At 60.4% G+C, this 113,853-nt stretch carries 110 protein-coding genes (2 of these 110 cut by a window edge); 50 read left to right on the plus strand and 60 right to left on the minus strand.

Annotated elements, in window-relative coordinates; all coding sequences use genetic code 11:
* Both ycaC and HU742_RS09035 read left to right on the plus strand, forming a co-directional pair.
* On the plus strand, positions 1-395 hold the 3' portion of the coding sequence (gene ycaC / locus HU742_RS09030; protein WP_030141308.1) for an isochorismate family cysteine hydrolase YcaC. The gene continues 235 nt to the left of window position 1, outside the view; only the last 395 of its 630 coding nucleotides appear in the window; its start codon lies beyond the left edge, outside the window; it ends in the stop codon at positions 393-395.
* A 127-nt stretch (positions 396-522) separates the two neighbouring features.
* The gene (locus HU742_RS09035; protein ID WP_186642267.1) at positions 523-1,401 is read left to right on the plus strand and encodes a LysR family transcriptional regulator; all 879 of its coding nucleotides are present in this window, start codon (positions 523-525) and stop codon (positions 1,399-1,401) included.
* 53 nt (positions 1,402-1,454) lie between these two features.
* Here HU742_RS09035 and HU742_RS09040 read toward each other — a convergent pair whose 3' ends face one another.
* The 14 genes from HU742_RS09040 to HU742_RS09105 all read right to left on the minus strand — a co-directional run bounded on the left by HU742_RS09040 (position 1,455) and on the right by HU742_RS09105 (position 17,182).
* Positions 1,455-1,928, minus strand: coding sequence for a PA2171 family ribosome-binding persister protein (locus tag HU742_RS09040; RefSeq protein WP_186637692.1), 474 nt, complete (start codon positions 1,926-1,928; stop codon positions 1,455-1,457).
* 307 nt (positions 1,929-2,235) lie between these two features.
* Positions 2,236-3,699, minus strand: coding sequence for an NADH-quinone oxidoreductase subunit NuoN (gene nuoN, locus HU742_RS09045; protein WP_186637690.1), 1,464 nt, complete (start codon positions 3,697-3,699; stop codon positions 2,236-2,238).
* Between the two features lie 7 nt (positions 3,700-3,706).
* Complete coding sequence (gene nuoM, locus HU742_RS09050) at positions 3,707-5,239, minus strand: NADH-quinone oxidoreductase subunit M (RefSeq protein WP_186637688.1); 1,533 nt, start codon at positions 5,237-5,239, stop codon at positions 3,707-3,709.
* Positions 5,240-5,278: 39 nt separating this feature from the next.
* Entirely contained in the window at positions 5,279-7,132 is a 1,854-nt protein-coding gene (nuoL, locus tag HU742_RS09055; RefSeq protein WP_186642268.1) for an NADH-quinone oxidoreductase subunit L, read from the minus strand.
* A complete protein-coding gene (gene nuoK / locus HU742_RS09060) occupies positions 7,129-7,437 on the minus strand; it encodes an NADH-quinone oxidoreductase subunit NuoK (RefSeq protein ID WP_003180046.1) in 309 nt (102 codons plus the stop codon). The genes nuoL and nuoK overlap by 4 nt, the downstream gene beginning before the upstream one ends.
* A 4-nt stretch (positions 7,438-7,441) precedes the next feature.
* Positions 7,442-7,942: an NADH-quinone oxidoreductase subunit J gene (gene nuoJ / locus HU742_RS09065; RefSeq protein WP_186609331.1), complete on the minus strand. Its 501-nt coding sequence runs from the start codon at positions 7,940-7,942 to the stop codon at positions 7,442-7,444.
* A 9-nt stretch (positions 7,943-7,951) separates the two neighbouring features.
* Positions 7,952-8,500: an NADH-quinone oxidoreductase subunit NuoI gene (gene nuoI, locus HU742_RS09070; RefSeq protein WP_072392816.1), complete on the minus strand. Its 549-nt coding sequence runs from the start codon at positions 8,498-8,500 to the stop codon at positions 7,952-7,954.
* A gap of 11 nt (positions 8,501-8,511) precedes the next feature.
* Positions 8,512-9,519, minus strand: a complete 1,008-nt coding sequence (gene nuoH, locus HU742_RS09075) for an NADH-quinone oxidoreductase subunit NuoH (RefSeq protein ID WP_186609329.1) — start codon at positions 9,517-9,519, stop codon at positions 8,512-8,514.
* Positions 9,516-12,230, minus strand: a complete 2,715-nt coding sequence (gene nuoG, locus HU742_RS09080; RefSeq protein ID WP_186642269.1) for an NADH-quinone oxidoreductase subunit NuoG — start codon at positions 12,228-12,230, stop codon at positions 9,516-9,518. Before nuoG ends, nuoH begins: the two co-directional genes overlap by 4 nt.
* 141 nt (positions 12,231-12,371) lie before the next feature.
* A complete protein-coding gene (gene nuoF / locus HU742_RS09085) occupies positions 12,372-13,730 on the minus strand; it encodes an NADH-quinone oxidoreductase subunit NuoF (RefSeq protein WP_186642270.1) in 1,359 nt (452 codons plus the stop codon).
* Positions 13,727-14,224, minus strand: coding sequence for an NADH-quinone oxidoreductase subunit NuoE (gene nuoE, locus HU742_RS09090; RefSeq protein ID WP_186637683.1), 498 nt, complete (start codon positions 14,222-14,224; stop codon positions 13,727-13,729). The genes nuoF and nuoE overlap by 4 nt, the downstream gene beginning before the upstream one ends.
* A gap of 2 nt (positions 14,225-14,226) precedes the next feature.
* Entirely contained in the window at positions 14,227-16,011 is a 1,785-nt protein-coding gene (gene nuoC / locus HU742_RS09095) for an NADH-quinone oxidoreductase subunit C/D (protein ID WP_186642271.1), read from the minus strand.
* Positions 16,012-16,083: 72 nt separating this feature from the next.
* Complete coding sequence (locus tag HU742_RS09100) at positions 16,084-16,758, minus strand: NuoB/complex I 20 kDa subunit family protein (RefSeq protein ID WP_186609323.1); 675 nt, start codon at positions 16,756-16,758, stop codon at positions 16,084-16,086.
* Between the two features lie 10 nt (positions 16,759-16,768).
* Entirely contained in the window at positions 16,769-17,182 is a 414-nt protein-coding gene (locus HU742_RS09105; RefSeq protein ID WP_030141323.1) for an NADH-quinone oxidoreductase subunit A, read from the minus strand.
* Between the two features lie 1,133 nt (positions 17,183-18,315).
* Between HU742_RS09105 and HU742_RS09110 the strand changes: the two genes are divergently transcribed.
* The 10 genes from HU742_RS09110 to leuS all read left to right on the plus strand — a co-directional run bounded on the left by HU742_RS09110 (position 18,316) and on the right by leuS (position 29,491).
* Positions 18,316-19,554: an aminotransferase class I/II-fold pyridoxal phosphate-dependent enzyme gene (locus HU742_RS09110; protein WP_186642272.1), complete on the plus strand. Its 1,239-nt coding sequence runs from the start codon at positions 18,316-18,318 to the stop codon at positions 19,552-19,554.
* An 8-nt stretch (positions 19,555-19,562) separates the two neighbouring features.
* Complete coding sequence (locus HU742_RS09115; protein WP_186642273.1) at positions 19,563-20,390, plus strand: HpcH/HpaI aldolase/citrate lyase family protein; 828 nt, start codon at positions 19,563-19,565, stop codon at positions 20,388-20,390.
* Between the two features lie 10 nt (positions 20,391-20,400).
* Positions 20,401-20,925, plus strand: a complete 525-nt coding sequence (locus HU742_RS09120) for a MaoC family dehydratase (protein WP_186642274.1) — start codon at positions 20,401-20,403, stop codon at positions 20,923-20,925.
* A gap of 43 nt (positions 20,926-20,968) precedes the next feature.
* Positions 20,969-21,709 (plus strand): SDR family NAD(P)-dependent oxidoreductase, encoded by a 741-nt coding sequence (locus tag HU742_RS09125; protein WP_186642275.1) that lies wholly within the window; start codon positions 20,969-20,971, stop codon positions 21,707-21,709.
* Positions 21,710-21,761: 52 nt separating this feature from the next.
* Positions 21,762-22,751 (plus strand): ornithine cyclodeaminase family protein, encoded by a 990-nt coding sequence (locus tag HU742_RS09130; protein WP_186642276.1) that lies wholly within the window; start codon positions 21,762-21,764, stop codon positions 22,749-22,751.
* Positions 22,752-22,810: 59 nt separating this feature from the next.
* Positions 22,811-23,788 (plus strand): C-terminal binding protein, encoded by a 978-nt coding sequence (locus tag HU742_RS09135; RefSeq protein ID WP_186642277.1) that lies wholly within the window; start codon positions 22,811-22,813, stop codon positions 23,786-23,788.
* The gene (locus HU742_RS09140; protein ID WP_186642278.1) at positions 23,781-24,524 is read left to right on the plus strand and encodes a class II aldolase/adducin family protein; all 744 of its coding nucleotides are present in this window, start codon (positions 23,781-23,783) and stop codon (positions 24,522-24,524) included. The genes HU742_RS09135 and HU742_RS09140 overlap by 8 nt, the downstream gene beginning before the upstream one ends.
* Positions 24,521-25,624: a pyridoxal phosphate-dependent aminotransferase gene (locus HU742_RS09145; RefSeq protein WP_186642279.1), complete on the plus strand. Its 1,104-nt coding sequence runs from the start codon at positions 24,521-24,523 to the stop codon at positions 25,622-25,624. The genes HU742_RS09140 and HU742_RS09145 overlap by 4 nt, the downstream gene beginning before the upstream one ends.
* A 17-nt stretch (positions 25,625-25,641) precedes the next feature.
* Positions 25,642-26,841, plus strand: coding sequence for an MFS transporter (locus HU742_RS09150; protein ID WP_186642280.1), 1,200 nt, complete (start codon positions 25,642-25,644; stop codon positions 26,839-26,841).
* 70 nt (positions 26,842-26,911) lie between these two features.
* A complete protein-coding gene (gene leuS, locus HU742_RS09155; protein ID WP_186642281.1) occupies positions 26,912-29,491 on the plus strand; it encodes a leucine--tRNA ligase in 2,580 nt (859 codons plus the stop codon).
* 162 nt (positions 29,492-29,653) lie between these two features.
* On the opposite strand, the gene aceA is transcribed toward leuS, so the two are convergent.
* From aceA to HU742_RS09205, 10 genes are all read right to left on the minus strand, one after another.
* On the minus strand, positions 29,654-30,979 hold the full coding sequence (gene aceA, locus HU742_RS09160) for an isocitrate lyase (protein WP_186637679.1): 1,326 nt from the start codon (positions 30,977-30,979) through the stop codon (positions 29,654-29,656).
* Positions 30,980-31,436: 457 nt separating this feature from the next.
* Positions 31,437-32,198 carry a secretin N-terminal domain-containing protein gene (locus tag HU742_RS09165; RefSeq protein WP_186637677.1) on the minus strand — a complete coding sequence of 254 codons (762 nt, stop codon included), beginning with the start codon at positions 32,196-32,198 and terminating at the stop codon, positions 31,437-31,439.
* Positions 32,199-32,469: 271 nt separating this feature from the next.
* On the minus strand, positions 32,470-32,895 hold the full coding sequence (locus HU742_RS09170) for a GNAT family N-acetyltransferase (protein WP_186642282.1): 426 nt from the start codon (positions 32,893-32,895) through the stop codon (positions 32,470-32,472).
* Positions 32,888-34,054 carry a ribosomal protein uL16 3-hydroxylase gene (locus HU742_RS09175; RefSeq protein ID WP_186637673.1) on the minus strand — a complete coding sequence of 389 codons (1,167 nt, stop codon included), beginning with the start codon at positions 34,052-34,054 and terminating at the stop codon, positions 32,888-32,890. The genes HU742_RS09170 and HU742_RS09175 overlap by 8 nt, the downstream gene beginning before the upstream one ends.
* 84 nt (positions 34,055-34,138) lie before the next feature.
* Positions 34,139-35,509, minus strand: a complete 1,371-nt coding sequence (gene purB / locus HU742_RS09180) for an adenylosuccinate lyase (RefSeq protein ID WP_186642283.1) — start codon at positions 35,507-35,509, stop codon at positions 34,139-34,141.
* A 123-nt stretch (positions 35,510-35,632) separates the two neighbouring features.
* On the minus strand, positions 35,633-36,256 hold the full coding sequence (gene hflD, locus HU742_RS09185; RefSeq protein ID WP_186637671.1) for a high frequency lysogenization protein HflD: 624 nt from the start codon (positions 36,254-36,256) through the stop codon (positions 35,633-35,635).
* A complete protein-coding gene (gene mnmA / locus HU742_RS09190) occupies positions 36,253-37,377 on the minus strand; it encodes a tRNA 2-thiouridine(34) synthase MnmA (RefSeq protein ID WP_186637669.1) in 1,125 nt (374 codons plus the stop codon). Before mnmA ends, hflD begins: the two co-directional genes overlap by 4 nt.
* 59 nt (positions 37,378-37,436) lie before the next feature.
* Positions 37,437-37,883, minus strand: coding sequence for an NUDIX hydrolase (locus tag HU742_RS09195; RefSeq protein WP_186637667.1), 447 nt, complete (start codon positions 37,881-37,883; stop codon positions 37,437-37,439).
* A 204-nt stretch (positions 37,884-38,087) separates the two neighbouring features.
* On the minus strand, positions 38,088-38,975 hold the full coding sequence (locus tag HU742_RS09200) for a hypothetical protein (protein ID WP_186637660.1): 888 nt from the start codon (positions 38,973-38,975) through the stop codon (positions 38,088-38,090).
* 493 nt (positions 38,976-39,468) lie between these two features.
* Entirely contained in the window at positions 39,469-41,694 is a 2,226-nt protein-coding gene (locus HU742_RS09205) for an NADP-dependent isocitrate dehydrogenase (protein WP_186642284.1), read from the minus strand.
* A gap of 481 nt (positions 41,695-42,175) precedes the next feature.
* Here HU742_RS09205 and icd point away from each other — a divergent pair, with 481 nt between their 5' ends.
* On the plus strand, positions 42,176-43,432 hold the full coding sequence (gene icd, locus HU742_RS09210) for an NADP-dependent isocitrate dehydrogenase (protein ID WP_186609296.1): 1,257 nt from the start codon (positions 42,176-42,178) through the stop codon (positions 43,430-43,432).
* Between the two features lie 76 nt (positions 43,433-43,508).
* Here the strand turns inward: icd and cspD are convergent, their stop codons facing one another.
* Entirely contained in the window at positions 43,509-43,787 is a 279-nt protein-coding gene (cspD, locus tag HU742_RS09215; RefSeq protein WP_272976019.1) for a cold shock domain-containing protein CspD, read from the minus strand.
* Between the two features lie 225 nt (positions 43,788-44,012).
* On the opposite strand from cspD, the gene clpS reads away from it, so the two are divergent.
* The gene (clpS, locus tag HU742_RS09220; RefSeq protein WP_053157775.1) at positions 44,013-44,375 is read left to right on the plus strand and encodes an ATP-dependent Clp protease adapter ClpS; all 363 of its coding nucleotides are present in this window, start codon (positions 44,013-44,015) and stop codon (positions 44,373-44,375) included.
* Between the two features lie 29 nt (positions 44,376-44,404).
* A complete protein-coding gene (gene clpA / locus HU742_RS09225) occupies positions 44,405-46,675 on the plus strand; it encodes an ATP-dependent Clp protease ATP-binding subunit ClpA (protein WP_186637654.1) in 2,271 nt (756 codons plus the stop codon).
* A gap of 210 nt (positions 46,676-46,885) precedes the next feature.
* On the opposite strand, the gene infA is transcribed toward clpA, so the two are convergent.
* From infA to trxB, 4 genes are all read right to left on the minus strand, one after another.
* Positions 46,886-47,104 carry a translation initiation factor IF-1 gene (infA, locus tag HU742_RS09230; protein WP_002553999.1) on the minus strand — a complete coding sequence of 73 codons (219 nt, stop codon included), beginning with the start codon at positions 47,102-47,104 and terminating at the stop codon, positions 46,886-46,888.
* A 158-nt stretch (positions 47,105-47,262) separates the two neighbouring features.
* On the minus strand, positions 47,263-47,970 hold the full coding sequence (locus HU742_RS09235; RefSeq protein ID WP_186609286.1) for an arginyltransferase: 708 nt from the start codon (positions 47,968-47,970) through the stop codon (positions 47,263-47,265).
* A gap of 57 nt (positions 47,971-48,027) precedes the next feature.
* Positions 48,028-48,708, minus strand: a complete 681-nt coding sequence (gene aat / locus HU742_RS09240) for a leucyl/phenylalanyl-tRNA--protein transferase (RefSeq protein WP_186637651.1) — start codon at positions 48,706-48,708, stop codon at positions 48,028-48,030.
* Between the two features lie 73 nt (positions 48,709-48,781).
* Entirely contained in the window at positions 48,782-49,741 is a 960-nt protein-coding gene (gene trxB, locus HU742_RS09245) for a thioredoxin-disulfide reductase (protein WP_186642285.1), read from the minus strand.
* A 318-nt stretch (positions 49,742-50,059) separates the two neighbouring features.
* On the opposite strand from trxB, the gene HU742_RS09250 reads away from it, so the two are divergent.
* Genes HU742_RS09250 through cysG form a run of 6 tightly spaced genes read left to right on the plus strand, consistent with a single transcriptional unit; the run spans position 50,060 to position 57,563 of the window.
* Positions 50,060-52,465, plus strand: a complete 2,406-nt coding sequence (locus tag HU742_RS09250; protein WP_186642286.1) for a DNA translocase FtsK — start codon at positions 50,060-50,062, stop codon at positions 52,463-52,465.
* A gap of 57 nt (positions 52,466-52,522) precedes the next feature.
* On the plus strand, positions 52,523-53,146 hold the full coding sequence (gene lolA / locus HU742_RS09255) for an outer membrane lipoprotein periplasmic chaperone LolA (protein WP_186637636.1): 624 nt from the start codon (positions 52,523-52,525) through the stop codon (positions 53,144-53,146).
* 29 nt (positions 53,147-53,175) lie between these two features.
* Positions 53,176-54,501 carry a replication-associated recombination protein A gene (locus tag HU742_RS09260; protein WP_186642287.1) on the plus strand — a complete coding sequence of 442 codons (1,326 nt, stop codon included), beginning with the start codon at positions 53,176-53,178 and terminating at the stop codon, positions 54,499-54,501.
* Positions 54,498-54,872, plus strand: a complete 375-nt coding sequence (gene crcB, locus HU742_RS09265) for a fluoride efflux transporter CrcB (RefSeq protein ID WP_018608522.1) — start codon at positions 54,498-54,500, stop codon at positions 54,870-54,872. The genes HU742_RS09260 and crcB overlap by 4 nt, the downstream gene beginning before the upstream one ends.
* Before the next feature lie 15 nt (positions 54,873-54,887).
* Positions 54,888-56,168, plus strand: a complete 1,281-nt coding sequence (gene serS / locus HU742_RS09270; protein ID WP_186637630.1) for a serine--tRNA ligase — start codon at positions 54,888-54,890, stop codon at positions 56,166-56,168.
* Complete coding sequence (gene cysG / locus HU742_RS09275; protein ID WP_186642288.1) at positions 56,169-57,563, plus strand: siroheme synthase CysG; 1,395 nt, start codon at positions 56,169-56,171, stop codon at positions 57,561-57,563.
* Positions 57,564-57,642: 79 nt separating this feature from the next.
* Here the strand turns inward: cysG and HU742_RS09280 are convergent, their stop codons facing one another.
* The 8 genes from HU742_RS09280 to HU742_RS09315 form a co-directional block, all read right to left on the minus strand.
* Positions 57,643-58,629, minus strand: coding sequence for a glutathione S-transferase family protein (locus HU742_RS09280; RefSeq protein ID WP_186642289.1), 987 nt, complete (start codon positions 58,627-58,629; stop codon positions 57,643-57,645).
* Between the two features lie 88 nt (positions 58,630-58,717).
* Positions 58,718-59,719 (minus strand): glycosyl transferase family protein, encoded by a 1,002-nt coding sequence (locus tag HU742_RS09285; RefSeq protein ID WP_186642290.1) that lies wholly within the window; start codon positions 59,717-59,719, stop codon positions 58,718-58,720.
* Complete coding sequence (locus tag HU742_RS09290; RefSeq protein ID WP_186637621.1) at positions 59,716-60,051, minus strand: TusE/DsrC/DsvC family sulfur relay protein; 336 nt, start codon at positions 60,049-60,051, stop codon at positions 59,716-59,718. The genes HU742_RS09285 and HU742_RS09290 overlap by 4 nt, the downstream gene beginning before the upstream one ends.
* Positions 60,048-60,341, minus strand: coding sequence for a sulfurtransferase complex subunit TusB (gene tusB / locus HU742_RS09295; protein WP_186642291.1), 294 nt, complete (start codon positions 60,339-60,341; stop codon positions 60,048-60,050). The genes HU742_RS09290 and tusB overlap by 4 nt, the downstream gene beginning before the upstream one ends.
* On the minus strand, positions 60,341-60,703 hold the full coding sequence (tusC, locus tag HU742_RS09300) for a sulfurtransferase complex subunit TusC (protein WP_186637616.1): 363 nt from the start codon (positions 60,701-60,703) through the stop codon (positions 60,341-60,343). Before tusC ends, tusB begins: the two co-directional genes overlap by 1 nt.
* Positions 60,703-61,095 (minus strand): sulfurtransferase complex subunit TusD, encoded by a 393-nt coding sequence (tusD, locus tag HU742_RS09305; RefSeq protein ID WP_186642292.1) that lies wholly within the window; start codon positions 61,093-61,095, stop codon positions 60,703-60,705. Before tusD ends, tusC begins: the two co-directional genes overlap by 1 nt.
* Positions 61,096-61,196: 101 nt before the next feature.
* Complete coding sequence (locus HU742_RS09310; RefSeq protein WP_186642293.1) at positions 61,197-61,532, minus strand: DUF6388 family protein; 336 nt, start codon at positions 61,530-61,532, stop codon at positions 61,197-61,199.
* Positions 61,533-61,534: 2 nt separating this feature from the next.
* On the minus strand, positions 61,535-61,795 hold the full coding sequence (locus HU742_RS09315; protein ID WP_109755533.1) for a hypothetical protein: 261 nt from the start codon (positions 61,793-61,795) through the stop codon (positions 61,535-61,537).
* 142 nt (positions 61,796-61,937) lie between these two features.
* Between HU742_RS09315 and HU742_RS09320 the strand changes: the two genes are divergently transcribed.
* The gene (locus tag HU742_RS09320; protein WP_186637610.1) at positions 61,938-62,288 is read left to right on the plus strand and encodes a hypothetical protein; all 351 of its coding nucleotides are present in this window, start codon (positions 61,938-61,940) and stop codon (positions 62,286-62,288) included.
* Here HU742_RS09320 and HU742_RS09325 read toward each other — a convergent pair.
* Positions 62,285-62,713 (minus strand): GNAT family N-acetyltransferase, encoded by a 429-nt coding sequence (locus tag HU742_RS09325; RefSeq protein ID WP_186637608.1) that lies wholly within the window; start codon positions 62,711-62,713, stop codon positions 62,285-62,287. The two genes, HU742_RS09320 and HU742_RS09325, sit on opposite strands and share 4 nt — an antisense overlap.
* Before the next feature lie 161 nt (positions 62,714-62,874).
* Here HU742_RS09325 and ggt point away from each other — a divergent pair, with 161 nt between their 5' ends.
* The 4 genes from ggt (at position 62,875) to HU742_RS09345 (ending at position 67,220) form a co-directional block, all read left to right on the plus strand.
* On the plus strand, positions 62,875-64,602 hold the full coding sequence (gene ggt, locus HU742_RS09330) for a gamma-glutamyltransferase (RefSeq protein WP_186642294.1): 1,728 nt from the start codon (positions 62,875-62,877) through the stop codon (positions 64,600-64,602).
* An 18-nt stretch (positions 64,603-64,620) separates the two neighbouring features.
* Positions 64,621-65,154, plus strand: a complete 534-nt coding sequence (locus HU742_RS09335; RefSeq protein ID WP_186637603.1) for a cysteine hydrolase family protein — start codon at positions 64,621-64,623, stop codon at positions 65,152-65,154.
* A gap of 179 nt (positions 65,155-65,333) precedes the next feature.
* On the plus strand, positions 65,334-66,554 hold the full coding sequence (locus HU742_RS09340; protein ID WP_186642295.1) for a helix-turn-helix domain-containing protein: 1,221 nt from the start codon (positions 65,334-65,336) through the stop codon (positions 66,552-66,554).
* 33 nt (positions 66,555-66,587) lie between these two features.
* Positions 66,588-67,220, plus strand: coding sequence for a Vgb family protein (locus HU742_RS09345; RefSeq protein ID WP_186642296.1), 633 nt, complete (start codon positions 66,588-66,590; stop codon positions 67,218-67,220).
* Between the two features lie 83 nt (positions 67,221-67,303).
* Here the strand turns inward: HU742_RS09345 and HU742_RS09350 are convergent, their stop codons facing one another.
* On the minus strand, positions 67,304-68,266 hold the full coding sequence (locus HU742_RS09350; RefSeq protein ID WP_186637598.1) for an EamA family transporter: 963 nt from the start codon (positions 68,264-68,266) through the stop codon (positions 67,304-67,306).
* Between the two features lie 308 nt (positions 68,267-68,574).
* Between HU742_RS09350 and HU742_RS09355 the strand changes: the two genes are divergently transcribed.
* Positions 68,575-69,705 carry a sensor histidine kinase gene (locus HU742_RS09355; protein WP_186637596.1) on the plus strand — a complete coding sequence of 377 codons (1,131 nt, stop codon included), beginning with the start codon at positions 68,575-68,577 and terminating at the stop codon, positions 69,703-69,705.
* Positions 69,706-69,800: 95 nt separating this feature from the next.
* Positions 69,801-70,889 (plus strand): SMP-30/gluconolactonase/LRE family protein, encoded by a 1,089-nt coding sequence (locus HU742_RS09360; RefSeq protein ID WP_186642297.1) that lies wholly within the window; start codon positions 69,801-69,803, stop codon positions 70,887-70,889.
* A gap of 47 nt (positions 70,890-70,936) precedes the next feature.
* Here HU742_RS09360 and HU742_RS09365 read toward each other — a convergent pair whose 3' ends face one another.
* On the minus strand, positions 70,937-71,377 hold the full coding sequence (locus tag HU742_RS09365; protein WP_186637591.1) for a hotdog fold domain-containing protein: 441 nt from the start codon (positions 71,375-71,377) through the stop codon (positions 70,937-70,939).
* A gap of 161 nt (positions 71,378-71,538) precedes the next feature.
* Between HU742_RS09365 and HU742_RS09370 the strand changes: the two genes are divergently transcribed.
* Complete coding sequence (locus HU742_RS09370; protein ID WP_186642298.1) at positions 71,539-72,156, plus strand: TetR/AcrR family transcriptional regulator; 618 nt, start codon at positions 71,539-71,541, stop codon at positions 72,154-72,156.
* A gap of 3 nt (positions 72,157-72,159) precedes the next feature.
* Here the strand turns inward: HU742_RS09370 and HU742_RS09375 are convergent, their stop codons facing one another.
* The 4 genes from HU742_RS09375 to HU742_RS09390 all read right to left on the minus strand — a co-directional run bounded on the left by HU742_RS09375 (position 72,160) and on the right by HU742_RS09390 (position 76,699).
* Positions 72,160-72,543: a DUF1850 domain-containing protein gene (locus tag HU742_RS09375; RefSeq protein WP_186642299.1), complete on the minus strand. Its 384-nt coding sequence runs from the start codon at positions 72,541-72,543 to the stop codon at positions 72,160-72,162.
* Positions 72,540-74,567: a TRAP transporter permease gene (locus HU742_RS09380; RefSeq protein ID WP_186642300.1), complete on the minus strand. Its 2,028-nt coding sequence runs from the start codon at positions 74,565-74,567 to the stop codon at positions 72,540-72,542. The genes HU742_RS09375 and HU742_RS09380 overlap by 4 nt, the downstream gene beginning before the upstream one ends.
* A 79-nt stretch (positions 74,568-74,646) precedes the next feature.
* A complete protein-coding gene (locus HU742_RS09385) occupies positions 74,647-75,597 on the minus strand; it encodes a TAXI family TRAP transporter solute-binding subunit (protein WP_186642301.1) in 951 nt (316 codons plus the stop codon).
* Between the two features lie 91 nt (positions 75,598-75,688).
* Positions 75,689-76,699: a LacI family DNA-binding transcriptional regulator gene (locus tag HU742_RS09390; protein ID WP_186637581.1), complete on the minus strand. Its 1,011-nt coding sequence runs from the start codon at positions 76,697-76,699 to the stop codon at positions 75,689-75,691.
* A 175-nt stretch (positions 76,700-76,874) separates the two neighbouring features.
* On the opposite strand from HU742_RS09390, the gene HU742_RS09395 reads away from it, so the two are divergent.
* The 3 genes from HU742_RS09395 to HU742_RS09405 all read left to right on the plus strand — a co-directional run bounded on the left by HU742_RS09395 (position 76,875) and on the right by HU742_RS09405 (position 80,421).
* The gene (locus tag HU742_RS09395) at positions 76,875-78,050 is read left to right on the plus strand and encodes a Gfo/Idh/MocA family protein (protein WP_186642302.1); all 1,176 of its coding nucleotides are present in this window, start codon (positions 76,875-76,877) and stop codon (positions 78,048-78,050) included.
* Positions 78,047-79,126: a sugar phosphate isomerase/epimerase family protein gene (locus HU742_RS09400; protein WP_186642303.1), complete on the plus strand. Its 1,080-nt coding sequence runs from the start codon at positions 78,047-78,049 to the stop codon at positions 79,124-79,126. The genes HU742_RS09395 and HU742_RS09400 overlap by 4 nt, the downstream gene beginning before the upstream one ends.
* A gap of 62 nt (positions 79,127-79,188) precedes the next feature.
* Entirely contained in the window at positions 79,189-80,421 is a 1,233-nt protein-coding gene (locus tag HU742_RS09405; RefSeq protein ID WP_186642304.1) for a nucleoside permease, read from the plus strand.
* 18 nt (positions 80,422-80,439) lie between these two features.
* On the opposite strand, the gene HU742_RS09410 is transcribed toward HU742_RS09405, so the two are convergent.
* The gene (locus HU742_RS09410; protein ID WP_186642305.1) at positions 80,440-81,096 is read right to left on the minus strand and encodes a polysaccharide lyase family 7 protein; all 657 of its coding nucleotides are present in this window, start codon (positions 81,094-81,096) and stop codon (positions 80,440-80,442) included.
* A gap of 246 nt (positions 81,097-81,342) precedes the next feature.
* Here HU742_RS09410 and HU742_RS09415 point away from each other — a divergent pair, with 246 nt between their 5' ends.
* The gene (locus tag HU742_RS09415; RefSeq protein WP_186609217.1) at positions 81,343-81,678 is read left to right on the plus strand and encodes a hypothetical protein; all 336 of its coding nucleotides are present in this window, start codon (positions 81,343-81,345) and stop codon (positions 81,676-81,678) included.
* A 72-nt stretch (positions 81,679-81,750) separates the two neighbouring features.
* Here the strand turns inward: HU742_RS09415 and HU742_RS09420 are convergent, their stop codons facing one another.
* From HU742_RS09420 to HU742_RS09440, 5 genes are all read right to left on the minus strand, one after another.
* A complete protein-coding gene (locus HU742_RS09420) occupies positions 81,751-83,514 on the minus strand; it encodes an L-lactate permease (protein ID WP_186637567.1) in 1,764 nt (587 codons plus the stop codon).
* Positions 83,515-83,744: 230 nt separating this feature from the next.
* Positions 83,745-84,080 (minus strand): DUF6124 family protein, encoded by a 336-nt coding sequence (locus HU742_RS09425; RefSeq protein WP_186642306.1) that lies wholly within the window; start codon positions 84,078-84,080, stop codon positions 83,745-83,747.
* Positions 84,081-84,591: 511 nt separating this feature from the next.
* Positions 84,592-84,927, minus strand: a complete 336-nt coding sequence (locus HU742_RS09430; RefSeq protein ID WP_186642307.1) for a DUF6124 family protein — start codon at positions 84,925-84,927, stop codon at positions 84,592-84,594.
* Between the two features lie 370 nt (positions 84,928-85,297).
* Positions 85,298-85,678 (minus strand): RidA family protein, encoded by a 381-nt coding sequence (locus tag HU742_RS09435; RefSeq protein ID WP_186637557.1) that lies wholly within the window; start codon positions 85,676-85,678, stop codon positions 85,298-85,300.
* Between the two features lie 110 nt (positions 85,679-85,788).
* Complete coding sequence (locus HU742_RS09440; protein ID WP_186637554.1) at positions 85,789-86,472, minus strand: SOS response-associated peptidase family protein; 684 nt, start codon at positions 86,470-86,472, stop codon at positions 85,789-85,791.
* Positions 86,473-86,764: 292 nt separating this feature from the next.
* Here HU742_RS09440 and HU742_RS09445 point away from each other — a divergent pair, with 292 nt between their 5' ends.
* From HU742_RS09445 to HU742_RS09455, 3 genes are all read left to right on the plus strand, one after another.
* Positions 86,765-87,940: a hypothetical protein gene (locus HU742_RS09445; RefSeq protein WP_186642308.1), complete on the plus strand. Its 1,176-nt coding sequence runs from the start codon at positions 86,765-86,767 to the stop codon at positions 87,938-87,940.
* The gene (locus tag HU742_RS09450; protein ID WP_186642309.1) at positions 87,937-88,662 is read left to right on the plus strand and encodes a ferritin-like domain-containing protein; all 726 of its coding nucleotides are present in this window, start codon (positions 87,937-87,939) and stop codon (positions 88,660-88,662) included. Before HU742_RS09445 ends, HU742_RS09450 begins: the two co-directional genes overlap by 4 nt.
* 71 nt (positions 88,663-88,733) lie before the next feature.
* A complete protein-coding gene (locus HU742_RS09455) occupies positions 88,734-89,021 on the plus strand; it encodes a hypothetical protein (protein ID WP_186637547.1) in 288 nt (95 codons plus the stop codon).
* 11 nt (positions 89,022-89,032) lie between these two features.
* On the opposite strand, the gene galE is transcribed toward HU742_RS09455, so the two are convergent.
* Positions 89,033-90,079, minus strand: a complete 1,047-nt coding sequence (galE, locus tag HU742_RS09460; RefSeq protein ID WP_186642310.1) for a UDP-glucose 4-epimerase GalE — start codon at positions 90,077-90,079, stop codon at positions 89,033-89,035.
* A 343-nt stretch (positions 90,080-90,422) separates the two neighbouring features.
* On the opposite strand from galE, the gene HU742_RS09465 reads away from it, so the two are divergent.
* The 4 genes from HU742_RS09465 to HU742_RS09480 all read left to right on the plus strand — a co-directional run bounded on the left by HU742_RS09465 (position 90,423) and on the right by HU742_RS09480 (position 95,714).
* On the plus strand, positions 90,423-91,577 hold the full coding sequence (locus tag HU742_RS09465) for a glycosyltransferase family 1 protein (protein WP_186642311.1): 1,155 nt from the start codon (positions 90,423-90,425) through the stop codon (positions 91,575-91,577).
* Entirely contained in the window at positions 91,565-92,755 is a 1,191-nt protein-coding gene (gene glf / locus HU742_RS09470; RefSeq protein WP_186642312.1) for a UDP-galactopyranose mutase, read from the plus strand. Before HU742_RS09465 ends, glf begins: the two co-directional genes overlap by 13 nt.
* A 64-nt stretch (positions 92,756-92,819) precedes the next feature.
* The gene (locus tag HU742_RS09475) at positions 92,820-93,929 is read left to right on the plus strand and encodes a glycoside hydrolase family 1 protein (protein ID WP_186637933.1); all 1,110 of its coding nucleotides are present in this window, start codon (positions 92,820-92,822) and stop codon (positions 93,927-93,929) included.
* An 18-nt stretch (positions 93,930-93,947) separates the two neighbouring features.
* On the plus strand, positions 93,948-95,714 hold the full coding sequence (locus tag HU742_RS09480; RefSeq protein WP_186642313.1) for an ABC transporter ATP-binding protein: 1,767 nt from the start codon (positions 93,948-93,950) through the stop codon (positions 95,712-95,714).
* Between the two features lie 47 nt (positions 95,715-95,761).
* On the opposite strand, the gene HU742_RS09485 is transcribed toward HU742_RS09480, so the two are convergent.
* Positions 95,762-96,667 carry a LysR family transcriptional regulator gene (locus HU742_RS09485; RefSeq protein ID WP_186637535.1) on the minus strand — a complete coding sequence of 302 codons (906 nt, stop codon included), beginning with the start codon at positions 96,665-96,667 and terminating at the stop codon, positions 95,762-95,764.
* A 100-nt stretch (positions 96,668-96,767) separates the two neighbouring features.
* On the opposite strand from HU742_RS09485, the gene HU742_RS09490 reads away from it, so the two are divergent.
* Together HU742_RS09490 and HU742_RS09495 are read left to right on the plus strand one after the other, a co-directional pair.
* The gene (locus tag HU742_RS09490; protein WP_186637532.1) at positions 96,768-97,631 is read left to right on the plus strand and encodes an aldo/keto reductase family oxidoreductase; all 864 of its coding nucleotides are present in this window, start codon (positions 96,768-96,770) and stop codon (positions 97,629-97,631) included.
* Positions 97,632-97,741: 110 nt separating this feature from the next.
* Positions 97,742-98,983 (plus strand): cytochrome P450, encoded by a 1,242-nt coding sequence (locus HU742_RS09495; RefSeq protein ID WP_186642314.1) that lies wholly within the window; start codon positions 97,742-97,744, stop codon positions 98,981-98,983.
* Here HU742_RS09495 and kefC read toward each other — a convergent pair.
* From kefC to HU742_RS09515, 4 genes are all read right to left on the minus strand, one after another.
* A complete protein-coding gene (gene kefC, locus HU742_RS09500) occupies positions 98,980-100,806 on the minus strand; it encodes a glutathione-regulated potassium-efflux system protein KefC (protein WP_186642315.1) in 1,827 nt (608 codons plus the stop codon). The genes HU742_RS09495 and kefC overlap by 4 nt on opposite strands.
* A 1-nt stretch (position 100,807) precedes the next feature.
* The gene (kefF, locus tag HU742_RS09505) at positions 100,808-101,329 is read right to left on the minus strand and encodes a glutathione-regulated potassium-efflux system oxidoreductase KefF (RefSeq protein WP_186609183.1); all 522 of its coding nucleotides are present in this window, start codon (positions 101,327-101,329) and stop codon (positions 100,808-100,810) included.
* Between the two features lie 91 nt (positions 101,330-101,420).
* Complete coding sequence (locus HU742_RS09510) at positions 101,421-102,767, minus strand: sensor histidine kinase (RefSeq protein ID WP_186642316.1); 1,347 nt, start codon at positions 102,765-102,767, stop codon at positions 101,421-101,423.
* Positions 102,764-103,474 carry a response regulator gene (locus tag HU742_RS09515; protein ID WP_186637523.1) on the minus strand — a complete coding sequence of 237 codons (711 nt, stop codon included), beginning with the start codon at positions 103,472-103,474 and terminating at the stop codon, positions 102,764-102,766. Before HU742_RS09515 ends, HU742_RS09510 begins: the two co-directional genes overlap by 4 nt.
* A gap of 330 nt (positions 103,475-103,804) precedes the next feature.
* Between HU742_RS09515 and HU742_RS09520 the strand changes: the two genes are divergently transcribed.
* From HU742_RS09520 to HU742_RS09535, 4 genes are all read left to right on the plus strand, one after another.
* Complete coding sequence (locus HU742_RS09520) at positions 103,805-104,590, plus strand: MlaA family lipoprotein (RefSeq protein WP_186637521.1); 786 nt, start codon at positions 103,805-103,807, stop codon at positions 104,588-104,590.
* Positions 104,583-104,822, plus strand: coding sequence for a hypothetical protein (locus HU742_RS09525; protein WP_186642317.1), 240 nt, complete (start codon positions 104,583-104,585; stop codon positions 104,820-104,822). The genes HU742_RS09520 and HU742_RS09525 overlap by 8 nt, the downstream gene beginning before the upstream one ends.
* 142 nt (positions 104,823-104,964) lie before the next feature.
* Positions 104,965-106,266: an Nramp family divalent metal transporter gene (locus tag HU742_RS09530; protein ID WP_186637517.1), complete on the plus strand. Its 1,302-nt coding sequence runs from the start codon at positions 104,965-104,967 to the stop codon at positions 106,264-106,266.
* A 67-nt stretch (positions 106,267-106,333) separates the two neighbouring features.
* The gene (locus HU742_RS09535) at positions 106,334-106,813 is read left to right on the plus strand and encodes a VOC family protein (protein WP_186637515.1); all 480 of its coding nucleotides are present in this window, start codon (positions 106,334-106,336) and stop codon (positions 106,811-106,813) included.
* Between the two features lie 60 nt (positions 106,814-106,873).
* On the opposite strand, the gene HU742_RS09540 is transcribed toward HU742_RS09535, so the two are convergent.
* Entirely contained in the window at positions 106,874-107,275 is a 402-nt protein-coding gene (locus HU742_RS09540; protein ID WP_186637513.1) for a RidA family protein, read from the minus strand.
* Between the two features lie 140 nt (positions 107,276-107,415).
* Here HU742_RS09540 and HU742_RS09545 point away from each other — a divergent pair, with 140 nt between their 5' ends.
* Both HU742_RS09545 and HU742_RS09550 read left to right on the plus strand, forming a co-directional pair.
* Positions 107,416-108,342 (plus strand): LysR family transcriptional regulator, encoded by a 927-nt coding sequence (locus tag HU742_RS09545; RefSeq protein WP_186642318.1) that lies wholly within the window; start codon positions 107,416-107,418, stop codon positions 108,340-108,342.
* A gap of 30 nt (positions 108,343-108,372) precedes the next feature.
* The gene (locus HU742_RS09550) at positions 108,373-108,765 is read left to right on the plus strand and encodes a GFA family protein (protein WP_186642319.1); all 393 of its coding nucleotides are present in this window, start codon (positions 108,373-108,375) and stop codon (positions 108,763-108,765) included.
* Between the two features lie 5 nt (positions 108,766-108,770).
* Here HU742_RS09550 and HU742_RS09555 read toward each other — a convergent pair whose 3' ends face one another.
* From HU742_RS09555 to HU742_RS09565, 3 genes are all read right to left on the minus strand, one after another.
* Complete coding sequence (locus HU742_RS09555) at positions 108,771-110,219, minus strand: aldehyde dehydrogenase family protein (protein ID WP_186642320.1); 1,449 nt, start codon at positions 110,217-110,219, stop codon at positions 108,771-108,773.
* Positions 110,220-110,412: 193 nt separating this feature from the next.
* Positions 110,413-110,802, minus strand: a complete 390-nt coding sequence (locus HU742_RS09560) for a RidA family protein (RefSeq protein ID WP_186637505.1) — start codon at positions 110,800-110,802, stop codon at positions 110,413-110,415.
* Entirely contained in the window at positions 110,792-111,928 is a 1,137-nt protein-coding gene (locus HU742_RS09565; protein WP_186642321.1) for a DSD1 family PLP-dependent enzyme, read from the minus strand. Before HU742_RS09565 ends, HU742_RS09560 begins: the two co-directional genes overlap by 11 nt.
* Positions 111,929-112,023: 95 nt before the next feature.
* On the opposite strand from HU742_RS09565, the gene HU742_RS09570 reads away from it, so the two are divergent.
* Together HU742_RS09570 and HU742_RS09575 are read left to right on the plus strand one after the other, a co-directional pair.
* The gene (locus HU742_RS09570; RefSeq protein WP_186642322.1) at positions 112,024-112,908 is read left to right on the plus strand and encodes a LysR family transcriptional regulator; all 885 of its coding nucleotides are present in this window, start codon (positions 112,024-112,026) and stop codon (positions 112,906-112,908) included.
* Positions 112,909-113,257: 349 nt separating this feature from the next.
* Positions 113,258-113,853: the 5' portion of a transporter substrate-binding protein gene (locus HU742_RS09575; RefSeq protein ID WP_186642323.1), read on the plus strand. It continues 253 nt past the right edge of the window; only the first 596 of its 849 coding nucleotides appear in the window; it begins with the start codon at positions 113,258-113,260; its stop codon lies beyond the right edge, outside the window.

A 113,853-nucleotide genomic window follows, 5' to 3' on the forward strand; every position in this document is an offset into this window, starting at 1 on the left:
CGGACGCGCCGTACATTCCGCGCCCAGGCCAGATCAATGCCTGGGACAACGAAGACTTCGTCAAGGCGATCAAGGCCACCGGCCGCAAGCAACTGATCATCGCCGGCGTAGTGACCGATGTCTGCGTGGCGTTCCCGACCTTGTCGGCACTGGCTGAAGGTTTCGACGTATTTGTCGTCACCGATGCCTCGGGCACCTTCAACGAAACCGTGCAGCAAGCCGCCTGGGTGCGCATGACCGCTGCTGGCGCGCAGATGATGAACTGGTTCTCGGTGGCGTGTGAGCTGCATCGCGACTGGCGCAACGACATCGAAGGCCTGGGCAACCTGTTGTCCCAGCGCATTCCGAACTACCGCAACCTGATGAACAGCTACTCGGCGCTGACTGCCAAGTAAGTTGTCGACTGGCTGAACGATGCCCGCCGATGTGCGGGCATTTTTCTTTCTGGCCGACAACCGCAGGTTTTGTATTTGGTTTGAAATCTCCCTATAAAGGCGGTGACTGTCCACCCCTGGAATGACAATGAACCCCTTCGAAGAAATGCGCATCTTTGCCCAGGTCATGGAGTCCGGCAGTTTCACCGCCGCGGCGGACAAGCTCGGGCTGTCCAAGCAGTTCGTCAGCCGCAAGCTCATGGAACTGGAGCAGCGGCTCGGGGTGCGCCTGCTCAATCGTTCGACGCGCCGGCTAGACGTCACCCCCTTGGGCCAGCGTTACTACGAGGCGGCTCTGCGCCTGCTCAGTGAAGTCGAACAGGTGGAGCAGGGCATCAGCGGCCAGACCAGCGAGCCGCGCGGGACCATTCGGCTCAGCGCGCCGTTGTCCTTCGCCGTGGCGCACTTGGGTAGCCTGCTGCCGCTGTTTTTGCAGCGCTATCCGGGCGTCAGCGTCGAGGTGGACCTGAGCGACCGTTCGGTGGACCTGCTGGGGGAGGGCTATGACTTGGCGCTGCGGATCGGTGTGCTGGAGGATTCGACGTTGATTGCCCGGCGTATCGCCACCGTCGAGCGGGTGTACTGCGCGAGCCCGGCTTATCTGGCGCAGCGCGGGACGCCGACGCACCCTGAAGATCTGCGCAATCACGACTGCTTGCCCTACGGTCACAGCCGTCAGGTGCAATGGCGATTCGAGAGCGGTGCAAAACCGATGGCGTTGGAAGTAGCGGGGCGGATGCGGGCCAATAACGGCGACTTGCTCAGGGATGCGGCCATCGCCGGAATGGGCATTACCTACCTGCCGACGTTTATTCTCGCCGACGCGCTGAAGGATGGCCGCCTGGTCAAGGTGCTGGAGGGTTTCGAAACCGAGCCGTTGGCGCTGTCGGCGGTGTATCCGCAACATCGCCAGGGCTCCCGCCCAGTACAGGCGTTGGTTGAGTTCCTGCGCGAGCAGATGCAATAAAGGCGTAGACGCATTCAGCCGTCCTGGGACGGCTGAAGCTTAAAGGCGCTTGATCAAGCGGCCAGGTTGGCGCTGAACTCTTTCTTGTACTGGGCTTTCACGGCTTCCATCTGATTGCCCAGTTCATCGAGCTTGGCCTTGCCGAGGATTTTCTTGGCTTTAGGAAACATCTCGGTTTCTTCTTCCTCGATGTGATGCTCAAGCAGCTCCTTGACCACTTTCACGCGACCGGCAAATTCTGGCTGGGAAGGGTCGGTGTTCTTCAGGTCTGGCAGCACCAGCGAGTCCACGGTGCGGTGTTCTTCCTTGGCCTCGTAATACATCTCGGCCTCTTCCTTGTCACCCGCCGCTTTGAAGGCCGGATAGAGAATTTCTTCTTCCAGGCGTGTATGGATAGACACTTCCATTTCAAGCTTGGCCAACAGTTCGGTGCGTTTCTTGAGCGCGCGGTCGGTGGACTCGCTCAATTGGGACAGGATGCCCTTCACACGTTCATGGTCGGCTTTCAACAGGTCGATAGCGTTCATAAGTAGCTCCTGGCAATTCACGGATGCGGGCAGGCTTCAAGCGCCGACGCCGCGTACCAGGTAGATTGCATCGGCCGTGCCAGCCGAGACGCTTTAAAAAAGCTTTTATAAACAGTGAGTTAACTTCCCGCTGATTTTCGCCGTCGTGCAGGCTGCATGAGACGGGGTGAAACGGCGTTGCACTTTGCGCTGCGGTGATCGCCAAGGGCAAAAACCGTCGCAGGAGATCCTCACTGCCGATTCAAAAGACAAAAAAAATGCCCGTATCTCAGGATACGGGCATTTTTGTTCGGTGACGCTCAGGCAATCAGCCCGTCAACCCAGCCTGCTGAACCAAAGTCAGCAACGGCTGCGGGTACACGCCGAGGAAGAACGCCAGCACGGCGATGGCCAGCAGCATCACGCCGCCTGCCTTTTGTTCCCAGTGCAGCTCGGCGTCGTGGCGACGCAGGTTCGGTTCCATCAGGTACAGGGTGACCATCACGCGCAGGTAGTAGAACACGCCGATGGCACTGCCCAGCACCAGGGAGCCGACCAGCCACCATTGGTGGGCTTCGACGCCGGTGGCGATGATGTAGAACTTGCCGATGAAGCCGGCGGTCAGCGGGATGCCGGCCAGGGACAGCATCATCACGGTCAGCACGGCGGTCAGGTACGGACGGCGCCAGAACAGGCCGCGGTATTCGTACAGGGCGTCGGCGTCGCGGCCGTTGTACGGCGAGGACATCAGGGTGATCACGCCGAAGGCGCCGAGGCTGGTGATCACGTAGGTGACCAGATACACGCCGATGGCTTCCACGGCCAGGCCTTTGCTGGCGATCAGGGCGATCAGCAGGTAGCCGAAGTGGGCGATGGACGAGTAACCCAGCAAACGCTTGAGGTTGCTCTGGGTCAGCGCCAGCAGGTTACCGAACAGGATCGACGCGATGGCGATGATGGTCAGCACGTTGCTCAGCACACCGCTGCTGGCCACTGGCGAGATCTGGAACAGCCGCACCATCACTGCGAACACGGCCACTTTCGACGCGGTGGCCAGGAACGCCGCCACGGGAGCCGGGGCGCCTTCGTAGACGTCCGGGGTCCAGAGGTGGAAGGGCACCAGCGACAGCTTGAACGACAGGCCGATCAGCATCATGCCCAGGCCCAGTTGCGCGAGCGGGCTTGGCAGGCCGGTGGCCGCCAAGGCCTGGCCGATGCCGACGAAGCTCAGGGTGCCGGCTTCGGCGTAGAGCAGGGCCATGCCGAACAACAGGAACGCGGAACCGGCCGCCGACAGCACCATGTACTTGATGCCGGCTTCCAGGGAGCGCTTGTTGAAGAAGGCGTAGGCCACCAAGCCGTAGACCGGCACCGACAACAGCTCCAGGCCAATGAACAGGCTGGCCAGGTGCTGCGCGCTGACCAGGACCAGGCCACCGGCGGCGGCCATCAGGATCAGCAGGTACAGTTCTTCGCGGTTGCCTGGGTAACCCGAACCGCCATCACCCAGGTAGGCATGGGCGAGCGTAACGCAGGCGAGGGTGGCGACCAGGATCAGCGCCATATAGAGGCAGGCGAAACTGTCGATCTGGATCAGCGGCGTGACCGCCAATGGCGCGACTTTCAGGGCCGGCAGAATCGACAGCAGGGCCAGGTTCAGCCCCGCCACCGACAGCAGGAAGGTCTGCGAGTGATTGCGCCGCCAGGCGATCGCCAGCATCACCACGATGATCGTGGCGCTGGTGATCAACAGCGGCGCAAGCGCGATAAAGTGTTGAATCGTGAATTCCATAGCGCTCTTACCGGGCCGAAGCGAGTTGAGAGAAGGCGGTGCCGAGCCACTGCTGCACGCCATGCATCGTGGCGGCAGAGGTGTCGAGGAACGGTTGCGGGTAGACGCCGAGGTAAACCAGCAGCACCGCAAGGCCGAGCACCATGATCAGTTCGCGACCGTCCATGCCACGCAGCACTTCATCCGACTTGGCCGGGCCGAAGTAGGCGCGGTGGATCATGATCAGCGAGTAGACCGAACCGAACACCAGGCCGGACGTGGCGATAGCCGTGATCCATGGGGCGCTGACGAACGAGCCGATCAGGATCAGGAACTCGCCGACGAAGTTGCCGGTGCCCGGCAGGCCCAGGGAAGCGGCCGCGAAGAACAGGCTGATGGCCGGCAGGTAGGCGATGCGCGACCAGATGCCGCCCATTTCACGCATGTCGCGGGTATGCAGGCGTTCGTACAACTGACCGCTGAGGATAAACAGTGCTGCCGCCGACAGGCCGTGGGCCAACATCTGGATCACCGCGCCTTGCAGGGCGAGCTGGCTGCCGGAGTAGATGCCGATCAGCACGAAGCCCATGTGCGAGACGCTGGAGAAGGCGATCAGGCGCTTGATGTCGCTCTGGGCAAACGCCAGGAACGCACCGTAGAAAATCCCGATCAGGCCCAGGGTCATGGCAATCGGCGCGAACTCGGCCGAGGCATTCGGGAACAGCGGCAGGGCGAAGCGCAGCAGGCCGTAGGCCGCCGTCTTCAGCAGGATACCGGCCAGGTCCACGGAACCTGCGGTCGGTGCCTGGGCGTGGGCGTCGGGCAGCCAGGAGTGGAATGGAACCACTGGCAGCTTCACCGCAAACGCGATGAAGAAGCCCAGCATCAGCACGTACTCGGTGGTGCGCGACATCTGCACTTTCAACAGGTCGGCGTAGTTGAAGGTAATCACGCCGGTGTTGTTGAAGTTCACCAGCACCAGGCCAAGGATCGCCACCAACATGATCAGGCCGGAAGCCTGGGTGAAGATGAAGAACTTGGTCGCCGCGTAGATCCGGGTTTTCTTGCCGTCCGAAGAACTGTGACCCCAGAGCGCGATGAGGAAGTACATCGGCACCAGCATCATTTCCCAGAAGAAGAAGAACATGAACAGGTCCAGCGCCAGGAACACGCCGACGACACCGCCCAGGATCCACATGAGGTTCAGGTGGAAGAAGCCGACGTGACGCTGGATCTCTTTCCAGGAGCAGAGTACCGAGAGGATACCCAGCAGGCCGGTCAGCAGGATCATCAGCAGCGACAGGCCGTCGAGGGCCAGGTGCACGCTGATGCCAAAGCGCGCGATCCAGACATGCTTGAATTCAAGCGCCCAGGTCGGGTCGGCGCCAGGGGCCGGTGCAAATGAATAGTCGCCGGTCGCCCACAGCCAGAGGCCGAGCGCGAGTTCCAGGGACATGGTCAGCAGCGCAATCCAGCGCGGGAGGGTGGAGCTGGAACGCTCCGCCATCCAGCACAGCAGGCCGCCGATGAAGGGGATCAGGATTAGCCAGGGCAGAATCATGACGGGCTCGTTTCCTTTCGCAAGTTCGCAAGGTTCATATCAGACCGCTACCAGCACGATGGCGCCGATAACCAGCACGGCGCCAGCCGCCATGGAAGCCGCATACCAACGCAGTTGACCGGTCTCGGTACGGCTCAGGGCGGTGTGGCCGCCCTTGGCCATGCGCGGGATCAGGCCAATGGTCTGGTCGAGCGGGTCTTTGCGCAGAATGTGGCTGATCGCAAGGTATGGCTTGACGAACAGTTTGTCGTAGATCCAATCGAAGCCCCAGGCAGCGAACCACCAGGCCGACAGGAAACGCCCGATGCCGCTGTTGGCGATCGCGGTGACGAAGCGGCGCTTGCCGAGGAACAGCAGGGCGGCCAGCAGGATACCCGCCAGGGCGATGGCGCCCGAGGCGATTTCCAGGCTGTGCTTGGCTTCGCCGCCGGCATGGCCGACGCTTTGCGGCAGCACATCGGCCAGCGGTGGGGTGATCATGGCGCCGACGAAAGTCGACAGCACGATCAGTACCGACAGTGGCAGCCAGTGGGCGATGCCGTGGCCAGCGTGGGCTTCGGTCTTGGCTTCGCCGTGGAACGCGATGAAGATCAGGCGGAAGGTGTAGAGCGAGGTCATGAACGCACCCACCAGGCCGGCATAGAGCAGACCCTGGTTACCGCTGGCGAATGCTTCCCAGAGGATCTCGTCCTTGGAATAGAAACCTGCGGTGACCAGTGGCAGGGCCGCCAAGGCCGCGCCGCCGACGATAAAGCTGGCGTAGGCCAACGGCAGTTTCTTCCACAGGCCGCCCATCTTGAAGATGTTCTGCTCGTGGTGGCACGCAACAATCACCGCACCCGATGCCAGGAACAACAGCGCCTTGAAGAAGGCGTGGGTCATCAGGTGGAAGATCGCGCCTTCCCAGGCACCGACGCCCAGGGCCAGGAACATGTAGCCAATCTGGCTCATGGTCGAGTAGGCGAGGATGCGCTTGATGTCCGTCTGGACCAGGGCGGCAAAACCAGCCAGTACCAGGGTCACGCCGCCGACGACGCCGACCAGGTGCAGGATGTCCGGCGCCAGGGCGAACAGGCCGTGGGTACGGGCGATCAGGTAGACACCGGCGGTCACCATGGTCGCGGCGTGGATCAGTGCCGAAACCGGGGTAGGACCCGCCATCGCGTCAGCCAACCAGGTCTGCAGCGGCAGTTGCGCGGATTTACCAACGGCGCCGCCCAGCAGCATCAGGGTCGCCAGGACGATCCAGAAGTCGCCGGCCTTGAAGTGCTCCGGCGCACGTACCAGCAGTTCCTGGATGTTCAGCGTGCCCAGTTGCTGGAACAGGATGAACAGGCCGATGGCCATGAACACGTCGCCGATCCGGGTCACGATGAATGCCTTGAGCGCGGCGTTACCGTTGTTGCGGTTGCTGTAGTAGAAACCGATCAACAGGTACGAGCACAGGCCCACGCCTTCCCAGCCGAAGTACAGGAACAACAGGTTATCGCCGAGCACCAGGAACAGCATGCTGGCGATGAACAGGTTGGTGTAGGCGAAGAAGCGCGAGTAACCGGCTTCACCACGCATGTACCAGGAGGCGAACAGGTGGATCAGGAAACCCACGCCGACCACCACGCCAAGCATGGTCACCGACAGGCCGTCCAGGTAGAGGGCGAAGTTCGGCGTAAAGCCTTCCACCGCCATCCACTGCCACAGCACCTGCACGTACCGGCCACCTTCCGGTGGGGCGACGTTGAACTGCCAGATCACGTAGGCCGTGACGATGGCGGACAGGCCGATGGAGCCCACGCCAACCAGCGCCGACAGGTTTTCCGACCAGCGTCCACGGGAGAACGACAGCAGCAGGAAACCGATGAGGGGAAATACGAAAGTCAGGAAGAGAAGGTTCATCCGCGCATCTCGCTGGCAGCGTCAATATCGAGAGTGTGGAAGCGGCGGTACAGCTGCAACAGGATCGCCAGGCCGATACTGGCCTCGGCGGCCGCCAGGCTGATCACCAGGATGAACATGATCTGTCCATCCGGTTGCGCCCAGCGAGCGCCCGCGACAATGAACGCCAGGGCGGAGGCATTCATCATGACCTCCAGGCTCATCAGCACGAACAGAATGTTGCGGCGGACCATCAGGCCGACCAAACCGAGACAGAACAGGATGCCGGCAACCGCCAGACCATGCTCGAGAGGGATAGCAGGCATGTAATTACTCCTTCGCCTCGTTACGGCCCAAATGGAACGCCGTGACGACTGCGGCAAGCAGCAGCATCGAGGCGAGTTCGACCACCAGCAGGTACGGACCGAACAGGCTGATGCCCACGGCCTTGGCGTCTACGGTGGTGTGGCCGATGGCCTGGCCGCTCTGGTGGGCGAACAGCACATACAGCAGTTCACCCAGCAGCAGGGCGGCGAGAATCACCGGCCCTGCCCAGATGCCGGGCTTGAGCCAGGCGCGTTCCTGCTGGATTGCCGCAGGGCCGAGGTTGAGCATCATCACCACGAACACGAACAGCACCATGATGGCGCCGGCGTAGGCGATCACTTCCAGGGCACCGGCAAACGGTGCACCCAGGGCGAAGAAGGTCATGGCCACGGCGATCAGCGAAATGATCAGGTAGAGCAGGGCGTGCACGGGGTTGGTGTTGGTGACCACACGAAGTGTGGAGACCACCGCGATACCCGATGCGAAATAGAAAGCGAATTCCATCTTTCTTCCTTAAGGCAGCAAGCTCTTCACGTTGATCGGTTCGGCTTCGTTCTGCGCGGCGCCTTTCGGCTTACCGGCAATGGCCATACCTGCAACACGATAGAAGTTGTAATCAGGGTTTTTACCGGGACCGGAAATCAGCAAGTCTTCTTTCTCGTACACCAGGTCCTGACGCTTGAAGTCGGCCATTTCGAAATCCGGCGTGAGCTGGATCGCGGTGGTCGGGCACGCTTCCTCGCACAACCCGCAGAAAATGCAGCGCGAGAAGTTGATACGGAAGAAGTCCGGGTACCAGCGACCGTCTTCGGTCTCGGCTTTCTGCAGCGAGATGCAACCGACCGGGCACGCCACGGCGCACAGGTTGCAGGCCACGCAGCGCTCTTCGCCGTCGGGGTCGCGGGTCAGGACAATGCGCCCGCGATAACGCGGCGCCAGGTAGACCGCTTCTTCCGGGTACTGCAGGGTGTCGCGCTTGCGAAAGCCATGGCCGAAGATCATGACCAGGCTTCGCAGTTGGGTACCGGTACCCTTAACGATGTCGCCAATATATTTGAACATGGGTCAAATCCTCACTGAACCGCGGCCGCAGGCGCGTTCATCAAAACGATCGCAGCGGTCACCAGCATGTTGATCAGGGTCAGCGGCAGGCAGAACTTCCAGCTGAAATCCATCACCTGGTCGTAGCGCGGACGCGGGATCGAGGCGCGCAGCAGGACGAACAACATGATGAAGAACGCAGTTTTCAAGGCGAACCAGACGAAGGACAGTTGCGGCAGGATGCCGAACGGACCGTGCCAGCCACCGAAGAACAGCGTCACCAGCAGCGCCGAGATCAGGATGATGCCGATGTACTCACCGACGAAGAACATGCCCCATTTCATGCCGGCATATTCAATGTGGTAACCGTCGGCCAGTTCCTGTTCCGCTTCCGGCTGGTCGAAGGGGTGACGGTGAGTCACGGCCACGCCAGCGATGAAGAAGGTACAGAAACCGAAGAACTGCGGAATGATGAACCACAGGTTCTGGGCCTGGTACTCGACAATGTCGCGCATGTTGAACGAGCCGGCCTGGATCACGATGCCCATCAGCGACAGGCCCATGAACACTTCATAGGACACGGTCTGGGCCGAGGCCCGCAGGCTGCCGAGCAGGGCGAACTTGTTGTTGCTCGACCAACCGGCGAACAACACCGCATACACCGACAGGCCAGCCATGGCGAAGAAGAACAGCAGGCCGATGTTCAGGTCCGCCACGCCCCAGGTCGGGGTGATCGGGATGACCGCGAAAGCGATCAGCAAGGCGCTCATGGCCACGACCGGTGCCAGGGTGAAGATCACCTTGTCGGCAAACGGCGGGGTCCAGTCTTCCTTGAAGAACATCTTGATCATGTCGGCGGCGATCTGGAACATGCCGAACGGGCCGACGCGGTTAGGACCGTAGCGGTCCTGCCACCAGCCCAGCAGGCGACGTTCGACGAAGCTCAGCAACGCGCCGCAGACCACCACGGCCAGCAGGATCACGATGGCCTTGAGGACCGTCAGGATCACCGCGATCACTTCAGGGGTGAACCAGCTCATTGCGCTGCCTCCTGCAGACCGTCGACGGTTTTACCGAAAATCGCCGGTGGAATACCCGCCAGGCCGGCCGGCAGTGCCACCAGGCCGGCGCCCAGTTCTTCATTGATGCGCAGCGGCAAACGCAGGGTCTGGCCGGCCACGTTCAGGCTCAGCAGGGCGCCGTCATTGACGCCCAGGCGATCGGCTTCGGACTTGGCCAACGACACGTAGGCCGCCGGGATGCGTTCCTTGACCGGCTCGGCCTTGGAAGAGTTTTCTTCGCTGCCGAACAGATGATGGAACGGCACGACCTGCCAAGTACCAGGTGCCGGGTTGAAGGCGCGCGGCACGCTGGCGAACCAGCCGAGGCCATCGCCCTGGGTTTCGATCAGGCGGGTGCCCGGATCACCGGCGCGCAGGTGACCACCGACTTCGTCCTGGAACTTGTTCCAGGCTTGCGGCGAGTTCCAGCCCGGCGACCAGGCGAACGGCACTTGCGAGCGCGGTTCGGCGGAGCCCGAGTAACCTTCCATGGAGAAGGCGAACGCGGTGTCCTTGTCTTGGGAAGTACGCGGTTCGTGAACGCTGATATTGGCGCGCATCGCGGTGCGGCCCGAGTAGCGCAGCGGTTCACGGGCCAGTTTCAACCCCTTGATGCGGAACGCGGCGGACGGCGCGGCGTCGACGATGCGGTTCAGCTGCGGGCTGCTCGAGGCAACAGCGGCGGTGACGTGGTCCAGTTGCGTCCAGTCGATCGGCTGGTTCAGCAGGGTGGCGCGCAGGGCGTGCAGCCAGCGCCAGCCTTCGTGGATCAGGATGCTGGCGTCCAGGTAAGTCGGGTCGAACACCTGGAAGAAGCGCTGGGCGCGACCTTCCTGGCTGACCAGCGTACCGTCGCCTTCGGCGAAGCTCGCCGCCGGCAGCACGAGGTCGGCGCGGTCGGTGGTGGCAGTCTTCTGATGGTCAGCGACGATCACGACCTTGGCGGCGTTCAACGCGGCATCGACCTTGGCCGTGTCAGTGCGGGTGAACAGGTCGTTCTCCAGCACCACAATGGCGTCGGCGTTGCCGTCGATCACGGCTTGCAGCGCGGCGTCAACCGATTCGCCACCGAGCATCGCCAGGCCAAGGCTGTTGGCTTCCGGCACGATCAGGCTGATGGAGCCGTTCTTCTCACGCAGCTTCAGGGCCTTGGCGATGTTGGCCGCGGCTTCGATCAGCGCTTTGGAACCCAGGGAGGTGCCGGCGATGATCAGTGGGCGCTTGGCCGCCAGCAGGGCGTCGGCAATGCGTTGGGCGAGGGCGACTGCTTCGCTGTCCAGGCCTTCTACGGCCGGGGCGCTGGCGTCCAGGGCGTGGGCCACGGCGAAACCGATGCGCGCCAGGTCGTCCGGGGCGGCGTGGACGCATTCTTCGGCCACGTCGTCGAGCTTGGTTTCAGCGAGGCTGGCGATGAACAGCGGGTTCAGCGCATCCTGGCCGATGTTCTTCACGGCGGCGTCGAGCCATGGCTGGACGCGCATCGCGTCGGCCATGTCCTCGGCCTTGCCCTTGACCGACTGACGCAGGGCCAGGGCCATGCGGGCGGCGGTCTGGGTCAGGTCTTCGCCAAGGACGAACACCGCGTCGTGGTCTTCTATGTCGCGCATCGTCGGCACGGGCAGCGGGCTGTCCTTGAGCACTTGCAGCACCAGGCGAATACGTTCCAGCTCGCCGGCTTCGATGCCGCTGTAGAAGTGCTCGGCGCCAACCAGCTCACGCAGGGCGTAGTTGCTTTCCAGGCTGGCGCGAGGCGAACCGATGCCGACGATGTTGCGACCGCGCAGCAGTTCGGCGGCCTTGTCGAGGGCTTCGTCCAGGCTCAGCTTGGCGCCGCCCGCGAGCAGCGGCTGGCGTGGGCGATCCTTGCGATTGACATAGCCGTAGCCGAAACGGCCACGGTCGCACAGGAAATACTGGTTCACCGAGCCGTTGTAGCGGTTTTCGATGCGACGCAGTTCGCCGTAGCGTTCGCCGGGGCTGATGTTGCAACCGCTGGAGCAGCCATGGCAGATGCTCGGCGAGAACTGCATGTCCCACTTGCGGTTGTAGCGCTCGGAGTGCGTCTTGTCGGTGAACACACCGGTCGGGCAGACCTCGGTGAGGTTGCCGGAGAACTCGCTTTCCAGGGTGCCGTCTTCAACGCGACCGAAATACACGTTGTCGTGGGCGCCGAACACGCCCAGGTCGGTGCCGCCGGCGTAGTCCTTGTAGAAACGCACGCAACGGTAGCAGGCGATGCAGCGGTTCATTTCGTGGGAAATGAACGGGCCGAGGTCCTGGTTCTGGTGCGTGCGCTTGGTGAAGCGGTAACGGCGCTCGTTGTGGCCGGTCATCACGGTCATGTCTTGCAGGTGGCAATGACCGCCTTCTTCACAGACCGGGCAGTCGTGAGGGTGGTTGGTCATCAGCCATTCGACGACGCTGGCGCGAAACACTTTCGCTTCTTCGTCGTCGATGGAGATCCAGCTGCCGTCGGTGGCAGGGGTCATGCAGGACATGACGATCCGACCACGCTTGTCGTTTTCGTCGGTGTACTGCTTGACCGCGCACTGGCGACAAGCGCCAACGCTGCCAAGGGCGGGGTGCCAGCAGAAATAAGGAATGTCGAGGCCCAGCGACAGACACGCCTGTAACAGGTTGTCTGCGCCATCGACTTCGAGCTCTTTGCCGTCTACGTGGATAGTGGCCATGGTTCAAAGTTCTTCGTTGGCCCGGTGTCAGCGGGCGTGGCTAATGGAATCTTGTTATTCGTCCGAATCCAAACAGCCTGGGTAAAAGGCGTCATCGGACGAAAGGCGCAGGGCACGGACCCTGCGCCTTTTAAAGCGTCGTTACGCGCCGACCATGGTCGGCGTGACCACCTGGTTGAGATCGCCCGCGCGGGTGGGCGCGATGCCGGCCTCGAATTCAGGGCGGAAGTATTTGATTGCGCTGCCCAACGGCTCCACGGCACCCGGTGCGTGAGCACAGAAGGTCTTGCCTGGGCCGAGGAAACCCACCAGACCCAGCAGGGTCTCGATGTCGCCGGGCTGGCCTTCGCCGTTCTCGATGGCCATCAGCAGCTTGACGCTCCACGGCAGGCCGTCGCGGCAAGGGGTGCAGAAACCGCAGGATTCACGGGAGAAAAACTGCTCCATGTTGCGCAGCAGCGAGACCATGTTGACGCTGTCGTCCACCGCCATGGCCAGGCCAGTACCCATCCGGGTACCGACCTTGGCGATGCCGCCGGCGTACATTTGGGCGTCCAGGTGCTCCGGCAACAGGAAGCCGGTGCCGGCGCCGCCAGGCTGCCAGCACTTGAGCTTGTAGCCGTCGCGCATGCCGCCGGCGTAGTCCTCGAACAACTCGCGACCGGTGACGCCGAATGGCAATTCCCACAGGCCAGGGTTCTTGACCTTGCCGGAGAAGCCCATGAGCTTGGTGCCCATGTCTTCACTGCCGTCGCGGGCCAGGGATTTGTACCAGTCCACGCCGTCGGCAATGATTGCCGGCACGTTGCACAGGGTCTCGACGTTGTTCACGCAGGTTGGCTTGCCCCACACGCCGACGGCGGCGGGGAAGGGCGGCTTGGAGCGAGGATTGGCGCGGCGGCCTTCCAGGGAGTTGATCAACGCGGTTTCTTCACCGCAGATGTAGCGCCCGGCACCGGTGTGGACGAACAGCTCGAAGTCGAAGCCGCTGCCCAGGATGTTCTTGCCCAACAGGCCCGCGGCCTTGGCTTCTTCCACGGCACGGTTCAGGTGCTTGGCGGCGGTGGTGTATTCGCCGCGCAGGAAGATATAGCCACGGTAGGTCTTCAGCGCACGGGCGCTGATCAGCATGCCTTCGATCAGCAGATGGGGCAGTTGCTCCATCAGCATGCGGTCTTTCCAGGTGTTGGGTTCCATCTCGTCCGCGTTGCAAAGCAGGTAGCGGATGTTGATGGACTCGTCCTTGGGCATCAGGCCCCACTTCACCCCAGTGGGGAAGCCCGCACCGCCGCGGCCCTTGAGGCCGGCGTCTTTCACGGTCTGGACGATGTCGTCGGCGGCCATGTCGGCAAACGCTTTGCGCGCGGCGGCGTAGCCATTCTTCGCCTGGTATTCGTCCAGCCACACCGCTTCGCCGTCGTCACGTAGACGCCAGGTCAGGGGATGGGTTTCGGCCGAACGCTGGATGCGGTTGGCGGGCCCGAAGGAAGTCAGGGTCATACGTAGCCCTCCAGCAGTTTGGCGACGCCGTCAGGCTTAACGTCACCAAAGGTGTCGTCGTCGATCATCAGCGCGGGTGCCTTGTCACAGTTGCCCAGGCAGCACACCGGCAGCAGCGTGAAGCGGCCGTCGGCGGTGGTCTGGCCCAGGCCGATGCCCAGCTTGCTCTGGATCTCGTCGACTACCGACTCATGGCCGCCGATGTAGCAGACCATGCTGTCGCAGACGCGAATGATGTGGCGGCCTACTGGCTGGCGGAAAATCTGGCTATAGAAAGTAGCCACGCCTTCAACGTCGCTGGCCGGGATGCCGAGGATTTCGCCGATGGCGTAGAGCGCGCCATCAGGCACCCAGCCACGTTCCTTCTGGACGATCTTCAGGGCTTCAATCGACGCCGCGCGCGGGTCTTCGTAGTGATGCAGCTCGTGCTCGATGGCCGAGCGCTCGGTTTCGCTCAGGGCGAAACGGTCAGTCTGGATAAGCGTGCTGTTCATGCTTAGCGGTCCACGTCGGCCATAACGAAATCGATACTACCCAGGTACGCAATCAAGTCCGCGACCATGCTGCCTTTGATCACCGAAGGGATCTGCTGCAGGTGAGGGTAGCTTGGGGTGCGAATCCGGGTGCGGTAGCTCATGGTGCCGCCGTCGCTCGTCAGGTAATAACTGTTGATGCCCTTGGTCGCTTCGATCATCTGGAAGGATTCGTTGGCCGGCATGACCGGGCCCCACGAAACCTGCAGGAAGTGCGTGATCAAGGTCTCGATGTGTTGCAGCGTGCGCTCTTTTGGCGGCGGCGTGGTCAGCGGGTGGTCCGCCTTGTACGGGCCTTCCGGCATGTTGCGCATGCACTGGTCGATGATCTTGATGCTCTGGCGCATTTCCTCGACGCGAACCATGCAGCGGTCATAGGCATCGCCATTGGCCGCCAGCGGCACTTCGAACTCGAAGTTCTCGTAGCCGGAGTAGGGGCGCGCCTTGCGCAGGTCGAAATCCAGGCCGGTGGAGCGCAGGTTCGGGCCGGTGACGCCCCATTCCAGCGCTTCCTTGGTGTTGTAGGCGGCAACGCCGACGGTACGGCCCTTGAGGATGCTGTTCTGCAACGCAGCCTTGGTGTATTCGTCCAGGCGCTTGGGCATCCACTCGACGAAGTCCTTGACCAGCTTTTCCCAACCGCGCGGCAGGTCGTGGGCAACACCGCCGATGCGGTACCAGGCCGGGTGCAGGCGGAAACCGGTGATGGCTTCGATCACGGTGTAGGCTTTCTGGCGGTCGGTGAAGGTGAAGAACACCGGCGTCATGGCGCCCACGTCCTGGATATAGGTACCCAGGAATAGCAGGTGGCTGGTGATACGGAAGAACTCGGCCATCATGATGCGAATCACGTTGACCCGGTCCGGCACCGTGATACCCGCCAGTTTTTCCACCGACAGGACGTACGGCAGGTTGTTCATCACGCCGCCGAGGTAATCGATGCGGTCGGTGTACGGGATGTAGCTGTGCCAGGACTGGCGCTCGCCCATCTTCTCGGCGCCACGGTGGTGATAGCCGATGTCCGGGACGCAATCGACGATTTCTTCGCCGTCCAGTTGCAGGATGATGCGGAACGCACCGTGGGCCGAAGGGTGGTTCGGACCCAGGTTGAGGAACATGTAGTCCTCGTTGGCGCCGGAACGCTTCATGCCCCAGTCTTCAGGCTTGAAGCGCGCGGATTCTTCCTCGAGCTGTTGCTTGGCCAGGGTCAGGCTGTACGGGTCGAACTCGGTGGCGCGGGCCGGGAAGTCCTTGCGCAACGGGTGACCTTCCCAGGTCGGCGGCATCATGATGCGGGTCAGGTGCGGGTGGCCCGGGAAGTCGATGCCGAACATGTCCCAGACTTCACGCTCGTACCAGTTGGCGTTCGGCCAGATGCCGGTCACGGTCGGCACGCTGAGGTCGCTCTCGGACAAGGCGACCTTGATCATCACGTCACTATTACGCTCCACCGACAGCAGGTGGTAGAACACGGTGAAGTCGACGCCGTCGGGCAACCCTTGGCGCTTGGTGCGCAGGCGCTCGTCCACGCCGTGCAGGTCATAGAGCATGACGTACGGCTTGGGCAGGTTACGCAGGAATGTCAGGACTTCGATGAGTTTGGCGCGGGCAACCCAAAGCACCGGCATGCCGGTGCGGGTAGCCTGGGCGGTGAACGCCTCGGCGCCAAAACGGTTGTTCAGTTCGACGACCACATCCTGGTCGTCTGCCTTGTAAGGCGGGATGTACAGAGCACTGCCTGTAGTCATGGTTATTTATCGCTTTCGGTCAACGTAAAGAATGAAGCCAGGTTCTCGTTTCTTCTACAGAACAGAGCTGGATCAGACTTCGTCGGGGCTGCGCAGGTTTGTGACTGCGATTCGCTGTTCGCGGCGCTGTTCCTTTTGCGACGGCATGTCGGCGCGATAGACGCCTTGATCACCGACGACCCAGGACAGTGGGCGACGCTCCTGGCCGATGGATTCCTGCAGCAGCATCAAGCCTTGCAGGAACGCTTCGGGGCGGGGCGGGCAGCCGGGCACATAGACATCCACCGGGAGGAATTTATCGACTCCCTGGACCACGGAATAAATGTCGTACATGCCGCCGGAGTTGGCACAGGCGCCCATGGAAATGACCCACTTGGGTTCCAGCATCTGTTCGTACAGGCGCTGGATGATAGGGGCCATTTTCAAGAACGGCGTACCGGCGATAACCATGAAATCCGCCTGGCGCGGCGATGCCCGGATCACCTCGGCGCCAAAGCGCGCGATGTCGTGGGGCGCGGTGAAGGCAGTGGTCATTTCCACGTAGCAGCACGAAAGGCCGAAGTTGTACGGCCACAGGGAGTTCTTGCGACCCCAGTTGACCGTGCTGTTCAGCACGTCTTCGAGCTTGCCCATGAAGATGTTCTTGTGGACTTGATCTTCTAACGGATCGGAGACGGTTTCCCGCTTGCCGATCGGATATTGCTCGTTAGGAGCATCGGGGTCGATCCTGGTGAGATTGTATTGCATTGCCAAAGCCTCATTGTTTCAGCTTCGCCTGCCGCTTACGCCGAGCTTCCGGAGCCCAATCAAGCGCCCCCACCCGGTAAAGGTAGACAAGACCTGCCAACAGAATTGCTATGAAAACGAGAGCTTCGACGAATCCGGTCCAGCCGCTTTCGCGGACGGACACAGACCATGCAAAGAGAAAAAGGGCTTCGATATCGAAGATCACGAACAGCATCGCGACCAGATAGAATTTGGCTGAGAGCCGCAAGCGGGCGCCACCGGTAGGCAGCATGCCGGACTCGAACGGTTCATTCTTGCTGCGGCCCCAGGCTTTTGACCCGAGCAGGCTCGATACGCCGAGCATGAAGGCACACAGGCCGACAACGCCCAGAAGGAAAATGGCAAAGCCCCAGTTGTGGGCCATGAGTCCTGTCGCTTCGGGCATGCTGGAAATCCTTAACAGAGAGCAAAGGTCTCTGAGCTTGAAAAGAAATAACGCAGTGACGATATGTCGCAGCAATCAATCGCGGTGATTTTATGGCTAAACACCGGGCAAGTAAAATTCCAATGGCGAAATTATTTATTGGAATAAGGACATAGCGTGCCTCCGTGACCCCGCAGCCCCGGCGGGGCGGGGATTGGCTGTTAAATTCTCAATCGAATTTCTTATCGGATGTAACAATGATGATGATTCTCAAATGATAATTGTTATTGTTTGTGACGCTGTTTCCGTCGGATCTTGATGTTGTAACTGAGAACCTGCCTTGCCTCGTCGCAACTACTGCTGTTGGCGGCGGCCGTTTTACTCCTTTTCAGACTGCCCGATACTGCGTTCGATCAATTTTTTGTCGGAGCGCATCGACGAGATGTGGTGTGGCGCTCTGGCTGCCGGCTCCGTATGCAGGGCCGCTCCAGTGGGAGCCAAGCTCGCTCGCGATGTCACAGATGCGGTCCCGAGGCAGGCAGCGTTGTCGTTCGGCGCAGGTGAGTCAGGCTCCCACAGGTGCGGACTTGCTTCTATAGCGTAGGTCGCTTCAGCGAAACCGCATGGAGAAACGAGGTGGCTTTCTTTGGCTGGCTCTGCAGTGCCTTATTTGTGCTTGTCCCCCCGGTGACCCATGTCTCCGGCTGGCTATGGCAACCATAGCTCAGCCACAAAGCCGCAGGACCTTTGAATCGTAAAGACTCGGCGTATGGCATGGAGTCATCCCGTTTCTGGTGCTTCCCGTCATTCGGTTGAGATCAGTGCTTGGCGCCGGGCCATTCAAGGCAAGGTCGGTAGCACTTGCGGTGTCTTCAATATTGGCCCGAGTGCAGATTAGATAAATCAAAAAAAAGTGCGGTTTCGATGCTGCGATCAGGGCCTTTTAGAAACATCCAGTGCGGAATAATACAAGCTGGTGATAATTGTAAGTAATTTCCTACGGAATATTGAATTTTGTATGCCGGAGTGTTCCTAGGCTGTAATTTTGCGGGATATTAGAGTTGATTGTTGGATGAAGGCTGAGCGAGGCTAATGCTCGAAGGTATAAAGGTATTCTTGTTTGGCTTTCCATTCAAAATGCAAGGAAGTCTCGTATGTCGGAGAAAATAAATAATTACATAAATACAGCCCGCTCTGTTGAGATTGGCAACCCTTCTTGGGCTCTTGCACAGATATCTGGTTTGACTGATTTAAGTATTCGGCATGTCCAGCGGGGCCGGATGGAAGATCAGAATGGTCATTCCTTCATGAATATGTGTTCTTGCTCATATCTCGGCCTTGAGGTCGACGAGCGTCTGGCTCAGCGTGCGGCGGATTATGTGTTGAGCTGCGGTACGGTGAATTTACCCACCTCTCGCATCAGAATAAGATTGAAGGAGCTCGACGAGCTGGAAGACCGCTTGTCGGCGCATTTTGACTGCACAGCATTCACGGCGACGTCCTGCAGTGCGGGTATCGTTGCTTCTTTACCCCTGCTCGCAGCCGGTATGTTTACCGAGGGACAGCGGCCGTTTTTGATTTTCGATAAGCATGCCCATTTTGCCTTGAATCAGGTCAAAGCTATTTGTGGTGATGAAACTCAAGTTGTGACGTGCAACCATAATGACGTTGATTTTATCGAGGATATGTGCAAGCGATATCCACTGGTGGCTTACGTAGCTGACGGAGCCTATAGCATGGGAGGGAATGCGCCAGTTGAAAAGCTTTTGATGTTGCAGGATAAGTATGGTTTGTTTCTTTATTTTGATGACTCTCATTCCTTGAGTGCCTACGGCGAGAAAGGCGAAGGCTACGTTCGAACTTTTACGCCGGAACTGAATCCGCGAACGATATTAGTCTATTCCTTGGCAAAAGCTTTTGGAGCCAATGGTGGCGGTATTTTTATGTCCAATAAAGCTAACTACCATCAGGTCTTCAGGCGTTTTGGCGGGCCGATGTCTTACTCTCAATATGTTAATCCAGCCACAATGGGCGCGGCAATGGCCTCTCTGGATATCCATAAAACCGGTGAACTGGCCACGCTGCAAGATAGGCTCAACTCCAATATTCGGCTTTTTGACAGCGTGTTTGCTACTGATCATGCCGGGTCGCGTCTACCGATTCGGGTTATTCCACTCGAAAGCCCGGATATGGCTATAAGCGTTTCCGAGGGTGTATTCAAGCGGGGATATTATTCATCCGCCGTGTTTTTCCCTATCGTCGCAAGAAATAAATCAGGCTTGCGCGTAATGATGCGTGCCGATATGTCGTCGAGCGATATTTTGGGTTTTTGCTCCGCAGTCAAAGCCGAGATTGAAATAGCCAGTCTGCTTCCGAAATTTGCAAATATATAGAGGTCGCAATGTCTAATCTCGTCCCAAGAAGCTTGTTGTACTGCTCCGCCTTGCATCCTGAACAGTATGTAAAAAGTGCCTTGGCTGATGTCATGGTCATAGATTTAGAGGATGGCGTTCCGGCATTGCAAAAAGCCCAAGCCAGATCATGTGTGGCACAATTTTATAATTCCAGTGTTATACAGCGCACGGCCCTGCGCATTAATCCGCTGCGTGATAATCAGGGATTGCTAGATTTGCTTTTAGTGCAGTCACTTAATCATCGCCCGGAATTCATCATTATGGCTATGACCGAAGCGGCTGCTGAAATAGATGTTGTTCGGGCCAATTTGAACCGTAGCGAAGAAAGCCCCAAAATATTGGTTACGGTCGAGACGCCGGGATGTTTGCGTAATATTCATGACATTGCTTCCAGCGCTGACGGACTGATTTTTGGTTCGGCGGACTATGCGGCCAGCCTAGGTGTCACGATTGGAGGCTGGAATAATATGCTGCATGCGCGCGCGAGTATCGTGTCCGCTGGTAGCGCGGCGGGCATACCTGTATTTGACACAGCTTATTTCCAACTCGATAACGAGGCAGGCCTCCTGCAAGAATGTTGCGATGTTCGTAACATGGGTTTTAGTGGCAAGACAGCCATACATCCAAAGCAAATTCCTCTAATTAATGAAATGTTTACCCCGTCCAATGCTGAATATGAACACGCACTGGCAGTTGTGCAGGCAGCGGAGAACAGCGGCGAAAAGATTACTAAATTGAAAAATCTTATGGTTGGGCCACCGTTTGTAAAACAAGCAAAAAAAGTGATTCAGCGGGCTCACGAGTTGAGACGATAAGGAATAGTTTATGGAACCGATGGTTTTGGCTCACGACCGGATTGGTGAGAACCGATACCGCGAATCGCATGGGTTGTATTTCGAACAATTTGTGATAGGTGATGTTTTCGAGCATCGGCCCGGTCGTACCGTGACAGAGCTCGATAATATATGGCAGTCGTTAATCAATATGAATAACCATCCTGCTCATATTGATCTTGCTTATGCGCAACAAACTGAATTCCAGAAACTTCTAGTTAACAGTTCGGTTACGTTGTCAATTGTCAGCGGTATGACGGTGGCGACCATGAGCGCCCGAGCGATCGCGAATCTGGGTTGGGATGAAATTCGTTTGCCTTGTCCGGTTTATGTCGGCGACACCCTGTATGCGGAGAGTGAGATCGTTTCCAAGCGCGAGTCCCGGTCGCGACCCGGACAGGGGATTGTCACTATCAAGGTTATCGGTCGTAAGCAATGCGGAACACCAGTGATTACCTACTTACGCACATTTCTAGTTCCGAAAAAAGATGCTGCGCAAGATTATGCTATCGGGTAGGTGGTTTTTTTAAAATTTGATGAAAAACAAATAGGAATGTGTCATGACCAAGCTTGCTGTTATTACTGGTGGAAATTCAGGAATCGGTGAAGCCTGCGCATGGCGCTTTGCAAGAGAAGGATACGAGGTCATCGTTTGTGGGCGACGCCGGGAGCAGAACATAGCGTTATGTGAACGCATTCTAGACGCGGGAGGTCGAGCTTACGGCTATGAGGTTGATTTGCGCGATCCTCAGGCCCTCGGAGATTTTTTTCGAAGGGTGGCAGCTGATCACTCATCGGTGAATTGCCTTGTGAACAGTATTGGCATCGAGGGCTCTCCATTCACGCTGACTGAAGACTATTCCGACGCTGTTTTCGAGGATGTCATGGCAACCAATGTCAGGGCTCCATGGCTGTGCATGAAAGCTGTATTACCCCAAATGCGAGCCTTGGGTGCCGGCAGTATCGTCAATGTGGCTTCGCTAGCAGGTCTTCGGGCGAGTGTTACGGGTGGTTCGGTTTACTCCGCAAGCAAACATGCTTTGGTGGGGATGAGCAGGGCTGCGGCAAGGGAGTATGCGCCTTATGGCATTCGCATTAACGCAGTGTGCCCGGCGTTTGTCCGCACCCCCTTATCACAGGACATCCTGGGAGGACGTCTGGATGACGTTGGTAGCTCTCACCCATTGAATCGTATCTGCGAGGCGGAGGAGGTCGCCAGCGCGGTCTATTGGTTGAGTTCACAGGAAGCGTCGTTCATCACCGGCATCGCCATGCCTGTGGATGGAGGCACTCAGGCATGAAGGTCAGCTGCTACAGAAAGCCGGTTCAAACATTGCGGAACGAGGAATTAGCATGCTGCTGCTAAACCGCGAAGATATTGGACAGTGTGTCAATTTTCCAAGGCTTGTCCAAGCACTCGAAGACGCTCATAAGGCGTTCGCATTGGCCTCGCCAGTGGCTCCACAGCGTCTGATCATCGCTCATGAACGGCAAAACGCTTTTTCACTGTTTATGCCAGCGTTTCTTCCAGCGAGCCAGACGCTGGGAGTCAAGATTTCATCGTTTCATCCCGGTAATGCGGCGCGCGGTTTGTCGGCCGTCAACGGGGCGGTGCTATTGATGGATATTGAAACCGGGCAGCTACTTGCGTTGCTTGACAGCACGGCTCTCACTGCTACCCGTACCAGCGCCATGAGTGCATTGGCGACGGACAAACTGTGTCCGCGCGTGCAGCTCAACTTGGCGGTTATCGGCGCCGGGGCACAAGCTGCCGCTCATATAGAGGCAATAGCCACGATTCGTGAGTTAGGGGAGATCAAAATATTTTCGCGTCGGTTCTACCAGAGTGAATTGCTGGCTGAACGTCTTTCCACTGAGCTGTCGTTGTCGATTACTGCGGTCCGACATATAGATGAGGCGCTCAAGAACGCAGATATCGTATGCACGACGACGTCCCATGATGGTTTGCAGCCTTTGATTAGTGCGCACCAACTGAAGCCATCCGCCCACGTGAATGCTATTGGCGGCAGTTCCAAGCTGGCATGTGAAATCGATCCTGAATTGTTGGCTATTGCCCAAGTATATGTCGATCATCTGGGGGCTGCTCGATGTGAGTCGGGAGAAGTAGCGCAGGCTTTGGCGCGATCCCTTATTGGAGAGAAAGATATCCAGCAAATGAGTGAATTGGTTACGGATAATCCTCCATCTATATCGCTCAAGCGTGGGTTGAGTTATTTCCGCAGCGTAGGGCACGCCAGTCAGGATATGGTGGTCGCTGCTTTTATTTATAGGTATGCAATGGACAATCAGGTCGGCTTTAGCTGTGACTATATGTGTAACTAGCGCCTCGGGTAATGGATGCTCTAAAAAGGTTTGTAACCGACAGGGAAAGATAGGTGTATATGAATATTCTGATGATTGATTCAAGACGAGCGAATTATGTCGATGCTGGTGAATACCCCAGGGAGTCAGCACTAAGGCCATATTTGTTAGAGGTTACATCCAATCCATCCGATGACCAATTAGCTTGGGCGGATGGAGTTGTTGCCTTCCACTCGGTTGTCATCGATAAACCCTTAATCGCCAAAATGCATCGCTGTCGCGCGTTGGTGAAAGCAACCATCGGTGTAGATGACGTCGATATCGAGGCCTTGAGCGCAAAGGGTATCTTGCTTTCCAATATTGGTTCGGTGGGCGTCGAGGAAGTCGCTGAGCATGCGATGGCTCTTATCCTTTCAGCCCAGCGAAAGCTTTTCGATTACGCCGCAGATATTAGGCGAGGTGGTTGGGATTGGAGAGCGCATTCCGGTGAGGTCAAAGCTTGCAGTGATACGGTCTTGGGGCTAATCGGTTACGGGGCGACCGGACGGGCGTTGGCCCATAGGGCGGCTGCCATGGGCTATCAAGTTTGCTATTACGATCCTTGCGTTGAACGATGCGTTGAAGACATTGCGCAAGGTGAATCATTGGAGTCATTGCTTTCCAAGGCAGACGTCATATCGTTGCATCTGCCTCTTACCCCCGACACCCGGCACCTGCTCAACGATAGGTTCTTTTCACGTATCAAGCGTGGCGCAACACTGGTCAATACGGCGCGTGGTGCAATCGTAGATACTGACGCGTTGCTCAGGGCGTTGAAGTCTGGGCATGTTTCAACGGCCATGCTAGACGTCCTTGAGGAGGAACCAGCCCCTCCACAAATGCTTATCGATCATGAGCGCGTAGTGCTGACCCCTCATGCGGCGTTTTACAGCAAACAGTCCCTACTAGAGTTAAAGACCAATGCTTTATCAGCATTACTGGGGCTATTGCGGGGAGAAAGAGTCGACACCGTAATCAATCCAGGTTGCGCACAGGTGGAGGAGAAGGGGTATGCCTGAGTTAAAACTAGCAGATACTGAGTCCTTGAAGTCTGGTTTGCCAGCCTGGTTCGACTTGGCTATAGGGAACAGCATTCTTCAATACGGCCAACGCTTGGCTGCGCGGCAGTTATTGGTCAATACCCTTGGCAACATTGCGATACGTAGCCACTGCCCGTATTGGCGACGAGAGGTGGTTTACACCAAGTATCGAGGAGTGTCGCTGGAAGAGTGTGGTCTTGAGCATCTGGCGGTCTTGGACCTACAGTCCAACAAACTCTTGCATGGTCGTTTTCGCCCCAGTGTAGGACACCAGATGCACCGGGAGATCATGCGTTGCCGCTCCGACGTCAATGCCACTGTGCACCTTCATCCTAACGACGTCATTTCCTTTTTTGCTGTCATGCGATGGCAAGAAATGGAATACGTTTCGAATGACACCGCGCTTGTAATGGGTAAGCCGCCTTGCATCCTTGGTGAAGGTGTCAACATTGAGCTGGACGTGAGCGCCATCAGGCAGTGTGCTCATGACACCAACTGTATTGTAATGCCAGGACACGGCATCACCAGCTTTGGGCGCGACTTATCTGAGGCGTTTCATCGTGCAGTGGCGTTTACTGCGGAAATCACTCGGCTAATTACTAGCCAATGTTTGTCGGCGGCGACAGGTAAATCAGTGTTGTATACCAGCGAAGAACAGGTACGGCAAATGTATGAGCTAGGTGAACAGGTGATTTACGGGAGCCAGCTAAAATGAAGATTAATCAATATATAAGGCGGTCCGCGTCGTGGGAGGCGCCTGAACGCGATCTATCGTCAATTTTGCTGGATTTAAACGAAAATCAGTTTCTAGACGGTTTTCTAACAGAGTTTCTTGCTGCCGAACTAAAGGTGCAGGATCTGTTTACTTATCCAAACTATCAATCGCTGTTGGCCGAGCTGGCAGATTACTGCAAAACTTCGACTGACAATTTGCTTCTGACCAATGGAGCGGATCAGGCGATCGATTTGGTAGTACGCTTACTGTTCTCTCAGGGGGACCGGGTGGTCATCCCTTCTCCGGTGTTTTCCTTCTACTATCAAATGCTCTCCGTGGCTGGCGTCGAACCGGTGATTGTGGGGTTTGAGAGGCAGGCACAAAGTTTTACGCTTTCGACCAGAGTTGTTCTCGATGCTCTGCACAACTGCCAAGGACTGATCCTATGTAACCCCAATAATCCTTTAGGGGTGCGAATTGACACTGAGCAACTGAGGATTTTGATTGAGGCTTGTGTGGAGTTGGACAAACCACTGATTGTTGATGAGTGCTACTTTGAGTATTTACAACATACCTGTCTCGACCTATGCGGAGCCGTTAGGCAGTTGTTTATAATTCGTTCGTTTTCCAAGTATTTCGGTCTGGCGGGGCTGCGCCTGGGTTATGTCGTCACACATTCGGAGTCAATTAACGAGTTGTTGAAAGTGCGAGGGCCGTGGGATGTAAATCACGTTGCCGTGAAGGCAGCCCTTTTCTGTCTGAATAACCGTAAAGCATTGGAGCGAGCCCACTGCGAACTAGCCCGTGTGAAGCGCGAGATCATCGAATTTTCGCGGGCTTATGGAATTGTTGTTTTCGACAGCGAAACAAATTTTTTGCTGCTGGAAGATCAGCGTGACGGTCGTCTCGCGAAGGCTTTCGCCAAGGCAAATATTCGCATATGCGATTGCTCAAAATATCCTCACAGTTTCGGATTGCTTGAAAACATTTTGCGCGTGGTCGTTCCGGCGCCTTCTGATCTCCAGGCATTTAAAATGGCGATAATGCAGGGAGTCGGTGATCAGGAACGCAGGATTGATGGAAAGGAAACCCTTCGGTAGTGAGATCTTTGGTAATAATGACCAATTTGAACAGCAACATGCGCAATGTGGTGGTGCTTCGATTGCTGTTCGTCATGGCGAATGCTTTGGGCCCTTTTGCGGCGTTATTTTTACAGCGTCATTACCATTTCGATAGTTCCGAGGTCGCGGTGGTGATAACACTGATGTCGGTATTTTTTCTTGTCGGAAACTTGTTTGGAGGCGTATTGGTCAAGCATTATTCGTTCAGAATATTGTTGGCAAGTTCATCTTTTTGTTCGTTTGTATGCTTGCTGGGCGCGATGTTGCTTGGGGCGCCGGTTGCATCCGTTGCAACGGTTTTGCTGTTCATGTTCTTTGCAGGGCTGGTTACCCCCGTGTTCAGTCTGTTGACCTCTTTGGCGGCTAACGATAGCAATCGCATCGTTTTTTTTGGGTATCTGCATCTTGCCAGCAATCTGGGGGGAGCCCTGCTATTTGTCATTGGCGGATACTTGCTGGGGCTGGGCAGCGTTTACCTCATTGTTTTTGCTACGCTTGTGAGTCTGTTATGTCTTGCCTCAAGTGTCTCTCTTCGGCTTCCGACAAATCACCATAGCGCTGATGCAACAGTGGAATCCTCGAAGGGGTTGATAGTTAACCTGCCGAGGATTGTGGTACTGGCAGGGGCCATGTTTTTTGCGCTGGCGGTACTGGATGCGCAGCGTGAGTACCACTTGCCTTTATGGCTTACGGAGCTAACGGCAGGTGAGGCAGCGAGCCTGTTCGGTGCGGTAGGTATCGTCAACGCGTTGCTGGTGATATTGCTGACGCAGCCATTAATCGCATTAACATCGCGTTTAGGGCCACTCACAAATTTCGCGCTTGCTGCGATTTTTTACAGTATTGGCTTTGGCGCCTATGCCATCTTCGAACATACGGTCCTGATTCTTTTGTTTGTATTTTTTTGGACACTGGGCGAAATTCTGAGTGTGACCTATATCACTGCCCTCATTTCACAGAAGGTTTCTTTGACTTCCCAAGCTGCGCTTTTTTCGTTTGTGCCGGTTGTGCTGGCTGGCGCGCGAATAGTATCTGTCGGGCTTGGGGCCTCGCTGATTGCGGGTGTTGGTTTTAAATTGAGTTGGGCGTTTTATGGCGGACTGGGTATCGTATTAGGAGCAATCTTTTTTTGGATTGGCGCTCGATCAAAGAAATTATCGCGACGTAGCGGGGCAGAAGCTAAAGGTACAGTCTGAAATACGCTTCCAAATCCTTAGAAGAAAACGGGCCATTTCGAACGTTGAGATTGAAAATTGAGGACTATCTATGCGATCAGAATACGATGCGGCCTGGGTTGAACGCGCTGCGCAAGCCTATTGGCGTAATACCGATACATTTAAGACCGTCGAAGACGATCATCGACCGAAGTTCTATGCCTGCTCCATGTTGCCTTATCCATCGGGAAAGCTGCACATGGGGCATGTACGCAACTATACGATCAACGACATGTTGGCGCGTCATTTGCGGATGAAAGGTTTCAATGTGTTGATGCCGATGGGTTGGGATGCCTTTGGATTGCCGGCGGAAAACGCGGCGATGAAGTCCGGCGTTTCACCCGCGCAGTGGACACAACTGAACATTGCCGACATGAAGTCGCAAATGCAGCCGCTGGGATTTGCCTTCGATTGGTCGCGGGAGGTCTCCACTTGTGATCCGCAGTATTACAAGTGGAGCCAGTGGTTTTTCCTCCAGTTGCTGGAAAAAGGTGTTGTCTATAAACAAACCCAAACCGTGAATTGGGACCCGGTCGATCGAACGGTTCTGGCCAACGAACAGGTGATCGACGGTCGGGGATGGCGTTCGGGGGCAGTCGTTGAAAAGCGCGAGATCCCTGGGTATTACCTACGCATTACTCAATATGCCGAGGAGTTGCTCGGCGCGATCGACACATTGGATGGCTGGCCGGACAGGGTGCGCGCCATGCAGCGCAACTGGATCGGCAAGACGACGGGTGTGCGCCTGGCATTTTCCCACCAGATACGAGACGTTGCCGGGCGACTGATCGAAGGAGGTGAGTTGTGGGCGTTCACGACGCGAGTCGACACGCTGATGGGGGTGACGTTCTGCGCCATCTCCCCTGAGCATGTCCTAGCTAAGCGAGCCCTGGAGCTCAACCCCGATCTTGAACCATTGATGACGGCGTGTCGGAACAAGGATTTTGACGAGGCGCTTGGCAAATTGGGTGTCCCTTGCGGTTTCAAGGTTGAGCATCCGTTGAGCAGGGAGCCTATCGAGTTATGGATAACCAACTATGTACTCGATGAATATGGTGAGGGTGCGCTGATGGGGGTGCCCGCCCACGATGAGCGTGATTTCGAATTCGCTCGGCAATATGATTTGCCCGTTCGCCAAGTCATCGCCCATGAAGGCGATGTTTACGATCCGCGTAACTGGTCCGATAGCTACGCTCGTTGTGAGGGCCGCCTGGTGAATTCAGGCATATACGATGGGCTATCCGTCGCTCAGGCGGCCCAGGCCATAACCACTGCATTGGTGGAATGTGGGAAAGGTGATCGACGGACTACTTGGCGCCTGCGCGATTGGGGAATCTCTCGACAGCGGTATTGGGGGACCCCCATTCCGATCATCCACTGCAAGCTATGTGGTGACGTTCCGGTGCCTTATTCGGACTTGCCGGTCGTACTTCCTGATGATTGCATCCCGGACGGCAGTGGGAACCCGCTACTTACCCATGACGGGTTTCGCCACGTAGCCTGTCCGTCTTGCTTGGCTCCTGCACTGCGTGAAACCGACACCATGGATACCTTCGTCGATTCAAGTTGGTATTTCATGCGCTATTGCGATCCAGACAATCACGCGTCCATGGTCGGGCCTGGCAGTCGCTATTGGATGCCGATCGATCAGTACATCGGCGGCATCGAACATGCTGTGCTGCACCTGCTCTATGCCCGGTTCTGGACCCGGGCGATGCGTGACGAAGGCCTGGTCGACTTCAGTGAGCCGTTCAAGAGTCTCTTCACCCAAGGAATGCTGCTCCGCGAAAGTTACTCCCGGAAAAAGGCCGACGGCAGCCGCCAATGGTTCTACCCCGCGCAAGTCGCTGTCGAATATGACCACAAGGGCCGCCCGATCAAGGCGATATCGCTGGAGGATGGTTTGCCAGTCGATATAGGCGGTGCGGAAAAAATGTCCAAATCCAAGAACAATGTTGTCGAGCCAAAGGAGATTATCGCCAAGTTCGGGGCCGACACTGCTCGACTGTTCACGATTTTTGCCGGTCCGCCTGACCAGGACACGGTATGGAGTGACAGCGGCGTGGAGGGCGCCTATCGTTTTTTGAGCCGGCTCTGGCGCTTCGCCCACGATTGCGGAGCTCGGTTTGACGCGAGCGATCAGCTTGGGGAGTCTGCCGAGTCGAAACGTGTGCGGCATGAGGTTCATCGTCTGTTGCAGCAGATCAACAGGGACTTCGAGCGGCTGCAATACAACACCGTTGTCTCGGGCGCGATGAAAATCCTCAAGGTGCTTGAGGGTGCCAAGGCCGCGAATCCGACAATTGTTTGTGAGGGTATGGCTATCCTGTTGCAGGTTTTGTATCCGGTAACACCGCACATTTCTCACGTTTTGTGGGGAGAGTTGGGTTATGCGGGCGTTATCCATGACAGTTCATGGCCAATGCCGGACGGGGACGCGCTGACGCAGGACGAAGTAAAGATGGTCGTGCAAGTCAACGGAAAGGTGCGCGGCGAGATCATGATCGAAACCGATGCCGACCATGAGGCGATACGGCTCCGGGTATCGTCCGATGCGCTATTGCACAAGCGTCTGGAGGGGGCTGTCAGGATGGTTGTGGTGCCGAACCGCTTGGTGAATTTTATAGTCTGAGGTCTTGCAAGCTGTCAGTGCAGGAAAAGGCGGATATCGGAATTGCGGGTTCCGCAATTTCCCAAACAATAGAAAAAAAAGCCCCGAACCAGTCGGGGCTTCAAATCGTCGGCTTTGCGGTTAGCTTTTATTCGGTCCGCAAGGGCCGTTTACACGTTTTGATCAGTGGAACTGCTCTTCTTCGGTCGACCCGGTCAGTGCGGTCACCGACGAGGTGCCGCCCTGGATCACGGTGGTCATGTCGTCGAAGTAGCCGGTGCCGACTTCCTGCTGGTGGGCCACGAAGGTGTAGCCTTTGGAAGCGTCAGCGAACTCTTGTTCTTGCAGTTTCACGTAGGCAGTCATGTCGTTGCGGGCGTAGTCGTGCGCCAGGTTGAACATGCTGTGCCACATGTTGTGAATGCCGGCCAGGGTGATGAACTGGTGCTTGTAGCCCATGGCGGACAGCTCGCGCTGGAACTTGGCGATGGTCGCGTCGTCCAGGTTTTTCTTCCAGTTGAAGGAAGGCGAGCAGTTGTACGACAGCAGTTGGTCCGGGTATTCCTTCTTGATCGCTTCGGCGAAGCGACGGGCTTCGTCCAGGTCCGGCTTGGCGGTTTCGCACCAGATCAGGTCGGCGTACGGGGCGTAGGCCAGGCCGCGGGCGATGGCCTGGTCAAGACCGGCGCGCACCTTGTAGAAGCCTTCCTGGGTACGTTCGCCAGTCACGAATGGCTGGTCGTACGGGTCGCAATCGGACGTCAGCAGGTCGGCCGCGTTAGCGTCGGTGCGCGCCAGGATGATGGTCGGCGTACCGGCAACGTCGGCAGCCAGACGGGCAGCGGTCAGCTTCTGCACGGCTTCCTGGGTTGGCACCAATACTTTGCCGCCCATATGGCCGCATTTTTTCACCGAGGCCAGCTGGTCTTCGAAGTGAACGCCGGCGGCGCCTGCTTCGATCATGCTTTTCATCAGCTCGTAGGCGTTCAGTACGCCGCCGAAACCGGCTTCGGCGTCAGCCACGATCGGCGCGAAGTAATCGATGTAGCCTTCGTCGCCCGGGTTCTTGCCGGCTTTCCACTGGATCTGGTCGGCGCGACGGAACGAGTTGTTGATGCGCTTGACCACGGTTGGAACCGAATCCACCGGGTACAGCGACTGGTCGGGGTACATGGATTCGGCGGAGTTGTTGTCCGCCGCCACTTGCCAGCCCGACAGGTAGATCGCCTGGATACCGGCTTTGACTTGCTGCACAGCCTGGCCGCCAGTCAGGGCGCCCATGCAGTTGACGAAATCTTTTTCGGGGCGGAAGGCTGGCTTGGCGCCCTGGGTGACCAGGTTCCACAGCTTCTCGGCGCCCATTTTCGCAAAGGTGTGCTCAGGTTGAACCGAACCACGCAGACGGACGACGTCAGCAGCGGAGTAATTGCGCTTCACGCCTTTCCAGCGCGGGTTTTCAGCCCAGTCTTTTTCAAGGGCTGCAATTTGCTGTTCGCGTGTCAGTGCCATGGAGATAAACCTCGTCGCATAGGTCTGGGGTGGAAAATTCCTGCTCCTGCCGACCAGGGGGTTGGCGTACAAGTCGGTTCAGGCGGGGAGGCGACGGGATGAACGATGGGCTCGAGGGGAAAGTGAGCAGGTAGAGGCGAACTGCGGGCGCATTCGGGCGTCGTGGGCCTTGATACGAACTCAGAGTGATGCCGGGTTACCTAGTTACGCTTCCGTCCCTCGGGACAACTTCGTTCCAGTCGCAACCTCGTCAAACACACCTTGTGGGCGGTACAGACACGAATCGGCTCGCAGGGTAGTTGCAAGCGTCGACCCGAAGGCCCTTGCCAGGGCCCCTGATTAGCGGGAGCGAGGCCATCATGCCTTCGGTTTTTTGGCTCGTCAAACGTTTTGTAGTGCTTTTTTTCAAGCACTACATCTTTGGTCTAATACGACTCATCAGTCAGTTTTTGGTGCTTTAGTTCAGGGTGTCGACCTTGACCCGCAAAATCATGTCGTCCCGGCCTTGGGTCGAGTAGCTGCGGGTCAGGCCCTGTTTATCGGCTTGCGTCTGGCGATTTACGCCGGCCAGGGTGATCCATTCGCCCAGGCGACCGCTGACGGTTGTGTCGGTACTTTGTACGTTCACTACATCGGGACGTTCCTGGCTCATGCGGTCACGGTTGGTACTGATGTTCAGATGAACGGTCTCGCCAGTGACGCTGGCCGTCACATAAAAACCTTGGGTGACGTTGCGGTATTCGGTCTGGCTTTGCAGGCGGCCGTAACTGTCGGTCTGGTTGCTGGTGAACGGCACGCTCTGGCCGACCTGGATCAACGCCGGCTGGCCTTCGCTGGCCTGGATCTGTTGCACGCCACCGTCACGGCTGGCCGTGCCGCGGTTGATGATGCGGGTCTGGCTGGGGGCGGCGCCGTTGATGGAATAGCCCTGGTCGCCCTGCAGGTTGTTTTCGTTGGTATCGACCGTGATCAGCAAGCGCTTGGGGGCGGTGTCCAGTTGGGCCAGGAATTGCCGAAGCTCGGCGATCTTGCCGGGCTCGGCGTTGACGATCAACTGGTTGCCATAGGCGCTGACCTGACCGTCCTTGCCGATGAAATTCTGCGCCACCGGCAGCAGATCCGCGCTGGTTCGGTAGTTCAGCGGCACGATTTCGGTGGCGGCCATGACTGACAGGCTGCAACCGAGCAGCAAGGTGGTCAGCAGGGTACGTAGGGACATGTCCATTTCTCCGCGAGACAAAGGCTAGATATTGCCAGTTTGTCGGCCCCGGATGGGGCAAGTTGAATGGTAGACGGCAAAACGCCCCGGCATCGATGGATGGCGGGGCGTTTTTGGGCGTTGCATCATGTTGTTGCATGCTGCCTTTGTGGCGAGGGAGCTTGCTCCCGTTGGGCTGCGCAGCGGCCCTCGTTTTTTTGGGGTCGCTGCGCGACCCAGCGGGAGCAAGCTCCCTCGCCACAGAGTATTGTGTTGCTGCTTCCAGCGGTGTTCAGGCCGAATGACGGACCATGTCCACATGAGGAATTCCGGCCTCCAGAAACTCCTCGCTCACCACCGTAAACCCCAGTCGCTCATAGAACGGCGTGGCATGCACCTGCGCGCTGAGCATCTGTTGCTGGAGACCGCGTTTCTCGGCCTCGGCGATCACCGCGTGCATCAGCGCATCGCCCACCTTCAGGCCGCGCCAATCCTTGAGGACCGAAACGCGTCCGATGTGGCCGTCGACCAGGAGGCGTGCGGTGCCGATGGGAAAGTCGCCTTCGTAGGCCAGAAAATGTACCGCTTCCTGGTCATCCGAATCCCACTCCAGCTCCGGTGGCACGGATTGCTCGGCAATGAACACCGTTTCACGAATGCGCCGGATCTCGGCGTTATCCTTTTGCCAGTCTGCGACACGAACGTGAATTTTACTCATCGGCGAACCCCAGGCTGCCTTGTTTGACCAATTCGCAGATCAGCCCGCGACCGTCTTCATCGGCCAGCCATGGCCCGAGGTTCTCGATGTGCAGCGCGTCGGCGGCGCAAATCATCTTCAACAGGTCACGCAGCTTGCCCGGCAGGTAACGGCTCTGGCCGCTGGCGAACAACAGCAGGTCATCATCGACTTCCGACCAGGCGAGGCGGGCGCTCGGGTTGCGGATGATCACCGCGCCCTGTTCCAGGCCGGCCAGCAGGTCGTCCTCTTCCATCTCCGGACCGACCACCAGTTCCGGGTAGCGCGGCTCGGTCATGAACTGGCCAAACCAGGTCAGCAACAGGCGTTCGTCGCTCATGTGCTCGGCCAGCAGGCCCTTGAGTCGGTCGAGGGCGTCGTGCTGGATCTGATGCGGATCGGCGACAGGTCGCGCATCGGCGTCGGTGTAGCGCTCTTCGTCAGGCAGGAACTGGCTGAGGAAATCGGTGAAATGTGTCAGGACCTCGGCCGCGCTCGGCGCGCGGAAACCCACCGAGTAAGTCATGCAATCATCCACGGCGACGCCGCAATGGGCCAGGCGTGGCGGCAGGTAGAGCATGTCCCCCGGTTCCAGGACCCACTCGTCGGTGGCTTCGAAATCGGCGAGGATGCGCAAGTCCGCGTGCGGCAGCAGCGGGCTCTCGGAGTCGCACATCTGGCCGATTTTCCAGTTGCGCTTGCCATGGCCTTGCAGCAGGAACACGTCGTAGTTGTCGAAATGCGGGCCTACGCCGCCACCGGGGGCGGCGAAGCTGATCATCACATCATCGATGCGCCAGCTCGGCAGGAAGCGGAAATGTTCAAGCAGTTCGCTGACTTCCGGGACGAACTGATCGACAGCCTGTACCAGCAGGGTCCACTCGCGCTCCGGCAGCTTGCTGAATTCGTCCTCGGCGAACGGGCCGCGACGAAGCTCCCACGGACGCTCGCCGTGCTCGATCACCAGGCGCGACTCGACCTCTTCTTCAAGCGCCAGGCCAGCCAACTCGTCGGCGTCGATCGGGCTTTCGAAGTCAGGGATTGCCTGACGGATCAGCAGCGGTTTTTTCTGCCAGTAGTCGCGCAGGAACTCCCGTGCCGTGATGCCGCCCAGGAGTTGCAGTGGAATATCAGGATTCATGTGTAACCTATTGAAAAAATATACTTTTCAGACGCGAATAAAAACGCCCGGCGCGGCCGGGCGTCTCAAAGATGAAGCGGTGTATCAGATGCGCTTGGCTTGTGCCGCTGCGTTGCCGATGTAACTGGCCGGTGTCAGCTTCTTCAGCTCAGCCTTGGCCTCGGCAGGCATGTCCAGGCCATCGATGAAAGTCTGCAGCGCTTCAGGGCTGATGCCCTTGCCACGGGTCAGTTCTTTGAGCTTTTCATACGGGTTTTCGATGTTGTAGCGACGCATGACGGTCTGGATCGGCTCGGCCAGGACTTCCCAGCAGGCGTCCAGGTCAGCGGCGATTTTCTGCTCGTTCAGTTCCAGCTTGCTGATGCCCTTGAGGCTGGCCTCGTAGGCGATGACGCTGTGGGCAAAACCCACGCCCAGGTTGCGCAGCACGGTGGAGTCGGTCAGGTCGCGCTGCCAGCGGGAAATCGGCAGCTTGCTCGCCAGGTGTTGAAACAGCGCGTTGGCGATGCCCAGGTTGCCTTCGGAGTTTTCGAAGTCGATCGGGTTGACCTTATGCGGCATGGTCGAGGAACCGATTTCGCCGGCAATGGTGCGCTGCTTGAAGTAACCCAGGGAGATGTAGCCCCAGATATCACGGTCGAAGTCGATCAGGATGGTGTTGAAGCGGGCGATCGCATCGAACAGCTCGGCGATGTAGTCGTGCGGCTCGATCTGCGTGGTGTACGGGTTGAAGCTCAGACCCAGTTCGTCTTCGATGAAGGCGCGGGCGTTGGCTTCCCAGTCGATGTCCGGGTAGGCCGAGAGGTGGGCGTTGTAGTTGCCCACGGCACCGTTGATCTTGCCCAGCAATGGCACGGCAGCAACCTGGGCGATCTGGCGCTCCAGGCGGTACACCACGTTCGCCAGCTCCTTGCCCAAGGTGGTCGGCGAGGCCGGTTGACCATGGGTGCGCGAGAGCATCGGCACGTCGGCGAAGCGGATTGCCAGCTCGCGGATGGCCTGGGCGGTCTGGCGCATCAGCGGCAGCAGCACGTCGTCACGACCTTCGCGCAGCATCAGGGCGTGGGACAGGTTGTTGATGTCCTCGCTGGTGCAGGCAAAGTGAATGAACTCGCTGACGTTGGCCAGCTCCGGCAGCTTGGCGGCCTGCTCCTTGAGCAGGTATTCGATGGCCTTGACGTCGTGATTGGTGGTGCGCTCGATCTCTTTGACGCGCTCGGCGTGCTCCAGCGCGAAATTGTCGGCCAGGGTGTTCAATACCGCGTTGGCTTCGGCGGAAAAGGCCGGGACTTCGCCAACGCCAGGGTGGGCGGCCAGGCGCTGGAGCCAGCGCACTTCAACCAGGACGCGGGCACGAATCAGGCCGTACTCGCTGAAAATCGGGCGCAGGGCCTGGGTTTTGCCGGCGTAGCGGCCGTCTACAGGGGAAACCGCAGTGAGCGAAGAGAGCTGCATGGGGTGTTCTCGGACAGTCGGGCAACGAAATGGGGCGCGTATCATACATGAAAACCAGCGCCGGTCCGTCGCCAACTGACCGGCGTGTTACGCGTAATAAGCTAAAAAACAGGTTGAGGCGACTTATTCGTTGCGCATCAACGGGTAAAGCTCTTTCAACAATTTGCGTCGGCTGATCACCAGTTGCCAGCGATGACCACCGAGCTGTCGCCATAGCCGTGCCGAGCGAATCCCGGCCAACAGCAGGGCGCGAATCTTCGAGGCGTTGTTCGGTTGCTGCAGGTTGCGCATGTCGCCATGGACCTGGATGCGCTGGCGCAAGGTGCTCAGGGTGTCCTGGTACAGCGCACCGCAGGCGGCGATGACGTTTTCGTGGGACGGCCCGAAGTGCTCGACCTGGGACTGGATCTGCGGCAGGCGCTTGCCAATGGTTTCGAGCAGATCGTCGCGCTTGGCCAACTGGCGTTCCAGGCCCAGCATCGACAGGGCGTAGCGCAGCGGTTCGCGTTGCAGGGTGCTGGGGTCGCGCTCCAGGGCGCCGATCAAGGCGCGATAGCCTTCGCGCAGGTTCAGGTCGTCGCCGCCGTAGACTTCCAGCGTGTCCTTGGGATCGCGCACCAGCAAGCTGCCGAGCATGCAGCCCAGGCCGGCTTCGGTGGCCTGGCCGGTCTTGGCAATCCGGTCCACCAGCACGGCGGCGAGAAACACGCCGCCCAGTGCCGTCAATTGCTCCTGGGTCGGCGTCATGCCTTGTTGCTCCAAGGCTCGGCGACTTCGATCACGCCGCCGCCCAGGCAGATGTCGTCGTCATAGAACACCACGGACTGGCCGGGTGTGACCGCGCGCTGCGGATCATCGAACGTGGCGCGATAACCGCTGGCGGTTTTTTCCAGGGTGCAGGGCTGGTCGCTTTGGCGGTAGCGAACCTTGGCCGTCAGGCGGCGCGGCTCGCTGAGGTCGATCGGGTTGACCCAATAGATGTCGGAGGCGAGCAGGGCGCGGGAGAACAGCCACGGATGGTCGTTGCCCTGGCCGACGATCAGCTCGTTGTGCTCCAGGTCCTTGACCAGCACGTACCACGGCTCTTCGCCGGCATCTTTCAGCCCGCCGATGCCCAGGCCCTGGCGCTGGCCGATGGTGTGGTACATCAAGCCATGGTGACGACCGATGACTTCGCCTTCCGTCGTCTTGATCTCGCCCGGCTGGGCTGGCAGGTATTGCTTGAGGAAATCGCTGAAGCGACGCTCGCCGATGAAGCAGATCCCGGTCGAATCCTTTTTCTTGGCGGTGGCGAGCTGGTGTTTCTCGGCGATCGCGCGCACTTCGGGCTTTTCCAGTTCCCCCACCGGGAACAGGGTCTTGGCGATCTGCTCGCCGCCGACGGCATGCAGGAAGTAGCTCTGGTCCTTGTTCGGGTCCAGGCCCTTGAGCAGTTCGGTGCGGCCGTCGATATCGCGGCGGCGCACGTAGTGGCCGGTGGCGATCAGGTCGGCACCGAGCATCATGGCGTAATCAAGGAACGCCTTGAACTTGATTTCGCGGTTGCAGAGGATGTCCGGGTTCGGCGTGCGCCCAGCCTTGTATTCGGCCAGGAAATGCTCGAACACGTTGTCCCAGTATTCGGCGGCGAAGTTGGCGGTGTGCAGCTTGATGCCGATCTTGTCGCATACGGCCTGGGCGTCTGCGAGGTCGTCCATGGCGGTGCAGTATTCGGTTCCGTCGTCTTCTTCCCAGTTCTTCATGAACAGGCCTTCCACCTCGTAACCCTGCTCGATCAGCAGAAGGGCGGAAACGGAAGAGTCCACGCCGCCGGACATGCCGACTATGACGCGCTGTTTAGGGGTATTCGAAGAGGCTGGATCACGCATAGGAATTCAATGTGTGTCTTGAAAAAGGACGCGATTCTATCAGGCCCGGGCGCGCAAGGCTAAAGAGAAGGGCGGATCAGCGACAGGCTGTGGCGGTGGCCGGCCAGAAAATCGTCGATACAGCGGATAATCAGCTCGCTACGCCAGCGGTCGCGCTGTTCGAGCAGTTCGTCGCGGGTCAACCAATGGGCGCCGAGGATGCCGTCGTCCAGTTGATATTCCGGGTGGTGTTTCAAGGCTTTGGCGGCGAAGCAGACTCGCTGGTAGGTCACGCCGTTGCTCGGGGCTGTGTAGAGGTAGATGCCGGTGACGCTGGTGGGCTCGACGTCCCAGCCGGTTTCTTCGAGGGTTTCGCGTATGGCGGCTTCGATGAGGGTTTCGTTGGGGTCCAGGTGGCCGGCGGGTTGGTTGAGTACCGCGCGTCCGCCTTTGGATTCTTCCACCATCAGGAAGCGGCCGTTGTCTTCGACGAGGGTGGCGACGGTGACGTGGGGGTGCCAGTTCATAAGGTTCTTCTTTTCTCAGATTGGGTGCCGACCCGGTGGAAGTAAGCTTGTTCGTGATAGCGGTGGGTCGGTCAATATTAAATGAACGACGGATCGCAGTCCCGAACAAACTCCCACACGGGTGCTTACGTTCTCCTTGTTAACGACGCGGGTCTTAGATGTAAATACCAGTACCCCTTCGATGGCCTATGGTCTGGGCGCTCCTTAAAGAGCCATGCATATCGCATTCGGAAAGGATCTGTCGAGGTATTCAAAATCTCGGATGTCACAAAGTTTGCTCGTGAATGATTCGATGGTGATGGTTACCTGCTTCCTTGATGTGTCGTGGTCGAATTTGACGACGGCGGTTGCTTCCGAGAAGCCGTCCTTTATAGTCAGGGTTGTTACGCCAGGTGGATAACCCTTGTCCGGCGTGAGGTAGAAGTCGGTGCCCGGTCCTGGAAAACCCCTGCCGTGTCGGTCAACTTTATTCATTTGTCCTGGAGGCGATTCTTGATATACGTCACCCCCCGAAAAATAGAGGTTGACGTTGGATAAGAAAGAGAATTTATCCGTGGTTCCGATAACAACTTGGGAGGCTTTTTCTTTGGGAGCAGGATGTACGGGGTCGTTTGAAGGATGTTGAATGACCGGGTGGCCAATCAGATGCTCGAGCTGCCTGTTGGCCTTATCTGTCTTTTGGCTGGCTTCTGTACCTGGTTCTAGCATTTCCAACTGAATGAGCATTGAAAAGTCATCGAAGATGAAAGGGGGAGTGCTAATGCGGGCACCTGGAGAGCTGGTTGAGTAGATGACTTGATTTCCGAACTTATTTAAGTTGAATCTGTACACGGTGTGGGGGCTTTTAAATATTAGCTCTTGGGAGGAGGTGTTGTAGCTATAGGTTTGTCCATGGTCGTTTTGGCGAGTATCTATAGAGCAGTGTATGGAGAACGTATCGGTGAATTCCTCTGCTTTAAGGTATTCAAAAGGCTCATTAAGGCCCAACCTCCTACACAGGGCGGGAGATCCTACTACTAGACGTTGATTGCTCCAATTTATAATGGTGAAAGGTATTTGAGCGTTCCTGGGAACTTGCGCATTTTTTTTCATGGTGGGTTTCCTCTGGGTGTGCGAGTCAGGCGATGAGTTTTCAGCGCGTACTGTAAAAACTCAAACCTTGTACAAGGATTGATATCACTGCATAGGCGATCAACCGACTCATCCAAACCTTCAATAGGGCATGCTCACAAAGTTTTTTGATTGAAAACCATACGCTTCCAAAAAAGTAGAAATATTTGAAACCTGTTCGTTCGTGAGGGTTGGTTTTAGCGAAATCACAGTCGTGGGGAAGACAGCTACCGGACTGTATTATTGGTATGTGTCTATCTCCGTCACGGTGAGGGTAGCGAAGGATTCAGCCGTTGTGGCCTGTCAGAGTTGACAGTGAGCTATATTCTTTCGCGATCAAAATGCATGGCATAAGGGATAAATACAGAGGTTGGAGCCATGCCAGAATGGTGATTTGCGTTTTTGTAACTAAATCCATATTTAAAAAACACAAACCCCGGCACAAGGCCGGGGTTCGTGGTGCTTCCTTACAGCCTTACACCAGCGCAGCAATCGCCGCGTTGAAGGTGGTGCTTGGGCGCATGGCTTTGCTGGTCAGCTCAGGGTTGGCGAAGTAGTAACCGCCGATGTCCACTGGCTTGCCTTGGACGGCATTGAGTTCGGCAACGATTTTTTCTTCGTTGTCGGTCAAGGTCTTGGCCAGGGTCGTGAACTGAGCCTTGAGGGCTGCGTCGTCGTCCTGGGCGGCCAGTGCCTGGGCCCAGAACAGGGTCAGGTAGAAGTGGCTGCCGCGGTTGTCGATGCCGCCGACCTTGCGCGAAGGCGATTTGTTGCGGTCCAGGAACTCGCCAGTGGCCTGGTCGAGGGTCTTGGCCAGCACCAGCGCTTTAGGGTTGTCGTAGGTCACGCCCAGATGTTCCAGGGAGGCGGCCAAGGCCAGGAACTCGCCCAGGGAATCCCAGCGCAGGAAGTTTTCTTCCAGCAGTTGCTGGACGTGCTTGGGTGCCGAACCGCCGGCGCCGGTTTCGAACAGGCCGCCGCCGTTCATCAGCGGCACGATTGACAGCATCTTGGCGCTGGTGCCCAGTTCCATGATCGGGAACAGGTCGGTCAGGTAATCGCGCAGCACGTTACCGGTCACCGAAATGGTGTCCTTGCCTTCGCGGGTACGGCCCAGGGTGAACTTCATCGCGTCGACAGGCGACATGATGCGGATGTCCAGGCCGGAGGTGTCGTGGTCCTTCAGGTAAGCCTGGACCTTCTCGATCATCACGCCATCGTGGGCGCGCATCGGGTCCAGCCAGAAGATCGCCGGGGTGCTGCTGGCGCGGGCACGGTTGACGGCCAGCTTGACCCAATCCTGGATCGGCGCGTCCTTGGTCTGGCACATGCGGAAGATGTCGCCAGCCTCGACGTTCTGCTCCAGCACGGTGCGACCGTTGTTGTCCGAGACACGGACTACACCGTCAGCCTTGATCTGGAAAGTCTTGTCGTGGGAGCCGTACTCTTCGGCTTTCTTGGCCATCAGGCCGACGTTCGGCACGCTGCCCATGGTGGTTGGGTCGAAGGCGCCGTGTTGCTTGCAGTCTTCGATCACCGCCTGGTAGATGGTGGCGTAGCAGCGATCCGGGATCACGGCCTTGGTGTCGTGCAGCTGGCCGTCGGTGCCCCACATCTTGCCGGAGTCACGGATCATGGCCGGCATCGAGGCGTCGACGATAACGTCGCTCGGCACGTGCAGGTTGGTGATGCCTTTGTCGGAGTTGACCATCGCCAGCGCCGGACGAACGGCATAGACCGCCTGGATGTCGGCTTCGATCTGCGCCTGCTGCTCGGCCGGCAGGGCCTTGATGCGGGCGTACAGGTCGCCGATGCCGTTGTTCAGGTTGAAGCCGATTTGCTCCAGTACCTGGGCGTGCTTGGCCAGCGCGTCCTTGTAGTACTCGGCGACGATCTGGCCGAACATGATCGGGTCGGAGACCTTCATCATGGTGGCTTTGAGGTGGACCGACAGCAGGACGCCTTTTTGCTTGGCGTCTTCAATTTCAGCGGCGATGAAGTTGCGCAGGGCGTTTTTGCTCATGACTGCGCAATCGAGGATCTCACCGGCTTGTACGGTGGTCTTTTCCTTCAGGACGGTGGCAGTGCCGTCCTTGGCGATCAGCTCGATTTTCACGCTGCCCGCGGCGTCGATCAGGGCGGCTTTTTCGCTGCCGTAGAAATCACCGGTGCTCATGTGGGCCACGTGGGACTTGGAGTCGGCAGCCCAGGCGCCCATCTTGTGCGGATGCTTGCGTGCGTAGTTCTTGACCGACAGCGGCGCGCGGCGGTCGGAGTTGCCTTCGCGCAGGACCGGGTTCACGGCGCTGCCCTTGACCTTGTCGTAGCGGGCGCGGACTTCTTTCTCGGCGTCGGTGCTGACGGTTTCCGGGTAGTCCGGCAGCGCATAGCCCTGGGCCTGCAATTCCTTGACCGCGGCCTGCAGTTGCGGCACCGAGGCGCTGATGTTCGGCAGCTTGATGATGTTGGCTTCAGGCGTGACGGCCAGGTCGCCCAGTTCGGCGAGGTGGTCGGCTACGGCTTTGTCACCCAGTTGCTCGGGGAAGCTGGCCAGGATGCGCCCTGCGAGGGAGATATCGCGGGTTTCCACGGCGATATCGGCCGAAGCGGTAAAAGCTTCGACGATCGGCAGCAGCGAATAGGTGGCGAGGGCAGGCGCTTCGTCGGTGAAGGTATAGATGATCTTCGAGCGGGTGGGCATATTCGGATTAACTCTCTTCTTTGCTAAAGCATGCGCAGAAACTCGAGGGGCGCCGGGTAAGCGCGTTCGTTCAAAGTCATCCGTGAGCCGAATGTCGAGGTTTCTTCGCGGTGATGTTGGGTGCATCAGTCGAGCGTCAAGCGGTTGGGCCGCGGTAACGGACCGGCTTTCAAGCAGGCGGAAAGTCTCGTGATAGAGCCATCAGCCGTCGTGACCCTGTGGTCAGCGGCGGCATTATACATAGGTAGCTGGCGATCTGCCGACGGTTCATAGACTTCCGTACACGTCCATTGGTCTAAACGTCGCAGGTCGCAGGGCTGGGCTATGCTCAAGTTTGGCGCTTTTCCCTTGGTTTTCAGGCTTGTACGCGGCGAAGTTGATTAATTTGCCCGGCATGGGCCGAACGTAGGGTTTGCGTGCCGATACAACTGGGGTACGCTCGAACGCAGCCAGATGTTCAATCCAAGCAATGGAGTTCAGCATGGGGTATCAAAAGATTCAGGTTCCGGCCGTCGGTGACAAAATCACCGTCAATGCAGACCATTCTCTTAATGTTCCCGACAACCCGATCATCCCCTTCATCGAAGGCGATGGCATTGGCGTTGATATCAGTCCGGTCATGATCAAGGTCGTCGACGCAGCGGTTGAGAAGGCTTATGGCGGCAAGCGCAAGATTTCCTGGATGGAAGTCTACGCGGGTGAAAAAGCTACCCAGGTCTACGACCAGGACACCTGGCTTCCCCAGGAAACCCTGGACGCGGTCAAAGACTATGTGGTTTCCATCAAGGGTCCGCTGACCACCCCGGTCGGTGGTGGTATCCGCTCGCTGAACGTAGCGCTGCGCCAGCAACTCGACCTTTATGTCTGCCTGCGCCCGGTGCGCTGGTTCGAAGGCGTGCCCAGCCCGGTCAAGAAGCCTGGCGACGTGGACATGACGATCTTCCGCGAGAACTCCGAAGATATCTATGCCGGCATCGAATGGAAAGCCGGTTCGGCCGAGGCCACCAAGGTCATCAAATTCCTGAAAGAAGAAATGGGTGTCACCAAGATCCGCTTCGACGAAGATTGCGGTATCGGTGTCAAGCCGGTTTCCAAGCAGGGCACCAAGCGCCTGGCGCGCAAAGCCCTGCAATATGTTGTCGACAATGACCGCGATTCGCTGACCATCGTGCATAAAGGCAACATCATGAAGTTCACCGAAGGTGCCTTCAAGGAATGGGCCTACGAAGTAGCAGCCGAGGAATTCGGCGCCACCCTGCTCGACGGCGGGCCGTGGATGCAGTTCAAGAACCCGAGGACCGGCAAGAATGTCATCGTCAAGGACGCCATCGCCGATGCGATGTTGCAGCAGATCCTGCTGCGTCCGGCCGAATACGACGTGATCGCGACCCTGAACCTGAACGGTGACTACCTCTCCGACGCCCTGGCGGCGGAAGTGGGCGGTATCGGTATTGCGCCGGGCGCCAACCTGTCAGACACCGTGGCGATGTTCGAAGCCACCCACGGCACCGCGCCCAAGTATGCAGGCAAGGACCAGGTCAACCCGGGTTCGCTGATCCTGTCGGCGGAGATGATGCTGCGCCACATGGGTTGGACCGAAGCGGCCGACCTGATCATCAAGGGCACCAACGGCGCGATTTCGGCCAAGACCGTGACCTATGACTTCGAACGCTTGATGGACGGCGCCAAGCTGGTGTCTTCTTCTGGCTTCGGCGATGCGCTGATTTCGCACATGTAAGCGCGTCCAGGCCACAAAGAAAATGCCCGGTTCGAGTGATCGAACCGGGCATTTTTCATGACGTTGGGGCAGGGCTTCAGTGGTTTTCGGTGACGCGGGTCCGGACGACTACCGGGGCGGCATCGGTCTGCACGTCGACGGGGACAATGGCAATGGCGTGCACGCCCCTGGGTCCCTGGATTTTATCGAATGTCACGGCTTGCCCGGCCTTCAAGGTTTTATAACCGTCCATCTGGATCGCCGAAAAATGTGCAAACAGGTCTTCGGTTTGGTTTTCTTCGTTGATGAAGCCATAGCCCTTGGCATTGTTGAACCATTTTACCTTTCCCTTGAATCGCATCCCGGTGCCCGACATACCAATTTCCCTCTGCAACACACCCCGGCAACGGAGTATCATCCTGATCATCCGCCGTCGATCAATGGAAATCGGATTGACTTCGCGGACCTTTTTAACCCACGGTGGGCTCTATTGGTTGTAACACCGATTTCCCGATAGTCAAGGTGATCGGGCAGTAGCGGTTGAAATCGCCTGCAAGTGGCCCCATCACTGTATTCGCTAACTAAACGAACCTTTCTTTCCATGCATGCAATCAGCCAGATTCGACTAACATTCAATCAGGATCGCCCGGATCAACATGACGACGATTCCGCAGGCATTGCTGTTCAGGAAGCAAAGCCGGCGTTACAGGCACCACCGATGTACAAGGTGGTTTTGTTCAACGATGACTACACACCGATGGATTTCGTCGTCGAAGTGCTCGAGGTGTTTTTTAACCTGAATCGCGAGCTGGCGACCAAGGTCATGCTGGCCGTCCATACAGAGGGACGGGCAGTATGTGGAGTGTTTACCCGCGACATCGCCGAGACGAAGGCCATGCAGGTCAACCAGTACGCCCGGGAAAGCCAGCATCCGCTACTCTGTGAAATCGAGAAGGACGGTTAACGCCGACCACTTGGGTATGAGGTGAAGCTATGTTAAACCGCGAGCTCGAAGTCACCCTCAATCTTGCCTTCAAGGAGGCTCGTTCGAAGCGTCATGAGTTCATGACCGTCGAGCACCTGCTGCTGGCCCTATTGGATAACGAGGCTGCCGCCACCGTTTTGCGTGCCTGCGGCGCAAACCTCGATAAACTCAAGCATGATTTGCAGGAGTTCATCGACTCCACCACGCCATTGATCCCCGTCCACGATGAGGATCGCGAAACCCAGCCAACCCTGGGCTTCCAGCGTGTCCTGCAACGTGCTGTCTTTCATGTACAGAGCTCGGGCAAGCGTGAAGTGACCGGAGCCAACGTGCTGGTCGCGATCTTCAGTGAACAGGAAAGCCAGGCGGTTTTCCTGCTCAAGCAGCAGAGCGTTGCACGTATCGATGTCGTCAACTACATCGCCCATGGCATCTCCAAAGTGCCGGGGCATGGCGATCATTCCGAGGGTGAGCAGGATATGCAGGACGACGAGGGCGGTGAGTCTTCTTCTTCGGGCAATCCGCTGGATGCCTATGCCAGCAACCTGAACGAACTGGCGCGCCAGGGGCGTATCGACCCGCTGGTCGGGCGCGAGTCGGAAGTCGAGCGTGTCGCGCAGATCCTGGCTCGGCGTCGCAAGAACAACCCGCTGCTGGTGGGCGAGGCGGGCGTCGGCAAGACCGCGATCGCCGAAGGCCTGGCCAAGCGCATCGTCGACAATCAGGTGCCGGACCTGCTCGCCAATAGCGTGGTGTATTCCCTCGACCTCGGCGCCTTGCTGGCCGGTACCAAATACCGCGGTGACTTCGAGAAGCGCTTCAAGGCGTTGCTCGGCGAGCTGAAGAAGCGTCCCCAGGCGATCCTGTTCATTGACGAGATCCACACCATTATCGGTGCCGGGGCGGCGTCGGGTGGCGTGATGGATGCATCCAACCTGCTCAAGCCGTTGCTGTCGTCGGGCGATATCCGCTGCATTGGCTCGACCACGTTCCAGGAGTTCCGCGGGATCTTCGAGAAGGACCGTGCCTTGGCGAGGCGCTTCCAGAAGGTCGATGTGTCGGAGCCGTCGGTGGAAGACACCATCGGTATCCTGCGCGGGCTCAAGGGCCGCTTCGAGCTGCATCACGGCATCGAATACAGCGATGAAGCCCTGCGCGCCGCCGCCGAACTGGCCTCGCGCTACATCAATGACCGGCATATGCCGGACAAGGCCATCGATGTGATCGACGAGGCGGGCGCCTACCAGCGCCTGCAGCCGGTGGAGAAACGCGTCAAGCGCATCGAAGTACCGCAAGTCGAGGACATCGTTGCGAAGATTGCGCGGATTCCGCCAAAACATGTCACGAGTTCCGACAAGGAATTGCTGCGTAACCTGGAGCGCGACCTGAAGTTGACGGTGTTCGGCCAGGATGCGGCCATCGACTCGCTGTCGACCGCCATCAAGCTGTCCCGCGCCGGTCTCAAGTCGCCGGACAAACCGGTGGGTTCGTTCCTGTTCGCCGGTCCTACCGGTGTCGGCAAGACCGAGGCGGCGCGGCAATTGGCCAAGGCGATGGGCATCGAGCTGGTGCGCTTCGACATGTCCGAGTACATGGAGCGTCACACCGTTTCGCGTCTGATCGGTGCGCCTCCAGGTTATGTCGGTTTCGACCAGGGCGGCTTGCTGACCGAGGCGATTACCAAGCAACCGCACTGCGTGCTGTTGCTCGATGAGATCGAGAAGGCGCATCCGGAAGTCTTCAACTTGCTCCTGCAAGTCATGGATCACGGTACGCTGACCGATAACAACGGGCGCAAGGCGGATTTCCGCAACGTGATCATCATCATGACCACGAATGCCGGTGCCGAGACCGCGGCGCGCGCTTCGATCGGTTTCACCCATCAGGACCACTCGTCCGATGCGATGGAAGTGATCAAGAAGAGCTTCACGCCTGAATTCCGCAACCGCCTGGACACCATTATCCAGTTCGGTCGCCTCAGTCATGAAGTCATCAAGAGCGTGGTGGACAAGTTCCTTACCGAACTTCAGGCGCAGCTCGAAGACAAGCGCGTATTGCTGGAAGTCACCGATGCGGCTCGTAGTTGGCTGGCGGAAGGTGGTTACGACGTGACGATGGGCGCGCGGCCGATGGCTCGCCTGATCCAGGACAAGATCAAGCGTCCGCTGGCCGAGGAAATCCTCTTCGGCGAACTGGCCGAGCATGGCGGTGTGGTCCACATCGACATCAAGGACGGCGAGCTGACGTTCGACTTCGAAACCACGGCCGAAATGGCCTGACCGTTAGCGGTATCAAGCAAAAGGCGCCGAAAGGCGCCTTTTTGCTGTGTGTTGGGATCGGTCCCACGCTCCGCGTGGGAGCGCCTCAACGGACGCTCCGCGTTCGGCTTTTGGGACGCAGAGCGTCCCTGGCTGCATTCCCACGCGGAGCGTGGGAACGATCCACAAACAAAAACGCCCGACATGAGCCGGGCGTTTTGTATTGACTTGTTAGCGAGCGCGGTAAGTGATGCGCCCTTTGCTCAAGTCATAGGGCGTCAGCTCGACGCGCACTTTGTCACCGGTAAGAATACGAATGTAGTTCTTGCGCATCTTGCCGGAGATATGCGCGGTTACGACGTGCCCATTTTCCAACTCCACACGAAACATGGTGTTGGGCAGGGTGTCGACGACAGTGCCTTCCATTTCGAAGCTGTCTTCTTTCGACATGCAGTAAAGCCCTCGGTATCCAGTGAATGGCCCGGTGCAACTGCGCCAGGCAAAAGCGGCGTGCATTGTGCCCGAAAAAGGGGGGGCAAGCCAAGGGGTTCTTGGGAGGTTCATCAATGAGGCTGGCGCCGGGACCGAGCAAGAACCCGCGAGCTGCCTTAGTTCAAGACAACCCACCGCTGGTTGATCAGCAATTCAATGGGCCGATATTGGGTCTTGTAGTTCATTTTTTTGCAGTTCTTGATCCAGTAGCCCAGGTAGACCGCTTCCAGGCCCAGGCGCCGGCATTCGTTGATTTGCCAAAGGATTGCGTAGCGTCCGAGGCTGCGTTTTTCTTCGTCGGGCTCGTAAAAGGTATACACCGCGGACAGCCCGTTGGGCAGCAGGTCGGTGACGGCGATGGCCATCAACTTGCCTTCGAGGCGAAACTCATAGAACCGCGAAAACGGCAGGTCGCGTACCAGGAAGGTCGAGAATTGGTCACGGCTGGGTGGGTACATGTCGCCGTCGGCGTGGCGCTGTTCGATGTAACGCTGGTACAGGTCGAAGTATTCTTCGCTGAACTGTGGCTTGGCCGGCCGAACCTGCAGGTCGGCGTTGCGCTTGAAAATGCGCTTCTGCTGGCGATTGGGCGTGAATCGAGCCACGGGGATGCGCGCGGGGACGCATGCATTGCAATGCTGGCAATGGGGCCGGTAGAGATGATCGCCACTGCGACGAAAACCCATCTCCGACAAGTCTGCGTAGACATGCACGTCCATGGGCTGGCTAGGGTCGAGGAACAGCGTCGTGGCCTGCTCCTCAGGCAGATAACTGCAGGAGTGGGGTTGAGTGGCATAGAACTTCAAGCGCGCCAACTCAGTCATGATCGACCCTCGGAAATAAACTTCAATTGAAGTGTAAGCCAGGAGCGCGAATATCGCTCAGCAAACCCAGGAGGCACGGTTGGGCTGATCCAGGTGGGCCTTCAGGTAACCGGCGAACGCTGCGCGCGGAATCGATCGCGCACCCAGGCTGTGCAGGTGCTCGGTGGGCATCTGGCAGTCGATCAGCACGAAACCCGCTTCCTTGAGATGTTGGACCAGGGTTGCGAAGCCGAATTTCGACGCGTTGTCGGCCCGGCTGAACATCGACTCGCCAAAAAACAGTTGCCCCATCGCCAGGCCGTACAGGCCGCCCACCAATGCGCCCTGATCCCAGACTTCCACCGAGTGGGCGAAGCCGCGCTGGTGCAATTCCAGATAAGCGGTCTGCATGGCGTCGGTGATCCAAGTGCCGTCGGCATAATCGCGGGGTGCGGCGCACGCCTTGATGACAGCGGCGAAATCCCGGTCGAACGTCACTTCATAGCGTTGCTTGCGCAACAGCTTGTTCAGGCTGCGCGAGACGTGCAGTTCGTCGGGAAACAGCACCGTACGCGGGTCCGGCGACCACCAAAGGATTGGTTGGCCCTCCGAGAACCAGGGAAAGCAGCCGTGACGATAGGCCTGGATCAACCGATCGGCAGACAGGTCCCCGCCGGCAGCCAGCAGGCCGTTGGGGTCGCGCATGGCCTTTTCCAATGGCGGGAAATCGAATGTGTTGCGTTGTAACCAAGTGAGCATCGTTATCCGGGCGTGCAGAAGGGTAGGGTGGCCGGGCCCCGAAGGGATCGGTGCCCGGCCTAGAGGTTAACCGTCAAACGGTCGGAATGTCATCGAGATACTTCTCTGCATCCAGTGCGGCCATGCAACCGGCGCCGGCCGACGTAATGGCTTGTCGATAGACATGATCGGCCACGTCGCCAGCGGCGAAAACGCCTTCGATGTCGGTGGCGGTGGCATTGCCCTCGCTGCCGCCGCGTACGATCAGGTAACCGTCGCGCATCTGCAACTGGCCTTGGAACAAGTCGGTATTGGGTTTATGTCCGATGGCAATGAACACCCCGGCCAAGGACAGCGTGCTGGTTTCGCCCGTCTCGCTGTGCCGCAGGCGCGCGCCGGTCACGCCGCTGGCGTCACCCAGCACTTCGTCGAGGTTCTGGTTCCAGTGCAGCCGGATGTTGCCGCTGGCGGCTTTTTCGAAGAGTTTGTCCTGGAGTATTTTTTCCGAGCGTAGCTTGTCCCGTCGGTGAACCAAATGCACTTCCTTGGCGATGTTGGACAGGTACAAGGCTTCTTCCACTGCGGTATTGCCGCCGCCGATCACCGCCACTACCTGGTTCTTATAGAAGAAACCGTCGCAGGTCGCGCAGGCTGAAACGCCTTTGCCGGCGAAGGTTTCCTCCGAGGGCAGCCCGAGGTATTGAGCCGAGGCACCGGTGGCAATAATCAGCGCGTCGCAGGTGTAGGTGCCGCTGTCGCCGACCAGTTCGAACGGACGCTGCTGCAACTTGGCGGTGTGGATATGGTCGTAGACGATCTGCGTGTCGAAGCGCTCGGCGTGCCGTTGCATGCGCTCCATCAGCACCGGTCCGGTCAGGCCCTCGACGTCGCCGGGCCAGTTATCGACTTCCACCGTGGTCGTGAGCTGGCCACCGGCCTGCATGCCGGTAATGACGACGGGTTTGAGATTGGCACGGGCGGCGTAGACAGCTGCGCTGTACCCCGCGGGGCCGGAACCGAGAATAATCAGGCGTGAATGCTTCGCTTCGCTCATAAAAACACCTCATAAGCCTTTGTCACAAAAGAGAATGCATGCTCAAATTGGCGCCCATCAACCCCTGTTTCTGGCTATGCTGTCGCCGAGCGTACGAGCAATGCCTCGGGCGTGACAAACCCGTACAATGCTTGAGTTTTGAACGCAGGAGCGGCAAAAGATCAAATCTTCGGCAACACCTGCGGTTTTCCGGACGCATGCCACAGTGGTAAAAGTAGTACCGGTTGTGCACATTCACTTTTTTACCTGCTCGTCATGGGCAGTTTTTTATAGTCATTCAACAGATGGACGCGCCATTGGCGCAGGAAAAGAAGCGTTTTGAAGAAATCCACCGCAGCACCCAAGACAGTCGTTCCGCTCTGGCGCCAACAATTGCACTACCGACTCAAGGAAGGTGCGTTGATCGCCATCGGTGCCTTGTGCCTGTTCCTGATGATGGCCTTGCTGACCTACGGCAAGGACGATCCGGGCTGGAGCCATAACAGCAAGATCGAAGACGTGCAGAATTTTGGCGGTCCGGCCGGTTCCTACAGCGCCGACATCCTGTTCATGGTGCTGGGCTATTTCGCCTACATTTTCCCGTTGCTGCTGGCGATCAAGACCTACCAGATTTTTCGCCAGCGCCATGAGCCGTGGCAGTGGAGCGGCTGGCTGTTCTCCTGGCGCCTGATCGGCCTGGTGTTCCTCGTGCTGTCGGGTGCCGCGCTGGCCCATATCCATTTCCATGCACCCACCGGCTTGCCGGCCGGGGCGGGCGGCGCGCTGGGGGAAAGCCTCGGCGACCTGGCCAGGAATGCCCTGAATATCCAAGGCAGTACCTTGCTCTTTATCGCCCTGTTCCTGTTCGGCCTGACGGTGTTCACCGACCTGTCGTGGTTCAAGGTCATGGACGTCACCGGCAAGATCACCCTCGACCTGATCGAGTTGATCCAGGGCGCATTGAACCGCTGGTGGACGGCGCGCAACGAGCGCAAGCAACTGGTGGCGCAACTGCGTGAAGTCGACGACCGCGTCCACGACGTGGTGGCCCCGACGACGCCGGACAAACGCGAGCAGGCCAAGGTCAAGGAACGCCTGATCGAACGCGAGCAGGCCCTGAGCAAACACATGTCCGAGCGGGAAAAACAGGTGCCGCCGGTCATCACCATGGCCCCGACCAAGCCGCCCGAGCAAAGCAAGCGCGTGCAGAAGGAAAAACAGGCGCCGCTGTTCGTCGACAGCGCGGTGGAAGGCACCTTGCCGCCGATCTCGATCCTGGACCCTGCCGAGAAGAAACAACTCAATTATTCTCCCGAATCCCTGGCGGCCGTTGGGCACCTGCTGGAAATCAAGCTCAAGGAGTTCGGGGTCGAGGTCTCGGTGGATTCGATCCATCCAGGTCCGGTGATTACCCGTTACGAAATCCAGCCGGCCGCCGGCGTGAAAGTCAGCCGCATCTCCAACCTGGCCAAGGACCTGGCGCGTTCCCTGGCCGTGACCAGCGTCCGGGTCGTGGAAGTGATTCCCGGCAAGACCACCGTGGGCATCGAGATTCCCAACGAAGACCGCCAGATCGTGCGTTTCTCCGAAGTGCTGTCCACCCCTGAGTACGATAACCACAAGTCGCCGGTCACCCTGGCCCTGGGCCACGACATCGGCGGCAAGCCGGTCATCACCGACCTGGCGAAAATGCCTCACCTGCTGGTGGCCGGTACCACCGGTTCCGGTAAGTCGGTGGGGGTGAACGCGATGATCCTGTCGATCTTGTTCAAGTCCGGCCCGGAAGACGCCAAGCTGATCATGATCGACCCGAAGATGCTCGAATTGTCGATCTACGAGGGCATTCCGCATTTGCTGTGCCCAGTGGTCACCGACATGAAGGACGCGGCCAATGCCCTGCGCTGGAGCGTTGCCGAGATGGAGCGCCGCTACAAGCTGATGGCAAAGATGGGCGTGCGCAACCTGTCGGGCTTCAACGCCAAGGTCAAGGAGGCCGAGGAAGCCGGTACGCCGTTGACCGACCCGTTGTATCACCGCGAAAACATCCACGACGAAGCGCCATTGCTGCACAAGCTGCCGACCATCGTCGTTGTGGTAGACGAATTCGCCGACATGATGATGATCGTCGGCAAGAAGGTCGAAGAGCTGATCGCCCGTATCGCCCAGAAGGCCCGTGCGGCCGGTATCCACTTGATCCTCGCGACCCAGCGGCCATCGGTGGATGTGATCACCGGTCTGATCAAGGCCAACATTCCGACGCGCATGGCATTCCAGGTGTCGAGCAAGATCGACTCACGGACGATCATCGACCAGGGCGGCGCCGAACAACTCCTGGGCCACGGCGACATGCTCTATATGCCGCCCGGTACCAGCCTGCCAATCCGCGTGCACGGTGCGTTTGTTTCCGATGACGAAGTGCACCGCGTGGTAGAGGCCTGGAAGCTGCGCGGCGCGCCTGAATATAACGACGACATTCTTGCCGGTGTCGAAGAGGCCGGTAGCGGTTTTGAAGGCAGCAGCGGTGGCGGCGACGACGACGCCGAAACCGACGCGCTTTATGACGAGGCGGTGCAGTTCGTCCTGGAAAGCCGCCGGGCTTCGATTTCCGCCGTACAGCGCAAGCTGAAGATCGGTTACAACCGCGCCGCACGCATGATCGAAGCCATGGAAATGGCCGGTGTGGTGACGGCGATGAACACCAACGGCTCGCGCGAAGTACTGGCGCCGGGCCCGATGCGCGACTGATGACCCGGGCGGCGTGGTGACACGTCGCTCGCCCCCCACGAATTCATGAGGACTCCCATGCGCCTGATTCGCATGCTGCTGTTGCCCGTATTGGCCGTGACCACTTTGTCGGCCCATGCCGGCGAAAAGGACGTGGCCCGCCTGACCCAGTTGTTGGGCGGCTCCCAGACCCTGACCGCGCGCTTCTCGCAATTGACCCTCGATGGCAGTGGTACTCAATTGCAGGAAACGGCGGGTGACATGGCCCTGCAGCGTCCGGGCCTGTTCTACTGGCACACCGATGCGCCTGCCGAACAGCTGATGGTGTCGGATGGCAAGAAAGTCTCCCTGTGGGACCCGGACCTGGAACAGGTGACGATCAAGACCCTCGACCAGCGCCTGACCCAGACGCCAGCGCTGCTGCTCTCCGGTGACATCTCCGAGATCAGCCAGAGCTTCGACATCACCTCCAAGGAAGCGGGCGGCGTGATTGACTTCACCCTCAAGCCCAAGACCAAGGACAGCCTGTTCGACAGCCTGCGCCTGTCGTTCCGCAACGGCCTGGTCAACGACATGCAACTGATCGACAGCGTCGGCCAGCGCACCAACATCCTGTTTACCGGGGTCAAGGCCAATCAGCCGATCGCCCCGTCCAAGTTCAAGTTCGACATCCCCAAGGGTGCCGACGTGATCCAGGAATAACCCTACGCCTGGAGGTTGCATAAGCAGTGATGGACCTGTTTCGAAGCGCCCCGATTGCCCAGCCATTGGCCGCCCGCCTGCGGGCGACCAACCTGGATGAGTACGTCGGTCAGGAGCATGTGCTCGCCCGGGGCAAGCCCCTGCGTGAGGCCCTGGAACAGGGGGCCTTGCACTCGATGATTTTCTGGGGGCCTCCCGGCGTGGGCAAGACCACGTTGGCGCGGTTGCTCGCGGAAGTCTCGGACGCGCGTTTCGAAACCGTGTCGGCGGTGCTGGCCGGGGTCAAGGAGATCCGTCAGGCGGTGGAAATCGCCAAGCAGCAAGCCGGCCAATACGGCAAGCGCACCATCCTGTTTGTCGATGAAGTGCATCGCTTCAACAAGTCCCAGCAGGACGCCTTCCTGCCCTACGTCGAAGACGGCACGCTGATTTTCATCGGCGCGACCACCGAGAACCCCTCGTTCGAACTCAACAACGCCTTGTTGTCCCGGGCGCGGGTCTATGTCCTCAAGAGCCTCGATGAGGCAGCGATGCGCAAGCTGGTGCATCGCGCGTTGACCGAAGAGCGCGGCCTGGGTAAGCGTCAGCTCAGCCTCAGCGATGAAGGCTTCCAGATCCTGTTCAGCGCCGCCGACGGCGATGGCCGGCGCCTGCTCAATTTATTGGAAAACGCCTCGGACCTCGCCGAAGACAACAGCGAGATCGACGTCGAGCTGCTGCAAAGCCTGCTGGGCGATACCCGACGCCGTTTCGACAAGGGCGGCGAGGCGTTCTATGACCAGATTTCGGCGCTGCACAAATCCATACGCGGCTCCAACCCCGACGCCGCTCTTTATTGGTTCGCCCGGATGATCGACGGCGGCTGCGATCCGCTGTACCTGGCCCGACGCGTGGTGCGCATGGCCAGCGAAGACATCGGCAATGCCGATCCGCGGGCCTTGAGCCTGTGCCTGGCGGCCTGGGACGTACAGGAACGCCTTGGCAGTCCGGAAGGCGAGCTCGCCGTGGCCCAGGCCATCACTTATCTGGCCTGCGCGCCGAAAAGCAATGCCGTCTACATGGGCTTCAAGGCGGCGATGCGCAGCGCCACCGAACACGGTTCCCTCGAAGTCCCGTTGCACCTGCGCAACGCGCCGACCAAGCTCATGAAGCAACTGGGCTATGGCGAAGAATACCGTTACGCCCACGACGAGCCCGACGCCTACGCCGCTGGCGAAGACTATTTTCCCGAAGAACTCGAGCCCCAGTCATTCTATCAACCGGTGCCCCGTGGCCTGGAATTGAAGATCGGCGAGAAGCTCAATCATTTGGCACAGCTGGACCGACTGAGTCCACGGCAGCGGAGAAAACCTTGATCCCCTTGATTCTTGCGGTCTCTGCCGGTGGCGTCGCCGGCACGCTGTTGCGTTTCGCCACGGGTAACTGGATCAATGCAAATTGGCCACGGCACTTCTATACCGCGACGCTGGCCGTTAATATCGTGGGCTGTCTGCTGATCGGCGTTCTTTACGGCCTTTTTTTGATTCGTCCCGAGGTGCCCATCGAGGTGCGCGCGGGATTGATGGTCGGCTTTCTTGGCGGCCTGACGACTTTTTCATCCTTCTCACTGGATACGGTGCGCCTGCTGGAAAGCGGGCAGGTGCCGCTGGCCCTGGGCTACGCGGCCATCAGCGTGTTCGGCGGGCTGCTCGCCACCTGGGCCGGCCTGTCCTTGACCAAACTTTGATAACGAGAGACCGACATGCTCGATTCCAAACTGTTACGTAGCAACCTCCAGGACGTAGCGGACCGCCTGGCATCCCGCGGCTTTGCCCTGGACGTCGCGCGCATCGAAGCGCTGGAAGAACAGCGCAAGACCGTCCAGACCCGCACCGAAGCCCTGCAGGCTGAACGTAACGCGCGCTCCAAATCCATCGGCCAGGCCAAGCAGCGCGGTGAAGACATCGCGCCGCTGATGGCCGATGTCGAGCGCATGGCGGGCGAGTTGAGTGCCGGCAAGACCGAACTGGACGCGATCCAGAGCGAGCTGGATTCGATCCTGTTGGGCATCCCGAACCTGCCTCACGAATCGGTGCCGCTCGGCGAAGACGAAGACGGCAACGTCGAAGTGCGCCGCTGGGGCACGCCAACCACCTTCGATTTCCCGGTACAGGACCACGTGGCGCTGGGCGAGAAATTCGGCTGGCTGGACTTCGAGACCGCGGCCAAGTTGTCGGGCGCGCGTTTCGCCCTGCTGCGCGGGCCGATCGCCCGTCTGCATCGCGCACTGGCGCAGTTCATGATCAACCTGCACGTCACCGAGCACGGCTATGAAGAGGCCTACACGCCGTACCTGGTCCAGGCGCCTGCGTTGCAGGGCACCGGCCAGTTGCCGAAGTTCGAGGAAGACCTGTTCAAGATCAGCCGCGAGGGCGAGGCCGACCTGTACCTGATTCCGACCGCCGAAGTCTCGCTGACCAACATCGTGGCCGGCGAGATCGTCGACGCCAAGCAACTGCCGATCAAGTTTGTCGCTCACACGCCGTGCTTCCGCAGTGAAGCCGGCGCATCTGGCCGTGACACCCGCGGGATGATCCGCCAGCACCAGTTCGACAAGGTCGAGATGGTCCAGGTCGTCGAGCCGTCGAAATCCATGGAAGCCCTGGAAAGCCTGACCGCCAACGCCGAGAAGGTCCTGCAATTGCTGGAACTGCCGTATCGCACCCTGGCGCTGTGCACGGGCGACATGGGCTTCAGCGCGGTCAAGACCTACGACCTGGAGGTCTGGATCCCGAGCCAGGACAAATACCGCGAAATTTCGTCGTGCTCCAACTGCGGCGACTTCCAGGCCCGCCGCATGCAGGCGCGTTTCCGCAACCCGGAAACCGGCAAGCCGGAACTGGTCCATACCCTCAATGGCTCCGGCCTGGCGGTGGGTCGTACCCTGGTGGCAGTGCTGGAAAACTACCAGCAGGCCGACGGTTCGATCCGTGTGCCCGAGGTGTTGAAACCCTACATGGGCGGCATCGAGGTCATCGGCTAAATGGACTATTTGCCACTGTTCCACAACCTGCGCGGCAGCCGCGTGCTGGTGGTTGGCGGCGGGGAGATTGCCTTGCGCAAGTCCCGCTTGCTGGCCGATGCCGGCGCGTTGCTGCGGGTGGTCGCACCCGACATCGAGCCGCAGTTGCGGGAGTTGGTCAGTGGCAGCGGCGGTGAGTGCATCCTGCGCGGTTACGTGGAAGCGGACCTGGACGGCTGCGGCCTGGTCATCGCCGCCACCGATGACGAGCCGCTCAACGCCCAGGTCTCGGCCGATGCTCACAAGCGTTGCGTGCCGGTCAACGTCGTGGACGCGCCGGCGCTGTGCAGTGTGATCTTTCCGGCGATCGTCGACCGTTCGCCCTTGGTCATCGCGGTGTCCAGTGGTGGTGATGCTCCGGTGTTGGCGAGGCTGATCCGCGCCAAGCTGGAGACCTGGATTCCGTCGACCTACGGGCAACTGGCCGGGCTGGCGGCGCGTTTTCGCAATCAGGTCAAAGGCTTGTTTCCCGAGGTGCAGCAGCGTCGGGCTTTCTGGGAAGAAGTGTTCCAAGGTCCTATCGCCGACCGTCAATTGGCGGGGCAGGGTGCCGAAGCCGAGCGCCTGCTGCGGGAGAAGATTGACGGCCAGGCACCAAATGCGGCGGGCGAGGTGTATCTGGTGGGTGCCGGGCCGGGCGATCCGGACCTGCTGACCTTCCGCGCCTTGCGCCTGATGCAGCAGGCGGACGTCGTGCTTTACGACCGCCTGGTAGCCCCGGCGATCCTTGAGCTGTGCCGACGCGACGCCGAACGCATCTACGTCGGCAAGCGCCGTTCCGAACACGCCGTGCCCCAGGACCAGATCAACCAGCAATTGGTTGATTTGGCCCGGCAAGGCAAGCGTGTGGTTCGGTTGAAGGGTGGCGACCCTTTCATCTTCGGCCGCGGCGGCGAAGAAATCGAGGAACTGGCGGCCCATGGCATTCCGTTCCAGGTTGTCCCAGGCATCACCGCTGCCAGTGGATGCGCGGCCTATGCCGGGATCCCGCTGACCCATCGCGACTATGCGCAGTCGGTGCGTTTCATCACTGGCCATCTCAAGGACGGCACCAGCGACTTGCCATGGGCGGACCTGGTCTCCCCGGCGCAGACGCTGGTGTTCTACATGGGGTTGGTGGGGCTACCAGTCATTTGCGAGGAGCTGATCAAGCACGGCCGCGCGGCGAACACGCCGGCAGCGCTGATCCAGCAAGGCACGACGTCAAACCAGCGGGTCTTCACTGGCACCCTGGCGGACTTGCCACGGCTGGTGGCCGAGCACGAGGTCCATGCGCCGACGCTGGTGATCGTTGGGGAAGTGGTGCAACTGCGCGAGAAACTGGCGTGGTTCGAAGGGGCCCAGGGGCAGGTCTGAAGAACCGGTTGATCGTTCCCATTTGATCGTTCCCACGCTCCGCGTGGGAACGCCGCCTGGGACGCTCCGCGTTCCGTTCTCAATTCCCGATCCCGCGCCAAATACCTTTTCCACTCAACCGTTCCCGATCATGGGCAACCGTGAAATCCTGCTTCGGCCCCTTGGGCACGATTCCATTGGGATTGATGGTCTTGTGGCTGCCGTAGTAATGACCCTGGATATGCGTGAAATCCACGGTTTCAGCGATCCCAGGCCACTGGTACAACTCCCGTAGCCAGTTCGACAGGTTTGGGTAGTCGGCAATGCGTCGCAGGTTGCATTTGAAGTGGCCGAAGTACACCGCGTCAAAACGGATCATCGTCGTGAACAAACGGATATCCGCTTCAGTCAGGTATTCGCCGGCCAGGTAGCGGCGGGTTTCAAGCAGGGCTTCCAATCGATCCAGTTCGGCAAAGAGTTGGTCGAAGGCTTCTTCGTAAGCGGGCTGGGTGGTCGCGAACCCGGCGCGGTAGACGCCGTTGTTCACCGCCGGGTAGATCCGCTCGTTCAACCCATCGATTTCCCGGCGCAGGTGCTCGGGATAAAGGTCCAGGTCGTTGCCGGTGAGGTCATCGAAAGCGCTGTTGAACATGCGGATGATTTCCGCTGATTCGTTGTTGACGATCCGCTGTTGCTGTTTGTCCCACAGGGCCGGCACGGTGACGCGACCGGTGTAGTCCGGCGTGTCGGCGGTATAGCGCTGATGAAGAAATTGCAGATGGTCGAGTTTGTCGCCGGTGGAGCCGTGAGCCTGGTCGAAGGTCCAGCCGTTTTCCAGCATCAGGTAGCTGACTACCGAGACATCGATCAGGTCTTCAAGGCCTTTGAGCTTGCGAAAGATCAGCGTGCGATGCGCCCAAGGGCAGGCGAGGGACACATACAAGTGATAGCGCCCGGCGTCGGCGGCAAAACCGTTCTTGCCGTCAGCGGTGATCCAGTGACGGCGTTGCGCCTGCTCACGTTGGAAACTGCCGTCTTTGCTTTCGTACCACTGGTCTTGCCAGCGGCCCTCGACCAACAAACCCATCTCGATGTCCTCGCTCAATACTGTTTGGAGACGAGTCTATTCCGATAGGTTCGAACTAAAAGCGCAAAGGTTGGGCGTTGATGATCGGTTAAATCGATCTATCCCGCGCATCCCAATACTGCCGGGCGCGGTCGAAAGCCGCTTCGCGAGTCAGCCCCAGGCCGCGCAAGGCCAAGGCCATGGTGGCGATCAGCGCCAGTTGCGGGTAGCTGTCCTCGACGTCACCGCGCCAGATCGCTTTCAAATGCTCGGGGTCGAGGGTCTCCGGCTTGACGTGGCGCTGCTCGGCCAGTCGCGGCCATTCTTCATCCCAACTGGCGCCGCCGGTGGTGCCGTACAAATGACTGTCGGCGTCCGGGTTGATTTCGATCTCGCCGCCGTCGCCCTTGATCACGATGGCGGTATCGCCCAGTAATCCGCTGGCATTGCGATGCACAGCCTGGTAGCCGGGATGGAAAATGCTTTGCAGGCCGCAACGCGCACCCAGCGGGTTGAGGATTCGTGCCAGGGAGTGGATCGGCGAGCGCAGGCCCAAGGTATTACGCAGGTCGATCATTCGTTGCATTTGCGGGGCCCAGTCCACCAGCGGCATGAACGCCAGGCCACCGTTGTCCAGCGCCATGCCGACCTGCTGCCAATCGCGGCACAACGCAATATTCAAGAAACCGAGCAGCTGTTCGGTGTAGAGCCTGCCCGCCGTGTGAGCGCCACCGCCGTGCATGAAGATCCGCACGCCGTTCTGCCCGAGGCATTTGGCCGCCAGCAGATACCAGGGCAGGTGGCGCTTCTTGCCGGCATAGGTCGGCCAGTCGAGGTCAACCGCCAAGGCCGGAACCACCAGGCGTTGGCGCAGGGCTTCGGTGAAGCCGGCCATTTCCTCGGCGCTCTCTTCCTTGTGCCGCAACAGCATCAGGAACGCGCCGAGCTGGGTCTCTTCGACTTGCTCATCGAGCACCATGCCCATGGCTTCGCGGGCTTCTTCGCGGGTCAGGTTGCGCGCGCCGCGCTTGCCTTTGCCAAGGATGCGCACAAATTGGGCGAACGGGTGTTCGGCCGGGGTCTCGAGGGTCAGCGCTGGAAAGTCGGTCATAAGCAATTCGTCGGTTTGGGCAGGCCCGCCAGCTTGGCGGCGAGTTTGGCGGGAGTGCCTTTGAACAATCGATTCAGGTGCAGACTGTTGCCCTTGTCCACGCCGAGTTTCAGCGCGGTGTACTTGATCAGCGGCCGAGTCGCGGGGGAGAGCTGGAATTCATCATAGAAGGCCCGCAGCAATTCGAGGACTTCCCAGTGCTCGGGGCTCAGCTCGATGCCTTCGGCGGCGGCCAGGGCCGTGGCGACGTCGGCCGACCAATCGCATCGGTCGGCAAGGTAGCCGTCCTTGTCCAGCGCGAGGGTGCGCGCGCCCACGGTCAACGCATTCATAACCAATTGTTGACCTTGTCATGCTGGATCGACAGCTCAACAAAGGCCGGGTAGTCGATGGCTTCGGCCCAGTCTGGAACGGGCAGGGCACGGGCCTGGGCGTCTTCCGCGAGTACGAACACCCTGCGGCTGCCGGACTGCAACGTTTCAAACGGCACGGTGCCAGGTTGCAGCGCATACGTCGCGTCGCCGCACAGCAGCAACGCGTCCTCGCTTCCGAGCACCCGCAGGCAGCTGGCGAGGCGGTTATCGCCGAAGGGCGAATGAGACAATACATGCAAAGTCGACATCAGAGGGTGATCACCTGGTCGTATCGGTCAATGAGCGCGGCGACGTCCGGCGTGCTCAGTACTTTCACCTCGCCCAGCGCCAGGGCATCGGTGGCAACGCCGCGTTCGGCGGCGCTGTCGGCGCAGAGGAACAGGTCTTCGACACCGAACATCGGCAAGGCCTGCAGGTTGGCACTCAGGTCCTTTTGCTGGACGGCCTTGGCGTCCTGGCGGGCGACGAGCTGGAACACGCCGTCATCGAGAAACAGCAGGCCGATGGGCAGGTCGAACGCGCCGCCGGCCAGCACAACGTCCAGCGCTTCCCGGGCGCCAGGGCCGGACCATGGCGCTTGACGGCTGATCAGCAATAAAGACTTGGCCATCACGCGCCTCCAAAACAGATCAAGCGGTCGGCGTCCTGGATTGCATCGTGCAACTGGCCCAGCCCGGACAAGGCCCACGGTGCCTCGACGCTGGCCGCCGAACGCTGGTAGCGCTGGGCTTCCTCGTTATTGAGCACGCCACGTCGCAATGCCGCCGCGATGCACACGACGCCATCCAGTTGGTTGTCGCTGACGAAGGCTTGCCATTGCCGGGGCAGGTCTTGCTCATCCTGGGGGGTGACGATGCTGTTGGCGGCGTTATAGACGCCGTCCTGGTAGAAAAACAGCCGCACGATCTCATGCCCACCGGCCAGCGCGGCCTGTGCAAACAGCAAGGCGCGGCGCGAGGAGGGCGCATGGGCGGCGGAAAACAGCGCGATGGCGAACTTCATGACAGACCCGATCTGTAGTACTGCGGCCATGATAAAGCTTTATGGGCGGTGGGGCGATTATGAGGCTTCAATACAGGATCTGGATCAGACTCATTGTGGGGTCAGTGCTTGGCCTTTAAGCCATTGAGCTCGCAATACTCCGCCCATTCCATCCCCGCCATCTCCGCCACTTCCCGGTGCACTTCCAGGCGCTGGGCCTGGTATTCCTGGGGCGAGGCAGCGGTGAGCTGCAAGGTCAACTCCCAGGCAAACAGGCCCAGGCGCTCGGCCTCGGCTTCGAACGCTTCATGCAGTCGCTCGGCGCGGTATTGCGTCGCCGTCTCGCCCTTGACCTGAGCCAGCAGCGGGTTGAGATGGTCCAGCTCGACGCGCAGCTCGGGGCGCTGGTCGAGAAAGATTTCCAGGGCTCGTTCGTGTTGCTGTTCGGTTGCCGCCATGATCACTCCTTCGGGGATGAAGATTGCTTCTTGCTGGCCTTGGCCGCCGCCGCCAGGCATTCGAGGGCGAACTGTTCGGTGTAGGTCATCTGGATCGGCGTGGTTTCGCCCTTGACGGTGCGTTCGCCGTCGAGAATGTAGCGGATGCGCTTGTCGGTGACGCCGATTCGCTTGGCGATCCAAGAGGGTGTCTGGCCGATCTGGCTGATCAGTTTGTCGGCGTATTCGGCGGTGGGTTTGTAGAACTCAGCGTTGGGTGTCATGGAATGTTCCGCGATGGCTGGTGGCGATGGCGCGACAGGTTGCGCGAATCGTGGGGCGCTGTCGCGTGTAAATTTTAGTAAAGCAGCACGAAGGCGTGGGCCGCAGTGCTAAAGTCCGTTTTTTTTCTGATGAGTGAACGCAATGCGAATGCTGATGGTGGCCGTGGCCGCAACCCTGCTGGTCGGCTGCGCAGGTTCGGCGATGGAGCAGGCCCGGACCCAAGCCCCCTACAAGACGCTGACCTCGGACAAGCCTGAACTGAACGTCGCCCAGTGCGTGAAATTTGCCTGGGAAGACGAAGCGGTGTTCGGCGTCGATGCTGGTGCCTACCTGCAGCCGGGCAAGAAAGGCGGCTCGACGGTCTACACCCGCTCGGCCGAATCATTTGTCGATATACAAGCCAGTGCCACGGGCACGGCATTGAACTACTACGCCAAGCAGGACGATTTCGTCGCCAAGCGCCGATTAGCGGCGCTGGCGACGTGTCTCTAGTCGACGGTCAGGCGCTTCTGGAAGAAGAAGCGCTGATGCCCAGGCGGGTAGTCGTCAATCTGGCCGCACTCTGTAAAGCCGTGCTTGCGGTAAAAATCCGGGGCCTGGAAATCGAAGGTGTCGAGCCAGATACCCACGCAGTTCTTCTCCCTGGCCAGCGTCTCGGCCATCTGCATCAGCCCTGAGCCCGTGCCTTGGCCCCGGGCCTGTTCCGGCACCACCAGCAATTCGATATAGAGCCAACGAAAGAACACCCGGCCATACAGCCCGCCGACGATTTCGTCGTGCTCGTCCCGCACCAACCAGGCGACAAGTTCCGGGGCGCTTCCGCCGGTCTGGGCGGTGTTATAGGCCCGTAGCGGAGCGAGGATGGCCTGGCGTTCCGCGTCGGTGGGGGCGTCCGTGCGTTCGATTCGCAGCGTCATCGGCGATGTCCTTGTTCAATTAAAACCAGCGCACGAGCCTATCTCAAAGGGTACTTTGCCGTCTCCCGGTCGTCGGCGGACAAGCGCATTGGGTAAACCGAGCCATACTGCCTAATGCTTTTGAAGCGATCCCGACCCTTAGAACAAGAAGAGACCGACTCATGAAGTTCCAATCCCTGGCCCGAACCCTCATCGCCACTTCGCTCACCCTCAGTTGCTTCCATGTGCAAGCCGCGTCCCAGGCCCCGGTTGCCGCCGAGAACGGTATGGTGGTGACGGCCCAGCATCTGGCGACTCACGTCGGCGTCGACGTGCTCAAGAACGGTGGTAACGCCGTGGATGCGGCGGTGGCGGTGGGCTATGCGCTGGCGGTGGTCTATCCCGCGGCGGGTAACCTGGGCGGGGGCGGTTTCATGACCCTGCAAATGGCCGATGGCCGCAAGACCTTCCTCGATTTCCGCGAAAAAGCCCCGCTGGCCGCCACGGCTGACATGTACCTGGACAAGGACGGCAACGTCGTTCCCGAACTCAGCACCCGCGGCCATTTGGCGGTAGGGGTGCCTGGCACCGTGTCCGGCATGGAGCTGGCGTTGAAGAAATACGGCAGCAAACCCCGCGCCGAACTGATCGCCCCGGCGATCAAGTTTGCCGAGGAAGGTTTCGTCCTGGAACAGGGCGATGTCGACCTGTTGGAAACCGCCACCGAGGTGTTCAAGAAGGACATGCGTGATTCCGGCGCGATCTTCCTGCACAACGGCGAGCCGATGCAGGCCGGGCAGAAACTGGTGCAGAAAGACCTCGCCAAAACCCTGCGGGAAATTTCTACCAAGGGCGCCGACGGCTTTTACAAAGGTTGGGTGGCCGACGCTCTGGTGACCTCCAGCCAAGCCAACAAGGGCATCATCACCCAGGCTGACCTCGACAAGTACAAGACCCGTGAGCTGGCGCCGGTGGAGTGCGATTATCGCGGCTACCACATCATTTCCGCGCCACCGCCCAGTTCCGGCGGCGTGGTGCTGTGCCAGATCATGAACATCCTCGATGGCTACCCGATGAAAGACCTGGGGTTCCATTCGGCCCAAGGCATGCACTACCAGATCGAAGCCATGCGTCACGCCTACGTCGACCGCAACAGTTACCTCGGCGATCCGGACTTCGTGCAGAACCCCATCGATCATCTCCTGGACAAGAACTACGCGGCGAAACTGCGGGCCGCGATCGAGCCGCAAAAAGCCGGCGACTCCAACAAGATCAAACCCGGCGTGGCGCCCCACGAGGGCAGCAATACCACTCACTACTCGATCGTCGACCAGTGGGGCAACGCCGTTTCCGTCACGTACACCCTCAACGACTGGTTCGGCGCCGGCGTGATGGCGAGCAAGACCGGGGTGATGCTCAACGATGAAATGGACGACTTCACCGCCAAGGTCGGCGTGCCCAATATGTACGGCTTGATGCAGGGTGAGGCAAACGCCATCGCGCCGGGCAAGGCACCGCTGTCGTCCATGAGCCCGACCATCGTCACCAAGGACGGCAAGACCGTAATGGTCGTCGGTACGCCCGGCGGCAGCCGCATTATCACCGCCACCTTGCTGACCATTCTCAACGTGATCGACTACGGCATGAACCTGCAGGAAGCGGTGGATGCGCCGCGCTTCCATCAACAATGGATGCCGGAAGAAACCAACCTGGAAACGTTCGCCGCCAGCCCCGATACGCTCAAGCTGCTGGAAAGCTGGGGCCACAAGTTTGCCGGCCCGCAGGACCCCAACCACATTGCTGCGATCCTGGTGGGCGCGCCGTCGCTGGGTGGCAAGCCCGTGGGCAAGAATCGCTTCTACGGCGCCAACGACCCGCGCCGCAATACCGGCCTGTCGTTGGGCTACTAACCGTTCGCAGAGGGACACATGAATACCGCATTGCTGATCATCGACGTCCAGGAAGGGCTGTGTGCCGGCGAAGAAGAATGCTTTGACAGACCACGCCTGATCCAGACCATCAACGACCTCAGCGCCAGGGCTCGGGCCGTCGGCTTGCCGGTAATCCTGATCCAGCATGAAGAGCTGGAGGGATCGCTGACCTACGGTGCCGCCCCCTGGCAGTTGGCGGATGGCCTGGCTACCGGGGCGGACGACCTGCGGGTGCGCAAGACCACTGCGGACGCGTTCTACCAGACCGATCTGCTGGCCCTGTTACAGGCCCGGGGCATTGATCGCGTGGTGATTTGCGGGCTGCAAACCGATCACTGCATCAATGCCACCGTGCGTCAGGCTCATACGTTGGGGTACGAGGTTGTCTTGGCCGCCGACGCCCATTCCACGGTGGACAACGGCAGCCTGCCGGCCGAGCAGATCATTGCCGATCACAACGACCGGTTGGGGCGGCTGAGCAGTGCGGTCTCGCGGATCGATGTGATATTGGCGGCCGGGATCCGCCTGTAGCCGATATCCACTGTTGGGTCAGGGCCGGCAGGGCAGTTCAGGATGCGGGCAGGCTTGTGTGGCGAGGGAGCTTGCTCCCGCTCGAGCGCGAAGCGGTCGCAAAATTTTCGGGGCGCTGCGCACCCCAGCGGGAGCAAGCTCCCTCGCCACACCGACCATTGCCATAAAGACCATCGTTTATGGATTACGAAATCAACGCAGCAGCGCAAGCATTGGCGGCGGGGGACCCGGTCGCCGCGCTCAATCGCGTCGCGCTGCGCAATGATGCCCCGGCTCTCGCGCTGCGTGGCATTGCCATGGCGCAGTTGGGCGACCTGGCCAACGCCAGGGCCCTGATGTGTCGTGCGGCGGCTGCCTTTGGGCCCAAGGAAGCCGTGGCCCGGGCAAGGTGCGTGGTCGCCGAAGGCGAAATTGCCTTGGCGTCCCGTGACCTGACGTGGCCGACGACGCGCCTCGACGTCGCGCGGGCGGTGCTCCAAGCCCATGGCGACCGGGCGAACGTCGGGCACGCCCATGCCATCGAGATCCGCCGCCTGCTGTTGCTCGGTCGACTCGATGAGGCCGAGCGCAGGCTCGCTGATCTGGATCTGTCCTGCCTGCCTTGGGCATCACGGGCAGCCTGCGAGCTAGTGGCTGCGGGCATTGCCATGCGCCGGCTAAAAACGCAAACCGCCCGTGCCGCTCTCGAAAGGGCTGGGCAAGCGGCACGGCAAGCGGGCATCGGTGCGCTGAACGCGGAAATTGAAAGCGCCTGGCAAACCCTCCAAACGCCTGCGGCGCGCCTGATTGCTCGAGGCCAGGAACGCTTGCTCATCCTGGAGGAGGTTCAAGCGATGCTGGACAGTGCGGCGCTGGTGGTGGACGCGTGTCGGTACGGAGTCAATGGCGCGGGTATTGTGGTCTCCCTTTCACGGCGCCCGGTGTTGTTTGCCTTGGCGCGAGGGCTAGCCCAAGCCTGGCCCGGCGACGTGTCGAGGGAAGCACTCATGGCCCAGGCCTTTGGCTTGAAACTGACGGACGAGTCCCATCGCGCCCGGTTGCGGGTCGAGATGGGACGGTTGCGGGCGGCGCTTCGCCCGATGGCTGGGGTGCTCGCAACGAAGCGCGGCTTTACCTTGGCGCCGCATCATGCCGACGAGGTCGTGGTGCTGGCGCGGGTTGTCGAGGAACCCCACGGCGCAGTGCTGGCACTGCTGGCGGACGGTGAAGCGTGGTCGAGTTCGGCCTTGGCGTTGGTTCTGGACGTCAGCCAGCGCAGCGTCCAGCGGGCCTTGGAAACCCTCGCCGCTAGCGGCAAGGCGCAATCGATTGGCCGCGCCAGGGCTCGTCGCTGGACCGCGCCGCCGATGCCTGGATTCGCGACGGTATTGTTACTCACCGCGTTGCCAGCCGATCGTTAGGATGCAGTCACACCCACCGACGAGGCGAGCGAGATGAAACAGTCAAAAGCACAAATCCTGCGTGAATACGGCCCTTTTCCGGGCGTCGATTGCGTGCACGGCGTAAGCCATGATGGCGAGCGCGTCTGGTTTGCTTCAGGCGAGAAGCTGCACGCCCTCGATCCTGCCAGTGGCGAGACCGTGCAGTCGCTCGATGTCCCAGCCAATGCAGGCACGGCGTTCGACGGTGAGCATCTGTTCCAGATCGCTGGCGACAGCATCCGCAAGATCGACCCGCGCACCGGCCAGGTAATGGCGACGATTCCGGCCCCCAACAGCGGTGACGATTCGGGACTGGCGTGGGCCGAAGGGTCGCTCTGGGTCGGCCAGTACAAGGCGCGCAAGATCCTGCAGATCGACCCGGCCGACGGGAAGATCCTGCGCACCATAGAATCCAACCGCTTCGTCACGGGCGTGACTTGGGTCGATGGAGAACTGTGGCACGGCACTTGGGAAAACGACGAGAGCGACCTGCGGCGCATCGATCCGCAAACCGCGCAAGTGCTCGAAAGCGTGAGCATGCCGCCGGGGACCGGCGTGTCGGGGCTGGAATCCGACGGGGCAGACCGATTTTTCTGTGGCGGGGGTGGCAGTGGCAAGGTGAGGGCGGTGCGTCGGCCGATTTGAGAGTGGCAGACTCGCCGCCGATCCCGTGGCGAGGGAGCAAGCTGCCTCGCCACAATGTTTTTCAGGCCGCTCAACGGTGCGGGTCAATCGCGAGCAGCCACCGCCACCGTGGCCCGCTCAACCTTGCGCCAGGTCAGCAACACAATGCCCGCTACCACGATCGCGCCGCCAAGCACTTGGCCCGGATTGAGCATCTGGTCCAGCGCCAGCCAGCCGATCAGCAAGGTCGCCAGCGGTTCGATGTTCATCACCGGCGCGTTGCGTGGCATGTCCAGGCGCGGTACGCAAATGAACAACACGATGAACCCCGTGCCGTAAAGCACCACCAGGGTGGCCAGGGCGAACCAGCCGGTGCTGGTGGCTGGCAGGTCGAGGCCGCCAGGCAGTGCGCCGGTCAGCCCTGCGAGGTTGACGCTACTGAATACAATGAAAATCGTCAGCAGGCTGCGCACCGAACCGCGGACTTGGGACAACTTGTGGTCGGTGATCCACAACGCGCAAGCGAAGACGCACGCGGCGCAGAACGCCAGGCCAACGCCCAACAGCCACTGCGGGCCGACGTCGGCCTGGGACGACAACCGCGCCGGCACTTCCAGCACGAACACCAGGCCGACCAGGATCATGCCCATCAAGGCCGCCGTGCGGGCGGTGGGGCGTGGACCACCGAGCGCCCAGGTCAGCAGCGCCAACAGGATCGGGAACAGGTTGCCGACCAACAAGGCCAGCGCCACCGGCACCCGGGCGACGGCCGAGTACAGGCACAGACTCTGGGCCGCGATCAACAGCCCGAGGACTAATTGCCAGCGCCAGGCACCAGCGGGCAGGCGCAGGCTTTGACGTTGCCACAAGACCATCGCCGCCAGCACCAGCAACGTCCCACCCGAGCGCAGCAGGATCGCCAACAACACGCCGGCACCGTCATCGAAGGCCGCCCGCGCGGCGACATGGTTGCCGGCGAACGCACACCCCATGCAGAGCAGAATGAGCACGGCGATATGGCGCGGGAATGGAGCAGGGGCATCGGATGCAGCGATGGAGCGGGTCATGGCAGGAATCTCAAAGGCAGTCCGCCGAAGCAGCGAGGCCTCGGAAGGTTTTATTTTTAGTCATAGGTTGTCGTACAACACAAGGGTGTTTGTACCGGATCAAGCAGACAGAGACAAGCCTCAGTGCCAGAGCTTGCGGCAGTTGCGTGGCGAGGAGCTTGTTCCCGTTCGGCGGCGCAGCCGTCGCAAGCCTGTCAGGCCAGGCGATTCCGGACGTTGGCGTACATCCGGCGCCGATTTGCTGTAAAACAACTGACCGCTGCGTTGTTTCCGGCACCGGTCCTTTTGACCTTCTCGCGGAGCAACCCATGCGCCTGGCTGATTTCATTGTCGACAACATAGAACCGATCCTTCAGGCCTGGGAGGATTTCGCCAGGACTATCACGCCTGCGTCGATTGGCATGGATTCGGTGGCGCTGCGCGACCATGCCGAGCAGATGCTGCGAACCATCGCCGTTGACCTGCGCACCAAGCAGACTCCCGAAGAGCAGATCGCCAAGTCCCTGGGCGACGCTCCGGCGGCAGAGGCCGAAACCGCCGCTGAAACCCACGCCGTTATCCGCCAGTCGTCCGGGTTCACCGTCGAACAGATGGTCTCGGAATACCGCGCGTTGCGCACCAGTGTGCTCATGCTATGGATGCCGCACGCCCAACTGGACCAAGCACAGGCGATGTCCGATGTCATCCGTTTCAACGAGGCCGTCGACCAAGCCCTGGCAGAATCCGTCGTCAGCTATTCGGCGGCAGTCGACGCGGCGCGCAACCTGTTCCTCGGAATCCTCGGGCATGATCTGCGCAGCCCATTGGGCGCCATCCTGCTCGGTTCCGAAGTGCTCCTGCGCGCGGGTGACTTGCCGGCCAAAGCGACCAAGATTTCGTCGCGCATCTACACCAGCGTCAAGCGGGCCAACAAGATCGTCGGCGATCTGCTGGACTTCACGCGCACCCAGTTGGGTGCTGGAATACCGGTGCAGCGCTTCAAGGGTGACCTGGTGGCGGCATGCGAAGGCATGGTGGAGGAAGCGCGCGCTTATCATCCGGAAAGCACGATTAACTTCGAGACCCGCGGTGCGCTCGAAGGGTTGTTCGACCCGTCGCGGATGGAACAGGTGTTCTCCAACCTGATCGGCAACGCGGTCCAGCATGGCGCGGCGGGTGCACCGATCACTGTTTCGTTGAGCTGCGAAGGGGATGAAGCCGTTATCGCGATCAACAACCAGGGCAAGCCCATCGAGAAGGACGCCATCGACAGCATTTTCAATCCGTTGGTCCGGCAGCTGCGCAGCGGTGATATGCAATACGGCCCCACGGCGGGCTTGGGGCTGGGCCTTTACATCGCCTCGGCGATCGTGTCGGCGCACCAGGGTACGATCGAAGTCCATTCGAAGGTGCGCGGGGGCACTACGTTCACCGTTCGGATTCCCCTTCACTCGAAATGAAGAAGGTGGTTGATCGCGAGATATTTACTTGTACGACGTCCTATCACGAGCTAAAACTGACGTTCCCGTCCAATAATAATTAACGGAGACGTACGATGGATGCTTCGCAACCTGCAACCGCCGATCAAGGGCGCCGGATTTTCCTGAAAAAATCCCTGGTGGTCTCGGCCGCCGCCGCGGCCCTCGGACACTTGCCCGGGCTCGCCCAGGCCGAGCCGCTGAGCCAGCGTTACCCCGATCCCTTGGTCAACATTCTCGACCCCAGCTTCATGGACCTGCGCATCTTCAACGCCAGCGTGGAGAAGCTCGCCACTGGGCTGCGCTGGGCGGAAGGGCCGGTGTGGATCGGCGACGGTCGCTACTTGCTGGTCAGCGACATCCCCAACAACCGCATCATGCGTTGGGACGAGGTCACCGGTGGGCTGTCGGTGTACCGCGAGAACTCGAACTTCTCCAACGGCATGTGCCGTGATCGCCAGGGCAGGCTGCTGGTCTGTGAAGGCTCGACCACCTCAAGCGAAGGGCGGCGAGTCACTCGCACCGAACACAACGGGACCCTCACCGTGTTGGCCGACAGTTTCGACGGCAAGCCGCTGAACTCGCCCAATGACATCGTCTGCAAACGGGACGGCTCGGTCTGGTTCACCGACCCACCGTTCCAGACCGGCAATAACTATGAAGGGCACAAGGTCACCCCGGTGCAGCCTCACGCGGTGTACCGCATCGACGGCGAAACCGGCAAGCTCAGCCGGGTGATCGACGACCTGGCGGGGCCGAACGGCCTGTGCTTCTCGCCGGATGAAAAAACTCTCTATGTGGTCGAGGGCCGGGCCAAGCCCAATCGCCTGGTCTGGGCGATCACGGTCAAGGACGACGGCACCCTGGGCGAGCGCCGCAAGCATATCGAAGGGTTGGACTACGCGGCCATCGACGGGATCAAGTGCGACGAGGGCGGCAACCTCTGGTGCGGTTGGGGCGGTAATGGCGACCCCAAGGCCGACCTGGAAAAACTCGACGGCGTGCGGGTCTTCAACCCTGAAGGCAAGGCCATCGGGCACATCTCCTTGCCGGAGCGCTGCCCCAACGTCTGCTTTGGCGGACGGGAGGGCAACCGGCTGTTCATGGCCGGCAGCCACTCGTTGTATTCGTTGTTCGTGAACACCCGGGGCGCGACCTTCGCCTGATTTCCTCGGCACGACGATGAGGCGGGGCGTCCTGGACGCCCCCCACTTCACGCCAACTTCACGTTCATGGTGATCTGCGCCGTGAACACCTTCTTGCCGTCGACGTCATGGATGTCCACCGGCACGATCTTGTCGCCTTCCGTTGCCCAGTCCAGGGCGTCGCCATCCGCTACCGCCGTCACGTCGCTCTTGGCCTTGGCCAGGTACTGCACGGTCATGCCTTTAGGAATCCAGCGGGCGCCCGCCGGAATGGACACGTTGGTCATCATGCCGGCGGCCAGCTCGGCGGCGTTGCACATGGCGATGGCATGGACGGTGCCCAGGTGGTTGGTGATTTCCTTGCAAAACGGCACCTGCACCGTTGCCGCGCCCGGGCGAAGCGCCGTGACCAGCGGGTTGATCGTCGAAAAGTAGGGCGCCATCTGGCAGGTCATTTTGCTGAATGCATCGGGACCCGCGCTGTTGAACATACCGAGAACCTGGTTCATGTGAAGCCTCGCTGACAAGAGAATTTGCGGAATGATGTTCCGTTACAGAATAATATTCTGTGACGGAACGGTATTCTGTTGTCGGCGAATCTGTCAAGCTGCGCACCATTCGTCACAGGCGGAACGTGCCTGATCTTCCAACGAACCGGTTTATGCCAAGCATGCAAACAGCAGATCTACTCGAACGCGCCTTCCCCGGCAGAAGGGCCGAACTCAAGCGCGACATCTTCAGAAAGGCCTTGGCGCTGTTCAACGAGCAGGGCATCGAGGCAACCACCATTGAAATGATCCGCAACGAATGCCAGACCAGCGTCGGCGCGATCTATCACCATTTCGGCAACAAGGAAGGCTTGGTGGCGGCGCTGTTTTTCACCGCGATGGAAGACCAGATGCGTCTGCGCGAGCACTGCCTGGCCGAGGCGACGACCGCCGAGCAGGGCGTGAAAGCGCTGATCTACAGCTATGTCGATTGGGTTGATGGCCAACCCGAATGGGCGCGCTTCCAGTATCACGCCCGCTTTGCGGTGACCAAGGGACCGTTCAAGGATGAACTCGCCAACCGCAACACCACACGCAACCGCCAGCTCTGGCAGTGGCTGAGCACAGCGCAGCAGGGCGAGGCGCTCCAGCGTTACCCCGCCGAGCTGATGTTCTCGCTGATCATTGGCGCGTCGGAAAGTTACTGCCGGGCCTGGCTGTCCGGGCGTGTGCCCACCAGTCCCAAGGTCCACCGGGAATTGCTGGCGCAAGCGGCGTGGCGGTCGATCGTCGGCGCCTGAGGACTACAACGTGCAGCTCCAGAGTTCTACCGCCGGTTGTTCGGTGCTTGGCGCTCCCAACCAATGACTCATCGGCTGGCAATGGCCGGCGTGACAGAGTTGGTAATCCCCGGCCTGGGGCGTGCGCCCCAGCTTCAACGGTTGCAGCGGCGGCAGTTGGCGATGGAAGCGCCAACTGCCGTTTTCCAGCCGGGCGCCCTCGGGAATATCCATGCCGGCACCATTGCCCTTGACCCTGGCCTCGCCCAGCACCAGGCCTGCTTCGGTGACGCGATAATCCTCCTCCCAGCGAACCTTTTCGATGGTGTGATTCCACGCCAGCGTAAAGTCGCTCACTTGCACTTGCGCCCAGATCGCCCCGGACAGGCCTAGGCACAAGCCAATCACGCCAACGCCCGCCCGACGCGGCGCGCCCGCCAGAAGTGCTGGCCGATCAACAATGCACCCAGGACAAAGCCGATTTCATCGGTCAGCGGCAGCGCCACCACCAGCAGGGCACCGGCGGCGAAACACATCAGCCGTTCCCAAATGGGCATCTTCTGTTGCAGGTAACCGGTGGACGCCATGCCCCACAGGCCGACGGCGAGCAGCGTCTTGACCAACATGTAGGCGGTCATCCACAGGTTGTCGCCTTGCAGCATCAGCGCTGGGTTGTAGACCGTCATGAACGGAATGACGAAGCCGGCGAGGGCGATACGCACCGCCCAGAAGCTGATCTTCAGGCCGCTTTCCCTGGCGATGGGTGCGGCGGCGAAACAAGCCAGGGCCACCGGCGGCGTCAGGTCGGCGAGGATGCCGAAATAGAACACGAACATGTGCGACACGATCAGCGGCACGCCCAGCTCCAGCAGGGCGGGCGCGGCAATCGAACTGGTGATGATGTAGTTGGGAATGGTCGGGATGCCCATGCCCAATACCAGGCAGGTGAGCATGGTCAGAATCAGCGACAGCAGCAGGTTGTCCTTGCCAATGGCCAGGATGTAACCGGCGAAGGTGGACGCTACGCCAGTCAGGGAAACCACCGCGATGATGCTGCCAACCAGGGCACAGGCGATCCCCACTGGGACTGCGTGACGGGCGCCGTCGACCAAGGCATGCAAGCAGATGACCAGTGTTCCCCGGGTGCCTTTCATGAACCAGCAGGTCACGACCAACACCCCGACCACCGCAAATACGACACCGATGCCCAGCCGGAAAAAACCGACGCAAAGAATGCCCAGCGCGACCCAGAATGCACAGCGCAGGGCAAAACTCGATACTTTGAAAATAATCGCCGAGCCGAGAATCACAATAGCCGTCAACGCCAGGCCCACCATCCCGGAAAACAGCGGCGTGCGTCCGGAAAACAGCAAGTAGACCAGTACCGCCAGGGGGATCAGCAGGTACCAGCTTTCCTTCACCGCGCCCCAGGCGCTGGGGCATTGGTCCTTGGGCAGGCCCTTGAGATTGGAGCGCTTGGCTTCCAGGTGCACCATCCAGAACACCGAGCTGAAATACAGGCATGCGGGGATCAGCGCGGCCTTGGCGATTTCCACGAACGGCACATTGATGGTCTCGGCCATGATGAACGCCACCGCGCCCATCACCGGCGGCATGATCTGGCTGCCCATGCTGGATGTCGCTTCCACGCCGCCGGCAAATGCGGCCTTGTAGCCAAAGCGTTTCATCAACGGGATGGTGAACTGCCCGGTGGTCACGACGTTGGCGATGCCCGAGCCGGTGATGGTGCCCATCAATGCCGACGACACCACGGCGACCTTCGCCGGACCGCCGAGTTTGTGGCCGAACAGGCCCATGGCGAAATCGGTGAACAGCTTGATCATGCCGGCTTTTTCCAAGAAGGCGCCGAACAGGATGAACAGGAAAATATAAGTGGCCGATACGTACGTAGGCGTGCCGTACAGCCCTTCGGTGCCGAACGCCAATTGGTTGATGATCTGGTCAACCCCATACCCGCGATGGGCCAGCTCACCCGGCAGGTATTCGCCAAACAGGCCATAGGCCAGGAAGAGGCCGCAGATGATCGGCAGCGCGATGCCCATCACCCGCCGCGCCGCTTCGAACACCAACACGATCAGGATAATGCCGATCACCATGTCGGCCGTCGTCAGGTCGCCGGAGCGCTGGATCAGGTCGGCCTCGAACACCCATTGATAGAGCGCCGTCGCCACGCCCGCCAGGCTCAAAGCCCAGGCCAGCGGCTGCCAGGGCCGTTGCTTGCCATAGGCCGGGTAGCTCAGGAACACCACCCACAACAAAAAGCCTACATGCACCGCCCGCAGAACGATGCTCGACACTGGGGAAAATGCCGCGGTGATGATTTGAAACACGGAAAACAGCAACGCCACATAGAACAGCGTCTTGGGCCAATCCCGCGGGTCCGTGGCGATGCCGTGCTGGTCTTCACTCATAAGGTGCCTGCCTGTTGTCTGTAGCCGGTGCGAAACACGACACGGCAACGGCGGCCAGCGCCGTTACCGTCCCAGGGGACTACAGCGCGCCCACCTCCTTGTAGTAGCGTTCGGCGCCAGGGTGCAGGGCTATCGGCAGGTTCTTCGCGGCGTTTTTCAGGGAAATGTCCTTCGCCGCCGAATGGGACGTGCCCAGGCGATTGAGGTTGTCGAACAGCAGCTTGGTCATCTGATAGGCCACTTCGTCCGGGACATCCTCGCGGGTCACCAGGATATTGGTGATGGCCACGGTGGGCACGGCGTCTGTTTGTCCGTCGTAGGTGTTGGCCGGGATTTGTGCGCTCAAGTAGGCCGGGTTGCCGATTTTCGCCACGACATCGGTGGGGATCGACACGTAGTTCAACGCCATGGTCGACGCCAGGTCACGAATCGCGGCCATGCCCAGGCCGGACGATTGCAGCGTGGCATCCAACTGGCGGTTCTTGATCAGGTCCACCGACTCGGCGAATGGCAGGTATTGCACCTTCATATCGCTGTAGGTCAGGCCCGCCGCCTTGAATATCGCCCGGGCGTTGAGCTCGGTGCCGGATTTCGCTGCGCCGACCGAAACGGTCTTGCCCTTGAGGTCGGCCAGGGTCTTGATGCCCGATTCCTGGCTGGCAACGATTTGTATGTAGTTGGGGTAGGCGCCAGCGATGGCCCGCAGCTTGGTCAAGGGCGCCTTGAAGCCGGCGTCTTCCACCCCATTCTTGGCGTCCGCCACCGAGTCGCCCAAGGCAAACGCCAACTCCCCACGTCCGGCTTGCAGCAGGTTCAGGTTTTCCACCGAAGCCTTGGTGGCCTGGACCGACGCCTTGGAATCCTTGATGCCGCTGCTATAGATCTGGGAAAGCCCGACGCCAATCGGGTAATACACACCGCTGGTGCCTCCGGTCAGGATATTGATGTACACCGGGGCGGCATGAACGGTGGTAGTGATCATCAAGGCTGCGGTGGCGGCCAGGAGCGTGAAGCGCTTGTTGATTCGCATGGAGACTCTCCGTCTTGTTATGGCTTTTGCAGAGTCTTTCCACTGTAGTCGAAACGGGCCTGATGGCGAGTCGGCAAGTCCGATGTCTTGATCAAGCCATGCTGGAGCCTGGCGCTGCGCTGCTGCCGCGCACGGTCAGCTCGAACGGCAACAGCACGTGCCGCTGTGGGATAGGGGTTTTCTCGATCAGGGCGATCAGCATCTCTACGGCTTTGTGACCAAAGGTTTCAGCCGGTTGGGAAATGGTGGTCAAGGGTGGATCGCAATACGCGGCGAAGGGGATGTCATCGAAGCCCACCAGGGAAATGTCCTCGGGCACCCGCAAGCCCATCTGTTTGATGCGCTTGAGCGCGCCGATGGCCATCTCGTCGTTTTCGCAGAACAGCGCGCTGGGGCGCTCGGCCAATGCGAGCATGGTTGCGGCACCGTCGTATCCGGCCTTGAGGGTGAAGTCACCGTGGCAGATCAACTCAGGATCGATGGCGATGCCGGCGTTGCGCAGGGCATCCCGATAACCGGCCACGCGGTCGAGGGTCAACGGACTGCTGCGGGGGCCTTTGATAATGCCGATGCGGCGGTGGCCGAGCCCGATCAAGTGATCGGTCATGGCCTGGGCGGCGCTGCGGTTGTCGAGGCTGATGGTCGGGTAGGGTGCGTCCTTGACCACTTCGCAGGCATTGACCAACGGCAACGCGTCGGTGCCAGGAGGGAGTGATATGAAAGGGTCGCACGCGCGCAGTTGAATCACCCCGTCAGCCTGGTGGGCATAGACCAGCGCGGCAAATTCCTGCTCGATGGCTTCCCGGCCCTGGGTGTCGCACAGCAGCAGTCGATAGCCGGCCGCTTGCGCCGCCTGTTGGGCGCCGCTGATGACCCGGGCGAAAAAGGTGTTGGCGATTGCCGGGACCAGGATCACCAGGTTACCGGTGCGCCGGGAGCGAAATTGCACCGCCATCAGGTTCGGCCGATAACCGGCCTGCACCACCGCCGCGTTGACCTTGTCCCGGGTCTCGGGCAGCACGCGCTCGGGGGACTTCAGTGTTCTGGACACCGTGGCCACCGAAACACCGGCCAGCCGGGCCACCTCACGGATATTCGACAAGATCACCTCGATTCAGCGCCTGCGGAGGCAGGCATGGCCGCGAGCTTACCCTAGGTTCGACGCCTGACAAATGCTCTCGGTGTCGCTTGGGGTTTGACACGCGGCAAAACCGAGCCTAGATTTCCCGTCATGATGTAACCGGTTACATCTTCAGTCCGGACAGAAGAGAGTCGCGATGAATCCTGTAGCACCGAAAATAAGAATGGGCTTCGTCGGCGGCGGAGCGGGGGCGTTCATTGGCCAGGCCCATCGCCAGGCCGCGGGCCTGGACGGCGGTTTCGAACTGGTGTGCGGCGCGTTCAGCCGCGACCCCGACAATAACCGTGAGACCGGCGGCGTCCTCGGGCTGGCCGCGTCCCGTTGCTACCACGACTGGCAACAGATGCTCGACGCCGAAGCGCTGCTGCCGCTGGACCAGCGCATGGAGCTGCTGGTGATCGTCACGCCCAATCACCTCCACGCGCCCATCGCCAGCCAGGCGTTGAAGGCCGGTTTCCACGTGTTCAGCGAAAAGCCCGCGGCGCTGAATCTCAAGCAATTGCTGGTGCTCAAGGACGACCTGCAAGGCAGCCGCTGCCTCTACGGTCTAGCCCACACCTACTTGGGTTATCCGATGGTGTGGCAGGCGCGGGAGATGGTGCGCTCGGGCGTGATCGGCCAGGTGCGCAAAGTGTTCGTCGAGTATCCCCAGGGCTGGCTCAGCCAGGATCTCGCCGCCCGAGGCAACAAACAGGCGGAGTGGCGCGACGATCCCGCACAATCCGGGCTGGGCGGTTGCATCGGCGACATTGGTACCCATGCGTTTTCCCTGGCGGAGTTCGTCGTGGACCAACCTGTCCAACAACTCTGCGCCGCCCTGGGCACGCATGTACCGGGCCGGCAACTGGACGACGACGCCACGATGCTGCTGAAGATGGGCGGGGACGTCAGCGGCGTGTTGATCGCCAGCCAAGTCTGCACCGGTGAAGAAAACCCCTTGAAGCTCCGCGTCTATGGCGACAAAGGCGCGCTGGAGTGGCGCCAGGAAGAACCGGCGAGCCTGATCCATCGCGCCTTCGATCAGCCTTTGCGCATCCTGCGTAGCGGCATCGGCCAACCTTGGCTGTGCGAGGCGGCGACTCGTCGCATGCGACTGCCAGCGGGGCATCCGGAGGGTTACCTGGAAGCCATGGCCAACCTTTATGGCGATTTCGCCCGGGCCATTCGTGGTCGAATCGAAGGTCCTGACGTGCCTGGCGTACCCGGCATCGAAACCGGCTTGCGCGGCATGGCATTCATCGAAGCCGCCATTCTCAATCACCGTGGCGATGCCAAGTGGACCGCGGTGCAAACTGGAGAGTCGCTGCTGTGAATACTCCCGACGAAACACTGAGCGGCCTGCGCGGCCCGGCTATTTTCCTGGCGCAGTTCATGGCCGATGAAGCGCCGTTCGACACCTTGGCCAACATCGCCCAATGGGCCGCCTCCCAAGGCTACAAAGCCATTCAACTGCCGACCCTGGGCAGCCGCTATATCGACTTGGCCCGAGCTGCCGAGAGCCAGGATTATTGTGACGAACTCAAGGCCACCTGCGCCCAGGCCGGTGTGCAGATCAGTGAGCTCTCGACGCACCTGCAAGGGCAACTGGTGGCGGTGCACCCGGCGTTCGACGCGCTGTTCGACGACTTCGCACCGGCCCACCTGCGCGGCCAACCCCAGGCGCGCACCGAATGGGCCATCGAACAGTTGAAACTGGCCGCTCGCGCCAGCCAGCGCCTGGGCCTCACGGCGCACGCGACGTTTTCCGGAGCACTGTTGTGGCCCTATATGTACCCGTGGCCGCAGCGACCGGCGGGCCTGGTCGAGCAAGGTTTCGCCGAGCTGGCCCGGCGCTGGCTGCCGATCCTCGACTGCTTCGACGCGGCCGGCGTGGACCTGTGCTACGAAATCCACCCCGGCGAGGACCTGCACGACGGCGCCTCGTTCGAGCGTTTCCTCGAGGCCGTCGATCGCCATCCGCGCGCAGCGATCCTCTACGACCCCAGTCATTTGTTGCTGCAACAGATGGACTACCTGGGCTTCATTGATCGCTATCACGAACGCATCCGCATGTTCCACGTCAAGGACGCCGAATTCCGCCCCGATGCCCGTTCCGGAGTCTACGGCGGCTACCAGGGCTGGGTGGATCGTCCCGGCCGGTTCCGCTCGTTGGGCGATGGCCAGATCGATTTCAAATCGATCTTCAGCAAGCTGACCCAATACGATTTCAACGGCTGGGCGGTCCTGGAATGGGAGTGCTGCCTGAAGGATTCGCAACAGGGCGCCGCAGAAGGCGCGGCGTTCATCCAGCGGCACATGATCAGCAAGACCCGCAAGGCGTTCGATGATTTTGCCGGTGTCACGGCGGATGAAGATTCCAATCGGCGGTTGTTGGGCCTGTCGAGATAACCGGCCCACAGGAAGCTGCACAAGATTATTTTCACAAGAACAACAATAAAACGGTGACGGTCATGACCACGATGAATGCACGCCTGAGCGTGATGATGTTCCTGCAGTTCTTTATCTGGGGCGGCTGGTTCGTCACCCTGGGGACTTTCCTGTCCAACACCCTGGGCGCCAGCGGCGGACAGATCGGCATGGCTTTCGCCACCCAATCCTGGGGCGCGATCATTGCGCCGTTCGTGATCGGCCTGATCGCCGACCGCTACTTCAATGCCGAGCGCATCCTGGCGGTGCTGCACCTGATTGGCGCGGTATTGCTGTATCAGCTGTATTCGGCGGCGGATTTCAGCGCGTTCTACCCCTTTGTGCTGGCGTACATGGTGATCTACATGCCGACGCTGGCCCTGGTCAATTCCGTGGCGTTCCGGCAGATGCGCGACCCGGCGCTGGAGTTCTCGCGCATTCGGGTCTGGGGCACGCTCGGTTGGATCGTCGCCGGCGTGGTGATCAGTTTCGTGTTCGCCTGGGACTCGCGCGAAGCGATTGTCGCGGGTGGCCTGCGCAATACATTCCTGATGGCGGCCATCGCTTCGCTGGTCCTCGGGCTCTACAGCTTCACGCTGCCCGGCACGGCGCCGCTCAAGGAGCAAGCGAGCGCCGGCAGCGTCAAGCAATCGCTGGGGCTCGATGCATTGGGGTTGCTCAAGGACCGCAGCTACCTGGTGTTCTTCATCGCGTCGATCCTGATCTGCATCCCCTTGGCGTTCTACTACCAGAATGCCAACCCGTTCCTCGCCGAAACCGGCATGACCAACCCGACGGCGAAGATGGCCATCGGGCAGGTGTCAGAGGTGCTGTTCATGTTGCTGCTGCCGCTGTTCATCCAGCGCTTCGGCATCAAGTTGGCGCTGTTGGTGGGCATGTTGGCCTGGGCGCTGCGCTACGTGCTGTTTGCCTATGGCAACAATGGCGACCTGGCCTTCATGCTGTTCACCGGCATCGCGCTGCACGGCATCTGCTACGACTTCTTTTTTGTCACGGGACAGATCTACACCGACGCCAAGGCGCCAAAACACCTGCGCAGCTCGGCCCAGGGGTTGATCACCCTGGCGACCTATGGCGTGGGAATGTTGATCGGCTTCTGGGTGGCGGGGCAGGTGACCGATCACTTTGTGGTAGAGGGCGGCCACGATTGGAACAGCATCTGGCTGTTCCCGGCCGGTTTTGCGCTGGTGGTGCTCGTGTGTTTCCTGCTGACCTTCAGCGGCCGGCAAGTGGCCGTGGCGCCGTCCAAGGCTTGAGTACAGGAAGAACGTCAGTCACTTGTGACTGACGTTCAGCTTGGTGTAGGTCACCTTTCCGCCTTCATTGGAGTAACCCTTGTTATCCAGGGTGTACACGCCGGCCTTGAAGTAGAAGTCGTAGCCTTGCCAGGACTTGTCCAGCTTCACCTGTTTGCCACTCTTGCCGATCAGCATCGTGAGCTGGCCTTGCTTGTCCATTTGCAGGGTGTACGAGAACGATTTGTTCAACGGCACCTTGGGCACGGTCAAGATCACCGGACTTTTCTTGTCCTTGGGCTTGAAGCGGTATTCCACGTCGATATTGCCGGTGCCCTTTTCGTAGCGGTAAACCAGTTTCAACAACGGCGTCGGGGCGTTCTTGGCGTGAATCTGCGCCACCACCACACGGCCTTCCGAAGGCACTTGGTTTACCGTCAGTTCGCCCTTGAGGGTGTTGATGCCGCTGTTGTAGCGCCAATTGCGGTGTTTTCCGTCTTTGCTGGTTTCGCGAAGCTCGGAACGCGGGTAATTGCTGTTACCGGTATGGGAGCCGGTGACGGGCGCCCAGAAGACGATCCTCTGGCCGTTATTGTCGAAATACTTGTTTTTCAAACTCGGCATGGCTTTGGTCGCCACGACCTGCGCGGGTGTTTGCACCGGCAGGGTAACGCTCCAGACAGTCACGTCAATCATGATGAAATCCTCCAACGGGACCGGCCGTATCTGGCGGTCGTCAAGACAGTAAATTGCCTTCCGTGGCGCAGTTTTCATGCTATCGACGGGAGTCTGCTTCGCTGGAGGCCCAACTGACGGATGGCTCTGCAATGAGCCTTCAGGCCCCTAGATAGGAGGAATGACGTTGTGTCTTTTTGTTGCTGATCGGTTAGAGTACGCGCCGCCCGAGAGATGGATCCCGGGCGTTTTCCTATGGAGCGTCAAATGAACCACTTCAGCAAAGTTGTCGCCTGTGCCCTGTTCGGCCTGGCCCTGGCGGGCTGCACCGGCACCCCGATGAAAACCAAGCAGTACGACAGCAGCCAATACACCGTGGTCGGCCACAGTGAAGCCAAGGCCACTGGCCTGCTGCTGTTCGGTGTGATCCCGATCCGCCAGAACAACCGCTTCGTGCGCGCCCAGGATGCGGCGATCAAGGCCAAGGGCGGCGACGCCATGATCAACACTCAGGTCCAGGAAAACTGGTTTTGGGCCTGGGTCCTGACCGGCTACACCACCTCGGTGTCGGGTGACGTGGTCAAGCTGAAGAACGTTCAGTAAGCCTGACCTGGTAAGTACGCTTACCCGTGGCGAGGGAGCAAGCTCCCTCGCCATAAAAGCTTGTTCAAGCCGTTACTTTCCTCCCACCACCATATGACTGAACGGCTCGACATACGCCTGCAACGTCACCAACCCGCCCACCAGAATCGCCAGCACCACCGAGTGGAAAAACACGTAGCGCAGGATTTCCCCTTCGTGGCCGTACCAGCGCGTTGCGGTAGAGGCGACCACGATCGACTGGGCGTCGACCATCTTGCCCATGACCCCGCCTGAACTGTTCGCAGCGGCCATCAACACCGGGCTGATGCCCAACTGCTCCGCCGTCACCCTTTGCAAACCGCCGAACAGCACGTTGGACGCCGTGTCCGAACCGGTCAGCGCCACGCCGAGCCAGCCCAGCAGGGTGCCAAACATCGGGTAGAAAATCCCCGTCGCGGCGAAGGCCAGGCCCATGGTGGCGTCCAGGCCCGAATAGCGCGTGAGGAACCCCAGCGCCAGCATCGCCACGATGGTGATCAACGAATAACGCACCACCCACAGCGTTCGCAGGTACTGGCGCGCCAGTTGCGGGATGGAATAGCCCATCAGCAAACCGCCGAGAATTGCTGCCAGGAAGATGCCGCTGCCGGTGGCGGTGAACCAGTTGAATTTGTAGACCGCTTCCTCGGTTTTAGACTGGGGCACCACGGGCGGGACCTTTTCGATCTGCTGGTGAATGGTGCCGAACGTCACCAGCGGCGAGAAGATCGGATTCGCCTCGCGCATCGGCTTGCCCTGGGGATCGAGCCGGGCCGATTGGGTCTGAGGGTCGATGGCCGGGCGTGTATCGAACAGGTTCTTGAAGCCTTGGGTGCCCCAGGCAAATACGAACACCGTTAGGATGATCCATGGCATCCACGCGCGCAGCACGGCGGGACGGGCGTCGCTGCCGAAAGCGCCGGTGGCGACCGGTTGCTGTTGCTCGCTCGCCTCGATCTTCGAGTCATCATGCCGACCGGTCAACGCCGCCGAGGTGTGGATCGTGGCCGGTCTCCAGACCTTGAGGAAACCGGTCAGGCACGCCATGGAAATCAACGCGGCGATCACATCCACCAGCATCGGCCCGTGGTAGTTCGACACCAGGAACTGCGGGATGGCGAAGCTGACGCCCGCCACCAGGATTGCCGGCCAGACCTCCAGCATCTTGCGCCAGCCGGCAAACGCCCAGATCAGCCAGAACGGCACGATGACCGAGAAGAAGGGCAGTTGCCGGCCGACCATCATCGACAGCTCCATCTCATCCAGCCCGGTCACCTTGGCCAGCGTGATGATCGGTGTGCCCAGGGCGCCGAACGCCACCGGCGCGGTGTTGGCGATCAACGCCAGGCCCGACGCGGCGAGGGGCGAAAAACCCAGCCCGATCAGGATCGCCCCGGTCACCGCCACCGGCGTGCCGAAGCCCGCCGCGCCCTCGAAGAACGCGCCGAAACAAAAGGCGATCAGCAGCAACTGCAGACGCCGGTCGTCGGTGATGCGCGCCAGGGAATCCTGCAAGACCTTGAACGAGCCGTTTTCGGTGGTCAGCCGGTGCAGGAAGATGATGTTGAGCACGATCCAACCGATGGGTAGCAGCCCGTTGGCCGCGCCATACAACGCCGCCGAACCGGCCATGTCCGCGGGCATGCCGAAAGCGAAGATCGCAATGAGTAACGCCGAAGCCAGGGCATACAACGCCGCCAGGTGCGCCTTGATATGAAAGAACGCCAGGGACGCCAGCATCACCACCACCGGGACCGCCGCCAGGAGTGTCGACAGCACCGCATTACCGAAGGGATCGTAGACTTGTTGCCAGACCATGTTCCACCTCTGCTTTTTATTGTTGGAAGTGCAGGCCCCGGGGGGATTGGCAGAGAAGTATAGGCGGGGATTTGGTAAGCGATTGCCTGCCAACCCCCCGTGGCGAGGGAGCTTGCTCCCGCTGGGTGGCGAAGCCGCCCCAAAAATTTCTGCCTTGGCAAAAAGCTTGGGCCTGCTGCGCAGGCCAGCGGGAGCAAGCTCCCTCGCCACAGGGGGCTGTGCAAAGGGGGCTAGCGGGCTTCGACGTTATCCAGCGCGCGGTTGGCGAGCATTGTGCTCAGCTCGATCAGCTGCTGGATGCCCAGGGCAATGTGTCGTCGCGAGCCGTCCAGGTCGAACGCCAAGTCATTGATCATGGCATTGGCCGAGGCCAGGGTTTCGCTGAGGTTGGCGAGCAGGGCTTCGGTGTCGATGCCGTCGATGAGGGTGAAGAGTTGGCTTGGGTCCGCTTTCGGTTTGCCGGATTTTGGCTTGAGGTAGTAATCGAGGGCGCGGTCGGCGGCTTTGTCGAATGCTTTTGGATCGTCTGGATCGGTGTCCGGCGGGTTGGGTGTTGGTTTGAACATAAATGAAACTCCAGATAAAAAATTGGAGCCATCACTCTCGCTACCAAACGAAGGGTGGTGGCCATACGAAGGTTGGTAGACCGGTTACCTGGCAACCCGGCGCGTCCGAGAACGCCCTGCGCATGACCACCATAAAACAGAGGACGTAGAAGTCCTTCGCATCAGGAGGCACGTGCGCCAGGAAACCGGGCTACCAAACCCGATCGCTGATTTTCAGCGACTGAGGAACAGTAAAGCCCGGCCCCCTGGCGCACAAGCCGGCGGATTCTGGCGTAGTTGTAGGTAACGGCGCAAGACGACGTAGCCTGATGCAGAAGGATCTTACAACTGAATAAACACAGTCCCTGATGCGCTGGGAGTTTGGCATTGGCAATGCATCCGTGGCGAGGGAGCTTGCTCCCGCTGGGTGGCGAAGCCGCCCCAAAAGTTTCTGCCTTGGCAAAAAGCTTGGGCCTGCTGCGCAGGCCAGCGGGAGCAAGCCCCCTCGCCACAGGGGGCTGAGCAACGGCGGCTAGCGGGCTTCGACGTTATCCAGCGCGCGGTTGGCGAGCATTGTGCTCAGCTCGATCAGCTGCTGGATGCCCAGGGCAATGTGTCGTCGCGAGCCGTCCAGGTCGAACGCCAAGTCATTGATCATGGCATTGGCCGAGGCCAGGGTTTCGCTGAGGTTGGCGAGCAGGGCTTCGGTGTCGATGCCGTCGATGAGGGTGAAGAGTTGGCTTGGGTCCGCTTTCGGTTTGCCGGATTTTGGCTTGAGGGAGTAATCGAGGGCGCGGTCGGCGGCTTTGTCGAACTCTTTTGAGTCGGCTGGATCGGTGTCGGGTGGGTTCGGGGTTACTTTGAACATAGATGAAGTCTCATGTGGAATTTAGAGAAGCCATCACCCTCGCTACCAAACGAAGGGTGGCGGCCATACGAAGGTTGGTAGACCGGTCCACATGAACACCGGCGCGCCCGAAGACGCCCTACGCATGGCCACCATTCATGCAAATGCGCAAGGGCACTCGCAGAAAGTGAAGCTGTGCGTCATATGGAAAGCCGGGCTACCAAACCCGATCGCTGATTTTCAGCGACCGAGCAACAGTAAAGCCCGACCCCAAGGCGCACAAGCCGGCGGATTCTGGCGTAGTTGTAGGTAACGGCGCAAGACGACGTAGCCTGATGCAGAAGGATCCTACAACTGGATAAACACAGCCGCCCGTGGCAAGGGTCTCGCCTCAGCCCTTCGCCGCCATCGCCGTCACTTCCACCCGCATCCCCTCGACCGCCAACGCCGCCACGCCCACGGCGGCGCGCACAGGCCAGGGCTTGGCGAAGAAGCGTTTGTACACCTCGTTGAAAGCCGCGCGATCGGCCATGTCGGTGAGGTAGATAGTCAAGTGCAACACGCGGTCCATGGAACTGCCGGCGCGTTCCAAGGCGGTCTTGAGCGCTTGCAACGTGCACTCGCTCTGCAGGGTGATGTCACCCAGCTCCAGGCTGCCGTCGGCGCGGGTCGGGATCTGCGTGGAAACCAGCAAGCCGCCGAAACCGGCGACGTCGGAGGAGATGGAGTCTGCGTCCGGGTCGGGGGTGAACGTGATGTCTTGGTTCGCCATGGAAGTCTCGTGCTCGAAAAGAAAGGAGGCCAGTCGCTTCAAGGCGACTGGCCTGCCAGTTTAACGCCGATCTTCGGGCTGTCAGCCACTTCCTCCGGTTCGAGCCGCCGTCAGCGCCGGCCCTGGACCATCCGCTTGGCGGTCAGCACGTGTTCCAGTTGCGGTTCAGTGACCGCTACATGCGCGGCCATGTGCCGGGCCTGCTCCCAATCCAGGTCGGGGCGCAACCATTCGAGTGCATTCTCGCCCGTGAAGGCCAGCAGCCGCTGTTGTTGATTGGCAACATCGCCGTAGGTCACCAAGGCCAGTCCGTCACAGCCGTTCGGCCTTTCGCTGGCCTGGGCCAGGGCCGCGAGAAAAATTGGCGATGATTGTCTTGAGGTCGTATAGCTCAGGCGCTTGGCCTGGTGTTGCGCGGCCGTGTCCGAAGCTTCGTACCAGCCGTCCACCGCCACCAACACGCGACCGTCGCGCTTGATCCGGTCAAACACTTTGGAGCGCATCACCAGGTGCAGGGGCAGGTGGGTCAGCGGCGGCATCGTGCCCATCGACCAGACCGGCGACCACCCCCAGCGAACCTTGATGCACTCCAACCGCCCGCCACGGTTGCGGATGGCGCTGACCTGCATGTTCGGCTTGATCACGGTTTGTCGGTCATGAAGCGTGGGCTCCGCCGCGGCGTGAAGACAGTCAGCCGACAGGCTTGGGGGGTGGCTGGCGCCGAACGTATCCCGCTGGGCAAAAAACGCCAGGGAATCCTTGGAAGAAACTGGTTGAACGAAACATTCACACATCACGAAAACTCCAGGCAGACATAGGCAACACCCCGCCGTGACAGCCGCTGGTCCGAGCCATGATCGGTTGGCTGCGGCGGTGTTATGTACCTCCGAGCCGGGGCGTCAAAGCTTGGTTCGAAAATCCTGATCCTGACCGGATGAGCGGAAAATCAAACGGCATTTCATCCATTTATCCGACCGCTCATCGTCTCGGTGCAGAGCCGCGCATTTTCCCAGGGTCGTTCGTTTTGCTACCCGATGCCGCGTATCGACGGCGTATCGCGTGGCCTCTGATGAAGGAGATTGACCCATGACCCATATCGATATTCTGCTGGATAACAAAGGGACTCCCCTCGATAAGCAGACCTTTACCTGGCGCGACCTGGCCGGCAAACCCATCAGCAAGCTGGACGACGATGCGTTCACGCGGGTGCGGGTGATCCTGATGAACGGCGTTGAATCCGACGCGCTTCGGCTCAAGCATTTTGGCGCGCGTTTTCACAAGGAACTGCACTTGCCCCTGGCTCAGGTCAGGCGTGCCGAGCAGCACCAAATGACCGCCATCAATTGGTTGCTGTCGGCGGACCACTCACCTCTTGAAACCACCGTGGCGTATGAGCAGGTCGCGATCGAAGTGACTGCCGCCGTTGCCCAGAACGAACCTGATCCTTACCAGGCGCAAACCTATCGCTTTGGCCTGCTGGAAGATTTTGACCACCTCTACCGCTACGCCGCGATGCTTGATCGGCTGGAAGGCAAGGATGCCAACAACATCCTGCAAGGCTACACGGACATCGTGCCCGGCCGGCCGACCAGCGAGCATCACCGTGCCCCCGGCGATGACCTGCGCGACAACTACAAGAAAGAAAACGCCGCGCTGATCACCAAGATTCACGCCGCATTGATTACCGGCGCGGAGTACCAGACCCACGATTACTACATGAACATCGGTCCGTTGTTCGCCGATCCGGTGGCGCGCGCGTTGTACGCCGAAATTGCCTCGGTGGAGGAGCAGCACGTTACCCAATACGGCTCGCTGCAGGACCCCAGCGAAAGCTTCATGGAGAAGTGGCTGGTGCATGAAGCGATGGAGGTCTACACGTACGCCAGTTGCGCCGAGCAGGAAGAAAATCCCCGGATCAAGGCGATGTGGGAACGCTTCGTCGACTACGAACTGGGCCACTTGAACCTTGCCTGCGAGCTGTTCAAGAAGTACGAACGACGCGACCCTGCCGAAGTGCTCGGCGGTCAGTTGCCCCGCATGATCGAGTTCAAGAGCCAGCGTGATTTCGTGCGCGAGACCCTGTCGCGTGAAGTGGATTTGCGCGCCCACGGCATCGACTACGTGCCCAAGGAACGCGAAGGTCATGCCTCGCTCGACTACCGTGCCCAACTCAACAGCGAAGGCGTGCCCGCCAACATCGCCTCCGCCGGCTACACCTTCAAACCCGGCACTGAACTCAACCCAGTGGGAGAAGAACAATGAGCGAACGTCAAGTGACCATCGGCATGAATCGTACCGGCGTGCAGATGTCCCCCGAAGACACGGCTCGCCAACTGGAAGCCACCCGACTGTTCCCGGCGGACGTGCCCGGCGATATGAGCGATTACACCGCCGAACGCGAGCGCGCCATTCGCGAGGCCGACCTGATCGGCTCGGTGCCGGCCCCCGGCTCGGTCAAAGGCATCGTCAAGACCGCGTTGGACAAAACCATCGGCAAAGCCCCGGAAGTGCTGCTGGATAAACTGGGCGAGCGCCTGGCCTTCGAGCGCACCGGCGTGCGCTTGTACGAAGCGATGGTCGTCAAGGCGATGTCCGCGCCGGGAGCCGATCCGACGTTGGTGGAGACCTTGCGACAGATCCAGGCCGAGGAGCTCGAACACATGAACATCGTGCGCGAAGCCATCGAAACCCTCGGCGGCGACCCAACAGCCATGACACCCTGCGCGGACGTGGCGGGCGTCAAGGCCATGGGTGTCCTGCAGGTATTGACCGACCCACGCACGACAGTGTCGCAATCGATGAGCGCGATCCTGACCATCGAACTGGAAGACAACGCTGCCTGGGAATTGCTGATCGAGCTGGCGAAGAAGGGCGGTCATCCGCTGATTGCCAAGCGCTTCGGCCACGCCTTGGCACAAGAAGAAACGCACCTGGCGACGGTGCGCAACTTCATCAAGCAAGACCTGCTCGCGCAAGTGAGCTGATCCTGCTTTACGCCTGGTTCCACCCTGCCATTGCGGGGTGGGCCTTGCTCACTTTTAAAGGACAACCGCCCGTGAGTGAAACTGATCTTGAGATGGAATTGAAAGCCTGGCGATTGTTGCTTGAGGACGATGCGTATCGCCTGGACTTTCCTGAGGATTATTACGACACGTTGATTCGGCGTGCTGATGAATTGGTGCTTCACGAATTTATCAGCCTGGAGGATTGGCAGTTGCTCAAGGACGCCGCGGACCAGGCTTATCGGCTGACGGTTGAGATGCTTTCGCGCAACCAGCGCGATTGTTTGAATGTGGGGGGGATGCGGTTGCCTCGGATATGCACACCACCCACGCGTCCCTGAGCTAAACCACCTCACCCCTGCTCAATACTCCGCAAAACCACCTCCCGCGGCTCGATCCGAGGAAAATTCAAGCACTGCCAGCGCCACGCATCTTGCAGCATCCGCTCAAGCCCATGACGCGCCGTCCAACCCAATTGCCCGGCTGCTTTCCCCGGATCCGCCCAGCAGCGAGCAATATCACCAGGTCGCCGCGGTTCGAAAGCCAGCGGCACCGTCACCCCAGTGACCCGCTCGAAAGCACTGACCACCTCCAACACCGAATAACCGCGCCCGGTGCCCAGGTTCCAGATATGCACCCCAGTCTGCTCGCGCAAGAACTCCATGGCCCGCAAATGCCCCTCGGCCAAGTCCATCACATGGACATAGTCCCGGATCCCGGTGCCGTCTGGCGTCGGGTAGTCGGAGCCGAAAATCCGCAGCACATCGCGCTCGCGATTGGCTACCTGCAACAAGTAGGGCAAGAGGTTGTTGGGCGTCTGCGTTGGCGTCTCTCCCAACTGACCGGAAAAGTGCGCGCCGATGGGATTGAAGTAGCGCAGTAGCCCCACGGACCAGCGCCCATCGGACGCCGCCATGCTTCTCATGACGTGCTCGGCCATCAACTTCGACTGGCCGTACGGATTGGTTGGCTGACCCGTTGGGCACGTTTCGGCGATGGGCATCTGGGCGCAGTCGCCATAGACCGTCGCCGATGAGCTGAATACCAGCTTGAACACGCCCGCGTCGGCCATGGCCTGGCACAGCGTGACGCTGCCGCTGACGTTCGTTTCGAAATACCTCAACGGCTCGCGCACACTTTCACCCACGGCCTTGAGCCCGGCGCAATGGACGACGGCCTCGATGGGGTACTCCTTGAAGACGTTATCCAATGCCCGACGGTTGCGCACATCGGCGTGGATGAAGCCCGGCTCACGGCCCACTACCTTCGCAATGCGCTGCACTGTCGTTCGGGAGCTGTTGCAGAGGTTGTCGAGGATCAGCACCGCGTCGCCCCGGTTCATCAACTCGACCGCCACGTGAGCACCTATATAACCCGCACCACCTGTCACCAAAATCATCACTCGATCCCCCTCGGTTATCCCTGTCCTGGTGTCTGTTGGGCAAGACACTCGGCGTTGTCCGGCGGTCTCTCTCGGCAGTGGTGCGCGTTTGAGACATCAGCCTGTTCTGTTGAGGGTGGTGGCGAGTGCCAGTAGTTCAGAGCAGTTGACTGATCGGTGTGTGCACTTTGTCGGCTGGCTTCAACAAGATTTGGAACGGCATCGAAATCGCCTTTCTCCAACGTCCACAAGGCAGCGCGTGAGGGATGTGTTCAGGCCTTGTCTGGCAGGCAGGGCAGTGCCAGGTCCTCGCCAGGAATTGTGCTCGGTCCAGCATCGGTCTCTAGAAAAGGAAACTCATATGAATCAACAAGAACAGCTTCTTCCCCAACACGGCGCCGCTGCCGCCACGGGCTTGCGACCTACGCTTCTGTGCCTGTCGCACTTGCGCTGGGGCTTTGTCTACCAGCGTCCCCAACACGTGATGTCGCGATTGGCCAAGGATTACGACGTGCTGTTTTTCGAGGAGCCGATATTCGAGGGCCGGCAGTCCGCGCACCTGGAAACCTACGCGGTGGCTGAGGGTGTGACGGTGTTGGTGCCCAGGCTTCCCGAAGCGCTGGATGAAACCCAGGTGATAGACGCGCAGCGTGAGTTGCTCGATGCCTGGCTGGCCGAGCACTGGCCGAATGAATTGATGCTCTGGTACCTCACGCCGATGAGCCAGGCTTTCACCGATCATCTGGAACCCAATGTAGTGATCTTCGATTGCATGGACGAGCTCTCGGCCTTCAAGTTCGCGCCGCCCGCGTTGGTGGAAATGGAACGCCGGTTGATGGTCAAGGCCGATGTGGTGTTCACCGGCGGCTACAGCTTGTGGGAAGCCAAGCGGCAACATCACGACAACGTCCATGCCATGCCCAGCAGCGTCGACATCGCGCACTTCGGCGCAGCCCGGCAGCCGATTCCCGACCCGGCGGACCAGGCCGATATCAGCCATCCACGGCTGGGTTTCTTCGGCGTCATCGATGAGCGTTTCGATATCGAGCTGGTAGGCGAGCTGGCGGCGCTGCGGCCCGACTGGAACATTGTATTGATCGGGCCGGTGGTGAAGATCGATCCGCAGACGTTGCCGCGCCTGTCGAATATCCATTACCTGGGCGCCAGGCAATATGACGAACTACCGGCTTATCTGGCGGGATGGGACGTGGCGTTGATGCCGTTCGCCCTGAACGAATCCACACGCTTCATCAGCCCCACCAAGACGCCCGAATACCTGGCGGGTGGTTGCCCTGTGGTGTCTACGCCAATTCGCGATGTCGTCAATGGCTACGGCGAGAGTGGGGTGGTGGCCATTGCCGATTCGCCCCAGGGGTTCATCGACGCGATTCAGGCCGCGCTGGACTTGCGGACCCAGCCAGGGGTGATTGCGCAGTATGCCGACAAGGCGCTGGACGGCATGTCTTGGGACAAGACCTGCGCCCAGATGAAGGAGCAGATCGAATGCCAACGATAACCCTCGATACCCTCGGCACCCTCGGTACATTTCAGGACAGCGCGCCGTATGACTATCTGATCGTCGGTGCCGGTTTCGCTGGCAGCGTGTTGGCCGAGCGGCTGGCCGAAGGGTTGGGCAAGCGCGTCCTGCTGGTCGATCGTCGCGATCACATCGGTGGCAATGCATACGACCATCTAGATGAGGCGGGCGTGTTAGTCCACCGCTACGGGCCGCACATCTTCCACACCAATGCCCAGCGCATTGTCGATTACCTGTCGCGGTTCACCGAATGGAGACCGTACGAGCATCGGGTCCTGGCCCAGGTCGATGAGCATCGCGTGCCGATTCCCATCAACCTGACGACGCTCAACACGCTGTTCGGGCTGTCCATGGATGAAGCGCAAGCCGAAGCGTTCCTGGCGCAACGGGCAGAACCTGTGGACCCGATCCGCACCTCCGAAGACGTGGTCATCAACCAGATCGGGCGCGAACTCTACGAGACATTCTTTCGCGGCTACACCCGCAAGCAATGGGGCCTTGACCCTTCGCAACTGGACAAATCGGTGACCTCGCGAGTGCCGACACGCACCAACACGGACGATCGGTATTTCACCGACCAGTTCCAGATGATGCCCTTGCACGGCTACACCCGGATGTTCGAGCGCATGCTCGACCATCCGAACATCGATGTGCTGTTGTCCACCGATTTCAGGACCGTGCGCGAACGCATCCCTCATCGTGAGCTGGTGTATTGCGGGCCTATCGATGAGTACTTCGATCATTGCTTTGGCCGACTGCCCTATCGCTCGTTGCGTTTCCAGCATGAAACCATCGATCAGGAGCAGTTCCAGCCGGTGGCGGTGGTCAATTACCCGGACGAGGCGGTGCCCTACACGCGCATCACCGAATACAAGCACCTCACCGGCCAGCAACACCCGCGCACCAGCGTGACCTACGAGTTTCCCTGTGCCGAGGGCGACCCGTATTACCCAGTGCCACGCGCGGAGAACGCCGAGCTGTACAAACGCTACAAGGCGTTGGCTGACGAAACACCGGGGGTGACTTTCCTCGGTCGGCTGGGCACCTATAAGTACTACAACATGGACCAGGTGATAGGGCAGGCGCTCGCGCTGTATCAGCGCATCGCCGAGCAGGAAGGTGTCGAGTTGAAGGCCCACGAGGTCGAGCCAGGTTGATGCCTGGCTCTGCGATCGAGCACAGGGAGACAGCATCGTGCAGCAAAGGATCTTCAGCAGTTTCATGATGGCCGGCTATGAATGCTCGTCCCAACGGCGTGCCGATGGGCGTCGGTTGGACATGCTCGCCGCGACCCGCCACGACCGATGGGCAGAGCAGGATTATCGCCAGCTCGCCGACCTCGGCATTCGTTGCGCCAGGGACGGCCTGCGTTGGCATTTGATCGAGCAGCAACCAGGCCGGTATGACTGGAGCAGCTTTTTGCCGATGCTGCGCGCGGCCCGACGTTGTGATGTGCAAGTGGTCTGGGACTTGTGTCATTACGGCTATCCCGACGACCTGGATATCTGGCGTCCGGCCTTCGTCGAGCGGTTTGCCCGGTTCGCCGGCGCCGTGGCGCGGCTGATGCGCGAGGAAGGAATCGAAATCCCGTTCTACTCGCCGATCAATGAAATCTCGTTCTGGAGTTGGGCCGGCGGGGATGTCGCCTATTTCAATCCGGGTGCGCAAGGTCGGGGCACGGAACTCAAGCACCAACTGGTGCGGGCGAGCATCGCGGCGATCGAGGCGATTCGCGAGGTGATTCCCGGGGCGCGGTTTGTCCAGTGCGATCCGCTGATCAACGTGCTTTCCTCATCGCGCAGAACCGAAGACGTCGAGGCCGCCGAGGCGTATCGCCAATCCCAGTTCGAGGCCTGGGATTTGCTCACCGGTCGAAGTTGGCCAGGGCTGGGCGGACGAGAAGAGTACCTGGATATCCTCGGTGTGAACTTCTACCCCCATAACCAGTGGTTCCTTCACGGTGGTCGGATCGAGCAGGGAAGCGCGGATTATCGTCCGTTGGTGGGCATGCTCAGTGAAGTCCACCAACGTTATCGCAGGCCCTTGTTGCTCTCGGAAACCGGGGCCGAAGACACTGCCCGCGTGCCCTGGCTGCACTCCATCGGTGAGCAACTGGCGCTGGCCATCGGGCGCGGTATGCCGATAGAGGGCGTGTGCTGGTACCCGTTTCTCGACTACCCGGGCTGGGACGATGATCGCTACTGTCCCACCGGTGTGTTTGGCTATGCCGACAGCGAGGGCAGCCGCGCGTCTTTTCATCCGCTGCATAGGGCGATGAAAGAGTTGCAGGCGCGGTTTGCCTCAGCCAGGGCGACTGAGCAGCTGCAATGAACGGGGAGCGGCGATGAAATGAACAGTCAGCCCGCGCAAGGATTGCCGTTGCCCAATACAGCGATTGCCTTCCTGTGGCGGTACGTCACGTTGAGGCCGTGGCACTTCGCGACGCTATTGCTGTTGGTAGTCGGCGCCGCGAGTTGCGCTGTCGCCGTGCAGTTCGGCATGAAGTTGCTAGTGGACGCCATGGCCCAGGGCAGGGAGGCCGCCGGTCACGTGTGGCTGCCGTTCACGGTGTTCATTGCTCTGATCGTGGTGGAAAACCTGTTCTGGCGGTCGGGTGGCTACCTGGGTTGCCGCACCGTGGTCGCCAGTTGCGCGGACCTGCGGATCGACCTGTTCAATCATTTGACGGGCCACCCGATGCGCTATTTTTCCGAGCATTTTGCCGGGGCACTGGCGAACCGGATTTCCTCGGCGGGGGCGGCGGCCGGGTCGATCTACGGTGGCCTCGCCTGGAAAATCATTCCGCCTTGCGTTGATTTCATCGGCGCCGTGGTGGTGCTGTTTACCGTGCGATTTTCGATGGGCATCGCATTGATTGGCGCCGTGGTCGCCGTGGCCTCGCTGATCACCGTGATGGGCTTGCGTGGGCGCAGCCGGCATATCGATTTCGCTTCGCAGTCGGCGCGGGTTGGGGGTGAATTGGTCGATCAGGTGTCCAATGTCTGGACGATCAAGGCGTTCTCTGCCCGCCACCGCGAGCGGCGCCGACTGGAGCAGGCGATTGGCGTCGAGGCCAGGGCCCAGCGCCGTAGCTGGATCTACCTGGAAAAAGCCCGGGTCCTGCATGACATCTGCTTGTCGATCATGGCCGGCGGCATGCTCGGTTGGTCGATTCTGCTGTGGCAGGACGGGCAGATCACGCCGGGCGATGTGGTGATGGTCAGCGCGTTGTCGTTTCGCATCTTGCACGGCTCACGGGACTTGGCGCTGGCGCTGGTGGACACCTCGCAGCAGATGGGTGTCATCGCCGAAACCCTGCGCATCATCGTCCAGCCTCACGCCCTCAGCGACACCCCGGCGGAGTTGGCGCCTGGGCGCGGCAACATCCAGTTTATCGACGTCACCTACAGCTACGCCGACGGCCGTGGCGCAATCAAGCATTTGTCCCTCGACATTCCGGCCGGCCAGAAAATCGGGATCGTCGGGCCTTCGGGGGCGGGCAAGTCGACGCTGATCAACCTGGTCCAGCGCTTGGACGATGTGCGTAGCGGGGTGATCCTGATCGATGGGCGGGACGTGCGCTCGGTCAGCCAGGATAGCCTGCGCAGCCAGATCGCCGTAGTGCCGCAGGAGCCGGCGTTGTTCAATCGGACCATTTACGAAAACATCGCCTATGGCCAGCCCGATGCCAACGAGGCGCAAGTGATCGACGCGGCCCGCCATGCCTATTGCGAAGAATTCATCCGCAGCCTGCCGGAAGGGTTCAACACCTTGGTGGGCGAACGTGGCGTGATGCTCTCGGGCGGCCAGCGCCAACGCCTCGGGTTGGCGCGAGCGTTCCTCAAGGACGCGCCGATCCTGATCCTCGACGAAGCCACCTCGGCGCTGGACTCCGAATCTGAGGCCAAGGTCCAGATGGCGCTGGATGACTTGATGCGCGGCCGCACCGTGCTGGCGGTGGCGCACCGGTTGTCGACGGTCGCGCGGTTCGACCGGATCCTGGTCCTTCAGGCCGGAAGAATTGTCGAAGACGGTTCGCCCGATGAACTGCGCCAGCGCGAAGGGCCGTTCCAGACGTTGTGGCAGGCCCAGGGAATGGAACTGGGCAAGACCTAGTTGCTTTTGAAGGGATCCTGGAGAAACGTGCCTGCGCCCCGACCCGCTCAGCTACCGCGGTTCTCATTGATGAAATCCACAAACGCCCTCAGCGGCGAGGGCAGGTAGCGGCGGCCGGGGTAGTAGAGAAACGGTCCGGTAAAGCGCTGCCACCAGGGTTCGAGTACCGGCTCGAGGACGCCACTGTCGAAGTAGGGCCGCAGCCAGTCCTCGAACAGATAGACAATGCCCAGCCCATCCACTGCGGCTTGCACTGACAGGTCCACCGCGCCGCCGATCCGCACGATCAATGGGCCGCTCGGGTCGACGCTGATGGTTTCGCCATCTCGTTCATATTCCCAGAGCGGCATGGCGCCGCTGGGGAACTTGCCCCGCAGGCACGCATGTTCCAGCAGATCCCTTGGATGCTCCGGCCTGCCCCTGGCGTCTAGGTACGCGGGTGCGGCGGCGGTGGCGAAACGCTGGAATCGTGGCCCGATGGGCAGGGCGATCATGTCTTGCTCGAGGCGTTCGTCGTAGCGAATACCCGCGTCACACCCGGCGGCGAGCATGTCGACGAAGCTTTCTTCGGTAACCACTTCCAGGCGAATGTCGGGGTAGCTCTTGAGGAACGGCGCGATGATCGAGGGCAATACCAGGCGCGCGGCGCTGACCGGGACGTTCAACCTGAGGGTGCCCGAGGGCCGGTCGCGAAAGTCGTTGACCACGTCCAGCGCGGATTCGACCTCGCCCAGGGCCGGCACGATGCGCTCCATCAACCGCGCGCCGGCCTCGGTCGTCGCCACGCTGCGGGTGGTGCGGTTGAGCAGGCGCACGCCGAGTCGGCTTTCGATCCGCCGTACGGCGTCGCTGAGGCTCGAGGCGGATCTGCCGCTCAGCCGGGCGCCCTCGCGAAAGCCGCCCGCATTGACTACGGCCACAAAGGCCAGCAAGTCTTGAATATCCGTCGCCATTGTTCTCTCCACCGTACAACCCGTCCGGATTGCACCTGATTATCAGTGGAGTGGTCAACGCCTATAGTCGGCTCACGCACATTTATCCAAGGGGTACGCGATGAGCAAGGCAGATAACGCAGGGAAGTTTTTACTGGGCGATCGTACGGTCAATCGCATGGGTTACGGCGCGATGCAACTGGCGGGACCGCAGGTCTTCGGACCTCCCAAGGATCCGGCGGCGGCCATCGCCGTGCTGCGCGAAGCCCTGGCGGCCGGAGTCAATCACATCGACACCGCGGATTTCTATGGGCCTCATGTCACTAACCAACTGATCCGTGAGGCGCTGCACCCTTACGCCGACGACCTGGTCATCGTGACCAAGGTCGGCGCGGTTCGTGGCGCCGATGCGTCATGGAACCCGGCCCAGAGCTCCGCCGAGCTGACCCGAGCGGTGCACGATAACTTGCGCAACCTCGGCGTCGAGGTGCTGGATGTGGTCAATCTGCGGGTCATGGGCGATGTGCATGCGCCCGCTGAGGGATCGATTAAAGAGTCCTTCACGGCATTGGCGGAGCTGCAACGCCAGGGTCTGATCCGCCATTTGGGCCTGAGCAATGTCACCGCCTCGCAGGTCAAGGAAGCCCAAGGCATCGCCAAGGTGGCCTGCGTGCAGAATCACTACAACCTGACTCACCGCGACGACGAACACCTTATCGCCGAGTTGGGCCGGCAGGGCATTGCCTACGTGCCGTTCTTTCCGCTCGGTGGTTTCACGCCGCTGCAGTCGGAGACTCTTTCCGCCGTAGCGGCGCGGCTGGAAGCGTCACCGCTGTGCGTTGCGCTGGCGTGGCTGCTCCAACGGGCGCCGAATATCCTGTTGATTCCCGGTACGTCGTCAGTGGCGCACCTGCGGGAAAACCTCACGGCGAGCGAGCTGCGGATTCCTACGCAAATGCTGGCTGAGCTTGAACATATGGCGTAGCCAGACGAAGCAGACGTTCATCGGTGCCGTCTCTGCGCGGCGCCGAAAAATCGAACAGCGCCCGGCCAGTCGATGTCCCAGACGTATGATTGTCAGGCAGGGATTTCGTTATGGCGGACTCTGGTATTCCCGGCCATCGCTGGGTCGATTCAACATGGGCCTTCTTGCAGGAGGGCTACCCTTTCATCCGCAAGCGTTGCGCGAAGTATCGCAGCCCGGTCTTCCAGACAAGGCTGCTGGGGCGGCGCACGCTTTGCCTCAGTGGGCTTGAGGCGGCAGAGCTGTTTTACGATGCCCGGCGCTTTGTCCGAACACCCACGTCGACGCCGGCACCGCTGCGCAACATCCTGTTGGGCACGGGCAGCGTCCAAGGCCTGGATGGGGCGCCTCATGCGCGACGCAAGCAGCTGTTTCTCGAGCTGTTGGACACGCAGAACGTGCAGCGCCTGGCCCGGCTCTTTGAGGCGCGCTTGAGTGAGGCGATCGCCAGGCTGCCGGCGAACCAGCCGTTCGATTGTCTGCCCTGGCTGGAGGCGCTGCTGTGTCGGTCGGTCTGCGAGTGGGCGGGCGTTGCGCCGATGAATGATCAGGCGATGCACCGCCTGACTCGCCGGCTCGCCTCGCTGATCGATGGCAATGGCCGCCTTGACTGGCGCATGCCGGCCGCCTGGATGCGACGCAAGGCCTGCGAAGCCCAGGCCGTCGGCTGGATCGAAGAGTGCCGGCGCGAGGGCGATTCAGCGGCGCAGCAATCCCCGCTGCACAAACTCGCCCAGCACCGCGATGACCAAGGTCAGTTGCTCCCACCCCACGTAGCGGCGGTCGAGTTGCTTAACCTGTTGCGCCCCGTGGTGGCGGTGGGGCGCTTTCAGTTGTTCGGGCTTATCGAATTGGAACGTCGGCCGCAATGGCGGGCCAATATCGTAGCCAACGAGGGTGCGGCCTGGGCTTTCTCCGAGGAAGTGCGGCGCTTTTACGCGTTCTTTCCGATGGTGGCGGCGTTCGTGCGCGAGCGTTTCGAGTGGCGAGGCTATCGCTTCGAAAAAGGCACTCGGGTGTTGCTCGATCTGTTTGGCAGCAACCGTGATCCGTCGCACTGGAAAACCCCGGAGAGCTTCGCTCCCGAACGTTTCGGCCAGTGCCCGATGAAAACCTCTGTCATCAGCCAGGGCGGCGGTGAATACACGTATCACCGCTGCCCGGGCGAGCCGCTGACGCTGGCCCTGATGCAGCAGACCTTTGAATATCTGTGCCGCCATGTGCATTGGCGGCTGGACGTGAAGGAGGTCGATTTTCAGCGCCTGCCCATGTTGCCCAGGGAGCCGGTGCTGATATCGGTGGTAACCGGCTAGCTGCGCGCCTCATCCGTTTCGTTTCGGTGATGTTCCGGCCAACTGTCGACGGGGCGCGCGCGGTCTTCGTTGAACATCTCGGTGAGCAATGCGTTGGCCCGCCGGTAGGCGTCGTGCCGGAACTTGAGGTCGTCTTCCGGCTGGGCGACGATTTCTTCGAGCATCTGCAGGTTGAGGCGACGGAACTGATCGGCGCGCTCACGCGCCTCGTATGCTCCGACACCCATTTGCACCAGCGCACTGCGGCCCAACGCCAACGCGCTCTCGAAGGTTTCCCGCTCGGCGATTTCTACGCCCATCTGACGCAGGTTGATCAGGTGGCCCATGTCCCGCGCGCGAACGACGAGTTTCAGCATGGGGAAGTGCTCCTGGGCCAACCGGGTCAGTGTCAGGTTGTCTTGCTGATCGTCGATCGCATTGATCAGCACCGCCGCCTGGGCCGCCCCGGCCGCGTGCAGCAGATCGAGGCGCGTGGCGTCGCCGTAGAACACCTTCACGCCGAATTTTCGCAGTGTCTCGATGTTGTCGGGGTCGTGATCCAGGACCACCACCTCGACGCCGCAGGACATCAGCAAGCGTCCGGCGATCTGCCCGAAACGGCCGAAGCCGGCGATGATCACCCGCGGGTTCTGCTGGTCGACGAGGTCGGATTCCTGGCGGCCTTTTTTGCCGGCCGACTCGATCCGCTCCAACACCAAAATGAGCAAGGGCGTCACGCACATCGACAACGCCACCGCCAGCGTCAGGCTCTTGCCCCACTGGTCGGTCAGGATGCCGGCCAGCGTCGCGGCGCCGAACACCACGAAGGCGAACTCACTGCCCTGGCCGAGCAATACCGCCTGCCAGGAACGCTGGCCGGCGGGAACATTCAGGAAGCGACTGACGGTCTTGATCACCAGCAGTTTGATCAGGATGAACCCGAGGGTCAGGGTGATGACTTTCAGCGGTGAGTCGATCAGCGTGCCGAAATCGATCGACATGCCGACGCCGATGAAGAACAACCCCAGTAGCAGGCCCTTGAACGGTTCGATGTCGCTCTCCAGGGCATGGCGGTATTCGGAACTGGCCAACAGCACACCGGCGAGGAAGGCGCCCATGGCCATCGACAGGCCGGCTTCTTCCAGCAGAAAGCCGAAGCCGAACACCAGGAACAACGCCACGGCACTGAAGATTTCACGCAGGCCCGAGCGCGCGGCGAAGCGCAGCAGCGGTCGCGTCACGTAACGCCCGAGCAGCACGACGACGCTGATGGCGGCGACGATCTTGACGATCGACAACGCCAGGGCGGTACCCGACGGTGTGGTGCCGTGGGCCGAGAGCAACGGGATCATGGCGACCAGGGGAATGGCCGCGATGTCCTGAAACAGCAGCACGGCAAAGCTGCTGCGGCCCACGGCGGTCGCGGTCAGGTTGCGTTCGCTCATTGCCTGCATGGCGATGGCCGTGGAGGAAAGGCTCAGGGTCAGGCCTACCAGCAATGCCGCCGTCCAACCCAGCCCGAGCGCTGCGCAAAACGCCGCAATGGCGGCACCGCAAGCGAGCATCTGTAGCGCGCCGCCACCAAACACCATCCGACGCAGCGCCCACAGGCGTTTGGGATCGAGCTCAAGGCCGATGATGAACAGCATCAGGACCACGCCGATTTCGGCGAACTCCAGGATGGCCTTGACGTCGGTAATCAACTTCAGCCCCCACGGGCCGATCACGCAGCCGGCCAGCAGGTAACCCAGCACCGGGCCCAGGCCGAAACGTACGGCAATCGGTACGATCAACGTCGCCGAGGCCAGGTAGATCAGCATTTCAATCAGGCTATGGGTCTCCATATCAATCTTCCTTCCAGGCGGCCAGGCGTTCGCCGTAGTGTTCGATTTGTGCGCGTTGGGCGTCGGATTCGGCGGCATACGCGCCATGCACGACCACCGGCTCCAACCAGCGCATGTGGCAGTAAAGCGCGGTCGCCTGGAGGGGCTGGGCCAGCACGCAAAAGCCTGGATAGGCGCCCATCTGGAAATGATCGTGTTCGCCGCCGGTGGTCACCGCCCAGAGCAGGCTTTTGTCCGTGAGGGCCGTTGCGCCTTTGCCGTACGCCCAGCCGTGGGTAAACACCTTATCGATCCATAATTTCAGCAGGGGCGGCATGCTGTACCAGTACATCGGATGCTGGAGCACGACCAAGCCTGCCTGTTCGACGGCGCGCTGTTCGGCCTCGACGTCGATGTCGAAGTTGGGATAGAGGTCGTAGAGAGACCGTATCACCACGTGCGGATGGGTGGACGCGCGCTTGAGCATTTGCTGGTTGACCCGCGACTGGTCGGGGTAGGGATGGGCGTAAACGATCAGGATCATCAGGCAATTCCAGGCGACTGGGTCCAAGGCAAAAGGCCGGACATCCTACCGGGGAAGGCGTGTGATGTTTAGGGCATTGTTCGCCCAGGGGTCAATTGAGCGGGAGCGTGACTTTGACCTCCAGGCCACCATCGCGCCGATTCCTGAGGGTCAGCGTGCCGCCATGCTCCAGCACTGTCGCCCGCGCCGCCGACAGGCCCAGGCCGACGCCGCCGGTGTTCTTGTTGCGTGAACCCTCGATGCGAAAGAATGGCGCGAAGACTTGCTCGTGAAATTGCGGCGCGATGCCCGGACCGCGATCGAGGACGCGGATCTCGACGCAGTCCGTGTAGGCCTTGAGCTGGACGCTGGGCTCGGTGCCGTATTTGATCGCGTTGTCGATCAGGTTGGTCAGCGCACGTTTTATCCCAATAGGCCGGCCCACATAGACAAAGCGCTGGGCGCCCGCAAAGTAGACCTCGATACCTGCGTCCCTGAGGTCATCGACGACCGTATGCAGCAGTTCCGCCAGGTCGAATGCCGTGGCGTGCTCGAGCCGCGCTTCGTCGCGGAAGAATTCCAGCGCGGCGTTGACCATCGCCTGCATTTCGTCGACGTCCCTGAACAACCTCGATTGCTGTTCGGCGTCCTCAATGAACTCGCCGCGCAGGCGCATGCGGGTCAGTGGCGCCCGCAAGTCGTGGGAGATGGCGGCGAGCATTTGCGTGCGGTCCTGGACGAAGTGCTTGAGCTGGGCCTGCATGGCGTTGAAGGCCAGGATCGCCTGGCGTATTTCGTGGGGGCCGACGACCGGGATGGGCGGCGCCCGGAAATCCACGCCGAAGCGCCGGGCACCCTCGGCGAAGCGTTCCAGCGGTGTCGCCAGGTGCCGCGTGGCAATCAGGGCGACGACCAATGTCGAGAGCAGGATAAGCGCGATAATGATCAGGTTGCGCTGCCATTCCCCCAGTCCCCAGCTGCGTGACGCCACGGATAGGTCCACCCAGGTATGGTCCGCCAGCTCGATGATCAGGGCGTAGCGCCGGGCGGGGTCCTCGGCGGGCCAGTCCCCCGGCTCGTAGGCCTCGATGCGGGCGTCGGGCCTGCCCAGTTGACGACGCAAAAACGCCGAGCCCTCGCTGAACTCCGGGTCGTCGACGATGGGCAACCGCGCCTCTTCATGGCGCTGCAACCACTGCACGCTGAGCCCTTGGTCGCTGGCGGCCTTGGCAATGTCGAGCCGTTGTCCGGGGGCGACCGAGTCGATGATGCGGGTGATGGCCGCAGCCTTTTCCATCAGGCCGGTTTCCATCAGGGGAGGGCGCGCCCAGGCACCGGCCAACAGGGAAAACAATTCGTTGAGGGCCAGCAACGTCAGCATCGCGACCATGGTAGTCAGGGCGATCCAGCGCGCGACCGTGTCCCGTGGCCGAGGCACTTTGGCGCGCTGGCCGGTCATCGTTTCACCACGTGGGGACTGAACAGGTAGCCGCTGTTGCGAACGGTGCGGATCATCGATGGGCCCGTAACGTCGGACTCCAGTTTGCGTCGCAGTCGGCTGACCTGGACATCGATGCTGCGGTCAAACGCATCGAAGGTTTCGCCACGAGCCATATCGAGCAACTGCTGGCGGGTCAGTACGCGGCGCGAGTGTTCGGCGAACACCAGCAGCAGCTCGAATTCACCGGCCGACAGCGGGATCATGACCTTGTCGGGGGAGCGCAATTCGCGCCGGGTGACGTCCAGCTGCCAGCCTTCGAATTCCAGGACCGGCCGGCTCGAATCTCCCAAGGCGCCCCTGGCTTCGCCGGTGCGCCTGAGGACGGCGCGCACCCGGGCCAGCAGCTCCCGCGCGTCGAAGGGTTTGGTCAGGTAATCGTCGGCGCCCATTTCCAGGCCGACGACGCGATCGCTCAACTCGCCCATGGCGGTGAGCATGATGATGCCGACCCGGTGTTCGGTCCTTAACCGTTGGCAAAGCACCAGCCCGTTATCGCCGGGGAGCATGACGTCAAGAATGATCAGGTCTGGCTGCCGACGTTCCACCGCTCGCCACAAGGCGTTGCCGTCGGCGGCGACCTCAACGCTATAGCCATGTTGTTCAAGAAACTTGCGCAGGAGGGCGAGGACTTCGAGGTCATCGTCCACCAGGAGTAAATGGCTCACGGTGGTCACGTCGGGCAGTGAATACGGGGTCAATACTAGGGTGATTGCGGGGTGCGCGTCATATATTTCAATCCGGAAATAAAGCGACCGGCGCGCAACATTGCGGAAATCTTCGGGCAAGAAAACCGCGGCAGGATTGCGTCGATGTCAGCCAGTGAAGCTGTGCACTGAACCCTGTGGCGAGGGAGCTTGCTCCCGCTTGAGTGCGAAGCGCTCATGGATTTTTGGGGGCCGCTTCGCGACCCAGCGGGAGCAAGCTCCCTCGCCACGGGTTTGGTGTTCGGCTTTCAACGGGTAGGCACTCCTCATTCCTCGCCGAGATAATTCTGTATGCCGATCGCCAGACCCGCGCCGCTGCTTGCTCGATCCACCGTCGTCGTTGCGCTGGCGGCGTTCGCCAGCGGTTGCACCAGCACACCCGCCGCCACGCCGGGCAGTTGCCAGCCTGCTCCCTACGCCGTGCACGACCCCGTCGAGCCGGTGAACCGCGGCATCTTCGCCTTCAACCGCACGCTCGACGACTACGCGTTGGCCCCCGTCGCCCGGGGTTATCGCAAACTGCCGGACATGTTCCAGACCGGCGTGCACAACTTCGTCGCCAACTTCGGCGAGCCCAAGGTGTTCATCAACGATCTGTTGCAAGGCAACGGGCAGCGCTCGGTCACCACCCTGGGGCGTTTTGTCATTAACACCACCGTGGGCATCGTCGGGCTGATCGACGTGTCGGGCAAAATGGGCATCGAGCGCCACGAGGCCGATTTCGGCCAGACCTTCGGCGTCTGGAACATCGCCCCCGGGCCGATTGTCGAGCTGCCACTGTTTGGCACTGGCAACTTGCGGGACGCGACCGGCAAGGTGGTGAGCTTCGCCGTGGACCCGTTCGGCAGCAACAGCGATACCGTCGAGACGTTGGGCACGATCAAGACCGTTGGCGGTGTCGTCGATGGCCGGGCGGAGGCGCTGCCGCTTACCGACAAACTCCAGGCCAAACCTGATTATTACGTGGCGCTTCGTGACGTGACCGCGCAACGGCGCGCCGACTTCGTCGCCGAGGGCAAGCTGGGCTCCGTGCAAGACGAGCCGCAATGCCAGGAAGAAGGGGCCGCGGATGAATAGCGAAGCACTGGTCCTGCATCGGCGGGTGAAAAACCTCGGCCAAGGTGCGCTGCACTGTCATGAAGTCGAACTGCGGCTTGCCGAGGATGGCCGGCACGTGTTGCTCAGCCGCTATGTCGAACGGTACCGGCATGACCAGGCGGGTTTGAACGCGGTTCAGCATTATCGCGTGCCAGTGGCGAGCGTGATTCGCTGGATGATCAACCATGGCGAGCTGGGGAATGTCCCGTGAGGGCTTACCGTAGTGGCGTTTTCCCATACCTCAGACTTTGAAATATTTTTACACATTTCCAGTCTAATTATAGTTGTACGATGTCGTACGAAATATGATGGACTGTCTCCGTTCTCACAAAAAAAATAACGGAGATCCATCCATGTCGAGCATTCCTTCCGTAGAAGGCAAGGCCAGTGCCCCCGCGCAAGGTCGCTTCACCCGACTGTTAAAGCTACTTGGCCCCGGTATCATCGCGGTACTGTCCTGGCTGGGCGCTGGCGACCTCATCACATCTTCCGTGGCCGGCGCGAACTACGGCTACGCGATGATGTGGGTGCTGGCGGTGTCCCTGCTGCTTCGATACCTGATCGTCAACATCATTGCGCGCTTCCAGCTCTGCAATAACCAGGGCATGACCATCCTGCAAGGCTACGCACAACTGAACCCGTTTTTTGCCTGGTTCATGCTGGTGTACGCGCTGCTCATGGGGCATCTGATGAATGCCTACATGATCAAGGGCGCCGGTGAGGCCTTGGCCATGCTGCTCAAGACGGACTACGCGCTGCTCTGTTCGGTGGCGGTGGTGCTGGCGGTGTGGATGCTCGTCGGGCGCAATATCTACACGATGATCGAAGGCGTGATGAAGGTGCTGCTGGCGATCATGACGCTGGCGTTCCTGGCGCTGGCGGTGATGTCCGGACCGGATGTCGCTGGTATCGTCAAAGGCACCATCGGCTTCAGCATCCCGCCCGATGAAGGCGTGCACGGTGCGCTGCTGGTGGCGGTGTCGGTGATCGGTGCTGTGGCGGGTTCCATCGCCAACTTCGTCCACCCCTACGTCATGCGCCAGAAAGGTTGGGTCGGGCCGGAGCACAAGCGCATCCAGCGTAACGACCTGCTGTTTGCGGTGTTCGTCGGCATCGTCATCAACCTGGCGATCTGGATTGTCGGCGCGGAAATCCTGCGGCCCAACGGCATTGAGGTCAACACCTTGGGCGACCTGGGCAAGGCCCTGGAAATCTTCTTCGGCCCGATCGGTTGGTACGTCTTCTTCATCGGTGTCTTCGCCACCTTGTTTGCCAGTATTTCCGGCAAGACCACGGCGTTCCCGATGCTCATCACCGACGCTTTCCAGCACGTCAAGCCCGAGCGTCGCGAGCGTTATGGCAAGGAGTTCCATCGCGACCCGATGCACAAGTGGTTCATGTTGTTCATTCTCGTGACACCGCTGATCTGGTCGCTGCCGGGCATGCCGGACTTCGTGACCCTGACCATCGGTGTCAATGCGCTGAACATCATTGGCTTGCCGGTAATTTCCCTGGGCCTGTTGATCATGTCCAACCAGAAGTCGTTGCTGAGCAAGGAATACCGCAACAACCTGTTCGAAAACATCGCCCTGGTCTTTGCCACTGGCCTGGCGCTGTGGGTCGCATTCCAACTGGGCGTCGATCTGTTCACCTGAGGCCTGGTCATTCACCTTCGCGGGGGGCTGCTAGACTTCACCGTCCAGTCCCTTTCGGAGAAGCGCAATGAACAATAAGAACAGGATCTGTCTCTGGTACGACGGCACTGCGCAGGAAGCGGCGGAGTTCTATGCAAGGACGTTTCCCGACAGCGCAGTGGACGCCATCCATCATGCGCCGGGCGATTACCCTGCCGGCCAGCAGGGCGATGTGATCACCGTGGACTTCACGGTGATCGGCATCCCTTGTATCGGGCTCAACGGCGGCGCGATGTTCAAGCACAACGAGGCTTTTTCGTTCCAGGTCGCCACCGATGACCAGGCCGAAACGGACCGCTTGTGGAACGCGATCATCGACAACGGCGGCCAGGCCAGCGCCTGCGGCTGGTGCAAGGACAAATGGGGCGTGTCGTGGCAGATCAGTCCCCGCGTGCTGGTCGATGCCGTCACCAGCACCGACAAGGCTGCCGCCAAGCGTGCCTTCGAAGCCATGATGACGATGACCAAGATCGACATCGCGGCGATCCAGGCAGCGGTGAAAGGTTGACGCTTCGCCATCGCGGACCTGCTCGCGATGGCATTGCTTTGTCGCCCTCAGGTCAACGCGTTACCTGTCGCCTTCAGGCAATTTGGCGATCACCTTGATCTCGAACTGAAAACCATACAGCCACGTCACGCCCACCGCCGTCAGCGTCGGGTGCGGCGCGTTGCCCCAGAATTCGGGCACGACGCTCCAGACCCGCTCGAAAATCGACTGCGGGTCGACCATGAAGACCGTGACATCGACCACATCGTCAAAGCTGCAATCAGCGGCGGCGAGTATCGCCTTGAGATTGTTGAAGGCGCGGCGGACCTGGTCTTCCAGCACGGGCTCGGGCGAGCCATCCTCAGTGCTGCCGACTTGCCCGGAGACGAACAGGAAACCATTGGAACGAATCGCCGGCGAATAGCGGTTGCGTTCGTATAGCGCCTGGCGTCCGGGTGGGAAAACTACGTCACGCGGTGTCATGGGAACCTCCGGAAATCATGTGGAACGACGCGAATTCATCGTTGCAGTCACTCTAGGGGCTTGTACCCGGGCGATAAACGAGCAACCTTGGCGCTCACTGTTCGTGAATCCCAAACAATCTGACGGAGGCGGCGGAGAAGATGGATCGTTTCGATGCGATGCAAGCGTTTGTTCGAGTGGTGGAGGCGGGCAGTTTTACCAAGGCGGCGCAAACCCTGCACATGAGCAAGACCACCGTGACCCAGTTGGTGCAGCAGCTCGAGGCACGCTTGCGGGTCAAGCTGCTCAACCGCACGACGCGCAAGGTCAATGTCACCGCTGACGGTGCAGTCTTCTATGAGCGAGCGATTCGCCTGCTGGCTGACATGGACGATGCCGAGACCAGCCTGTCGGGCGCCCAGGCGCTGCCTCGAGGGCGTCTGCGGGTTGATGTGCCGAGCCCGCTGGCCGCGATGATCCTGGTGCCGGCGCTGCCGGCTTTTCATGCCCGCTATCCGGACATCCAGATCGACATGGGCGTGAGTGATCGCATCGTCGACATCATTGATGAAAACGTCGATTGCGTGGTGCGTGGCGGTGAACTGAAGGATCAGTCGCTGATCGGCCGGCGCGTCGGCAACCTGGCCCTCGGCGTCTTCGCCGCGCCGAGTTACCTGGCGCGCGTGGGCACGCCCGTTCATCCCCTGGAACTGGAGGATTCCGAGCACCGCATCGTCGGTTTCCTCTGGGCACGCACCGGCAAAGCGCTGCCTTACGCCATGCACAACCTCGACGAGCGCCTGCACATCAAGGGGCGCTACGTCGTGGCGGTCGACGATGGCAACGCTTACCTCGCCGCAGGCTTGGCGGGGTTGGGAATACTCTGGCTGCCCAGCTACATGTCACGACTCCACGAGGCGCAGGGTACGCTGGTGCCGCTGTTCGCAGGCTGGCGCCTGGACCCGATGCCGCTCTACGTGGCTTATCCGCCGAACCGTCACATCAGCGCCAAGTTGCGAGTGTTCATCGACTGGGTGGTCGAGCTGATGGCGCAACATGCACCTATCCTTGATCGGCACACGTCATGAAAACATTCTCGATAGCAGAGGAGATGCACGATGGACCGATTCACCGGCGGTTGCCTGTGCGGCAACATTCGCATTGAAGCTTCGGGGCGCCCATACCGGATCGGCCTTTGCCACTGCCTCGATTGCCGCAAGCACCTTGGTGCACTGTTTTACGCCGCCGCCGTGTTCCCCGAGGACGCGGTGACGATCAAGGGCGAAACCCGGGACTATGCTGGACGCCATTTCTGCCCCACCTGCGGCTCATCCCTGTTCGCCCGCAGTGGCGACGAAATCGAAGTGCACCTCGGCGCGCTCGACGCCCCCGACCAACTGACGCCCACTTACGAATGCTGGACCGTGCGCCGTGAGTCCTGGCTGCCGCCGTTTGCGCTGGCCCGGCACTACGAACGTGATCGTGAGGGCACGGGGCGGCTCGAGGAGTAGGGCGGTCACTCGAACCCGACAATCGCCTTGATTTCCAGATACTCCTCAAATCCATGGACCCCATATTCGCGTCCGTTTCCCGAGCGCTTGTAACCACCGAACGGCGCCATGGGATTCCAGGCCGGGTAGTTCAACAACACTTGCCCGGCGCGGATGCGCGCAGCCACGGCGCGGGCCTGATCGAGGTCCTGGCCTTGGACATGGGCGCCCAGGCCGTAGACGGTGTCGTTGGCGATGGCCACTGCTTCATCCACCGTGTCGTAGGGGATGATGCACAGCACCGGGCCGAAGATTTCCTCCTGGGCGATGCGCATGCCGGTGCTGACGTGAGAGAACACCGTCGGCCGGGTGTAGAAGCCTTTTTCAAAACCGGCTACGCGCCCCGGACCGCCGCAGAGCAGTTTTGCCCCTTCATCCAGGCCCGCTTCGATCATGGCCTGCACGCGCTTGAACTGTGCCTCGTTGGCGATCGGGCCCAGTACGGTTTCCTCCGACAAGGGGTCGCCGACGATGATCGCGTTGGCGGTGGCCGCGGCCAGCGCCTCGACTTCCGCCAGGCGGTTGCGCGGCACGATCATTCGGGTCGGTGCGCTGCACGACTGGCCGACATTGCGGAACGCCGACATCACTCCCGGCGGCACCGCTTTGGCAAAGTCCGCATCGGGCAGCAATATGTTCGGTGACTTGCCGCCCAGCTCCTGGGTGACGCGCTTCACCGTGGTGGCGGCGGCTTGCGCGACCAGGGCGCCCGCGCGGTTGGAGCCGGTGATGGAGATCATGTCGATCTCGGGGTGCACGGCCATGGCCGCGCCGACTTCGGCACCGCCGCCGTTGACGAGATTGAACACGCCCGCCGGCAGACCGGCGTCATGCACCAATTGGGCGAACAACAGGGCGCTCAAGGGGGACAGTTCGCTGGGCTTGAGCACCACGGTGCAACCGGCGGCAATCGCCGGGGCAACCTTGGCGGTGATCTGGTAAAGCGGCCAGTTCCACGGGGTGATCAGGCCGCAGACGCCGATGGGTTCGCGCACGATGGCCGTGCCGTTTTCGACGTGCTGGAAGTGATAGGAAGTCAGCACATCGCGCGCGACCCGAACGTGCTCAGCGGCCAATGGCACCTGCATGGACCGTGCGAAACCGATGGCCGCGCCCATCTCCAGGCACAGCACCTGGGCCAGCGCTTCCTTGCGTTCGAGCATCAGCTCGTGAATCTTGCCGACGATCAACGCACGATCCGCCACCGGCGTTGCGGCCCAGTTGGGAAACGCCGCGCGAGCCGCGGCGACGGCGCGGTCAACGTCTTGGGAGGAGCCCTGGGCGACCTCGGCGATAATTTCCTCGGTGGCGGGATTGATCACCGATAGCGTCGTTGATCGGGCCGGAGACTGCCAGCGACCATCGATATAAAACTGCCCGGTGGTTTGCGCAATATTCGAGGTTTGGGTGGTCATCCAACGGGCTCCTGGGGCAGTGACGACGCTGCCGAAAGCAGGTCGTGATTCTTCCCGATAAACTAACAAAGCGGCCCTGGCGGGATGTGCCGTTGTTGAGCCTGGCAAAGAACAATCTGCTGTATCTGCCAGGCTAACTTCGCAAAAAATGTAGCGACATCGGTTCCGGGGGGCTGAGGTCTATTTCATGCCCTTAACCGCCACCGGCCAGCGCTTCGATTTCAATCAGGTACCCGTGATGCAGAGCCGGCACGGGGACCACTGCACGTGCGGGTCGATGGTCGCCCAGATAGCGCGTGTAGATCCGGTCGAACGCAGGCCAGTGCTCAATGCCTGCGATGTACACCGTCACCTTCAACAAGTCACTTGGACGCCGGCCCGCCGCGCCGAGAATCGCCATCAAGTTATCCAGGGCGACGGTCACTTGCACCTCGAAGGGCTCGCCAATGCGGTGGCAGCCATCGGCGCGTATCGGCAATTGTCCCGAGACATACAGCATGCCCTGGTACGCGACCGCTTGGGAGTAATGTCCGCCTGGCGCTGCGGCATCAAGGGTCTGGATAAAATCGATTTCACCAGCCATGCAGGCGACTCCAGGTTTGCACCTCGCCGGTGTCCTTGCAGGCGTGGTAATGGGGAAACTGCGCGCCGGTGGCGCAGGCATGGTTGGGCAGGATGCGCAGGCGGTGGCCGACCGGGAAGCGCGTCGTGATATCGAAGCCCGTGGCATCGGCGAGGGTGATGATGCCGTGTTCCTGATTGGCGCCCGTGAGCAGTGCGCCCTCGATCCATTCGCCGGCTTCGGTGCACACTTGTCCATAGCCGAAATCCCGCTGCTGACGTTGGGTCCCGCGGTCGCGGCTCATGGCCATCCAGCCAGCATCAGTGATGATCCAGCCTTTGTCGGGCTGATGGCCGATGACGGTGGTCAGTACGCTCAGCGCCAGCTCATCCGGCTGGCAGACGCCAACGTTCTGCATCACCAGGTCGAAGAACACATAGACGCCAGCGCGCACTTCGGTCACGCCCTCCAGGCTCAGCGCCGACAACGCAGTGGGCGTCGAACCGATGCTGACTTGCGGGCAGGCCAGCCCGGCTTCGCGCAGACGTTGGGCGGCGCTGACGCAAGTGCTGCGTTCCTGTTCGGCCAAGACTTGTAGCGCCTGCGGGCTGTCGAGTTCGTAACTGGAGCCGGCGTGGGTCATGACCCCGCAAAGCGGCATGCCGCCGTCGTTGAGCAACCGTGCAATGGCGATGAGTGAGTCGTCATCGACCCGCAGGCCGGATCGATGGCCGTCGCAGTCGATCTCGATCCAGACGTCGAAACGCGCGTCGTGCTGCTGGCCGAAATCAACAATGGCCTGCGCTCCCGCCAGGCTGTCGGTGAGGATGCCCAGGCGGCAACCCTTGCGCTTGAGGATCAGAGCTTGAGGCAATTTTCCGGGCGCCATGGCGACGGCATAAAAGATATCCTCGATGCCAGCGGCGAAGCAATGTTGCGCTTCCTTTAAAGTGGACACGGTGACGCCGCTCGCACCCGCGTCGATCTGCGCCTGGACCACCGGCAAGCATTTGCTGGTCTTGATGTGCGGCCGCAAGCGCACGCCCAAGGCGTCCATGCGCTGCTGCATGCGCTGGATATTGCGGTGCATGCGTGTGACGTCGATCAGGGCGCAGGGGGTATCGAGCGTGGTGATTGAGGCTGGCATGGGCTGGACTCGGTTGGCTGGGACTGGCGTGACTCTACTCAGTCAGCGTGAAGTCGTGGTTCAATGCGCCATCATCAATCATTAAGTTGAACTGAATGATCAGCCTTGAAGACCTGCGCATGACCGTGACATTGGCGCGTTCCGATTCTTTGAGCGCTGCCGCCAGGGCGCTGGATGTCTCGCCCCCCGCGCTGTCGATGCGCCTGCGCAAGCTGGAGGCATTGCTCGGCCTGACCCTGGCCAACCGCGACGCGCGGCGCCTGAGCCTGACGGCCGACGGCGAGCGTTTCGCCCAACAGAGTGCGAGCTTGCTGGAACAGCTTGAAGCGCTACCCGAGTCGTTCAGGCGCCGCAATGATCAACTGGTCGGCACTCTCAGGTTGGCGGCGCCGTTCGGCTTCGGGCGTCAACGCGTTGCGCCGCTGCTGGCGCGTTTTGCCCGGCTGCATCCGCAGTTATGCCTCCATCTCGATTTGCGGGAAACGCCTTGGCCCGATCGTCACGACAGCGATGCGGTGATCCACATCGGCAACCTCAGCGACAGTCTTTGGGTCGCCCGCCCCCTGACCTCGAATGAACGATGGCTCTGCGCGAGCCCGGCCTATCTGGAGCAACACGGTATGCCTACGTCACCCGAGCAACTCGCCGGGCACCGCTGCATTTGCATCCGTGAAAACGACGAGGATGTCACGCTGTGGCACCTGCGCAACGAGCAACGGCGCAAAACCCTGCGCATCAAGCCGGCCTTGATGAGCAACGATGGCAGCGTGGCCCGGCGCTGGGCGGAGGAGGGCCTGGGGCTGGTGTTACGTTCGCAGTGGGACGTCAGCAAATCCGTGACCGAAGGACGGCTGGTGCGCGTGCTCGCGGACTGGCGGTTCGACAGCGCACCGATCAATTTGCTGGTGCCCTCGCGCACGTTGCGCAGTGCGCGGGTGCAGGCGTTGGTGAGCTTCCTTGAGGCAGAGCTTAAAAGCTGATCGTGGCGCTTGGTGTGCGGTGCAACGTCGGTTTCTCTCGAACCGCATCGTAGGCATCCCGGTGAGGCTGGCCGTCCAACGGCTCTCTTTCGGTGCGACGGGGGTAGCCGGCACTCGCCGACGCTTCGGGATGGGGCCTTTGTAACCGGCCGCCGTAGCCAACGGTAGCAACCCAATTTCGCGCCGCAACGGCGCTTAGCCGTTGGCTTTTTCTATCTGGCTGATTTCATTCGCTTTCCATTTATCCCTCCCCAGGGCCGAAAGGCTGTGGCACACTTTCTGCTGTCTATTCCGTTGTTACATACCATGTTCCGGTATAGCGGAATAAACTCACCTTGGAGTGCTTGCCATGCAACGCCGACCTTCCTTGTTCAAAGCGTGTGTTTTTTTCTTCGCAGCCACGACGGCTGCCGTGGGTGTCGCCCAGGCGGCCGACAGCAAGCTCGACAGCGTGCTGCAACGCGGGAAATTGATCGTGGGCACCGGCAGCACCAACGCGCCGTGGCACTTCCAGGGAGCGGATGGCAAGTTGCAGGGGTTCGATATCGACATTGCGCGGATGGTCGCCAAGGGTCTGTTCAATGATCCGGAGAAAGTCGAGTTCGTGGTGCAGTCGTCCGATGCGCGGATTCCCAACCTGCTGACCGACAAGGTCGACATGAGTTGCCAGTTCATCACCGTCACCGCCAGTCGCGCCCAGCAAGTGGCGTTCACCCTGCCTTACTACCGCGAAGGGGTGGGTCTGCTATTGCCGGCCAACAGCAAGTACAAGGAGATCGAAGACCTCAAGGCGGCGGGCGATGACGTCACCGTGGCGGTGTTGCAGAACGTCTATGCCGAAGAACTGGTGCACCAGGCGTTGCCCAAGGCCAAGGTCGATCAATACGACAGCGTCGACTTGATGTATCAGGCGGTGAACTCCGGCCGCGCCGATGCCGCCGCCAC

It is taken from the genome of Pseudomonas marvdashtae (assembly GCF_014268655.2).
GTDB lineage: Bacteria > Pseudomonadota > Gammaproteobacteria > Pseudomonadales > Pseudomonadaceae > Aquipseudomonas > Aquipseudomonas marvdashtae.

Coding starts and splice junctions, on each gene's coding strand:
- HU742_RS09035 (WP_186642267.1), top strand. CDS start 523: ATGAACCCCTTCGAAGAAATGCGCATCTTTGCCCAGGTCATGGAGTCC.
- HU742_RS09040 (WP_186637692.1), bottom strand. CDS start 1,928: ATGAACGCTATCGACCTGTTGAAAGCCGACCATGAACGTGTGAAGGGC.
- nuoN (WP_186637690.1), bottom strand. CDS start 3,699: ATGGAATTCACGATTCAACACTTTATCGCGCTTGCGCCGCTGTTGATC.
- nuoM (WP_186637688.1), bottom strand. CDS start 5,239: ATGATTCTGCCCTGGCTAATCCTGATCCCCTTCATCGGCGGCCTGCTG.
- nuoL (WP_186642268.1), bottom strand. CDS start 7,132: ATGAACCTTCTCTTCCTGACTTTCGTATTTCCCCTCATCGGTTTCCTG.
- nuoK (WP_003180046.1), bottom strand. CDS start 7,437: ATGCCTGCTATCCCTCTCGAGCATGGTCTGGCGGTTGCCGGCATCCTG.
- nuoJ (WP_186609331.1), bottom strand. CDS start 7,942: ATGGAATTCGCTTTCTATTTCGCATCGGGTATCGCGGTGGTCTCCACA.
- nuoI (WP_072392816.1), bottom strand. CDS start 8,500: ATGTTCAAATATATTGGCGACATCGTTAAGGGTACCGGTACCCAACTG.
- nuoH (WP_186609329.1), bottom strand. CDS start 9,519: ATGAGCTGGTTCACCCCTGAAGTGATCGCGGTGATCCTGACGGTCCTC.
- nuoG (WP_186642269.1), bottom strand. CDS start 12,230: ATGGCCACTATCCACGTAGACGGCAAAGAGCTCGAAGTCGATGGCGCA.
- nuoF (WP_186642270.1), bottom strand. CDS start 13,730: ATGACCCTGACTTCCTTCGGGCCCGCCAACCGCATCCAGCGTTCGGCC.
- nuoE (WP_186637683.1), bottom strand. CDS start 14,224: ATGAACAGCACGCTTATCCAGACTGACCGTTTCGCCCTGAGCGAAACC.
- nuoC (WP_186642271.1), bottom strand. CDS start 16,011: ATGACTACAGGCAGTGCTCTGTACATCCCGCCTTACAAGGCAGACGAC.
- HU742_RS09100 (WP_186609323.1), bottom strand. CDS start 16,758: ATGCAATACAATCTCACCAGGATCGACCCCGATGCTCCTAACGAGCAA.
- HU742_RS09105 (WP_030141323.1), bottom strand. CDS start 17,182: ATGCCCGAAGCGACAGGACTCATGGCCCACAACTGGGGCTTTGCCATT.
- HU742_RS09110 (WP_186642272.1), top strand. CDS start 18,316: ATGTCGGAGAAAATAAATAATTACATAAATACAGCCCGCTCTGTTGAG.
- HU742_RS09115 (WP_186642273.1), top strand. CDS start 19,563: ATGTCTAATCTCGTCCCAAGAAGCTTGTTGTACTGCTCCGCCTTGCAT.
- HU742_RS09120 (WP_186642274.1), top strand. CDS start 20,401: ATGGAACCGATGGTTTTGGCTCACGACCGGATTGGTGAGAACCGATAC.
- HU742_RS09125 (WP_186642275.1), top strand. CDS start 20,969: ATGACCAAGCTTGCTGTTATTACTGGTGGAAATTCAGGAATCGGTGAA.
- HU742_RS09130 (WP_186642276.1), top strand. CDS start 21,762: ATGCTGCTGCTAAACCGCGAAGATATTGGACAGTGTGTCAATTTTCCA.
- HU742_RS09135 (WP_186642277.1), top strand. CDS start 22,811: ATGAATATTCTGATGATTGATTCAAGACGAGCGAATTATGTCGATGCT.
- HU742_RS09140 (WP_186642278.1), top strand. CDS start 23,781: ATGCCTGAGTTAAAACTAGCAGATACTGAGTCCTTGAAGTCTGGTTTG.
- HU742_RS09145 (WP_186642279.1), top strand. CDS start 24,521: ATGAAGATTAATCAATATATAAGGCGGTCCGCGTCGTGGGAGGCGCCT.
- HU742_RS09150 (WP_186642280.1), top strand. CDS start 25,642: ATGACCAATTTGAACAGCAACATGCGCAATGTGGTGGTGCTTCGATTG.
- leuS (WP_186642281.1), top strand. CDS start 26,912: ATGCGATCAGAATACGATGCGGCCTGGGTTGAACGCGCTGCGCAAGCC.
- aceA (WP_186637679.1), bottom strand. CDS start 30,979: ATGGCACTGACACGCGAACAGCAAATTGCAGCCCTTGAAAAAGACTGG.
- HU742_RS09165 (WP_186637677.1), bottom strand. CDS start 32,198: ATGTCCCTACGTACCCTGCTGACCACCTTGCTGCTCGGTTGCAGCCTG.
- HU742_RS09170 (WP_186642282.1), bottom strand. CDS start 32,895: ATGAGTAAAATTCACGTTCGTGTCGCAGACTGGCAAAAGGATAACGCC.
- HU742_RS09175 (WP_186637673.1), bottom strand. CDS start 34,054: ATGAATCCTGATATTCCACTGCAACTCCTGGGCGGCATCACGGCACGG.
- purB (WP_186642283.1), bottom strand. CDS start 35,509: ATGCAGCTCTCTTCGCTCACTGCGGTTTCCCCTGTAGACGGCCGCTAC.
- hflD (WP_186637671.1), bottom strand. CDS start 36,256: ATGACGCCGACCCAGGAGCAATTGACGGCACTGGGCGGCGTGTTTCTC.
- mnmA (WP_186637669.1), bottom strand. CDS start 37,377: ATGCGTGATCCAGCCTCTTCGAATACCCCTAAACAGCGCGTCATAGTC.
- HU742_RS09195 (WP_186637667.1), bottom strand. CDS start 37,883: ATGAACTGGCACCCCCACGTCACCGTCGCCACCCTCGTCGAAGACAAC.
- HU742_RS09200 (WP_186637660.1), bottom strand. CDS start 38,975: ATGAAAAAAAATGCGCAAGTTCCCAGGAACGCTCAAATACCTTTCACC.
- HU742_RS09205 (WP_186642284.1), bottom strand. CDS start 41,694: ATGCCCACCCGCTCGAAGATCATCTATACCTTCACCGACGAAGCGCCT.
- icd (WP_186609296.1), top strand. CDS start 42,176: ATGGGGTATCAAAAGATTCAGGTTCCGGCCGTCGGTGACAAAATCACC.
- cspD (WP_272976019.1), bottom strand. CDS start 43,787: ATGTCGGGCACCGGGATGCGATTCAAGGGAAAGGTAAAATGGTTCAAC.
- clpS (WP_053157775.1), top strand. CDS start 44,013: ATGCATGCAATCAGCCAGATTCGACTAACATTCAATCAGGATCGCCCG.
- clpA (WP_186637654.1), top strand. CDS start 44,405: ATGTTAAACCGCGAGCTCGAAGTCACCCTCAATCTTGCCTTCAAGGAG.
- infA (WP_002553999.1), bottom strand. CDS start 47,104: ATGTCGAAAGAAGACAGCTTCGAAATGGAAGGCACTGTCGTCGACACC.
- HU742_RS09235 (WP_186609286.1), bottom strand. CDS start 47,970: ATGACTGAGTTGGCGCGCTTGAAGTTCTATGCCACTCAACCCCACTCC.
- aat (WP_186637651.1), bottom strand. CDS start 48,708: ATGCTCACTTGGTTACAACGCAACACATTCGATTTCCCGCCATTGGAA.
- trxB (WP_186642285.1), bottom strand. CDS start 49,741: ATGAGCGAAGCGAAGCATTCACGCCTGATTATTCTCGGTTCCGGCCCC.
- lolA (WP_186637636.1), top strand. CDS start 52,523: ATGCGCCTGATTCGCATGCTGCTGTTGCCCGTATTGGCCGTGACCACT.
- HU742_RS09260 (WP_186642287.1), top strand. CDS start 53,176: ATGGACCTGTTTCGAAGCGCCCCGATTGCCCAGCCATTGGCCGCCCGC.
- serS (WP_186637630.1), top strand. CDS start 54,888: ATGCTCGATTCCAAACTGTTACGTAGCAACCTCCAGGACGTAGCGGAC.
- cysG (WP_186642288.1), top strand. CDS start 56,169: ATGGACTATTTGCCACTGTTCCACAACCTGCGCGGCAGCCGCGTGCTG.
- HU742_RS09280 (WP_186642289.1), bottom strand. CDS start 58,629: ATGGGTTTGTTGGTCGAGGGCCGCTGGCAAGACCAGTGGTACGAAAGC.
- HU742_RS09285 (WP_186642290.1), bottom strand. CDS start 59,719: ATGACCGACTTTCCAGCGCTGACCCTCGAGACCCCGGCCGAACACCCG.
- HU742_RS09290 (WP_186637621.1), bottom strand. CDS start 60,051: ATGAATGCGTTGACCGTGGGCGCGCGCACCCTCGCGCTGGACAAGGAC.
- tusB (WP_186642291.1), bottom strand. CDS start 60,341: ATGTCGACTTTGCATGTATTGTCTCATTCGCCCTTCGGCGATAACCGC.
- tusC (WP_186637616.1), bottom strand. CDS start 60,703: ATGGCCAAGTCTTTATTGCTGATCAGCCGTCAAGCGCCATGGTCCGGC.
- tusD (WP_186642292.1), bottom strand. CDS start 61,095: ATGAAGTTCGCCATCGCGCTGTTTTCCGCCGCCCATGCGCCCTCCTCG.
- HU742_RS09310 (WP_186642293.1), bottom strand. CDS start 61,532: ATGGCGGCAACCGAACAGCAACACGAACGAGCCCTGGAAATCTTTCTC.
- HU742_RS09315 (WP_109755533.1), bottom strand. CDS start 61,795: ATGACACCCAACGCTGAGTTCTACAAACCCACCGCCGAATACGCCGAC.
- HU742_RS09320 (WP_186637610.1), top strand. CDS start 61,938: ATGCGAATGCTGATGGTGGCCGTGGCCGCAACCCTGCTGGTCGGCTGC.
- HU742_RS09325 (WP_186637608.1), bottom strand. CDS start 62,713: ATGACGCTGCGAATCGAACGCACGGACGCCCCCACCGACGCGGAACGC.
- ggt (WP_186642294.1), top strand. CDS start 62,875: ATGAAGTTCCAATCCCTGGCCCGAACCCTCATCGCCACTTCGCTCACC.
- HU742_RS09335 (WP_186637603.1), top strand. CDS start 64,621: ATGAATACCGCATTGCTGATCATCGACGTCCAGGAAGGGCTGTGTGCC.
- HU742_RS09340 (WP_186642295.1), top strand. CDS start 65,334: ATGGATTACGAAATCAACGCAGCAGCGCAAGCATTGGCGGCGGGGGAC.
- HU742_RS09345 (WP_186642296.1), top strand. CDS start 66,588: ATGAAACAGTCAAAAGCACAAATCCTGCGTGAATACGGCCCTTTTCCG.
- HU742_RS09350 (WP_186637598.1), bottom strand. CDS start 68,266: ATGACCCGCTCCATCGCTGCATCCGATGCCCCTGCTCCATTCCCGCGC.
- HU742_RS09355 (WP_186637596.1), top strand. CDS start 68,575: ATGCGCCTGGCTGATTTCATTGTCGACAACATAGAACCGATCCTTCAG.
- HU742_RS09360 (WP_186642297.1), top strand. CDS start 69,801: ATGGATGCTTCGCAACCTGCAACCGCCGATCAAGGGCGCCGGATTTTC.
- HU742_RS09365 (WP_186637591.1), bottom strand. CDS start 71,377: ATGAACCAGGTTCTCGGTATGTTCAACAGCGCGGGTCCCGATGCATTC.
- HU742_RS09370 (WP_186642298.1), top strand. CDS start 71,539: ATGCAAACAGCAGATCTACTCGAACGCGCCTTCCCCGGCAGAAGGGCC.
- HU742_RS09380 (WP_186642300.1), bottom strand. CDS start 74,567: ATGAGTGAAGACCAGCACGGCATCGCCACGGACCCGCGGGATTGGCCC.
- HU742_RS09385 (WP_186642301.1), bottom strand. CDS start 75,597: ATGCGAATCAACAAGCGCTTCACGCTCCTGGCCGCCACCGCAGCCTTG.
- HU742_RS09395 (WP_186642302.1), top strand. CDS start 76,875: ATGAATCCTGTAGCACCGAAAATAAGAATGGGCTTCGTCGGCGGCGGA.
- HU742_RS09405 (WP_186642304.1), top strand. CDS start 79,189: ATGACCACGATGAATGCACGCCTGAGCGTGATGATGTTCCTGCAGTTC.
- HU742_RS09410 (WP_186642305.1), bottom strand. CDS start 81,096: ATGATTGACGTGACTGTCTGGAGCGTTACCCTGCCGGTGCAAACACCC.
- HU742_RS09415 (WP_186609217.1), top strand. CDS start 81,343: ATGAACCACTTCAGCAAAGTTGTCGCCTGTGCCCTGTTCGGCCTGGCC.
- HU742_RS09420 (WP_186637567.1), bottom strand. CDS start 83,514: ATGGTCTGGCAACAAGTCTACGATCCCTTCGGTAATGCGGTGCTGTCG.
- HU742_RS09425 (WP_186642306.1), bottom strand. CDS start 84,080: ATGTTCAAACCAACACCCAACCCGCCGGACACCGATCCAGACGATCCA.
- HU742_RS09430 (WP_186642307.1), bottom strand. CDS start 84,927: ATGTTCAAAGTAACCCCGAACCCACCCGACACCGATCCAGCCGACTCA.
- HU742_RS09435 (WP_186637557.1), bottom strand. CDS start 85,678: ATGGCGAACCAAGACATCACGTTCACCCCCGACCCGGACGCAGACTCC.
- HU742_RS09440 (WP_186637554.1), bottom strand. CDS start 86,472: ATGTGTGAATGTTTCGTTCAACCAGTTTCTTCCAAGGATTCCCTGGCG.
- HU742_RS09445 (WP_186642308.1), top strand. CDS start 86,765: ATGACCCATATCGATATTCTGCTGGATAACAAAGGGACTCCCCTCGAT.
- HU742_RS09450 (WP_186642309.1), top strand. CDS start 87,937: ATGAGCGAACGTCAAGTGACCATCGGCATGAATCGTACCGGCGTGCAG.
- galE (WP_186642310.1), bottom strand. CDS start 90,079: ATGATTTTGGTGACAGGTGGTGCGGGTTATATAGGTGCTCACGTGGCG.
- HU742_RS09465 (WP_186642311.1), top strand. CDS start 90,423: ATGAATCAACAAGAACAGCTTCTTCCCCAACACGGCGCCGCTGCCGCC.
- glf (WP_186642312.1), top strand. CDS start 91,565: ATGCCAACGATAACCCTCGATACCCTCGGCACCCTCGGTACATTTCAG.
- HU742_RS09475 (WP_186637933.1), top strand. CDS start 92,820: ATGATGGCCGGCTATGAATGCTCGTCCCAACGGCGTGCCGATGGGCGT.
- HU742_RS09480 (WP_186642313.1), top strand. CDS start 93,948: ATGAACAGTCAGCCCGCGCAAGGATTGCCGTTGCCCAATACAGCGATT.
- HU742_RS09485 (WP_186637535.1), bottom strand. CDS start 96,667: ATGGCGACGGATATTCAAGACTTGCTGGCCTTTGTGGCCGTAGTCAAT.
- HU742_RS09490 (WP_186637532.1), top strand. CDS start 96,768: ATGAGCAAGGCAGATAACGCAGGGAAGTTTTTACTGGGCGATCGTACG.
- HU742_RS09495 (WP_186642314.1), top strand. CDS start 97,742: ATGGCGGACTCTGGTATTCCCGGCCATCGCTGGGTCGATTCAACATGG.
- kefC (WP_186642315.1), bottom strand. CDS start 100,806: ATGGAGACCCATAGCCTGATTGAAATGCTGATCTACCTGGCCTCGGCG.
- kefF (WP_186609183.1), bottom strand. CDS start 101,329: ATGATCCTGATCGTTTACGCCCATCCCTACCCCGACCAGTCGCGGGTC.
- HU742_RS09510 (WP_186642316.1), bottom strand. CDS start 102,767: ATGACCGGCCAGCGCGCCAAAGTGCCTCGGCCACGGGACACGGTCGCG.
- HU742_RS09520 (WP_186637521.1), top strand. CDS start 103,805: ATGCCGATCGCCAGACCCGCGCCGCTGCTTGCTCGATCCACCGTCGTC.
- HU742_RS09525 (WP_186642317.1), top strand. CDS start 104,583: ATGAATAGCGAAGCACTGGTCCTGCATCGGCGGGTGAAAAACCTCGGC.
- HU742_RS09530 (WP_186637517.1), top strand. CDS start 104,965: ATGTCGAGCATTCCTTCCGTAGAAGGCAAGGCCAGTGCCCCCGCGCAA.
- HU742_RS09535 (WP_186637515.1), top strand. CDS start 106,334: ATGAACAATAAGAACAGGATCTGTCTCTGGTACGACGGCACTGCGCAG.
- HU742_RS09540 (WP_186637513.1), bottom strand. CDS start 107,275: ATGACACCGCGTGACGTAGTTTTCCCACCCGGACGCCAGGCGCTATAC.
- HU742_RS09545 (WP_186642318.1), top strand. CDS start 107,416: ATGGATCGTTTCGATGCGATGCAAGCGTTTGTTCGAGTGGTGGAGGCG.
- HU742_RS09550 (WP_186642319.1), top strand. CDS start 108,373: ATGGACCGATTCACCGGCGGTTGCCTGTGCGGCAACATTCGCATTGAA.
- HU742_RS09555 (WP_186642320.1), bottom strand. CDS start 110,219: ATGACCACCCAAACCTCGAATATTGCGCAAACCACCGGGCAGTTTTAT.
- HU742_RS09560 (WP_186637505.1), bottom strand. CDS start 110,802: ATGGCTGGTGAAATCGATTTTATCCAGACCCTTGATGCCGCAGCGCCA.
- HU742_RS09565 (WP_186642321.1), bottom strand. CDS start 111,928: ATGCCAGCCTCAATCACCACGCTCGATACCCCCTGCGCCCTGATCGAC.
- HU742_RS09570 (WP_186642322.1), top strand. CDS start 112,024: ATGATCAGCCTTGAAGACCTGCGCATGACCGTGACATTGGCGCGTTCC.